Source organism: Methylosinus sp. R-45379 (assembly GCF_001644125.1).
Lineage (GTDB): Bacteria > Pseudomonadota > Alphaproteobacteria > Rhizobiales > Beijerinckiaceae > Methylosinus.
Genome location: NZ_LUUM01000223.1, coordinates 1 through 111,936, shown reverse-complemented (window position 1 = coordinate 111,936; position 111,936 = coordinate 1). Strand labels below are relative to the sequence as shown.

Sequence of the window (111,936 nt, the reverse complement as noted above, 5' to 3'; positions counted from 1 at the left end):
CGTGGCGCGCCCCTTCAGCCATATCGGCCCAGGGCAGGACAAGCGTTTCGCCGTCGCCTCCTTCGCCGCGCAGATCGTCGAGATCGAGAGGGGACGCGCCGAGCCGCGCCTCTCGGTCGGCGATCTTTCCGTGCAGCGCGATTTTCTGGACGTGCGCGACGTCGTCGACGCCTATCTGCGGCTCATCGCCGCCGCGCCCGATCTTCCCGCCCGCAATGTCTTCGACATCGCCTCGGGCGAGACGCGCCCGCTCGCGTCCCTGGTCGAGAAAATGCGCGCCTTGGCGCGCCGCGATTTCGAGATCGTGGTCGATCCCGATAGGCTGCGGCCGGCCGATATTCCGATCGCCAGATGCGCCGCCGGCAAGATGCGCGCGGCGACCGGCTGGAGCCCGCGCAGAACGATCGACGAGACGCTCGTCGATTTGCTCGATCATTGGCGCGCGGCCGCAGAAGCCGCGAAATGACCAGCGAGCGCGAGCGGCGTCTCGAGGAGCGCAATCGCCTGCTCGAGCATCAGCTCGATTTTCTGCGCGCCGAGCTTCTGCATCTCGTCCATGAGCGCGAGAAAAACGTCTATTCCGCCGCCTGGCTGATCTTCCGGCCACTGCGCCGTTTCGAGGCGGCGCTCGTCGATGCGGTGACGCCTCTGCTGCGAATCTTCTCGCGCAAGACCGCGGCGCCCGCGGTCGAGTCTTGCGCCATCGAGACCGCCGCTCTGGGCGAGACGCAAAAGCCGCGACGGCTGCTGGTCGATGTGACCGCGACGGCGCGGCGGGACGCCGGCACCGGCATACAGCGCGTCGTCAAGAAGATCACGCAGGGGCTCTATCGCGATCCGGCGCTTCCCATTCCCGTGATCGCCGTGCGCTGCGAGGGCGGCCGGCTCTTCACCTGCGAGGCTTTCGTCGCCGCCCTCATCGGCGGCGCAGCCGGCCCGGATCGCGAAATAGAGATAGAGCCGGGCGACCGCTTCTTCATGCTCTCGGACAGCTGGAACGCTTTCGAGGAGTTTCAGCCTGTCTTCTCTCGCATTCGCGCCGGCGGCGGCGAGATCGTCACCTGCATTTTCGATCTCATCCCCGTCCTCTATCCGCACGCTTGCCATGAGGTGACGCCGCCCCGCTACGAGGCATGGCTGCGCCGGGCGCTGCTCGAGAGCGACGCCTTTCTCGCCATCTCGCGCACAGTCGCCGAGGAGCTGGCGGATTTCGTGGAAGAGACGGGACTGCCGCATCGACCCGGCCTTTCGATCGGCTGGTTCCATTGCGGCTCGGATATCGCCGATGGCGCGCCGGCCGCGCCGCGGCAGCAGATCGCCGCCGCAGCAGCGGGCGACGCCATGTTTCTGAGCGTCGGCACGGTGGAGCCGCGAAAGGGCCACCGTGTCGCCCTGCAGGCTTTCGAGGCGCTCTGGCGCGAGGGCCGCGATGCGCGGCTGGTTTTCGTCGGACGGCGCGGCTGGTTCGAGGAGGCGATCGCCGCCGAGATCCGCGGCCATGCCGAATTCGGGCGACGCCTCTTCTGGTTCGACGATATCGGCGACGCCGAGCTCGCCTTTCTCTACGACAAAAGCGCGGCGGCGCTCGTCCCGTCCTATGCGGAGGGGTTCGGCCTGCCGATCGCCGAGGCCGCGCGTCGCGGCCGGCCGGTGATCTGCAGCGACATTCCCGTGTTCCGCGAGGTCGGCGGCGCCGGCGCCCTCTATTTCCGCGTCAATGATCCGGCCGCTCTCGCCGAGCGCATTCGGGAGCTGCTCGACGGAAGGGCGACGGGCGATCCCTCCGCCGTCAGCCGCGTAAGCTGGGCGGAGGCGGCGCATCGCGTCGCGCAGGTGATCGCGACCGAAGACTGGACGCGCTCCCTGCCCTGAGCCCCGCCCGTACGGCCATTGTTCCGCCGCGCCGAAAAGCATGATAGAGACGCGGCTGCGGCGGCGGCGCCTGCGGCTCTCTCGAACCGCAGGCTTCGCCGCTTTTGTGCAAAGCGGGGGCGCAGGTCGCGACCTTCCGCCGACGAGGCTCCAACCCGATAGGCCGTCAAATGTCGATCTCGCCGTCCATCAGCCTGCCGCCGACGCCCAAGGCGCTCCTCGATCTCATCAAGCTCGAGGCCGGGCCGGCCCCTCTGCCCGACTCGCGGCAGGCGCTGTGGATCAGCATCGCCGCCTATTTTCTGACCGAGGTGGGCGGCCAATTGGTGAGCGCCGAAATTCCTCCCTCGGTCGCCTACGGCCTGGTGAGCGCCGCCCTGCTGGCCGCGTTGACCTTCGGCGCGCTGCTGCTGACCGGAACGCGCGAGCGCTTTCAGCAGACGCTGATCGCCCTCACCTCCACGGGCGCGGTCATCGGCCTCGTATCCTTCGTGCTGACGCTCGCAGTGGCGCAGATATTTCCGCCGCCGATGCCGGCCCTGAAGCTCGTCGGCTTCGTGCTGTTTCCGCTGGTGCTGTGGAAGTTCACCGTATTCCTGTGGATCTATCGTCACGCCGGGATGCGCTTCATTCCGGCCTTCGCGCTGGGCGCGATCTATCTCGGCTTCATTCTGCTGATCCTGTCGCCGCTGCTGACGCGCCTCTTCAATCTCATTTGACAGGCTGGAGCGCCGCCGTGGCGACAGGCCCGCGGCGGCGCTCATTAAGTAACAATTAAGCATAATCACTTACTCATCGTTCATCACCCGCGTCGCGGCCCGATTCAGGCCGCCCGGCGCGTAGCGAGGATGAACCAATGAGATTTTCCGGTTCCTGCGCCGGGGCGGGGCTGTTCGTGGCGGCTCTGGGCCTTTTGTCCGCCGGCTCCGCCGTCGCCGCGGATATGCCTTTCTTCTCACCGCCCGAGCAGGAATACCAGCCCGTCGAGCTGGGAACCGGCTGGTATTTGCGCGGCGACATCGCCGCGGCGCGCACGCCCGTGCTGAACATAGACGGGGCCGTGACGGCGAATAATTTCGTCAACAACTGGTCGGCCGGCATCGGCTTCGGCTATCGCTACAATAGCTGGCTGCGCACCGACGTCACCGCCGATTATCAGCCGCTCTACAGCCGGTCGGGCGCCTCCTATGTCTCGACGCCCTGCCAGACCGGCGCGGTGGGCACGCCAGCCGGCGGCCCCTACACCGACTCCATCGCCATCGCCACCGACTGTTTCCCCTATTCGCAGAGCCGCGGAACCGCTTCGGTCTTCCTCGGCAATGTCTATATCGATCTCGGCACATGGGGCGGACTAACGCCCTATATCGGGGCCGGCGCGGGCGTCGATGTGCTGTTCCAGAAGGCCCAGGTGCAATGGTACATGGGCAATCTCGTTCCCTATGCCGGAACGACCTGGACCGACCCCTACACGCTCGGCACCTATATGGCCAATTGGGACCGCAGCTACTCCAACACCTATCTGAAATTCGCTTATGCCTTCATGGGCGGCTTCGCCTATGACATCACCGATCATTGGTCTGTCGACATCGGCTATCGCTATCTCAATCTGGGCTCGATCTCGGGCAAGGACGCGCTCGGCGTCAGCCATACCCGCAAGCTCGACATTCAGCAGGTACGGCTCGGCTTCCGCTATCTGATCGACTGAGGATCGCCGCCGCCGCCGCAACCGGCCCCCACGACTGGCCCCTCCCGGCGGCGGCCCTCCCTTCGCGAAAAGCTCCCCGCCGCGCTCGACCGGCTATCCCCCGCCCCGCCACAGCTCGCGCCCGACTTGACGCGAAGACGTGTTGCGCGTAGCGCAGGCTCCGAAAATCCATGCCCCGGGGAGGCAGCACAAAAATGCCCATCCAAAAGCCCGGCGTGAAGCCGGCCGATCCGCGTTTCTCTTCAGGTCCTTGCTCCAAGCGTCCCGGCTGGACGCTGGACGCGCTCGCGGGCGCGGCTCTCGGCCGCTCGCATCGCTCCCCGGCCGGCAAGGCGAAGCTGAAGGAAGCCATCGATCTGACGCGCGAGGTGCTGCGCGTGCCGGCGAGCCATCGCATCGCCATCGTCCCCGCCTCGGACACCGGCGCCGTCGAAATGGCGCTGTGGTCGATGATCGGCGCGCGCGGCGTCGATGTCGCCGCCTGGGAGAGCTTCAGCGCGGATTGGGTCACGGACATCATCGAGCAGCTGAAGCCGGGCGCCGCCCGCAGCTTCGTCGCCCCCTTCGGCGAATTGCCCGACCTGTCGAAGATAAACTTCGACAATGATTTCGTCTTCGCCTGGAACGGCACCACCGCCGGCGTGCGCGTGCAGAACGCGGATTTCATCCCCGCCGACCGCAAGGGCCTGACCATCTGCGACGCGACCTCGGCCGCCTTCGCGCAGCCGCTCGAATTCGACAAGCTCGATGTCGTCACCTACTCCTGGCAGAAGGTGATGGGCGGCGAGGCGGCCCATGGCATGCTCATCCTCTCGCCGCGCGCCGTGGAGCGGCTCGAGAGCTATACGCCCGCTTGGCCGCTGCCGAAGATTTTCCGCCTCACCAAGAACGGCAAGCTCGTGGAGAGCATTTTCGAGGGCGATACGATCAACACGCCCTCCATGCTCTGCGTCGAGGATTATCTCGATACGCTGAAATGGGCCAAATCGATCGGCGGGCTCGACGCGCTTTTCGCGCGCGCCAACGCCAACGCCAAAGTGGTGCATGACTGGGTCGAGAAAACGCCCTGGTTCACCCATCTCGCCCAGGATCCGGCGACGCGCTCCAACACCGGCGTCTGCCTCGTTTTCGCCGATCCCGCCGTCGCCGCCCTGCCGCGCGCCGAGCAATCGGCGCTCGCCGCGCGCATCGTCGGCCTCGTCGAAAAAGAAGGCGCGGGCTTCGACTTCGGCGCCTATCGCGACGCCCCGCCCGGCCTGCGCATCTGGTGCGGCGCCACGGTGGAGGCCAGCGACGTGGCCGCGCTGACGCAATGGATCGACTGGGCCTATGCCGAGGCGGCGGCGCAATCGGCCAAAGCGGCTTGAGACGAAGGCCGCTCGTCACGATCTAGGGGAAAGGGACGGCCGCCGCGCGAGCGCGGCGCCGAAGGGGGCGAAATCTCGGGCTCGGCCCGAGGGAGGCCCTTCATGCCCAAACGCGTGCTCGTCTCCGACGCGCTGTCGCCTGCCGCTCTCGAGCTTTTCCGCTCCCGCGAGATCGAGGCCGACTATCGGCCAGAGCTCGGCAAGGAGCCGAGCAAGCTCGCCGCCGCCATCGGCGCCTATGATGGACTCGCCCTTCGCTCGACGACGCAAATCGACAAAGCGCTGCTCGCGCGGGCCGAGCGGCTGAAGGTCGTCGGCCGCGCCGGCGTCGGCGTGGACAATGTCGATGTGGCCGCAGCGACGGCGCGCGGCGTGATCGTGATGAACACGCCCTTCGGCAATTCCATCACCACCGCCGAGCATACGATGGCGCTGATGCTGGCGCTCGCCCGTCAGATTCCCGCCGCCGACGCCTCCACCCGCGCCGGAAAATGGGAGAAGAGCAAATTCATGGGCGTCGAGCTCGCCGGCAAGACGCTCGGCGTCATCGGCTGCGGCAATGTCGGCGCCAATGTCGCGACGCGCGCGGCCGGCTTTTCCATGCGCGTCATCGCCTATGATCCCTTCCTCACCGAGGAGCGCGCCATAAAGTTGGGCGTCGAGCCGGTCGATCTCGAGCAGCTGCTGGCGCGCGCCGATTTCATCACGCTGCACACGCCGCTCACCGCCAAGACGCGCGATCTGCTGAATGCGCAATCGTTGAAGAAGACCAAGCGCGGCGTGCGCATCGTCAATTGCGCGCGCGGCGGGCTGCTCGACGAGGCGGCGCTGGTCGCCGCGCTGGACGAGGGCCATGTCGCCGGCGCCGCGCTCGATGTGTTCGAGACCGAGCCGGCGCGCGAAAATCCGCTGTTCTTACGCCCGAATGTGGTCTGCACGCCGCATCTCGGCGCTTCGACGATCGAGGCGCAGGAGAAGGTCGCCGTGCAGATCGCCGAGCAAATGTCGGATTTTTTGACTCGCGGCGCGATTGTGAACGCGGTCAACTTTCCCTCGATCGGCGCCGAGGAGGCGCCCCGACTCGCGCCTTTCGTCGATCTCGCCGAAAAGCTCGGCTCCTTCCTCGGTCAGGCGACGGAATCGCCGATCGAGCGCATCTCCGTCGCCTATGAGGGCGCGGCGGCGCAACGCAATTTGGCGGCGATGACGGCGGCCGTCGTCGCCGGCGTGCTGCGGCCGGCGCTGGCCGAGGTCAATCTCGTCTCGGCGCTCGCCATCGCCAAGGAGCGCGCGATCACAGTCGATGAGGCGACGCGCTCCGGCGAGAGCGATTATGATTCGCTGATCGCAATATCGGTGAAGACGCGCGACGGAGAGCGGACGCTCGCAGGCTCGCTGTTCCATGACGGGCGGCCGCGAATCGTCGTCGCCGATGGCGTGCGCGTGGAATCGGAATTTTCCGAGCGGATGATCTTCGTCTCGAATGCCGACAGGCCCGGCTTCATCGGGCGTTTCGCCGGGCTGCTCGGCGCGGCCGGCGTGAACATAGCCACTTGCGCGCTGGGGCGCGATCGGCCCGGCGGCTGCGCCGTGGCCATTGTCGCGATCGATGAGCCCGCGCCGCGCGAGACGATACGCGAAATCGCAGCGCTTCCCGGCGTGCGCTTCGCGTCCGCGCTCCAATTTTGAGCTGCAATTCGAGGGGGGATCGGCGAGGCCGCAGGCGGCGCGCTCGCGGGCGGGGAGATCTTTCTCCCCGGCGCCTCCTCGTCCCCCTCACTCCGCCCCTTTGTCGCGACAATGGGGCGGAGGAGGCGGAATCGAGTGGCGACTTTTAACAGTCGGCGATCAACGCCATGCCGTGGGCTCCGCGAAAAGGGTCGGCGAAGCCGCAGACGAAAGGCGAAGGATCGTCGTTATTACTGAATCATCTTCACGGTGCGGCCGACGCCCGGGTCGCTGCCATTGCCCGTGCCGTTGGTGCCGGCCGGCGAAATCCAGTCCGGAACCTTCGTCAGCGCGATGATGACGAAGGCAACGATGCCGACCATCCACAGAACGGTTTTGCCGATCTCAGCGCTGCTGTGTCCGATTGTTGACATGTGACGATCCTCCGAATGTTGGTGCTTTATTTTGTTTTTTTGCACTTGATGCGCGACAAAGCGTCGCATCGGCGTCAGCCTACACCAACTCTTTTCGAGACACAATGCGGCATGTGCGCGCGCGACAAAATTAGTCAGGCCGGGGAAAAGGAAGCGTGAGCGCGACGCAAAAAGGCGATCCCGGGGCCTGACGGCTCCGCGATCGCCTCGTGTTTCTCGGCTCGAGATAAGGGGCTTTAGTCCCGGCGCGTCAGATAATATTCGAGCATGGCGACAGCGGACTTGCGGTCCAGCTCGCTCGCCCGCGCCAGCGCGCGGGAATGCAGCTCGACGATCCATTGATCGGTCGGCCGATCGCCGGCCGCCTCGCGCGCCAGAGTGAGATACATCAGCCCGCGGGCGCGCTGCGGCGGACCGCCGGCCTCGCCGTTGAACATCAGATGGCCGAGCAGCGCCTGCGACGGCGCATGGCCCTTGCGCGCGGCGAGATCGAGCCAATTGGCGGCCTGGCGCGCATCCTTGGAGACGCCATTGCCGTCGAGATACATGCGCGCGAGATTATATTGAGCGTCGGCGTTGCCGAAATAGGTCGCGGCGTAGCGGAAGAGATCGAAAGCGCGGCCGGCGTCCGGCATGATCTTCGCGGCGGCGATCCCCTCGAGATAATAGACGCCGACGGCCACGAAGGCGCCGGCCGCCATCAGCCGCTCGCGCGGGCTCGGCTCGTCGTCGGCGAAATGATCGACGAGCTTGGCGAAATAGGAATAGGCCTTCGCGTCGTCGCGGGCGACGCCGTCGCCATCGGCATACATGCGGCCGAGCTTCCATTGCGCCAGCGACTCGCCGCCGTCGGCGGCGTAACGCAGCGCCTCCACCGATTTCTTGGTGTTGCCGGCGTGATAGCTCTCGAGCCCGGCGGCGAGAGCGGCGCGCGGGTCCTTGAACATGGTCAATGGCTGGGTGGCGGCGGCGATGGAGCGCGGCTCCGACGCGTCGAAGGCGGCGGCGCGACCTGCCGCGAGAGAGCCGACCGTCGCGCAGCCGAGCGCCAGAAGCAGCGTCCCACGACGCCCGCGCGGCCCCACCGTCGACGCAATCGCCTGGAGAAACACGATCATCGAGGATCTGACTTTCGCAACGCCGCCGACGTCTCGAAAACGCCGCGCACCAACACCGCCATCGTCACCGCCGAAATCGACGACAGGCTTTGAGAACGTAAAGACCCTTCTCCCGCGACGAGCCGGCGCGGAAGGCGTCTCCCTTGTCCTCGATGACCTTGTGACGAGCCGAGATTAGCGCAGCGTTTATGGCTGAAAAGGGGCATGTGGCTCTTTGCCCGGCTCGCGGAAAACTATCTCGGCGACTGTTGCAACAAGGTCACAAATTTTAGCGTTTCGCCGCAGGCTCGGCGCCGACTCGACGCATCCGGCTACGCATTGCGACATAGAAACGACCCGGTCCGTCGCATCGCCTTCGGCGCGCAGCGATGGCGAGCGTGAAAAGCCGACCTCGAGCCTGCTGGCGCATGCGGCGGGAGGGGCCTATATCGTCCCGAGTGGCCCCCCTTCTGGCGGGCGCAACAAAGGTCGCCGTATGCACGTCGTCTCGCCCGAAGTTCCCGCCACGCTCGGCGCGATGCGCGGCGACATGCGCGGCTCCGTGCGCGTGCCGCGCGAGACCGCCGGCTTTCGCCGCCTCTTCATCTTCCTGGGGCCGGGCTATCTCGTCGCCACCGGCTATATGGACCCCGGCAATTGGGCGACGGCTCTCGCCGGCGGCTCCAAATTCGGCACGGCCCTGCTCTTCGTCGCCGTTCTGTCTAGCCTCATGGCGATCGTGCTGCAATCGCTGACGGCGCGGCTCGGCCTCGCCACCGGCCTCGATCTCGCCAGCGCCTGCCGTCGGCAGTTTCCGCGCTCGGCCTCGGTGGGGCTCTGGCTCTTGGCCGAGGCCGGAATATTGGCGACCGATCTCGCCGAGGTCATCGGCACGGCCATAGGCCTGCAATTGCTGTTCGGCCTGCCGCTCGCCTTCGGCGTCGTCGTCACTTTGCTCGACACTTTCCTCGTGCTCGCCTTCGAGCGCCTCGGCTTCCGCAAGATCGAGCTCTTCGTCGTCGCAATGCTCGGAATCATCGCGCTGGCCTTCGGCGGGCAGCTGCTGCTGGCGCGGCCCGATCTCCACGAGGTCGCCGCCGGCCTCGTCCCCAGCCGCGCGCTGATCGAAAATCCCGAGATGCTCTATATCGGCCTCGGCATTCTCGGCGCGACGGTGATGCCGCATAATCTCTTCCTGCACTCTTATATCGTGCAGACGCGCGACGTCGGCGCCGGCTCGGCCGATCGACGCGAGGCGATCGACTTCGCCATTTTCGACAGCTCGCTGGCTCTGCTCTTCGCGCTCGTCATCAACGGCTCTATTCTCGTGCTGGCGGCGTCGGTGTTCCACGCCTCCGGCCATACCGAGGTCGCCGAGCTCGGACAGGCCTACACGCTGATCGCCCCCCTCCTCGGCGCGCCGATCGCCGCCAAGCTCTTCGCCATCGCCCTCATCGCCTGCGGGCTCAACTCCACGGTGACGGCGACGCTCGCCGGACAGATCGTGATGGAGGGCTTCCTCGAGCTGCGCATGAAGCCCACCATTCGCCGTCTGGTGACGCGGCTCATCGCCATTGTCCCAGCCGTCGGCGTGACGCTGATCGCCGGGGAGGCGGCGACCGGCCGGCTGCTCGTGCTGAGCCAGGTGGTGCTGAGCTTCACTCTGCCCTTCGCCGTCGTGCCGCTCGTCTGGTTCACCGCCTCTCGCAAGCTGATGGGCGAGCTCGCGGCGCCGCGCCGCGCCACCATCGTCGCCGCCGTCATCGCCGTGGCCATCATCGCGCTCAACGGCAAGCTGATCTTCGACGCGGTCGCCGGCTGATTTTTACCGTCCCTTCACCATGCTGCGCCGCGAGCGGGCTTCGTCCCAACGCGCGCGGGAACGATCCTTTCGCGGTCGACGTTCCTTCCCAGCCGAGGCGGCGCTGGGGGGCCGCCTCGCCAGAAGGGAAGAGAACGGCATGTTTCGACCTATGGTTTATGCGGCGGCCCTCATCGGCGCGCTGATGCTGCCCGGCGCGGCCTCCGCCCGCGGCCACCATCGGCATCATCACCACCATCACTGGCGCCATCACCATCACCACCATCACCATTGGCGTCACCATCATCATTGGCGCTGGGGCCTCGATCAGAGCTGGCGCGAGGCGAGCTGGAAGGCGCCAGAGCAGAGCAGCTGAGCAGAGCGCGCCTCGTCGCCGAAGCCGCGCGCTCGGCGACGGGGCGGACGTCTCGGAGGCCTCGCCCGCCAATGGCGGGATTTCGCGAATAGGAGCATAAGAAGGGCTCCGGCCGCGGCCGCGCCGCGCCGATCCGCTCGAAAGACAAGGGGTCCGTTGCCTTCCTTCGCCGCCACGCCACTCATTATCGCGACCGCGCTGTTCATGGAGAATCTCGACGGAACCGTGCTGGCGACCGCCCTGCCCGCAATGGCCGCCGATCTGCGCGAAGACCCCATCGCTCTGAAGCTCGCGCTCACCTCCTATCTTCTCTCGCTCGCCGTCTTCATTCCGCTCTCCGGCTGGGTCGCCGACCGCTATGGCGCGCGGCGCGTGTTTCGCGCGGCGATCGTCGTCTTCACCTTGGGCTCTGTTCTCTGCGGCTTCTCCGCCTCGCTCGCCGGCGTGGTGGGCGCGCGCGTGGTCCAGGGGCTCGGCGGGGCGATGATGGTGCCGGTCGGCCGGCTGGTGCTGCTGCGCGTCGCGCCGCGTCACGATCTGGTGCGCGCGCTCGCCTATCTCACCATTCCGGCGCTGATCGGCCCGGTGGTGGGGCCGCCGCTCGGCGGCTTCATCGCCACTTATTTTCATTGGCGCTATATCTTCTGGATCAATGTGCCGATCGGCCTTCTCGGCGTCGCTCTCGTCACGCGCTACATTCCCGATCTGCGCGAGGAGAGCGTTCCGCCGCTCGATATGCGCGGCTTTGCGCTCTCGGGATTCGGCCTGTCGAGCCTCGTCTTCGGGCTCGGCGCGCTCGGCCAGCGCATTGTTCCGGCGCCGGCCGCGGCGGGGCTGGTCGCCGCGGGGGCGATCGCGCTCCTCCTCTATGTGCGCCATGCGCGGCGGGCGCCGCATCCGATCATCGATCTCGATCTGCTGCGCGTGCCGACCTTCCGCGCCTCCATCGTCGGAGGCTTTCTGTTTCGCATGGGCCTCGGCGCCTCGCCATTCCTGCTGCCGCTGATGCTGCAGACCGGCTTCGGCCTCACGGCCTTTCAATCGGGCTCGCTGACCTTCATCGCCGCCATCGGCGCCATGGCGATGAAGACGACGGCGCAGCCCATTCTGAACCGCTTCGGATTTCGTCGCGTGCTCGTCGTGAATGCGCTGATTTCGGCGGGCTTCTTCTGCTTCAACGCGCTGTTCTCGCCGGAAACGCCGCATTGGATCATCATGAGCCTGCTGCTCGTCGGCGGCTTTTTCCGCTCGCTGCAATTCACGGCGCTGAATGCGATCGGCTATGCGGATATAGAGCCGCAGGCGATGAGCCGGGCGACGAGCTTCGCTTCGGCCGGGCAGCAATTGGCCCTGTCGGCCGGCGTCTCGCTCGGCGCCGCGACCCTCGAGACGGCGCGCGCGCTGCAAGGGGGCGGCGCGCTGCGACTCACGGATTTCGACGCGGCTTTTCTGGTGGTGGCGGCGGTCTCGGCCTCCTCCGTCCTCATTTTCCGCAGGCTCGCGCCCACGGCGGGAGAAGGGCTGACCGGCAAGAAATCGATCGAGCAGCCGATCGAGGCCGACGGATCGGCCTAGAGTCATTCCGGTTCAGATTGAACCGGAATGACTCTAGGTCTCCTTGTTCGGTCATGTTTTCTTCACGCGAACCGGTTCCCGCTTCGCTCGAAAACACTCTAGAAACGTTTGATTTCAGCCGCCGCGAAATCCAGTGGCGAGCACATAGAGCTCGGCCGAATCGGGGCGGCTCGCGGCCGGCTTCAGATGGCGCACCTGCGCGAAGTCGCGCTTCAGCGCCGCGAGCAATTGATGCTCCGTGCCGCCCTGCAGCACTTTGGCGACGAAAAAGCCGCCCGGCGCCAGCACTTCCTTGGCGAAATCCGCGGCGAGCTCGGCGAGCGCCACGATTTTCAGATGATCCGTCTGCTTATGGCCGGTGGCGTTGGCCGCCATATCGGACATGACGCCATCGGCGCCGCCGCCGAGCATGGCCTTTATCAGCTCGGGCGCGGACTCGTCGTTGAAGTCCATCACAGTGAATTCGACGCCGGCGATGGGCTCCATCTCGAGCAGGTCGATGGCGACGACCTTGCCCTTGCTCTTGCCATCGGCGGATTTCACGCGCGTGGCGGCGATCTGCGACCAGCCGCCGGGCGCGGCGCCGAGATCGACGATGCGCTTTCCGGGCGTGAGAAGCTTGTGGCGGTCGTCGATCTCGAGCAGCTTATAGGCGGCGCGCGAGCGATAGCCGTCGCGCTTGGCCTGCGCGACAAAGGGATCATTGAGCTGACGTTCGAGCCAGAGCGTCGAGGATAGCGAGCGCCTCCTCGCCGTCTTCACGCGTTCCTTCAGCGAGCGGCCGCCTTCCCGCCCCCCTGCGCCGGATTTCGTCATGCGAGCACCGCTTCCCGGGGCGCGAAGGTTCCGTCGGCTTCCTGCTCCATCGCGATATGGCGCTGGTGGAAGGCGAGCAGGCTCGAGCGATGGCCGATGGAGATGATCGTCGTATTGGGCAGGCGCTCGCGCAGCATGGCGTAGATTTCTCCCTCGAGCTTCTCGTCGAGCGCAGAGGTCGCCTCGTCGAGGAACAGCCAATCAGGCTCGGCCAGCAAGGCCCGCGCAACGGCGACGCGCTGCTGCTCGCCGCCGGAGAGGCGCTGCGACCAGGAATCCTCCTCGTCCAGCCGATATTTGAACGGTCCGAGCCGCGCAGCGTCGAGCGCCTCCTCGACCGCGCGGCGGGAGAAGGCGTCAGGCGCGCTCGGATAGGCGATGGCCTCGGCTAGAGTGCCGATGGGGATATAGGGCTTTTGCGGCAGCAGCAGCAGCTTGGCGTCGTCCGGCGTGCGCACGCGGCCCTCGCCATAGGGCCAAATGCCGGCGATGCCGCGGAACAGAGTCGATTTTCCCGATCCCGAGGGGCCGGTCAGCAGCGTCGATTCGGCCGGCCGGAACACGAGATCGCGCGCCTCGACGATGCGCCGCCCGTCGGGCAGCGACAAAGCGAGATCATGGACCGCGATCTCGGGCGAAGCGCCGTGCTCGATCTTCGGCGCCGCGGCGCCCATCGTCGCCGCGCGCTCGATCGCCTCGTCGAAGGAGGCGAGACGGTCCAGCACCGCTTTGAAATTGGCGAGCGAGGTGTAGTAGGTGACGAAGAAGGTCAGCGCATCCTGCACCTTGTCGAAGGCGCCGGACGTCTGCGTCATCACGCCGAGATTGATCTTGCCGGCGAAATAGAAGGGCGCGGTGAGCAGATAGGGAATGATCGGCGACAATTGCCCGTAGGTCGCCGTGAAGCTGATCATCTTCTTGCGCGTCGTGACGATGCGCAGATAGTTGACGATGATCGCCGTGAAACGGCTCACCAGCGAGGATCGCTCGGCCGTCTCGCCGGAGAGCAGCGCGACCTGCTCGCTATATTCGCGCAAGCGCGCCAGCGAGAAGCGGAAGTCCGCCTCGCGATGCTGGCGCTCGAAGTACAGGCCCGACAGCGTGCGGCCGAGAAGATGCGTCACCACCGTGCCGACCGCCGCATAGAGCAGCGCCACCCAGAACAGGAAGCCGGGAATGAAAATATCGGTGCCCGGGAAGGCGTAATTGCCGGAGAGCCCCCAAAGGACGATGGAGAAGGAGACGAGCGAGCTCAGCGTCTGGATCAGCAGGATCGTATAGGAGTAGATGCCATAGCCGTCGGTGCCGCCGTCGATGAAGCGGTTCACGTCCTCGGCGATGCGCTGGTCCGGATTGTCGGTCTGACTGCCGGCGAGCGCCATTCGATAATGCGTGTGATCGCCGAGCCAGCGGGAGACGTAATGCTCGGTGAGCCAGCGCCGCCAGCGAATGATCATCAGCGATTGCACGACAAATTCGATCACCGCGCTGATGATGTAGGTGAAGGCCCAGGGCGTGAAGACATAGAGCAGCAGGCTCCAGAACGCGTCGGCGTTCTTCTCCTGGATCGCGTTGAAGAAGTCGCGATTGAAAAAGGACAGGCGCACATTGACGCCGACCTGCGCCTGATTGATGAGCACCAGCAGCACGATCATCGCGACGGCGATGCTGCGCTCCCGCGCGCCGAATCGAAAGAGCCCGAGGACATTCCCCTCGCCGCGGTCGCTGCTGTCGAAATAGAGATCGGCGATGCGCGTCATCTCGCGCACGACGGGAATATGCGAGACGGCGAAGACCGAGATCGAGAAGACGGCGACGGTGAGCGGCAGGCTCTCGGGCAGCGCATAATCGGCGAGCGCGGCGGGCCACAGGCTCTCCTCCGCGAGCAGCCGCGCGACGCCGAAGACGATCGTCTCGACCGAGAAGATGGAGACGAATATCTTCAGAAAGCTCGAGATGGCGGCGCTGCGCCAGGTGGTGAAGGCGCAGAGCCCGGCCGTGGCGGCGAGGAGGAAGAGATTGGCGTCGCCGAGGTGAGCGCCCGCTGCGAGCGTTAGCGCCGCGAAGACGGCGACGGCCGCTCCGAGTCCCTGCATGTCCTGTCCTCTCATTGGTCGCGCCGCATTCGCGCGGGCGTCGCATTCGGGCGCAGTAATCTCGAGATTGCGCCACTGGCGTGGCGCTGGGCTCGGCGCGCCGCTTTCTCCCTGCGATAGCGCGCTTTCAGGCGAAAGGGCAAATCGTCGCGCCGCGCCGCGCGCCTGCGCCGCGAAAGGATTTTGCTGGAGCTGCGCCGATGCGAGGAGACGGCCGCCGCTCCCGCCTTACTGGCGGAGAAGATATTGCCGGCTTTCGGGCGGCGAGGAAAAAATTCGGCGTTTTCGCGTCTGGCGAGGAAGGAAAAGGGGCGCGTTCTTGACTTCCCGCGCCGTTACGGCCAGTTTCCGCGCCGCTTCGCTAGGCTTTCCAGCCGCAATCCCGTGTTGTTCGCCTCATGCGCTCCTATCTCGACTTCGAAAAGCCCGTCGCCGAATTGGAGACCAAGGTGGAGGAGCTCCGCGCGCTGGCGTCCAAGGGCGACGGCGTGTCGATCTCCGACGAGCTCGCCAAGCTCGAAGCCAAGGCGCACAAGGCGCTGGCCGATCTCTACGCCAGCCTCACGCCGACGCAGAAAATCCAGGTCGCACGCCATGCGCAGCGGCCGCATTTCTCCGACTATGTGCGGCTTTTGTTCAATGAATTCACCCCGCTGGCCGGCGACCGCCTGTTCGGCGAGGACTCCGCCATCGTCGGCGGCTTCGCCCGTTTTCGCGGCGAGCCGGTCTGCCTGATCGGCCAGGAGAAGGGCTCCGATACGGAGAGCCGGCTCGAGCATAATTTCGGCATGGCGCGGCCGGAGGGCTATCGCAAGGCGGCCCGGCTCATGGAGCTGGCCGACCGATTCGGCCTGCCGGTCATCTCGCTCGTGGACACTTTCGGCGCTTTTCCCGGCATTGACGCGGAGCAGCGCGGACAGGCGGAGGCGATCGCCCGCTCCATCGACGTCTCGCTGTCGCTGGGCGTGCCCAATGTCGCCGTGGTGGTGGGGGAAGGCGGCTCCGGCGGCGCCATCGCCATCGCCAGCTGCAACAAGGTGCTGATGCTGGAGCATTCCGTCTATACGGTCGCCTCGCCGGAGGCTTCCGCCTCCATTTTGTGGCGCGACTCGTCCAAGGCGCAGGACGCCGCCACCAGCATGAAGATCACCGCCCAGGACCTGCTGAAGTTCGGCATTATCGACGTCATCGTCGCCGAGCCGCCGGGCGGCGCCCATCGCGATCCCGAGACAGCCGTCGCCGCCGTCGGCGAGGGCATAGACGATGCGCTGGCCGGCCTCGCCAATCTCTCCCGCGCGCAAATCGTCGACGCCCGCGCCGAGCGCTTTCTCTCGGTCGGCCGCAAGGTCTGAGCAGACGAGATTCGGCGCCTTTCAGCATTCGGCGGCCTCGATGCGCTGACCCGCTCTGGTCTCCCGGCGTCAACCAATCGTTAACCTCATAGACGATCGCCGCCCTCTTGCCGGCGGCGACAGCCACGCTCTGGCCTTATTCTTCCTCTTGCGTTAGAAGGACGTTGGTAATTCGACGTCTATTGTCATGCTAGCGTGACTGCGCGTGATTCGCGCCCTCGCGCGCGGATCACGAGAAGCGGGGCGAGAATGAATCTCTTCCGAAACGTCGGGCGGCTCGCCCCCTGGGGTCTCGTCGGCGCGACGCTCGCGCTCTCCGCCTGCAATGATCTCGGCTCCGGCTCGCAGCGCGCGCTGTCGCCCATTCCGCCCGAGACTTTGGCGCTGATGGAGCAGGCCGGCGTCACCAAGGAATCGCCGACGCTCATCCGCTCCTATAAGAAAGAGGCCGAGTTCCAAATCTGGAAGCAGCGGCCCGACGGGCGCTACGCCTATCTCAAGACCTTCCCCATGTGCCGCTGGTCCGGCCAGCTCGGGCCGAAGGTTCGCGAGGGCGACCGCCAGGCGCCGGAGGGGTTCTATTCCATCACCCCCGGGCAGATGAATCCGAACTCCGCCTATTATCTCTCCTTCAACGTCGGCTATCCCAACGCCTATGACCGCGCCTACGGCCATAGCGGCGGCTCCATCATGGTGCATGGCGCCTGCTCTTCGGCCGGCTGCTTCTCCATGACCGATCGGCAGATCGCCGAGATCTATGCGATCCTGCGCACCTCCTTCAACAATGGCCAGCGCTCGATCCAGATGCAGTCCTATCCGTTCAAGATGACGGCGGAGAATCTGGCCAAGCACAGGCTCGATCCCAATATCGGCTTTTGGAAGCAGCTGAAGGAAGGCTCCGACCATTTCGAGATCGCAGGCAAGGAGCCGAGCGTCGGCGTCTGCAATCGACGCTATGTCTTCGACGCGACCTCGGCCAATGGCCAGCCGCTCGACGCCGGCGCCGCCTGCCCGCCGCTGCGCCGCAATGCAGAGATAGAGACGCAGGTCGCGCAGAAAGCCGCCGCGGACGACGCCAAAGTGGCCGAGCTGGCGGCGGCTGGCGTCAGGCCGGTGCGCGTCGTCTATCAGGACGGCGGCCAGCACCCCGATTTCTACGCCCGGGTCGCCGAGGTGAGCCGGCCCGAGACGCTGGTCGCGCCGCTCGAGATCGCCCTCGAGGAGAAGAGCAGCGGCGGCAAGTCGCGTTCTCCCGTGCTGGCCATGAGCGCGACGAGGCTCGCCGCCAAGGCCAAGAAAGAGACGGAGATCAAGGTCGCGGCCGCGGCTGCGGAGCAGGCCCCTGTGGCGAAGGCCGCGGAAGCCCCCGCCCCGGCCGAGCCGGCCAAGCTCGGAGCCTTCGCCGGGGCGACGGATTCGATCGGCGGATTGCTCGGCTTCCGCAAGGAGCCCGCCCCGAGCGAGCCCGCCGTCGCCAAAGCCGAGCCCATCAAATCGGAGGCCGCCAAGCTCGAAAGCGCCAAGGCCGGCGAGAGCCCCAAGAGCGAAAAGTCGGAGGTCGCCAAATCCGCGGCCAAGCCGGCGACCGCCAAGGCCACGGCCCCGAAGCCTGCCGTGACGAAGACCGCAGCAGGCCAGGCCGCCGCCTCGCAGGCCCCCGCGTCAGCGCCGTCGCATCGCGCCGATCCGGCCAAAAAGCCGCAAGCCTCGCTCGGAGCCGAACGCCACGCCAAGGTCGCTTCGGCCACTGCCGGCGTTCCGGCGCTGCCGCCGGTCTCTGCTCGCCCCTGATTTACGAGCAACTCACAAGTTTTTTGCTCAAACGATCCGCCCGAGGGCGGATCGTCGCAATTTTGCCTGCATTGATCGGAAAAAGGCGCCCCGAGCGTTGCTGTATCGCTGCGGCCCCGCGCCGGAACTTCCGCCGAAAACTCTGTCGTGATGCGACATTGTGGCGGGCTTCCAAAAAGGCGCTTGACACTTGTGCGCCGCAGCAATACAACAGTGCGACGCAGCGAGAACTTCTCTCGCTCCGTAGCCCTCCTTGGGCGTTTCCTCCCTTGACTTGGGCCGCTGGCGTTACCGGCGGCCCTTTTTTTTCGTCATTGCGTGGAAGAAGCTTCCCGTCACCTGCCCCGCCCGCAGCCCCGCCGGCCTCTGCTCCTGCGAATAGGCGTCTGTAACCATCGCAAAGGGCTGGCCCTTCTCGCTCACGATCGTCGCGTAGTGGAATTCGTGTCCGGCGAGCTCGTCGCCCGCCACGCCCAGCGCGCAATCGCCGAGGAGTCTTGCGCGCCTATAGCCCAAATGAAGTTTGCGCTGCGCAAAACTCGTCGCCAGATCGAGCAGGCCGGCCATCTCATGAGCCTCGCCGGCGGCGTCGGTCAGCGTCCGCCCGAGCGTCATATAGCCGCCGCACTCCCCATGGACCGCACGCGTCGCAGCGAAACGGCGAAGCCCGCCGAGAAAATTCCGCGCCGCCGCGAGCCGGCCCGCATGAAGCTCTGGATAGCCGCCCGGCAGCCAGCAGGCGTCGCAATCCTCCGGCGGGGCCTGATCGGCGAGCGGCGAGAAGAAAGCGATCTGCGCGCCCGCCTCGCGCCAGGCGCGGGCGAGATGCGGATAGAAGAAAGAGAAAGCCTCGTCCTGCGCGACAGCGACACGTCCTCCCGGCGGGTGCGGAACCTCGAGAGGACCGGGCGCGAGATCGGCGAGACCGCCACCCGCGGCCGCGAGCAAGGCGTCGAGATCGACATGGGCCTCTATGCGCTCGGCAAGCCGATCGAGCAGAGCTTCGAGCCCTCTCGTCTCGCCGGCCTGCACCAGACCCAAATGACGCTCGGGCAGAGCGACGCCGGAATCGCGCGGCAGCGCGCCGAACACTTTTATGCCGACCGCCTCGATCGCCTCCTGCGCGAGCTTGCGATGGCGCTCCGAGCCGGTGCGATTGAGCAGCACGCCGGCGAGCCTCACCCGCGCGTCATGCAGCGCGACGCCACGCGCAATGGCCGCCGCGCTCTGCGCCTGTCCCGAGACATCCATCACCAGCAGCACGGGCCAGCCGAGATGGGCGGCGATGTCCGCCGAGGCGCCCGTCTGCGCCGGCGCGCCGGGCGCGCCGTCGAAAAGCCCCATCGCCCCTTCCGCGACGATGAGATCGGCGTCCTCGCCGGCGCGCAGCGCCAGCTGCGCGAGCATCTCGGCCTCCATCGTCCAGGAATCGAGATTGAAGCTCGCGCGTCCGGTGGCAACGGCGTGAAAGGCGGGGTCGATATAATCCGGCCCGCATTTGACGCCCGAGACCCGCAGGCCGCGCCGCGCCAGCGCTCGCATCAGCCCCAGCGTCACAGTGGTCTTGCCCGCGCCGGAGCGAACGGCGGCGATCAGAATTCCGGGCGCGGTCAGCGTCCGGCTCCCGTAGGCCGGAAGCGGCGGTCATAGCCCGCGTCATAGAGCGCGCTCTCGCGGAAATCCTCCGCCGCCAGCGCCTCGCCGACGAGTATGAGCGCGGTGCGCTCCATTGGCGCGGCGCCGGCCAGCGCTTCAATGGTCGCGAGCGTGCCCCGCACGATGCGCTCATCGGGCCAGGAGGCGCGATAGACCAGCGCTATGGGACAGTCCGCGCCGTAAAAGGGCGTGAGCTCGGCGACGACGCGCTCCAGCGAATGGATGGAGAGATGAATGGCCATTGTCGCGCGCGCGGCGGCGAAGGCGGCCAAAGTCTCCGTCTCCGGCATGGCCGAGGCGCGGCCCGAGGTGCGCGTCAGCACCACCGATTGCGCCACTTCCGGCAAGGTCAGCTCGCGCCTCAGCGCGGCGCTGGCGGCGGCGAAGGCCGGCACGCCCGGCGTGATCGTGTAAGCGATCCCGAGCGCGTCGAGCCGCCGCGTCTGCTCGCCCACGGCGCTCCAAATGGAGAGATCGCCCGAATGCAGCCGCGCGACATCTTGCCCGACCGCCGTCGCCTTCTGCATCTCCGCGATAATCGCGTCGAGCGACAGCGGCGCCGTGTCGACGATGCGCGCGTCCGGCGGGCAATGGGCGAGGATTTCCGGCGCGACCAGCGAGCCGGCATAGAGGCAGACCGGGCAGCGCGCGAGAAGGTCGCGGCCGCGCAGAGTCAGCAGATCGGCTGCGCCCGGACCGGCGCCGATGAAATATATGGTCATGGCGCTTCCTCTAGCGCATTTCGCGCGATCGCGCAGGTGAGGCCGGCGCTGGCGAGGCGCGGCCCGAGCAGACGGCTCCCCGCCCCTGCCCCGACCAGCGCTGCCGCCTCCGCCACGCTGCCGACGCCGGTGAGCGCCTCCACGCGCGGCGAGCGGGTGAGAAGCTCGCCCTTGCGCGCGAGCAGCGTATCGAGCGGAAGAAAGACCAGCGGCAGATTCAGCAGTCGCGCCGCGTCATGAAGTCCTTTCTCGCCGCGCTTCGACTCGATGGTGAAAAGCGCAATCTCGCCGCCCCACTCCTTCTCCCACTCGTGGGAGAAGGTGGCCTCGCGAAGCGAGGTCGGATGAGGGTCCGCGCCGAGACGCCGGCGCGACGGCGAGCCCTCATCCGACCCTCGCTCACGCGAGGCCCACCTTCTCCCGCGAGCGGGAGAAGGATCGCGCACATAGGATTCGCAAACTTTTTGGATCAACGCGACCGCCTCTTGCGCATCCACGCCGCTGCGCGCGCCTATGCCGATCGCGTAGCGCGCGCTCAACTCTTCACCGCGCGCCATTGCAGCGCCGGTAGCGCCGGCTCCAGCGCGTGATAAGAGCCGATCGGGCGCGTTTTTGCGATAGCAATGCTCACCAGCTCGCCGCCCATGCGCGCAAAAGCGTCGATCAGCAGCGCCTGCGTCTCTATCGTCACCGCATTGGCGACGATGCATCCGCGCAAGGGCAGCGCATTCCACGCCGCCTCTATGATCTCCGCTTCCCCGCCTCCGCCGATGAAGATCGCATCCGGCGTCGACAATCCCGCGAGCGCTTGCGGCGCCGCTCCTTCCACGATCACGAGATCGGGAACGCCGAGCGCAGCCGCATTACGCGCGATGCGCGCCGCGCGCGTCGCATTCTGCTCGATCGCAATGGCGCGATTGGCGGGATCGGCGAGCATCCATTCGATGGCGATGGAGCCGGAGCCCGCGCCTATGTCCCACAAGCATTCGCCCCGCCGCGGCGCGAGCGCGGCGAGCGTCACAGCGCGAATGTCGCGTTTGGTGATCTGCCCGTCATGCTCGAACCAATCATCCGGCAGGCCCGGCGTCAGCGGCAGAATGCGCGCGCCATGTCCTGCGATCACTTCGACGCCGATCGTGTTGAGCGGCGCAATGTCGGTGAGCGAAAACGCCTCCGCGCGCGCGCTGCGAATGCGCTCCTCGGCGCCGCCCATATGCTCGAGCACATGGATGCGCGACTCGCCCATGCCGAGCGCGGTCAGATGCGCCGCGAGGCGCGCGGGCGTCGTCTCGTCCCATGACAGAATGAGCAATCGGCGCGAAGGCTGCAGATGCGGCGTCACGCGCTCGAAGGCGCGGCCATGCAGCGACAGCGTTGCGCAATCCTGCTGGCTCCACTTCAGCCGAGCGGCGGCGAGAGAAAAGGAGGACGGCGCGGGAAGGCAGAAAATCTCCTCCACCGCCACATTGCGCGCGATCATATCGCCGACGCCGAAGAAGAAAGGATCGCCGCTCGCCAACACCACTGTCGGCGCGCCGCGATGCGAAAGGATTGTCGCCATTGCCGCGGAGAGCGGCGAGGGCCAGCGCAGAATCTCCGCTTTCTGCGGGCCAATCAGCTCGAGATGACGCGCGCCGCCGATGATGAGTGAGGCGTCGGCGATGAGCGCGCGCGCGGCCGGCGTCAGCGCCTCGACGCCATCCTCGCCTATGCCGATGAGCGAAAGCCAGCGCCCCGCGCTCATATCGCCTTCCGCGACGTGTAGACGAAGGGCAGCGCATTCTCGCGCGAGACGAGCTTGGTGCCGCTCGCGCCGATGAGCACCAAAGTCGACATGTCGACGACGCTCGGATCGGCGTCGCCCAGCGTGGCGATGATGATATTCTCCTCCGCGCGGCCGACCGATTTCGCGAAGACCACGATGCGATCTTCCGGCAAAACGCGGCGCAGCAGCGCGAATGTATCGTGAATGCGCTGCGGCCGCACGCGCGAGGCGGGATTGTAAAAAGCCATGACGAAATCGGCGCGCGCCGCCAGCTCGAGACGATTTGCGATCGTCTCCCAGGGCTTGAGATTGTCGGAGAGCGAGATCACGCAGAAATCATGGCCGAGCGGCGCGCCGAGCCGCGCCGCCGCCGCCTGCATGGCGGAAATTCCCGGCAGAATTTCTATGTCCAATTCGCGCCACGCCGGCTCGCCATTGTCGATCGCCTCCAGCACCGCCGCCGCCATTGCGAAAATGCCGGGATCGCCGCCCGACACGACAGCCACGTCGCTTCCGCTCGCGGCGAGGCGCAGCGCGTCTTCCGCGCGCGCGATCTCGACGCGATTGTCGCTCGAAAGGCGCGTCTGGCCGGGCGTGACGGGAACGCGCGCGACATAGGGCGCATAGCCGATGACATATTGCGCGGCGCTCAACGCCTGCTGCGCTTCCGCGGTGAGAAAACGCGCATCGCCCGGACCGAGGCCGATGACGAAGAGCTTTCCCGTCACGGCCGACGTCCGGCGCCGGGCACGAGGACGAGCGCGAAATATGGCGCGTCATCGTCGCGCTTCTCGGCCAAGCGCATGATCTTCTCCTCCGCCATCGTGCCGCGCTCGACATAGATGGCGCGATCGATGAGCTTCGCATCCTCGAGCGCGAGGCGCAGCTTGCCGAGATTGCCGCCGAGCTTCATCACCACAGCGGCGTCGGTCGCGACGAGTCGCTGCACCAGACCCTCGCGTGGCAGAGTCGCGGGAATGACGGTCAGCACATCGTCGCCCCATGTCATCGGCTGACGCGCCGAAGCGAAGCAGCCCGACATGCCGGAGACGCCCGCGCAGACCTCCACGCGAAAGCGCGACGACAAGCGCGTCTGCAAATGCATGAAGGAGCCGTAGAGCATCGGATCGCCCTCGCAGAGCAGCGCGACATCGCGGCCGAGCGAAAGATGCAATGCGAGGCGCTCCGCGCTCTCCTCATAGAAGGCGGCGAGCGCCGCCACATAGTCGGGGTGATCGAAAGGAATCTCTGTCGTCAGCGGATAGGCGAGCGCGATTTCCTCGCAATCCTTCGCGATGAAGCGCGCGGCGATGGCGCGCGCATGGCTCGGCTTTCCGCGCTTGGAAAAATAGGCGACGATTTTCGCTTCGCTCACCAGACGCGCGGCTTTCAGCGTCATCAGCTCGGGATCGCCGGGGCCGAGGCCGACCCCGAGCAGCGCGCCCAGCGTAATGCGCGCGCCCTCGTCGGCGCGCAGATTCGGATCGACGATATTCATTCTTTGTCGCTCGCCAGCGCATTGATCGCCGCGGCGGCCATGGCGCTGCCGCCCTTGCGTCCGCGCACGATCGCCGTCGGAACGCGCCCGTCGGCGAGCGCGGCCTCTTTGGATTCCGCCGCGCCGACGAAACCGACCGGCATTGCGATGATCGCAGCGGGCGGGGCTACGCCTTCGTCGAGCATCTCCAGCAGTCGGAACAGCGAGGTCGGCGCATTGCCGATGGCGACGACGGCGCCAGAGAGATTCCCCCGCCACAGCTCCATCGCCGCTGCGCTGCGCGTCGTCTTCATTTCTTCGGCGAGCGCGCGCGTGCGCGGATCGGCGAGGGTGCAGATCACCTCATTATTCGCGGGAAGGCGCGCGCGGGTGACGCCGTGAGCGACCATATTGGCGTCGCAGAAAATGGGCGCGCCATTGCGCAGCGCGGCGCTCGCCGCCTCCGCGAAGTCGGGCGAAAAGACGATATCGTCGGCGATCTCCACCATTCCGCAAGCATGGATTATGCGCACGGCGACGCGCTCCTCCTCGCGCGAGAAACGCTCGAGCCGCGCCTCTGCGCGAATAATGGCGAAGGAGCGGTCGTAGATCGCGGCGCCGTCGCGTATGTAGGTCAATGCGCCGGACATTATGGCTCCCTGCTTGTGGCGCGCATGATGCGCGCGCTCATTGCGTCTTCTATCTCGTTCACGCCGAGGCCATGCAATGTCGGCGCATCGCTCGCGCGTCCATTGTCGATGAGATCGAATCCTCGCGGCGTCGCCACCAGCGCGACCTTTGCCGCAGCGGGAGAGGCGCAGCCCTTGGCGCAGCCCGATATGTGCAGCGTCGCGCCCTCGGACGCAAGCCGCGCCGCGAGAGGGGCGAGAATTTCGGCGAGATCGCGCGTCGGCGCATGCGCCTGTGGGCATTCCGGCGCGCCGGGACAGGCGATGACGGCGAGGCGCGGATCATCCGCCGCAATGACGAAGCCGCGGCAAGCCGCGACCTCGATGATATATTGCGCCGCCTCGAGATCGGCGCAGGGCAGCAGCAGCGCGCGCCAGGGCGTGAGGCGCAATTCGTTCAGGCCATGGACTTCGGCCAGCGCCGCGAGCGCATCGAGATCATCCGCGCGCCATCGTCCCGAGGACGCGCCTATGCCGGCAAAAGCCCCCTCTCCTCTTTCGCCGCCGTCACGAGACAGCCGCGCTCCGAAAATCTCTGCGGCGGAGGCGGCGCGACAGAGCGATTTATACGGCGTCGGCGTGAGAGCCGCCGCCTCGGCCAGCGCCTCGAGGCCGAAGGTGGCGACGACATTGCGCATGCGACGCAATTCGAATTCGCGGCCTGCGCGCAAGGCGAGAAAGGCGCGCGCCAGCGTCAGCGCCACATCGCTCGCCGTTTCCGGCGTCGCGAGAAAAGCATGCGCGCGCGCGCCATCGGCGATGATGGCGACATTGTCGCCATGCGCCTCGAGGCGAATGTCCATCGCCGAGCCGGAAAGGCCGAGCGCGCCGCCGTCATCGACGAGAAAGCCGAATTTTCCAGGAAGCGCCAGCAGAGAAGCGTCCTTCACGAGCGATTGTGCGAGACCTGCGACGAGGGCGCTCGCCTGCGCATCGGCGAAAGGCGAGACGAGGAAGTTGAGCAGGCTCTCTGTCGCCGCGTCGTCCGCGAGCAGGCCGAGCGCGGCGAGGCGCCGTTGCGCCTGCTCGAGCTTCTCTTCGCTCACGCCGCGCAATTGCAGTTGCGCGCGCTGCGAGAGATCGATGAGGCCATTGCCGCAATCCCGCGCGATCGATGCGATCTCGCGCGCCTGCTGCGCCGAAAGACGCGGATGCGTCGTTTTCGCGCGCAAGAGAAGGCCGTCACCGCTCTGCATCGGCCGCAGCGCGCCGGGGCACCAGCCTTGGATTTTGGGCGCGGCGGTCATAGCGAAAGCCCTTCGAGCGCCGCGGCGACGCTGTTGCGCCGCGTGCGCCAGAAGCCGCGCGCGATGGCGCGCTGGAACATGTCGCGAATGGCCGCCGCCGCGCGCGGATTGGCGGCGAGCAGAAAATCGCGAACATTCGGCGCGCCGAGCGTCGAATCGAAGACGAGATCCCATTGCGCGTCACGCACATGCGGCGTCGTCGCGGCGAAAGCGAAGAGATTGTCGAGCGTCTCGGCGATTTCCGCCGCGCCGCGATGGCCATGGCGCATCTGCCCCTCGAGCCAGCGTGAATTGGCCGCGCGACCGCGAATGACGCGCGCGATCTCTTGCTCGAGCGAGCGCAGCTTCAATGCTGCGGGGCGCGTCGCGTCGATATGCGTGATCTGCGCGGAGCCGCCGAGCGCGGCGTTGGCGGCGGAAAATCCGCCTTCGAATTCCGCGAAGGCGGCGCCGGTGAGCACATCCGTCTCCGCCATATCCTGCACATGCAGCAGAGCATCGGCGACGCCGACGCGCTCGCCGAAAGCCTCGCGCGCCGGCGCGCTCTCGCCATTGCGCGAGACGGCATGGCCGCCGGCCGCGAGAAAGGCCTGGCCCAATGCATCGCGCGTGTCGCCGCGCGCGATGGCCTCGGAAAGGCCGAGGCCATAGCTTCCCTGCGCGGCGCCGAAGACGCGCTCAAGCGCGCGGCCGTCACGGCGCGCGGCGGCGAGCGGATTGGACTCGTCGTCCTCATCGAGCGCGGCGACGGCCGCGACAGCGTCGTGGAAGAGCGCGATGAGGCCGGGGAACATGTCGCGAAAGAGCCCCGATATATGCAGCGTGACGTCCACGCGCGGAAAATCGCGGCTCGCGAGCGGCAATATCTCGAAGCCACAGACGCGCGCGCTGGCGTTGTCCCAGAGCGGCGCGACGCCCATCAGCGCTAGCGCTTGCGCGAAATCCTCGCCGCCGGTGCGGATGGTCGCGCTGCCCCAGAGATCGAGCACGATATTGCGCGGCCATTCGCCATGCTCTTGCGCATGACGCATCATCACCTCGCGCGCCGCGCGGACGCCGATATCATGGGCGGTGCGCGTCGGAACATGGCGCGGATCGATGCAGAAGAGATTGCGGCCTGTCGGCACAACGTCGGCGCGTCCGCGCGAGGGGGCGCCGGCCGGGCCGGGCTCGACGAAACGGCCTGCGAGCGCGCGCAGCAAACCGCTCGATTCGGCCGCGCCGCATGGCCCATTGCCGAATATGTGCAGCCCATCGCCGATGCGCATTTCCTTCACATCGCAGAGCCAGGCATCCAGCCGCGCCAGCGCCTCCGCGCGATCCGTGTCGCGCGTGACCTCGCATTCCTGCGCGAGGCCGCTGCGTTCGGCGACATCGAGAATCGTTTCCGCCACCAGCTTGGCGCGGCGCGGGTCGAGTGTCGCGGCGCTCGCATATTCGTCGAGCAGGCTCTCTATCTCCTCCGCCTCGGCGGCGAGTCCCGCTTCGACGAGCGGCGGTGTCATATGGCCGATCGTCACCGCGCCGGCGCGGCGCTTGGCTTGCGCGGCCTCGCCCGGATCATTGACGATGAACGGATAGACGAGCGGCGTGGCGCCGAGCAAAACCTGCGGCGCGCAAGACGGGCCGAGCATCGCCGATTTTCCGGGCAACCATTCCAGCGTGCCATGCGTGCCGAGATGAATCATCGCATCTATGTTTCGACTGTGGCGCAGCCACAGATAGAAAGCGATATAGGCGTGGCGCGGCGCGAGCTCGGCGTCGTGATAGGTCTCGCGACGTTCCACTCTGCTTCCGCGATCCGGCTGCAATGCGATGACGAGCTTGCCGGTCTCTATGCAGGAAAAGCGAAAGGCGCCGTTCGCGAGCGCCGGATCTTCTTCCGGCGCGCCCCAGGCGGCGAGGACTTGCCGCGTGAAGTCGTCCGCCAGCGTGGCGAAGAGGCGCTGATATTCGGCGAGCGGCAGCTCGGCGTAATGCGCGGCTTCCTCCAGCGCGCGCATGACGAGATCGCCGTCACGATAAAGTGACCCGATTTCGTAATCCGCGTCGCGCAGCAGATCGCATATTGCGATCACGCTTCGCGGCGTGTCGAGGCCTATGGCGTAGCCGCCGCGTCCGCGTCGCGCCGGATAATCGGAGAGCACCAGCGCGAGGCGCTTCTCGCTATGTCCGAGCCGGCGCAGGCGCGCCCAATTCTGCGCGAGCGCCGCGACATGATCTATCTGCGAAGGCTCGGGCGAATGGCGAATCTCGTCGAACTCGCTGGCGGCGCGTGCGCGCGTCTGCGCCTTGAAGGAGACTGCGCCGGCGAAGATGCGGCCGTCCACCTCGGGCAGCACGACATTCATCGCGAGATCGGCGCCATTGGCGCCGCGCTTGGAGTTCTCCCAGGCTTCGCGCGTCGAAGTGGCGAGCGCGATTTGGAGAACAGGCGCGTCGGCGCGATCGAGCACCGAGCCGCCCTCCGTGCGCGCGGAGAAGGCGGTGGCGTTGAGAATCACATCGGGACAGAATTCTGCGATCGTCTGCGCGAGCAGCGTCTCGCAAGCGGCGTCCTTGAGGCTGGCGACGAAATAGGCTTCGACAGCGAAGCCGCGCTTATGCAGCGCATCGGCGAGCGCGACGATCGGCGCGAAATCGCCGGCGAGCCAGGCAGAGCGATAGAAGGTGACGAGCGCGCGCGGAGCCGATGCCGCCTGTGCGCCGCTCGATTGGCCGGAGGCTCCCTCATCCTCAGCATGAGGGGGAGGGTTAGCGCCAAGGGCGGTGCGGCAGGCTTGCTCGCAGCGGCCGGCGAGCGGCGCGGGCGCGCTCTCAAGCCAATGCGTGGGCGTTCCTGCGAGAGTCGCGGCGTAGCCGAGGAAGGAACGCAGATTATCCGGGCCGCCGTCGCGGAAGAAAGACCAGATGCGCGCGAGCGCGTCGGAAGAAAGCGTGGAGGCGCGCTCCAGCCGTTCATCACTGTGCATGTCGCCCGGAACGATGGCCAACGCGAAGCCGCGCATGCGCGCTGCGGTCGCGAGCTCATCGACGCCATAGGCCCAATAATCCTTGCCGCCGAGCAGGCGCACGACGACGAGCCGCGCATAGCGCGCGACCTTGTCGATATAGAGATCGACCGAATAGGGGTGCTTCAGCCTGGCGAGCGAGGCGCAACGCAGCGATGGGAGCGCGGCGTTCTGCTCTTGCAGCTCGGCGAGGAGGGAAAGCTCGGCGTCGGAGAAGGAGAGGAAGACGATCTCCGCAGGAGTCTGCCCGAGGTCGACCGCCGCCTCATTGTCGTCGAGGCCATGGAGATCGCGCGCGAGCAGATGCATGGCGCGTCCTCAGCTCGTCAGCATGGCCGTCACGCCCGCGCGATCGAGACCCTTCTCGCCGATGACGACGAGGCGGCTGGCGCGATTCTCATCGGCGCGCCAGGGGCGGTCGAACTGATGACGAAAGCGCGCGCCGACGCCCTGCACCAATAGGCGCATCGGCTTGCCGGCGATCTCGACGAAGCCTTTCATGCGAAGAACGTCATGCGCCTCGGCGACGCGGGCTAGGCGCTCGATCAGCTCGGCCGGGTCGCGCGCGGCGGCGATCTCGACGATGAAGCTCTCGAAATCGTCGTGATCGTGGCCCTCTTCCGTATCATGGTGAGAGGGGCGATTGGCGAGATCGTCCTCCGCCGCGGCGCCGAGGCCGAGCAGAATGGCGGGGTCGAGCCTGCCCTCGCAGGCGCGCAGCAGCTTTACCGCGCGGGGCGCAGTGGCGCGAATCTGCTCCGTGACTTGCGCTTCCTCTTCCGCGCTCAGCAAATCGGTTTTGTTGAGCACGATCAGATCCGCGCAGAGCAGCTGATCCTCGAACACTTCCTCGAGCGGATTGTCGTGGTCGATCGCGAGGGTCTCGGCGCGCTCTTTCGCGATGGCGTCGAGATCGTCGGCGAAGCGGCCCGCCGCCACCGCCGGGCCATCCACCACGGCGATGACGCCATCGACGGTGAGATGCGGGCGGATCGTCGGCCATTCGAAGGCTTTGACCAGAGGCTTGGGCAGAGCGAGGCCGGAGGTCTCGATGATAATGTGCTCCGGCCGGTTCGGATGCGCGAGCAGCGCCTCGATCGCCGGCGCGAAATCATCGGCCACGGTGCAGCAGAGGCACCCATTGGCCAGCTCGACGATATTCTCCTCAGGACAATTCTCCACGCCGCAGGCGCGAAGAATATCGCCGTCCACGCCGACATCGCCGAACTCGTTGATGACGAGGGCGAGGCGGCGGCCGCGCGCCGTCTCGAGGATATGGCGAATCAGCGTCGTCTTGCCGGCGCCGAGAAATCCGGTGACGATGGTCGCGGGGATTTTGGCGAATGTGCTCACGCCGCAGCCTCTGCGCTGGTCTTTGTCGGGAGATGCCGCCAGACGAAGCCGACGGCCGCGCCGACCAGAATCCAGGTGATCGCGTGAATGGCGAGAGAAGCGGCGGCGAAACGCGCGGCCAGCTCGGCCGGCGCGGTGCTCTCTGGCGCCGGCGGCTGCGGCGCGCCGATGAGATGCGGCGCGATAATGAGCACGACGCCCAGTGCTTTGACGAGCGGGCGCTCGACGCGCAGCACGGCGAAGAGCCCGGCGCCGGTTGCAGCCGCCGTGCCGATCCACCAGAATTGGCGCGCGGCGAGATCGCCGGCGGCGCTGCCCGGCAGCTCCGGCGCGAGGCCGAGGCTGGTCGCAAGGCCGGTGGAGGCGAAGGCGCAGGCCCCCCAGAGCGCGGCGCGCTTGGGCTCGATCGTCTCGCCAGAGAGCAGCATCAAGGCGAGCAGCACGAAGGCGTAGCCCACCGAGGTGACGCCGGTGGCGACGCTGGTCGCAGCCGTGCGCTGGAGACCGGGGGCGGGCTCCCAAACTGGCTCGGCGGCGTGCTCGTGCTGATGCGCCTCGACTCCCGCGTGAGCCTGCTCGGCCGCGGTCTCATAGACCTCGGCGGCGAGGATCAGCGGAGTCGTGGTGACATTCTGCAGGGCCGCGACCGCGAGCCCCGCGAGAAGGCCGGCCAAAAGGCCGACCGCGAGGAGTCGCTGGATCACCGCTGCGTCAGTGGCAGGGGAAGCCGAGCGAATGACGCGAATCATGCGCGGCGTTATGCGCGACGCTCGCGTAGGAGAAGCCGGCGAGATAGACGAGGCCGGCGCCGAGCGTGAAGACGACCAGCGCGGCGCGCAGGATCTCGAGGCGGCTGGCGGAGACGATCGCGTCGGCGGAAAGGGTCTTCGTGGTCATTCTCGGCTCCTCGCCGCCCCACCGGCGGCATTCGTGGTTTCGCTGGACGGCAGGTCTCCTGGCTCGCGGGTCGCTGCGCTCGCCGCCTTCCCGGGCTTTCACCCAGTGGCCTCACGGGCTCGCGCTCGCCGCTCACAGTTGCGGGGGCAGCCGCGGATCAGGGGCGAGCCCCATACCGCATTCCCTCTTCGCCTCCTTGCGGAGGACCGTCGCGAACAGTCATATGACGGAGAGAAGGAGCCGTCAAACGGCGAGGAGGCGCTGATCATGTCGGAATTCGCGGAAGAAGACGCCGCCCGCCGCCATCGCGAGAAGATGGAGAAGCGCAAGGCCGTGCAGGACGCCGAGGTCGCCGGCAAGAGCATCGCCGAAAAGGGCCTGCTGATGGTCCATACCGGCCCCGGCAAGGGCAAGTCTACCGCGGCCTTCGGCCTCGCTCTGCGGGCGATGGGGCATGGGCTCGCGGTGGGCGTCGTGCAATTCGGCAAGGGCGCCTGGGACACGGGCGAGCGCCGCATTCTCGAGAAGCTCGGCGGCGAGGACGGGCTGCTCGCCTGGCACACGCTCGGCGAGGGCTTCACCTGGGAGACGCAGGACCGCGCCCGCGACGAGGCGGCGGCTCGGCGCGCCTGGGAGAAGGCGAAGGAGCTGATGGCCTCAAAGTCGATTCGGCTGCTCGTGCTCGACGAATTGTCGATCGCGCTCCGCTATGAGCATCTGCCGCTCGACGAGGTGATCGCGACGCTGACGGCGCGGCGCGCCGATCTCCACATCGTCGTCACCGGCCGCAACGCCAAGCCGGAGCTGATCGCGGCGGCCGATCTCGTCACCGAGATGACAATGGTCAAGCATCACTTCCAGGCCGGGGTGAAGGCGCAGGCCGGAATCGAGTTTTGAGGCGGCGCCTCAAATGAATTTCAGCCCTTTCAGGCTCGAATGTCCGTTCCGCCCGACGATCAGATGGTCATGCACGGCGATGCCGAAAGGCTGCGCTATGGCGATGATGTCCAGCGTCATGCGAATGTCGGCGGTGGAGGGGGTCGGATCGCCGGACGGGTGATTATGCGCCAATATCAGCGCGGAAGCGCCCAATTCCAGCGCCCGCCGCACCACCTCGCGCGGATAGACGGGCGTGTGATCCACCGTGCCGACGCCCTGAACCTCATCGGCGATCAAGGCGTTGCGCTTGTCGAGGAAGAGAATGCGGAACTCCTCGCGCTCGGCATAGGCCATGGCCGTGCGGCAATAGTCGATCACATCGACGAAGGAGCCGAGCACGGTCCGCTTCTGCAGATTGCTGCGCGCGAGGCGCCTTGCCGTCGCCTCCATCAGCTTCAGCTCGCAGATCGCCGCCTCGCCGAGCCCTTCGATCTCGCGCAGCCGCTCCGGCCGCGCCGCCGCCACCTCGGAGAAAGAGCCGAATCGCGCGATCAGCGCCTTGGCCAGAGGCTTGACGTCGCGCCGTGGAATGGCGCGATAAAGCACCAGCTCCAAAAGCTCGTAATCGGCGAGCGCGGCCTCCCCCGCCTCCAGAAAACGGTCGCGCAGCCTCTGCCTATGGCCATGAAAATGCGGCGCCTCCTCGCGCAGACCGTCGGCGGGCTTGTCGCCGGCCGGTCGGCGCCGAGGGACGCGCGTCTCGCTCATTCGGCGCCGGCGGCCGCGTCCGGCGAGGCTCCACTGGACGAGGCGCCATTGGGATTGTCGAGCCCGGCGGGCGAGGCGGTGAAGATTTCCACCCCCGTCTCGGTCACGCCGAGCGAATGCTCGAACTGAGCCGAGAGCGAGCGGTCGCGGGTGACGGCGGTCCAGCCGTCGCCGAGAATCTTCACCTGCGGCCGGCCGAGATTGATCATCGGCTCTATGGTGAAGAACATGCCGGGTCTGAGCTCCACGCCCTGCCCGGCGACGCCGTAATGCAGAATATTCGGCTCGTCGTGGAACAGCCGGCCGAGCCCATGGCCGCAGAAATCGCGCACCACGGAGCAGCGCTCGGCCTCGGCGAAACGCTGGATCGCCGCGCCTATGTCGCCAGTGGTGGCGCCCGGCTTCACCACGGATATGCCGCGCATCAGGCTCTCATAGGTCACGTCGATGAGCCGCTGGGCGCGGCGCGGCACCTCGCCCACGGCGAACATGCGGCTGGCGTCGCCATGCCAGCCGTCGATGATGAAGGTCACGTCGACATTGACGATATCGCCGTCGCGCAGGGGCTTGTCGTCCGGAATGCCGTGGCAGACCACATGGTTGATCGAGGTGCAGATTGATTTGCGGTAGCCGCGATAATCGAGCGGGGCCGGATAGGCGCCGTTGGCTATGGCGAAGTCGAAGACGAGATCGTCCAGCTCCTTGGTGGTGACGCCGGGCTTCACATGCGGGACGAGCATGTCCAGCGCCTCGGCCGTCACCCGGCCGGCGAGACGCATGCCCTCGAAGTCCTCGGGGCCGTGAAGCTTGATCTGGCCGCTCTTGCGGCCCGAGCCCGCGAGGTGGGACTCGACGAATGTCATGCTGAACTCTCTGTTGGTCGTCGCCGGCTTCAGCTTATAAATTAAGAAATTGACGCCGCAAAGCAAGATGCGCGCGACGCCGCTGGGAGTCGGCTCGGAGGCTGGCCTCGGCGGCGCCGGTGGCATAGACTTTGGGCGAGACTGACCTCGAGGAGCGGCCCGATGGAGCGCGAAGAGATCGTTACGGCCGCCGTGCTCGTGATCGGAGACGAGATCCTCTCCGGCCGCACGCAGGACCTCAACACCAATTATATCGCCAAATATCTGGGCGAATTGGGGGTGGACCTGCGCGAGGTGCGCGTGGTGCCCGATATAGAAGAGGAGATCGTCGCCGCGCTCAACACGCTTCGGTCCCGTTACGGCTATGTCTTTACCACGGGCGGCATCGGCCCCACCCATGACGACATCACCGCCGATGCGGTGGCCAAGGCCTTCGGCGTGCCGATCGGCGAGGACGAGCGCGCCATCGCCATGCTGCTGGAGCGCATCGCCCCGCAGGACCTCAATCCGGCCCGCCGGCGCATGGCCCGCATTCCTCGAGGCGCGGATCTCATCGAGAACGCCATTTCCAAGGCGCCGGGCTTCATGATCGGCAATGTCATCGTCATGGCCGGCGTGCCGATCATCATGCAGGCCATGCTGGACGCCGCAGCGGGACGCATTGTCAAAGGCGTGAAGGTGCAGGTCGCGACCGTCGACGCCCATAATATTCCAGAAGGACGCTACGCGGCCGATCTCGAGCGCATCGCCAAGGAGCATGAGCGGGTGACGGTCGGCTCCTATCCCTCCTTCTCCAGCGCCGGCGTGCGCAATCAGATCGTGCTGCGGAGCCGCGACGGCGCCGAGCTGGAGGCGGCGACGCAGAAAGTGCGCAAGCTGATCGTCGAGCTCACCGCCAATGGAACCCCGCTCTGAGGCGAGAAGGTCACCACAAATGGAAGACAAAGCCTTTCCGGTATCCTGGGACGCTTTCCACCGCGATGCGCGCGCGCTCGCCTGGCGGCTTTCGGCGGTGGGCGGCTTCTCCGCCATTGTCGCGGTGACGCGGGGCGGGCTGGTGCCGGCCGGCGTCGTCGCGCGCGAGCTCGGAATTCGCGTCATCGATACGATCGGCGTCGCCAGCTATCAGGAGGAGACCCAGCGCGGCGAGGTCCGCGTACTGAAGCCACTCTCCGAGACGATCCTCACCCTGCCGAGCGAGGAGGTGCTGATCGTCGACGATCTCGTCGACACCGGCGCGACGGCGAAGGTCGTGCGCGCCCTGCTGCCCAACGCGCATTTCGCCACGGTTTACGCCAAGCCGCAGGGCCGGCCGCTGGTCGACACTTTCGTCACCGAGGTCTCGCAGGACACTTGGATTTTTTTCCCCTGGGACACCGGCCTCAGCTTTCAGGCGCCGATCGCCAGAGAATCGTCCTGACGGCCGCCTATCGCCGATAGGCGGCGCAATCGAAGATGGCGTAATGCTCGATCGGCGTCCAATGCGGCGCCCCGCCGGCAAGATGCAGCGAGAAGCGCGGCGGACCGCGCCAGAAGCGCGCCTCCAGACCCTCGGCGAGCGCGCCCGGCGATTCGACTGCCCCCGCCACATAGGCCGGCGCATCCTGGCGGGCGCAGAGGCGCTCGAGCGAAGCGCGCGTGAAGGGCGGAAAATCGATCACATCATCGGTGCGCGGCTTCAGCGCGCTATCGGCCACCCAGCCGAGATCGCGCAGAAATCCCATGCGCTCGCGCCATTCCAGCGCCAGCGGCCGCGAGAAGACGACGCCCGCCCCCTGCACGCGCGAGGCCCAATTGGCGCGGCCGAGCCACACCCAGGGCGCGAGCTTGTCGTTGACCCAGAGCACTTCGCCCTCGCGGGGCGCGACCATCGCCTCCAGCTCCGGCGGATGGACGTCGGCCGAGCGCAGCGGGAATGGCTCGTATATCCAGCAATAGGCCGCCAGCGGCGCGGCGAGAGCCGCAACGCCCGCGGCGATGAGCGGCCGCGGCCGCCATGCGGCGATCAGAATGGCGAGCGCCAGGAACAACAGCGGGACGAAGGCCGGCTCGCCGGCGCGCATTACTGATGGCAGGATCGAATCCTCGCTCGGCGCGACGCGGACATACTCCCGCGCGAACCACAGCGCCGCGCCGAGCACGATGACCGCGCAGAGGCCGCAGAGCGCGAAGAGCGCACGCTCCAGCAAGCCGAGCGGAATATGGCGCCAGCGCGCGCGGTCCCACCAGGCGAGCGCCGCGACGAGCGCGAGAAAGGCGCTCTCCGGCGCCGCGCGCAAAATCCAGCTCGTCACGAGAAGCGCGAGCGCGATGCGTCCCTGAACGCCGTCCCGCCACAACGCCGGCGCGGCGAGGCCGAGCGCCAGCGGCGCGAAAGCGGCGGCGAGCCAGAGCGCGCGCCAGGCCTGCGCCTGCGCCGCCAGCTCGCGCATCAGCACGTCGCCGAGCAGAAAGCTCGCCGAAAGTCCGAGGCCGACCGCGCCGATCACGCAAAAGAGAAGACGCCGCACGGGAGGCGGCGAAAGGCTCGCGGCCAGCAGCAGCGTGCACGCCTGCCGCAGCATTGCGATCCATGTGCTCGCCGGCCAGTCGGAGAGGAAAATATAATCGCTGCGCACGGAGATGATCGCCGCCCATTGCGGATCGATGCGCGCGGTCAGCCGCCCGAGCAACGGCGCGCCAGCGAGCGCCGCGACCAGCGCCCCTGCCCCGCCGAGGAGCGCGGCGATGAGAATGCGGCGATCTCTCATCCCTTCATAGAGCAGCGCGACCAGAAAGCCCGGCGCGGCGATGATCGGGTGAAAGGCCGCCGCCGCCAGCAGAAAGAGGATCGCAACCCATCGCCGCTCGGCGAGCAGCGCCGCGAGAGCGGCGAGAACGAAAGCCTCGGCGAAAGGCCGCGGCGTCGCGAAAGGTTCGGCGAAATGAAAGACGCCGAATCCCCCATAGGAGCTGTCGAAAGCGGCCACGAGCAGCAGCAGCGCTAAGAGAGCCGCCCCTCCCGCGAGGCGCGAGGCGAGCGCCGCCAGCGCCGCGAACCAGAGCGCGCAGCCCGTCAAAGCGAGCGCCTTGGCCGCCGCGGCGAGGCCGAGAACGGGAATGAGCAGATCGACCAGCCGCGAGAAGACGCTGAATTTCGATTGGCCGTCGAAGCGGAACATGATGTCGCGGCCGACGCCCTGCGGATCGAGATCGGCGAGGCCGCGGCCCATATAGATCACCGCATCATGCTCGAGCCCGTAATAGGGCCGCAACAGCAGGAAGATCGCCGCACAAGCGGCGAGCGGCGCGATTGCGCCGAGGGCGATTCGCGACGGCCGCGCGTCTATGTCGCGGCGGAAGGCTTGATCGGTCGAGCTGAGCAATCGACTCCCCGGCGCTTCGCGGCCCGGCAGCGCGTGGCGGCTTCCGGGCGAACCGCAAAGACTTATCGTCCTCATGGTTAACCCGAGGTTGAGGTCTCTGTTTGCCGAGGCCTGCGCGCTGCGCTATCACTGCGCGAATCGCGGACGTGGCGGAACCGGTAGACGCAAGGGACTTAAAATCCCTCGGGCCATGCCCATGCGGGTTCGATCCCCGCCGTCCGCACCAAGCTTCGCATCATCGCTCCGAGGAGCGAGCTTTCAAAGCGACGCCGCGCTCGAGGCGTGGCTCGCCCGCTCGCGCACGCTCTGCGCGATCCCATCGATCAAAAGCGGAAGGAGATCGACGATTTCTCAGCTCGTCACGCGCCAAGCGCCGTCCGGCTTCTTGCAAGCCTGGCCCTTGGCCTGCTGCGGACGGCCGTCGATGAAAATCTTATGCGTATAATCCCGGCAGCCGCCCAAGGCCGCTTCCGGCCCCGGCTCGACAAAGCCATAAGCGCCACGGGTTCCGCGCCAGCTCTTGCGCTGACCGGAGGCGACCGCCTCCTGTTGCGCGGCCACAGCGGTCACGCGATCGGCGGCGTCCAGCTCGCGGCCGATGGCGGCGCCGATGACGCCCGGCGCGGGAGGTTCGGGCGCGACGACGACGGCCGCGGCCGGAGCGGCAGATTCGGTAGAATTGCAGCCCGAGACGGCGAGCGCGACGCAGCACAGGCCCACGGCCGCCGCGATTCTGACGATCGCCGAATTCGCCTGTCTCGACATGACTTCTCTCCGCTGGCGCAATCGGCTCTCCTCTTGCCGGAAGGCCCTCACTCTGTCAAAGGCCCGGCAATCGCGCCTGCGCCCGGAGCCCGCCGAGCGGACTGTCGTCGAGCGCGAGCGCGCCGCCGTAATCGGCGGTGAGATGCGCGACGATGGAAAGGCCGAGCCCTGTCCCCGGCCGAGTCTCGTCGAGGCGCTGGCCGCGTCGCGTCGCCTGCGCGCGAAACTCCGCCGCGAGACCCGGACCATCATCGTCGATGGTGAAAACGAGGCGGCTGCGCCCCGCCTCGGCATTCTCCAGCGCCACGGACAGCCGCACTTCGCTCGCCGCCCATTTGCCCGCATTGTCGAGCAGATTGCCGACGATCTCCTCGAGGTCCTGCCGCTCGCCCAGAAAGCGCAGCTCCGCCGCCGCCTCGCCGGAAAAGGCGACGCCGCGCTCGCTGTAGATTTTGCCGAAAGTGCGCAGCAGCGCCGCGACAACGGGCGCGACCTCCGTCGTCGCGCCTATCGCGCCGGCGCGCGCCGCCGCCCGCGCACGCTCGAGATAGAAGGAGATCTGATCGCGCATCAGCGTCGCCTGCTCGCCTACCTTGGCGGCGAGCGGCGAGGGCGCGGCGTCCGCCTCATTGACGATGACGCTGAGCGGCGTCTTTAAAGCATGGGCGAGATTGCCGACCTGCGTGCGCGAGCGCTCCACAATGTCGCGATTGGCGGAGATCATCAGATTGAGCTCCTCGGCGAGCGGCGCCACCTCGGTCGGATAGGCGCTTTCTATGCGTCCGCGCTCGCCGCGGCGAATGAGCGACAATTCCCTTTGCAGCAGCTTCAAAGGCCGCAGGCCGACGCTCACCTGGACCGCGGTGGCGAGCGCCAGCGCAATGGCGAGCAGCGAGAAAGCGACGATGAGCGACCAGCGAAAGCGCGCGATCTGATGTTCCGTCTCCTCCGTCGTCGCCGCCACTTGCACGAGATAGACGCCGATATCTCCGACATCGATGACGCGCTCGACGATGCGCAGCCAGCGCCCGTCCGGCCCCAGCGCGACGCCGCGTCTGACGCCCCCGGTCTCCGCCGGCACATGCAGATCGGAGAGCTTCGGCAATTTCGCGGCAAACAGCGAGCGCGAGGCCTTTATCTCATGCGCCTCATCGTCGAGGCGGGTGATCTGCCAATACCAGCCGGAGCGCGCCAGCTCGAATTGCGGATCGCCGAGCTGCCCTGGCCCGCTGCGCCCATCCTCGCCGGACTCCGAAACATCGGCGACGATCGCGCGCAGATAGACGCCGAGCCGTTGCTCGAACACATCTTCCGCCGTGCGGCGATAATATTCGGTGAGGGCGAGGCCGGCAATCATCAGCACGACGGAGCTGAGCGCCGCGGCGGCGAAGAACAGCCGCGCCGCGATCGATCGCCCCGGAAAGCCGAGCCGCCGCATCCCGTCTTCAGCGCTTCGCCGGCTCGGGCGGCGCCGCCATATAGCCGAGCCCGCGCACCGTCTGGATGAGATCGACGCCGAGCTTCTTGCGCAGCCGACCGACGAAGACCTCGATCGTGTTTGAGTCGCGGTCGAAGTCCTGATCGTAGAGATGCTCGACGATCTCGCTACGCGACACGACGCGCCCGGAATGATGCATCAGATAGGCGAGCAGCCGATATTCATGCGAGGTGAGCTTTACCGCCGCGCCATCGACGACGACGCGTCCCGCCTTGGTGTCGAGCCGCACCGGGCCGCAGACGATCTCGCTGGTCGCATGGCCGGCGGCGCGGCGTAGCAGCGCGCGCAGCCGCGCGAGCAACTCTTCCATATGGAAGGGCTTGGCCACATAATCATCGGCGCCGGCGTCGAAGCCCTGCACCTTGTCGCTCCATCGGTCGCGCGCGGTGAGGATCAGAACCGGCATGATCCGCCCGGCGGCGCGCCACTCCTCGAGCACGGTCACGCCGTCCTTTTTCGGCAGGCCGATGTCGAGCACGACAGCGTCATAGGGCTCGGTGTCGCCGAGAAAATGCCCCTCCTCGCCATCGAAGGCGCGATCGACCGCATAGCCCGCCTGCTCCAGCGCAGAGACGAGCTGCCGGTTCAAATCCTTGTCATCCTCCACGACCAGAAGCCGCAAGCCCCGCCTCCGTCACCCAGACGAATCGTCTTTTAATGTTCTTTATGGCCAGCATGGGGCTGGCCGGTCGCCGCGTCGAGATAAATCCGCACCACCCGCCCGTCACGGCGCAGCAGGCTGATCTCATAGACGAGCTCCTCTTGCTCGCGGCAGAGCCGCGCATTGATCGGCTCGGCATGGGCGGCGACGCTCGCGGCCTGCATCAGCGCGAAAGGATCGCCGAGCCGCCGATCCGAGATGAGCTGGCGGGTCTCGGCGATCGGCAGGCATTGCAGCGCCGGCCGATCCGCGGCCATCGCAGATGCGGCCTGCGGCGCGGCGACGATGAACGCCAAAATTTTCGACACGATCCGACGCATTCTCGCTTTTCCCCACAAAATCTATGCGATGCGCCTGCTGAACGCCAAGTGAACGCCACAAACGAATGTGAACGCCCGAAACGGAGTGAGCGGGGCGGCGTCGAACCTCTCCGACGCCGCCCACCCGTCAATCCGACGCTTTTTCGGGCGCGACGATCGCGATCAGCCCGCCGAGCGCCGCCCCCGTCGCCAGCACGCCGTCGCCCAGCGCGCCGGGCGCGACCGAATGCACGATCGCGGCCACCACGCCGGTCCCGGCCCAGGTCGAAGGCTCCACGACTCGCGAACGGAGCCACGCGTAAGCGGAAGAAAGCGAAAAACCCATAGTCGTCATCCTTTCGTTTCGCCAGGAGACCGCCCGGCGCGGATATCGATGCGCGGCGATCACGGATAGAGGGCGAAGGGCAGCTGATAATGCGGACCGTCCCTCACCGTACGCCAATCGCCGCCCCATTCGATCGTCACATGCTCCGCCTGCGCCGCCGCCTTCATCGCGCGCGCGATCGGATAAATGTGCGGCCACGACCATTGCGGCCGTCCCTCGATGAGCGGAACGAGATCGACCGCATGTCCGACGAGCCCATGCTGCTGGTCCTGCGTCGGCACATGCCGGCAGCGGAAGGGATTCTTCAGCGCCGACGCGCCGCGCGCGATGAGCGCGCGCTCGCGCGCGATTGTCCGCACGCCTTCGAAGACCACGAATCTCTGCTCACAGCGCGCCGCCGCGCCGCGCACCACGCGCACGAGATCGGGATGCACGCCGACGAGCTTCGCCTCGCAAGCTTCGTCCAGCACAAAGCCGGCGCGCGGCGCGGAGCGCGCCGGCGCTTTCTTATCGATCATATCGATGTCCTTTCGCTCGAGAAAAAGCGCGCGGCGCCGCGTCAGCCCGGCCAGTCCGCGTCTATGTCGATCGCCGCGAGCGCCGCGCCGTCCTGCGCGGCGACAATGGCAGCGACGAGCTGCGCCTCGCGATCGAAGCAGCTCTGCACATGCGCGCGCACGCCCTGCGCGACAGCGATCAAGGTCGCATGATCGAATGCGACGAATGCGCCATCGGCCAGCTTCCAATTCACCGTGTAATTATTGTCGAGCACGCTGGCCACGACAGCCGCGGTGAGCTTGGCCTGCGTTCTCTCGTCGGTCGGAAGGCTCATGCCATTTACCGAGGTTCCCGCCGTCTCGGCGCGCCATCGACGCTCCGCGAGAGCGGCAAGCCGCTTGCTCTTCGCCTCCGCGAGACTTGGGATCGACAGAGGCGTAGGCGCATTTCCGCCGCCGAGCCAATCACGATAGGCGAGGCTGTCGGCCGTTTGCGCATTGGTCGGGACGCTCGCGCCATCTGCGTCTCGCCGCACCATGTCCTGCAGCGGCTCGCCAGCGAAATCGCAAATGATCGAATAGGTCATGTCACAACTCTCCGTCTCAAATTTCCGCTGACGCCGTGAATGCGCGATCATAGGCTTCGACCGATCCCGCAGCAGTGGACGCCATGAAATATCTGATCGCCGCCTTGCCCATCGAATTGAGGCCGTCCATCAGAACATTGGTCTGCACGCCGCCCGACAGCGCCGACAAGGTCGGCGTGCCGAACATCGTCACCGGCAGCGTCATGACCGAGCCCCCGAACTGCGTGCCCGCATTTGCCGTGAAGAGATGCGAGACCAGCAAGGATTGAAAATAGCGTTGGCATATCGGCAGCTCCACGCCCGGCGGCCGCCTCTCGAAGCTCGTCGCATAGACCCCGGGCTCCAATTGCGGCCGCAGGATCGTGCCGCTCGAGAACTCGACATTGGTCTGCGCATTCGCCGTCAGCCCCGACACGAGAAGCGGCGCGCTTCGCGAGGCCGTCGCGTAAGAGCCGGAGCCCGAATAACCCGTCCCCTGCCAGACGCGCGCTTGCGCGGTCCCTTCATGCGCCAAAGCATAGGCGCCGCCCTCCATCAGCTGCGCCTCGATCGCCAGGATCAAGGAGCCCGCAGAAATCGAGAGCGTCGTGTCGACGCCGCTCGTCGTGAAAGTGTAGGTCGCGCCAGCGGCGCCGGCCTTCACGCCGTCATGGCCATATTGCCCGGCAGCGAGCGAGACCGTTCCCGAAACCGCGCGCTGATTGATCGCAAAAGTCGCATTGCGCAAGCGATTGCGAAACGCCGCCGAAGCGCCGTCTCCCATGCCGCTCGGAAAATCGACGCGCCCCGTCGAACGATCGACGATCAGCGCCTCGCGCCATATCGTCCCGTCGGCGGAGACCTTCACATGAAAATTATCGTCGCCGAGAAGGCCCGTCTCGGCGCGGCCGGACCAATTGGATTGATAGAGCTGCGACGCCGTGTCGGCGGCAGTCTCCTTCTCGAGCTTGATCCGAAAATCGCCGGCCCCGCCCTCCGCCACTGTCCGTGCGGCGAACAAGGCCGCGCTCGCCTTCACCGAAAGCGCATTGGCGACGTCCGCCGTCGTCCCTATGCCGAGCAGCGACAGATTCTCGAGCTCGTGCAACGCGAGCCCCGCGTCGATCCAGGCGGAGCCGCTGTAGAGCAGCATGAGCTGCTCGGCCTCCACATAGGCGAGCCACCCCGCCTTCGGCGCGAGAAACGCCCAAGCGCCGCTGAGATACACGGCGACCTTCTGCTCCTTGCCGGCGAAGGCGCCCGCCGCCGTGGCGATGACGAGATAACGATCGCCGTCGGTGGCAGAAACAGGCGGCGAGGCGCGCCGATCGATCACGGAAAGCTGCGTCAGCGCGTCGAGCAGCTGCAGCGCCTCATTATGCGTGACATGCTTCTGCGCCTGCGCCGCATCGATGCAGGGCAGAGCCAAATGAATTGTATCGGTCATGGAAGCTCACTCGATGGGCAGCGTCGCGACGAGCGGAAAGCCGCGTCCTGCGCGCGCGCTGATTTGAAATATCTGCACGGCCAAGCTCGTCTGCGGCGCCCCGAAATCGACGAGCTCGTCGCTCGCCGAATAGAGCGCCGACGCGCGCGTCACACTCAGCACGCGCGCGCCGCCGCCAGCAAGCGCGATGACGACGTCATAGGCCTCGCTCTCCTCGCCGAGCGGTATATCGACCGGCTCCCAGGAATCGGCGTCGATCCGCCCGCGCCGAATGAAGGAGACGACGACGCCATCCGCTGTCCGCCGCGCATGCGCATGTGTCGGCGAATAGGGAAGCAGCGATTTGCGCGTCGCCGCGACCTCCAGCTCGACATAGGTCGGATCGTCGTAATCGCGATCCGCCGGACCGATGCGATAGACACGCGCCGAATCGATCTCCGCGGCGTCCCGCGCGAGCGGAACGATGGCGTCGTCGAGCAAAACGATCGTCGCTCCAGCCGCCACGCTGCGTGACGCCAGCGCATCCTCTCCGCCGATCCCCCGCAGCAGCCGCGATAAGCGATATGTGTTCGTCGCGACCAGCTCCGCACGCGTGAAGGCGAGGATCTCCCAGGCGCCGTCGTCGCCGCGGATCGCTAATGAAGAGCGCAGCGCAAAAGCGCTTCCATCATCCACAGAGGCGAGCGCGCCCGAAGCGAGCCTCACCGTCACGCTCGCGCCGAGATCGAAACGCCCGAGCGGTCCGGGCGCGAGCGCATCCAATGTTTCGCCCATCGTCGCGCGCTTCTCGATCAGCCCGACCGACTCGAAGGACTCGCCGAGCTTCCGGCGGATGGCCAACGGCCCCGGCCACGGATCGGCGAAAGCGGCGACATGTGACAATGCAGTCTCGCCATCCTTAGCGATCGCAAGGTCGAGGACAACCGCGCGCGGCGGGCCGATCACGCCTGGAGAGGCCAAGGCGCGCCAGCCGACGGAGCGCGCGCAAACGTCATAGACGCTGGCGTCGACCGCGCGCGCCTCGATCTCACGCGCCGCGCCATCGGTGATCTGCGTGATCTGCCATTGACGTCCCGGCGCGCGCGCCAATGACACCACATCGCCGGCCTCCAAGGTCGCGAGCCCCGGCCGCACGGAAAATCGCGCCGTCTCGCGCCCGGCCCAAATATCCTGCAGCCACACATCCGCCAAACGTTGCGCATTGGAGCGCGCGATCATAACCGCCGTCTCCGCTTCGCTGCGCCGCGAGGAATAGCCCTCGAGCCGACGCGAAAGCACACGGCCCGTGCGATAATCGAATTCCGAATCTCCGAAGGACAGAGCGATCTCATGCGGAAGCTCGCTCTCCTGCGCACGCCGCAGCTCGATCAGCGTCCCATCCTTCCTCGGAACCAGATCGTCGTCGCCGATCTCGAGCACGCTCTTGGTTCCGCGCGAGACGAAGCGCAACGCGCCGCCGGACATCACAGCGTCGAAGCCGAATAGCGACGCGAGCGGATCGATAGCCTCGCGCGGCGACATTGCGCTGTCGAGCACATAGCCGTCGACAAAACCCTCGATCGCCGGCCGCGCGACAACGAGATCATTCGTCGCGATCGTCGAAGCCAGCGTCGCGACGAGCCGATCGAGCGGCGCGCCCTCGAGCCGCCCATTGAGCCAATGCCCAGTCTCCCAATTGGCCGAGTCGGCCCACACATCCGAACAGCCGGGAAAGGCCGGAAACGGCCGCGCATCCCAGCACCAAACATGAATGCGCGCCACATCGACCATGCGGCCGCCATAGGCCATCGACACTGGATTGCGCGCGTCGCCGCCCGGGGCCGTCGGATCGAAATAGCCGAGCATGGCCTCGAGAAAGCGCGCCTGCATCAGATCATCGCGTCCACCACGCGAGAAATAGGGAAGGCCGCCCTCCGACGAATGCGCATCGACAAACACATTGGGCGCATTGGCGCCGCGATCGACTGCAGGACAACCCGTTTCGACGATCCAGATCGGCTTGCTCTGCGGCGTCCACGCCGTCGATGCGCCGAGCTCCACGCCATCGACGCGCTCGTGATGCGCATTCGCCCACCAGCCGAGAATGTCCTTCACGCGGTAGACCCAGGGCTTGCCGAGCGAATCTTCGATCGGCGCGCGCGTCTGCGTCAACCGATCCGCGTCGCTCGCATAGAACCAATCGAATCCCTCGCCAGAGCCGACGCGCGACGTCAGATAATCGAGGTCATAGACATTCCCCGCGCTCTGCGCATCGAGATGATCTACGCCGTCGCGCCAATCGGAAAGCGGCCAATACACGTCGATCCCGATGAAATCGATCGACGACGCTCCCCACAGGGCGTCGAGCGGAAAGCGTAGCTCGCCCGCTGTCGGAACATGCGCGCCATATTCCGTCCAATCGGCTGAGTAGCCGACCTTGGTTCCACTGCGAAGGACACCCTTCACATCATCCGCGAGAGTGACGAGCGCCGCGACAGCCGGATAGACGCCCGGAGCCGAACGAATGCGCGTGAGCGCCACGAGCTCTGAGCCGATGAGAAAAGCGTCGACCCCGCCCGCCTCCTCGCACAATCCCGCATAATGCAGAATGAAGGCGCGATATTGCGCGAAGAACGCCGCGACTTGCGTCGCAGCCGCGCTGGTTTCAACCACCGTGTCCACGGGTCCGGGCGCAGGATCACAAGTGATGCGCCCCCGCCAGGGAAACGCGGGCTGCCCAATCTCGCCGCTACGCGGATCGAGCAGCACATTGTCCGGCGGCACATCCATCATCACAAAAGGGTAGAACACGACTGCAAGACCGCGCGCCCGCAGATCGGCGATGGCGGCGCGCACCGATGCGTCGCTCGGCGTCCCGCCAAAGGCCGCCCTTCCGTCGATCTGCGAGACCAGCCGCGCCGTTGCGCGCATCAGCCCCGCGACCGACCAATCCGCGGGCCAGAATGGGCCATAGACATAGTCGAACTCGCCGATCGTCTTGAATGTCGCGTCGACGCGCGGCGCAATAGTGCAATGACCCGCGCGCAGATCATCGCCGAACCAAGCGACGACCAGCGCCACGCTCTCGAGATTCGGACAGAGCGCCTGCAATGCGTCGATCGAAGCCGTCCAGTCGCTCGCCGCTGTGAGCTGATGGCGGTTCTCCGCGCTGGTTTCGCCCGGCGAAAAGAAGTTCAACTGGAGCGACGGCTGATAGCCCGCCTCCGTCGCGCCTGGAATAATATCGACGGCCCGAATCTTCGCGCCGAGCCCCGCCACCGGCCGCGTCACCTCGAAGGTGAATTGCGGAATGCGATTGCCGAATGGCGCGAGCGCCAATTGCTCGAACACGACATAGGCCAGCCCGCGATAGGCCGGCGCATTCTCTGCCCCCTCCTTGGCGACGATCAGCGCATCGGGAAGCTGCTCCTCATCGCCCTTGTAGATGCGGATCGGAAGGCTCGTCATGTCGAGCTCATTGCCGTCCGCGAATATGCGGCGCACGAAGGCGATCGGCCCCTCGCAGAGACCAATCGCAAAATTCGCATAATAGGAATAGGAGACGCTCACCGTCTGCGACGTTCCGCCGCCGCCCTTGCCGCGATTGCTCGAGCCGCCGTCCAACGACACATTCGTCTGCTCGAGGAAGCGCGTCGCCCAGATCATCTGGCCGCCGATGCGGGCGCGTCCATAGACGCGCGGAATCGCCGCTCCCTCCGTCGACGCGACGCCCTCCATCGCCTCCAGCCGCGGCCCTACCTCATAGCGCGTCCCCGCGCGCGGCTGCAGCGCCGCATCGACGAGGGCGCCGCCCACAGCGCCCAGGACATTGCCGATGACCGAGCCGACCGGCGCGATCGCTGCGCCCGCGGTCTGCAACAAGAGAGTCGCCATCTCGCCCTCGAAGCTTCAATTCATCACGCCGGGAAAGGCGAATGCGCCCGCCAATTTCTTGCGCCACAAGCCGATCGGCGCCTCGGCCACACAGACGCCGCCATGCGCATGCACCATATGCGTCGCGCTAGTCGCAATGCCGAGATGCTTGGCTGGCGAGTGATCGCGGAAGCGAAACAAAAGCACATCGCCCGCGCGAAACGAATTCATCTCGACGACGGCGAAATGCCGATGCGCGGCGAGCGCCAAAGTCTCCTCGCCGAGGGCCTCTGCCCAATCCGGCGAATAGGGCGGCGCCGATTCCGGCTCCGGCCCCACCACCGCGCGCCACACGCCACGCACGAGACCGAGACAATCGCAGCCGACATGAATGAGCGATGCCTGATGTCGATAGGGCGTGCCGATCCAGAGCCGCGCCTGCGCGACGATCGCCGCGCGCGCGACCCCGCTCATCGAAAAAAGCTCCCACCGTCCATCGTCGGCGTCAGCGAGCTCGGATAGGAAATGACGAGATCATTGCCTGGCATATGCGGAAAGCCTCTGAAATTGACGATATTGAAGAATTTCGATCGGCAGCTCGCCGCACTCTTGTCGCAGCCGGCGACGAGCGTGAAGCCATCGCCCGAAACAATCCCGCCCGCGAGCCGCGACCACAGCCCCAGTTTCACCTTCCCGTCGGCGCTTCGATGTGATTTGACGGCGACGCGAACGCCAGCATCGGCGCCGCTGGTGACGATCAAGGAGCCCCCGGTAAAAAAATCATCGTCGAAATCCTCCGCGAGCGCCGCGACGATCGCGTCCTGCGTCACCGCGAGCACGACACCCGTCGTGTGAAAGAAGGAGGCGGAGAGATCGACCTTGCAACGCGCATCGCCGAGATCGGCGGAGCAGCCCTGCTGATAGCTGTCGCCGCGCGTCTCATCGAAGAGATGCGCGAGGGAGCGCAATTCCGCCCGAAACGCGAACTCGCTGCGCGTGACCTCGCCGATCGTCATGGCGTCGATGAGCAGGCGATTATCCACATTGCGCCAATCGACGAGCCATATCTCGACGCCAGCGCCGTCATAGCGCCCATTGGCGAGATCACTCTCGCCGAGCCCGTCCGACTGCAATGCGCCGATCACCTCGCCGCTACCGACCGCCAGTCCGACGCTTCCATCGATCTGCGTGGCGGCGAGCCCCGTGGCGGCGCGATAGGTCACGCCACCGAACACGAGATCACGATCATGATCGGTGAATCCCATTACCGCGCCATCCTTGCGAGTGAGACGCCAGCAATTGCACAAGGTCGACGCCGAAGCGTCGAGAGATTGCCGCATGGCCGACGAAGCCGAACGCATTGCCTTTCCTCCTTATCAAAGGATGATCTCGATGATCGGGATCTTCGGGATGGCGCCGGCCTCGAAAGAAGAGACGTCGATCTCGAGATAATCCGTGTCGAAGCGAGCAGGCACATCGAACAGAAATCCTGCCGTCACCACGGCGCCGATCGCTGGAACAGCCGAAGGCGACAAGGTGACGATTCCGCTCGACGCATCGACATCGAAGTCCACGCCTCGCGTCTTCTCGGTTCCGCCAATCGCTATCCGCACGCTTTCCATCACAGGCTTCGCTATAGTTCGCGCATAGGGCGCGAAGCCCGCGCCATAGGTCTTTTGCAGCTGAAATTGCGCCTGCGCGCCATCGCCTGCCCCGAGGATCTGGTCGAGCGGCGAAATCGAGCCGGTATGCGCAGAAGAAAAATCCGCGCGGTCGCGCCAACGAAAGCCGAACAGCCGCCCGCGTCGCTCCTCGAAAAATTCTATGACAGCGGCGAGCTGCGCGAGCGATTTGACGCCATAGCCCGCCTCATAGCGACGACGGGAATTCGCCCATCGCGCGTTGCGCGCCTCACGATTGGAGCCGAGCGTGACGATATCCGTCCGCCGCTCCGGGCCGCCCCGTCCATTCAGCGACACATCGAGCGGAAAGCGCGTCTCGTGAAAATCGACCATCACGCCCTCCTCATAGATTGCGCCGGCCGCGAGCCACCGCCCGCGCCAGCGCCGCAGCAATCTGCCCTTCCGAGCGCCGAAAGCTGTCGACATCCTGCGCTGCGATATTGACTGTCACCGCCACTGGATCGCCAGCGCCCTGCATCGCCACGCCGAGCCGACCATCCGGCCCGCGCGCGAGCGGCATGATCGCCTCCGCGCCGCGCTCGCCCATCAGACCCACCGCGCCATTCGCGCCGAAGAATGTGGGGCTCGCGACGACGCCGCCATCGGCGAACGGCGCCACGGAAACGCCGCCGCCGCCCAATGCGCCGGAGATCAGCGCGCTCAATCCGCTCGTCGCGCCCTGTGTCAAAGCCTGCGCGCCAGCATTGACGCCGAGCTTGGCGAGCGAGCGCGCGATGGAGGCGAGAGTGGTATCGAAGCTCCTTCCATTCACCGCCGCGCTGGCGAGCCCGCTCGATAGTGTCTTCGTCGCCGAAGCGGCGACCGAGTTGATGTCCTGCAGCTGCGTTTTCGTGGACTTCAGATCGAGCGCCTGAAAGGACAGATCGATCGATGATTGCGCAGCGCTATCGCTCGTTGACGAATCACTCACTTTTGGTCTCCGTCGGGAAATGCGCGCATCAATGCCGCTAGAGCGTCGCGTGATGGCGCTCTCGTGGCGCGGCCGTAGAGACCTTCCGCGGCGCAAGCCAATTCGCGTGGCGTCATCGACCAGAAATCGCGTGGCGAAAGACGAAGAACGCCGAGGCCGAAGGCCATCGCCCGCGCCCATGGGAAGGGCTGCGGCCTCACCCGCTCGCGCTCCGCGGCGGCGGAGGGTTTGCGCTGTCGCCCGAGCCGAAGGTCGCCGCCAGAAGATCGGCAGCGATCTTCACATAATCGCCGAGCCCTCCCGCGACGGTCATGCGCGCGACCTCATCGTCATTCTTTTCATATCCGCCGCCGCGCAATCCACATCCGATAATGCAGATCAGATCGCGCGCCGATAGGCGCCGTCCTTCGAAGCGCTCGGCGAGCGCGACGAGATCGCTCACGCCATGCGCGCTCTCGAGCTCGGCGAGCGCGCCGAGCGTGAGACAGAGCCGATAGCTCTCGCCGTCGAGCGTCGCCTGAATTTCTCCCCGCTTATGATTGGCCATGACGATCGCCTCACCCCGGTGTGAACGAAACCGCGCTCGCCGATTCGAGCGCTATGTCGAACGTCATCTCGGCATTGTGCTCGCCGCGATAATCGAGGCTGGTGATTTGGAACACGCCGGCAATTACTCCGAACGACGGAACCATGATCCGCCATTCACGCAGCAAGCCGTCGAAGAAGAGCTGGCGAATGAGCGCATCCGACGCCTGATCCTTGAATATTCCGGATCCCGCGAGGCTCGCGCGCTTCACGCCGGCGCCGTCGAGCAATTCGCGCCAACGACCTGCAGATTCGGCGTCGGTGACATCGACGGTCTCGGCGTTGAGCGACAGACGCCGCGTGCGCAAGCCCGCGACAGAAACGAAGCTTCCGCTCCCATCGTCGAGCTTCAGCAGCAGGTCTTTTCCTTTTTGCGCTGACATGTGAAGGCTCCTGAATTTGCAGTCGTCATTGCGCTTCCGTCGTCGCGCGAAAGCGCAGATCGACGCGGGCGAAGCGGCCATTCTGCTCGCGTCGCGTCTCGCTGCCTTGATGGCGCAGATCGATGAGGACATGCCCCTCGAGACCGAGCGGCGCCTCGTCGAGAAGCGCGACGATCCTGTCGCCGAGAGTCAACGCTTCGGCGGTCCCACGTTCGATCGATACGACCGTGATCGTGAGGAGCTGCTCGGCGCCGCCGCTGTCCGAAGTGGACCAGTCGCGCAGCTTCGCCTCGGACAGCAGCACGTAAGGCGCCGCAGCGCCGCGCGGCGCCTCGTCATAGATTTTCGCGGCGCCGAGCGCGGCGACGAGGGCGGAATCCGCCGAGAGACGCGCGCGTATCGCTTTGCGCAGAGCGATGATCGGCGAAACCGTCATTTGTGGCGCCTCATGCGATTTCCTCACAATGGCAGAACAGAAAGCGGCGCCGTCCGTCCGGGTCAGAGGCGGAAGTGATGCGCAGGCTGCGCGCGCCATCGACGAGGCGCATTTCGCTGGTCACATCGGCCCGCCATCGCGCTTGCGCGATCCAATGGATCGCCAGCTCCTGCCGCTCCTCGATGAAGCGCGCTTCCGCGGAAAGCGGCGTGAGCTTCACCCAAATATCGCCGCGCCCGACATAGCCTCTGGTCATCGCGCCGCTGTCGTCCGGCGTGTCCACGGGCGCCTCGAGGCTCATGCGCAGGCGCATCTCGCCGATCTTCGGCGCGTTCATGTCAATCGCTCGCGCCGAAAGGGCTTCGCCAAAGCCACCGCGATTGTCGGCAATGGCGCCCCGGCGTCGTCCACATCGCCACGACTTTCATGCCAATGCGCAACCAGCGCCAGCATGGCGCGGCGCAGTGGCTCCGGCGTGTCGGTGGCGCTGTCGCCATATCCGGTGACGAGATCGATCTCGATTCCGTCGCATGCGCGGCCCGGCTCGGGCGGCGACGAGATAAAAGCGACACGTCCGGCGTCGCGCGTGGGAGCCGCGCGGTAGGCCGCGCTCGCGAGGGTCTGAGCGACATCGGCAGAGTCATAGACACGGATGGCCGAAAGGCTACGAAACGGGGAGAAAGGAATGGCGAGCGTTCCGCGTCGCAATGTCTGCGCGGGCCAGGCGTCGAACAGCATGCGCCAGCTCTGCGTGACGAAGAAGCGGTGGGTGTAGGATTCGAGCGTCAGGCGCGCGGAGACGATCAAAGCGGCCAGTAACGGATCCTCATCGCTAGAGTCGAGCCGGAGCCAGGCCTTCGCCTCATCGACCGAGACGGGCTCCAGCGCCGGGGCTGTCAGAAGATTCGGAATCATTCGGTCTGTCCATCTGTGAATGACGTGCGAACTCGCCGTTGTGAGCGGCGCAGTCGCGCGCCGCTCGCGTTTCACGCTAGTCACATCATGCGGCGGCGAATTTCAGCAGCTTGATCGCCTCGAAATCCTGAACGCCGCCACCGACGCGCTTGGTCGTGTAGAAAAGCACATAAGGCTTTGCGGAATAGGGATCGCGCAGCACGCGCACGCCGAGCCGATCGACCACGAGATAGCCGCGCGCGAAATCGCCGAAGGCGACGGAGAGACTATCGGCGCCCATATTGGGCATATCCTCCGCTTCCACCACGGGGAAATTCAGCAGAGACGCCGGCTGATCGAGACTCGCGGGCGGCGTCCACAAATATTCGCCAGTGGTCGATTTGAATTTGCGGATGGCGGATTGCGTCTGCCGATTGAGCACGAATCTGCCGTTCTGCCGATAGCCGGCGCGCAGCGCATAGACGAGATTGAACAGAGCGTCAGAAGGATTGCTCACCGCAAATCCGCCGGCGACGCCGGTCGCGACATAGCCGATATTACCCCAGCTCCAGCTGGCGTCCGCGACCGTCGTATAGGCGAGGAATCCTTTGGGTTTGTCGGTTCCATTGCCGCTCACAAAGGCCGCGCCTTCCTGCTCGGCGAAGACGGTCTGCACCTCCTCGGCGATCCATTGCTCGACGTCGATCGCGGAATCGTCGAGCAAGGTTTGCGTCGGCGCCGGCATGGCGTAGAGCTCCATCGCCGGAAAATTGAGATCGACGATCTGCTGGCTGCTGGTTTGCGTTCGCGGATCGGTTTCTGCTGCCCATCCGGCGGCCGGTCCTTGTGTCGAATAGGCTTTGCGCAAAGAATGCGTGGAGATTTCACGCACGCTGGCGATGGCGCGAATGGGCGACAAATGCGCCAGGCGACGCAATATCTCCTGCTCCGCGGGCGTGGGCACGAGATATCCGCCGTCCGGGCCGGAGCCGGCGGACAGCGCCTTGGATTCGAGCGCCTTCAGCCCGGCGGATTCGCCGCTGCGCATATAGAGCGAAAACGCCGATTTGTGCTCGCGCGTAGGCGCATCGTCGCTCGGCGCGGACGAAAGTCGCGGCCGCGCGAGATCGAGCGCGACGCGGTCGACGCGGCGCTTCGTTTCGTCGATGGCGCGGTCGATGCGCTGCAGCTTCTCCTCGGTGAGCGCATCGACGCCCATGCGCGTCTCGATCTGCGCGAGGCGCTCTTCATTCGTATCCTTGAACGCCGTGAAGGCGCGGTGAAGATCGGCGAGCGCTTCCTCGCCGGAGAGGGTCCTGGTTTCGAGAAACGACATTGCCGGCAACCTCTTTCTTTCGACATGACGGCGCACGAAAGCGCCGCGCGGAATGCGCGGGCGTTCGGAGGCCAGGTGAACTGGGAAGATCGTCTTCGCGCGCGGCGCTAGCCGCGAGCGTGCGTCACCGGGAGGCAGAGAGCTGCTGGAGCGTCGCCTCGAATCGTGTCGCGGCGAGCTGCATGCGAAGCCGCGCGAGCTTCTGGCCGAGCTGAGCCGCCGCGTGACGCGGCGCGATCGTCAAAGCGGGAATCACGGCGATGCGCGCCTGCGGCAACGCAGGAAAGGTGACGATCGAAATCTCGATGAGATCGAGCTCGAGCAATCGCCGGGCGCCAGTCTTAGGATCGCTCGCGGCGCGAAGCGTGCGAAAGCCGATCGACAGCCCGTCGAGCGCGCCCGCACGGATCAGCGACAACGCCTCGCGCGCACGCGCGACCGAAAGATCGAGCCGCCCACGTACTTTCAATCCGCGAGCGTCCTCTGCGATCTCCGTCCACGCGCCGATCGGCTCCTCGGCGCGATGCTGCCACAGCATTTTGACGCTCGCGGCGCCGCGTCGCTGCAAGCTCGCGGCGAAGGCGCCGCGCTCGACGATATCGCCGCAAGTGTCGCGCACGTTGAAGAGGCTCGCATAGCCTTCGAATGCTCCATCGGCGCCGATCGCCGCGGGAAACGGCGCGCGCTTCGTCTCCAACGGAGGGCTCTCTATGTGAATGTCTCGCGTCAGCGCTCGCGCCATCAGGCTTTCTCCCGCGTCGCGCCGATCGCGGCAGGACCGCCGCCGCGCGGCGGCTCGCGAAGGCGCTGCAATGCGCGCACAAAAGTCTTGAACACGATTTCGGGCTCGAGGCGCGGCGGCTTGCGCGGCGGGCGACGTTTCAGAATGCGGAGGGGCAAAGCGGACAGACTCATTTATTCGCTCCCATAACGGCGATTGAAGCGCGCGAGCTCGCGCACGAAAGCGTCGAGCCGCCGCATGGAGCGGCCGAGCTCACGCAGAGCGCGCAACGCGAAAGCAGTGGCGGCGCTCGCCCAGAGAAAGAGCGCGAGATGGGCGAGATCGCCGCGCTCGATAATGGAGGTGACGATCTCGGACATGGGGCCCCTTTCAGACGCGAGAAAACGCCGGCCGTTCTGACGAGCGGTCGTCGCGGCTGACTTCGTTCGATTCCGCTGATCACGAGCTACGCGAGGTGGCGGCTCATCCGCCGCCCGCCCACCGGCGAGCCCGTGGAAACGCCTTCTGCATGCGCTGCACGAGCGGAATGATCGTCCGGCGCCAGAAGGCGTGATTGGCGTCCTCGTAATTGCGGAATGTGTTGTCGCCCGGCAGCCCGATCAGCAGCGGCGGCACGTCGAAGGCGAGCGCGATCTCCCGCGCGGCGGAGGCTTTCGTCTCGGAAAAATCCATGTCTTTGGGCGAGAACGACAGCGCCTTGCAATCGAGCCCGCCTTCCAGCAGCAGCGGACGGCCGGCGTCGAAGGCGCCGGAGAAACTCTCCTCCAACTCCTGCTTCAGACGTTCGAATTGCTCACCGGTGAGATGTCCGCCCTCCGGCCGCGGCATAGACGAGCGCGGCCTACTTGTTCTTCTGCGAAGCGAGCGAGGCCTCGAGCGCGGCGCGTATGAGGCCAAGAAACGCCTCCGCGTCGCCTTCATTGCCACTGGAAATGCCAAAGCCGCCGCCGAGAGTCTGGTTCCAATTTGCGACCAGCTGCTCGTCGCTATAATTCCTACTCAACATCGAGATATGCTAATGTCACAAGACCACGGCGACCCACCATGTATCACGAATATCAGGCTGTCCTCGAGCGCTCGCGACAAAGGCTTCCTTACCCGTCGGTGAATTGAATTCGGCATTGACGCGCTTGCGCTCAGTGACGACGCGTGCGACAAGTTCGACGGTGTCTTGTTGGTGGACGATCGCCGAATTGACCGGCTCCTGCGCTGCTTCCAACGAAGGAAACGACCCGACAAGCGGCGTCGTGCTGAATGGCCCCCTCTCGAAGCGCTCGCTTTGAACGCGTCGTATCAAATACTCATCGCTCTTGCCGACATGCTCGCTGATGGCGTGTCCGCCGTTCGCTTCCTCGTCCCGCAGATCGATAAAATCGCCGACCTGCGTGACGAGCCCGCCCACATCGCTCAGGCGATCGTGCTCAGCGCGACCCGGACGAAATCGCCGCCGCTGCTCCCATCCCCGCTCGTCCACTGCCTGCCCTCGGGCGATCCGGCGGCGACGCGCGGCCGGTCGGTCAATTCAAATAGGCGCGCGCCTTACGAAAGAATTCGATCATGCTGCCTCCAGAGATATATAATTGCGCCTTCGAGCTGTTCCAAATTTCTTGCAATTCGGCGTTCGAATAGCGTCCGCTCGTGAGCTCGTCGAGATAGGTCTTCAACGATTCCACCTGATCTCTCGTAAGGAAATTCGGGGCCTGTCGAACCGCGTCATCCAAAGAAGGATAAATCTTGAGAAGATCCTGATGGAAAAGGCGACTGTAGCTCGCGAACGCCTCAGGGAGGTTCATATGCCGTCTCTTTCTCATTTAGTCGTTTATCGGATAGGCGGTGACCACCGTGAAGCCATTAGGGGAGGCGTCGTCATGTCGAATGAGCACCAAAACTCCGTTTGTCTCTCGTATATATGGAGCGGAACGGCCGCTGTTTGCAAACGCTTCCTTACCGGTCGGAGAACCGAAAAAGCTGGTCATATCGGTTCCTCCAAGCAATCCCTTTGCCACTGCTTCGACAATAGCACGATTAGCCGATAGCGTCGCGTTGACGAGTTTGTTCGCCGCCGCCAACGAAGGAAACGATCCCGCAGCCTGAAGACCCATATCGACAAAAAGTCCTGAATAACGTTCCGTCAATACTCGATTTAGCAAGAACTCGTCTGACTTTCCGACATGGTAGTCGATCGCATGGCCCCCTCGCTCCTTCTCACCCAGCAAGTCGACGAAATAGCCTTCGCCCTCGCCGACCAGTGTAGCGCCGACATCGCTCACGACACCAGCGATCGTGTTCAGCGCCACTTGCGCGAGATCGCCGCCGCCGCTACCGTCGCCACTCGTCCACTGCCCGCCGTCCGGCGATCCGGCGTTGACGCGAGGCTGATCCGCCGAATATTTCACGCGCTTTCCCATCGGGCCGTAGCCAGCCGCCTCGCGCTGCTCGTCGACAGTGAGGAAAGCGGCGCTTCCGATGCGGCTCCATTCGAGCGCGCGCTCTTTGGCCAGAGCGTCGATGCGATCTGCGTCATAGTCGAAGCGGAAAGGCGCGAAGCCCGGCTGCGCCCAGGCATGAAACGCCTTCTGCAGTCGTTGCACCAATGGGATGATCGTCTGGCGCCAGAAGGCGCGATTGGCCTCCTCATAATTGCGGAATGTGTTGTCGCCAGGTAGGCCGATCAGCAGCGGCGGCACGCCGAAGGCGAGCGCGATCTCCCGTGCAGCGGAGGCTTTCGTCTCGGAAAAATCCATGTCCTTGGGCGAGAGCGACAGCGCCTTCCAATCGAGCCCGCCTTCCAGCAGCAGCGGACGTCCGGCGTTGAAGGCGCCGGAGAAATTCTCCTCCAACTCCTGCTTCAGCCGCTCGAACTGCTCATCCGTCAGATGTCCGCCCTCGGGCCCGGCATAGACGAGCGCGCCGGAAGGCCGCGCGCTATTGTCGAGCAGCGCCTTGTTCCAGAAGCTCGCGGCGTTATGCGTGTCGAGCGCCGTCTGCGCGGCGGCGAGCGGCGCGAAGCCATAGATATCATCGAGCGGATTGAAGAGACGAATGTGCAGAATCGGTTCTATGCCGCGACCCTGAATGTCATAGCGCACGCTGTCTCCGGCCACGGAATAGACATAGGCGGTCGGCCAGCCATTGCGTCCCGCGACGACGCTCATGCGATCGGGCCGCAGGCAATAGGCCTCGCGCAGCAATCCATCGACGAAGGCGCCTTCCACATAGGCGTCGCCATAGAGCAGAAGATTGGAGACGAGCGCCTCGAGGAAGGAGACGCTCGTATCGCTCGGATTGGGCCGCTCGATCAATCGCAGCAGGGGATGTTCCGGATTTTCGACGCGACCTTCATAAGCGAGCCAGGGCACGGAGGCGGCGCCTTCCGCCACCATGCGCACAGCGCGATAGCAGACGGCGTTGCGCTCATAGCCGGCCCGTGTGAGCGCAACATTGTTGCGCGCTGTCCATTGCGGCGCGGCCATGGAATGCAGCGAAAGCATGGCGCGCGAGGATTTGCGCTCCGGCGCGCGCGCGCCGAGGAGACGGGAGAGAAATGAGGGCATGAGATATCCGTCTGAAATCGAGTGAACATCGAGCAGGGCGTAGGAAGCGGCTGGCTCGGCGCCGTGTGGCTCGCGATCGCCCCCCCCTCACAATCGTCGCATGCGCGGCTCGCGCGCGCGCGGCGCCAACGCTAGTGCGTGAACGGCCCACACCAGCGCGTCGAGACGATCGGGACTTCTCCCCGACGACAAGCCGTCGGTGGCGAAATCGCACATCTCGTCCTCGAGCGCCGGAAAGGCGCCGACATGGCGGATGCGCCCTTGCTCATAGAGCTGCGCGACCGGCGCCGCGCGCAAATATTTGCCGCGTGTCGCGCGGACTTCTCTCACGGCCACGCTCGGGTCGGCCTCGTGAATGACGGCGCGCACCATCTCGCCGCCCTGGTTCACCTCGGCGATCAGCGCATCGGCCTCGAGCCTGTGATAGAGCGCGACGCCGGCGCGCGCCCATTGCGCCGGCCGCGCGGCGGCGAGCGTCGCATCCTGCAGCACGAAGACGATTCCATTCGCTGCTCCCGCCGCGACGATTCCGCATCGATCGGCGCGCTGGCCGGATGACGCAGGCGGATCGATGGCGACGACGATGCGTTCCATCGGCGGCGCCTCGACAATGCGCGCCGCCTCCAACATATTGCGAGTCCAGAGCGCGTCGGCGCGCTCCTCGACGATCTCGCCGTCGAGCTCCTGACGCCCCAATCTCGTGCCGGCATATTGCGCGACGACGCTCTCGAGAAAGGATGGCGCGAGATGCGTCGCATTCTGCCGCGTCGTCGCGCGCGTCGTCACGACGCCGCGCTCGCTCATCAGGCGCTTCAGAAGCGGAATGGAGCGCGGCGTGGTGGTGACGATCTGGCGCGGCCAGTCGCCCAAGCGCAGCCCGAATTGGAGCATTTCCCAGCTCTCCTGCGCATAGCGCCATTTCGCCAGCTCGTCGCACCAGGCGGCGGAAAATTGCGGGCCGCGCAGGCTCTCGGGATCTTCCGCCGAGAAAGCCTGCGCGACCACGCCATTGTCGAATGTGAGGCGCTTGCGCGAGGGCTCCCACAAGGGCCGCTCGCTGCGCGGATGTATGGCGAGAATTCCGGAGACGCCTTCGATCATCACATCGCGCACATGCGCGGCGCTCTCGCCGACGAGCGCGATCGGCGACAAGGGCCGCGTCGAAAATTGCAGTCGGCCGCGCGCGATGGCGCGCACCCATTCGGCGCCGGCGCGCGTCTTGCCGGCTCCGCGCCCGCCCAATATCAGCCACACGCGCCATGGCTCGCCATTGCGCGCGAGCAAGGGCGGCCATTGATCCTCGCGCGCGCAAAACTCCCAATCCGCGAGCAGGGTTTCGAGCTCGCGCGCGGAAAATCCCTCGATCAGCTCATTCAAGCGGCCCATCGCCGCACATGCGCTCGAGCCGGCGAGCAAGCTCCTCGCGGAGTTCGGCCAATTGGCGGGGAGGCTCGTCGTCGAAAGCGTCTCGGACACGCCCGTCCTCCTCTCGCGCCACGGCGGCGTCGCGATTCATGCGCTTCAACTCCGCGAGGCTGCGCACAAGGCTCGCGAGCACGCGCGCGCTCGTCTCCATCGTCTTCGGCGCCGCCTTTGCGCCGCATGTCGCGAGGACCGCTTCGGCGCGGACGAATTCGCGCTCCACCGCTTCTTCGAGCCGCGCGATGAGGCTGCGCGAGTCTCTCTCCGTCGGCGCGCTCCGCCGCGTCGCCATGGATGGCTCTTCCACGCTCTTGCGCTTGATCGGCGACGGCCGCATCGGCCATCCCTCGTTTTCGCGAAAACTGTGGAAAGCGCGCTCGCTCATGCCGAGCATGGCGCGCACCTCGGCGAGCGGCGTGACTCCCGCGTCATAGAGCAGCTTCGCCTGCGTGACGATGTCGCGCGAAAGCGCGTCGGACTTTGACGCCATGCATCGGCCTTTCGTGAGATTCTCGGAAGAGACGAGCGCGAGGGCTCGCGATCCGCAGCGCGCGCTCAGAAAAAGCGATCGAGAAACGCCGCGGTTTCATTCGAGACGCCGACGATCTTATTGGTCGCCTGGCGATAGAATTTGAAGTTGAGCTCAGTCTGCGGCCGGCCGTCGGTCCAGTCGTCGAAGGCCTTCAGCTCGGAGCGGCCGAGCGGACGCTTCGCGAGCGCGTCGCGTCTTATCGCGACGTTCACCCGGGGCGTCTGCCGCTCGCCCCCGGCCTTCTTTGCGACAGGCTCCGCGGAGACGACGACTCCGCGCGCGACAAGCCCGCGGCCGCCTTCATTCTCGCTCGCGAAAAGAAACACTCTGTCGCCGACGGCGATCGTCTTGCCGCCGTACATCGTCTTCTGCGCGGTGAAGACGAAGGTCTCGGCGCGAGCATCGGCGATCTCCGTTTTGATCGCGAAATCCATCTCGAAGCTCTCTCCGAGAGGCAGGGGGCCGCCGCCCCTCGCCCCAAGCGCAATTCTGGAGCATGGGACTTGTCTATAGGACCAGCGTCCCGCTGTCAAGGAATAAAATCACAACCCCGCCTCACGCCGCCCGCCCCTTCTTGCGCCGCGGCCAGCGCTTGGGCCATAGCACGATGAAATTGGGGAGATCGTCGGTCTCCACCTCCTGCTCATGAGCCGCCACGCGGCCGCGCACGGAGACCCCGGCCGTATGGACGCTGGCCGGGTCGCCGGTCAGCAGCGGGTGCCAGTCCGGCAGCGGCTTGTCTTCCGCGCGCAGGCGATAGGCGCAGGTCGGCGGCAGCCAGGCGATGCCGGCGAGCGCCTTCACGGTCAGGCGCACGCAGTCGGGCACCTTGGTCTGGCGGCCGGCATAGTCGCGGCAGCGCCCGGTGTCGCCGTCCAAAAGGTCGCAGCCGACGCTCGTATGATAGATTTCCCCACTATCTTCGTCCTCGAGCTTGACCAGGCAGCAGCGTCCGCAGCCGTCGCAGAGCTTTTCCCATTGCGTCCGCGTCAATTCGCTCAAGGGCCTCATCCAGAACGGTTCGCCCGCTTCTTTTTCGCCATTCCTCGCCATGCTCTGTCTTCGGCCCTCGTCCTTGGCGCAGCGCGCGCTTTATTCATCCTGCCGGCGATCCTGCGGGCCGGCCATCGTCAAGGCGGCTCGAGGAGTGCTATCATCCGCCTCCTGGTTCGCATAATCGCCCGGTTGGGCCAAGGGAGCGGCGCAATTGCTCGAACCTATTCGATCCTCGCGCTTATACAAGCGGGCTGCAAGGCTTCTGCTGGCGCTCGACGCCTATATCGACTCGAGCCTCTTCGACTCGAGCCGCGGCGCGCGCGAGGCCTATGAGAATTTCTCGGCCTTCATGAACCGATTCCAGGTGCGCGGCCTGCGACGGGTCGCGGTGGAGATCGGCTGCGAGTCGCTGACGCTGGCGCTCGGCGGCGGTCTGGTCGCGCTCGCGCTGTCGGTCTCCGCCATGCGCATGACCAGCGACGATTGGCTGAAGAAGCAGGACCTCTCGATCACTTTTCTGGATCGCTATGGCGCCGTCGCCGGACAGCGCGGCATCAAGCATGACGACGCCGTGCCGCTCGATCAATATCCCGATTACGTCATCAAGGCTGTGCTGGCGACCGAGGATCGACGCTTCTACGAGCATTTCGGCATAGACATCATCGGCACGGGACGCGCGCTCACGGTGAATGCGCGATCCTCCGGCGTGGTGCAGGGCGGCTCCTCCATCACGCAGCAGCTCGCCAAAAACGTCTTCCTCTCCAATGAGCGCACTCTCACGCGCAAGATCAACGAGGCCTTTCTCGCGCTCTGGCTCGAGGAGCGTCTCACCAAGCAGGAGATACTGAAGCTCTATCTCGACCGCGTCTATATGGGCGGCGGCGCCTTCGGCATTCAGGCGGCGGCGGAATTCTATTTCGGCAAATCGGTGCGCGACGTCTCGCTGTCGGAGGCCGCCATGCTCGCCGGCCTGTTCAAGGCGCCGACCAAATACGCCCCGCACGTAAATCTCCCCGCAGCGCGCGCGCGCGCCAATGACGTGCTCGACAATCTCGTCGACGCCGGCTTCATGACGCAGAGCCAGATCGTCGCCGCGCAGCGCAATCCTGCGACGCCGGTTGAGCGCAAGCGCGACCAGAGCCCGGATTGGTATCTCGACTTCGCCTTCAAGGAGGCGCAGCGCCTCGCCGAGGCGGGCAAGTTCGGCGACGATCGCGTGCTCGTCATTCGCACCGCGCTCGATCCCAATGTGCAGAAGCGCGCCGACGAGGTGGTGGAGGAAAATCTCCGCGAGAGCGGGCGCTCCTATCATGCGAAGCAGAGCGCCTCGGCCTTCATGGATCTCGACGGCGCCGTGCGCGCGCTGGTCGGCGGGCGCGATTATGGCGCGAGCCAGTTCAATCGCGCGACGGAGGCGGCGCGCCAGCCGGGCTCGTCCTTCAAGCCCTATGTCTATCTCACCGCGCTGATGAGCAATAAGTTCAAGCCGACGACGGTGGTGACGGATCGTCCCACCTGCATCGGCAATTATTGCGTCCATAATTATAGCGGCGGCTACGCCGGCTCGCTGCCGCTGTCACTGGCGCTCGCCAAATCGCTCAACACAATCGCCATTCAATTGTCGATCGCCATCGGCAATGGCGATTCTCATGCGGGCCGCGCCAAGATCATCGACACTTGCCGCAAGCTCGGCATCACCACGCCGCTCGAGGACACGCCCTCTCTGCCCGTCGGGCAGAGCGACGTCATCCTGCTCGAGCATGCGGCCGGCTACGCCGCTTTCGCCAATGGCGGCAAAAAGACGACGCCCTATGCGGCCACGGAGGTGCGCAACAGCCGCGGCGATATTCTCTATCAGCATGATCGCGACGCGCCGCCGCAAGAGCAGGTCGTGCCTTTCGAGAAGGTCGCCGAGCTCGACACGATGATGAAGCGCGTGATCGACGAAGGCACGGGCGGGCGCGCCAATCTCGGCCCCGGAATCGACGTCATCGGCAAGACGGGCACCACCAATGGCTATAAGGACGCCTGGTTCTGCGGCTATACCGGCAATATGGGCGGCTGCGTGTGGTATGGAAACGACGACAATGAGGGCATGTCCAATATGACCGGCGGCACCTTGCCGGCGAAGACATGGCACGACATCATGGCCTATGCGCATCAAGGAATCGCCATCAAGCCGATCCGCGGACTCGCCACGCCCGCCACGCTCGCAGCGGCGGCCGCCGCTCAGCCCAAGACGCTGGAGCTGGGCGCGCCGGCGCGTCCCGCGGCGCTCTCGCGCGGCGCCTTGGAGGCGCTCGGACAAATCGAGTCGAAGATGAAGCTCGACGGTCCCGAGCGCCCCGCCGCCGGCTCGCAGCCGCAGACGCGTTCCACCGACAAGCGCGCCGATCGGCGCTGACGGATTTCGCATGACCAATTATCTGAGGGCTTTCGTCGTGATGATCGCGGGCCTGCTGCTGGGCTTTGCGATGACCGCCGTCTCGCTCGGGCTCGGCCGCGGCTTCGGCGCGCTGCATGTCGGACCTTGGACCGCCTGGCCGCGCCATGGCGGCGCGGAGATCGACCCTTATGCGCGCGCCGTGCTGGCGCGCTCGGGCGAGGCGCCGCTCGGGCGCGATCAGGGCCTCGCCTTTTTCGCCCATGCGGATTCGAGCGGGGCGCCGCTCGATGGACGCTGCGACTATCGCATCTTCGACACCACTCCCGCGGCGCGCTTCTGGACGCTCGGCGCGACCAGCGTGACCGGCCGGCTCATCGACAATCCCGCCGATCGCCACGCTTTCACCTCCAGCGAGATCGCGCGGCGCGAGGGCGGCGCCTTCGAGATCGACATTGGCGCGCAGGCGCGGCCCGGCAATTGGCTGCCGGTGTCGAAAGAGCCTTTCGTGCTGGCGCTGCGCCTCTATGACACGCCGCTCGACCTCGAATCGGCGCCCGACCCTCAGACCTTTCCGAAGATCGTGAAGCTCCATTGCGCATGAAGATTTCTCGCGACTATCTCGACTGGCTGCCCTGGGCGCTCGCGACCGTCTGCGTCGCGGGCTCCGTTCACATCGTCTCCGTGCTGCTGATGCCGGACGTGGCGCCGCGCAACGCCTATGCGCGCCTGCTCGCCGCCGCGCAGAACGCCGAGACGACGACCAATGGCGTCGCTCTGCTGCCGCGCGCCGCGCCCGGCGCCGAGGTCACGCCTTTCGAGGATTCGGCTTTCGTCGAAGGCGTCTGCCTCTTCGATCTCTCCAAAGGTCTGATGCGCGTGCGCGCCGACGCCGATCCGGAAGATCTGCTCGCGCTCTCCTTTCATGCGCGAACGGGCCGCATCTTTCATTCCGCCACGGATCGCTCGGCGATCAAGGGGAAGATCGACGTGCTGATCGGCGACGCGCGCCAGATCGAAGCGGTCGAAGGCGAGGATGAGGAAGCGCCGCCGAGCCAAGTGCATGTGACGGCGCCTTCGATGCGCGGCTTCGTGCTGCTGCGCTCGCTGGCCAAGCGCGCGAGCGATCGCGATCGCGCCGAGCAGCGCCTGCGTTCTGTCTCCTGCGAGACTGTCGCCGAGCCGGAGAGCTGATTCGCCTGGGGCCGCGAGGCTCGCTTTCGGCGAAATACGCGACAAATAGGACATGTCGCCGCATTGCGATCGACCCTGCCGGCGACCACTTCCTATAGAGATGCCGGCAATAGCGAGGGCGATGCGATGAAAAATATCATTCCCACACTGGCGGCCGCTCTTCTGGCGGCGACGATCGCGCCGGCGCTCGCCGAGACCACTGTCGAGACCAAGCCTGCCGCTCCGCAGGAGGAGCATGGCGACGGCCATGGGGGCGGCTGCTGCAAGATGATGCAAGAGATGCGTCAAATGCATCAGATGCATGATCAGATGATGATGGATCACATGAAATCCATGCATCAGGGCCATGGCGCGGGCCATGATGGCGGACATGAGAGCGGCCATGACGGCCATGCGCCGGACGCTGCGCCCAAGGCGGAATAACGCTCAGCGGGCTCGTTTCCCGTAAAGAGAAACGAGCCCGGCCGGCTCACGCCGTCAGCGTCGGATAATCCGTATAGCCTCTCGCGCCCGCTCCATAGACTGTCTCGAAATCGACATCGGCGAGCGGCGCGCTCCGACGCAGGCGCTCGACGAGATCGGGATTGGAGATGAAGGGCCGGCCGAAGGCGATGAGATCGGCGCGCCCGCTCGCGAGCGTCTCCTGCGCGAGTTCCAAAGTATAGGCGTTATTGGCGATATAGGCGCCGGGAAAGCTCTTCCGCAAAGCGAGATAATCGAAAGGCGCGACATCGCGCGGGCCTTGCGTCGCGCCTTCTATGACATGAAGAAAGCCGAGCTTCTTCTCCGCCAGCCTCTCGACGAAATAGCCGAAGACGCTCTGCGGATCGCTGTCCGACATATCATACACCGGGCTCACCGGCGATATGCGCACGCCGACGCGCGAGGCGTCCCATTCCTGCAGCACGGCGTCCACGACCTCGAGGCCGAAGCGCGCGCGATTTTGCGGCGCGCCGCCATAGGCGTCCTCACGCTTGTTGGAGCCGTCGCGCAAGAACTCGTCGATGAGATAGCCATTGGCGCAATGCACCTCGACGCCATCGAAGCCCGCCTCTTTCGCATTGCGCGCGGCCTTGCGATAATCGGCGATCAGCCCCGGAATTTCACCGAGCTCCAGCGCCCGCGGCGCGGAGCAATCGGCGGCGCCGGTCTCGATCGCCACCTGCTTCGTCGTGGCGATGGCGGAAGGCGCGACCGGCGCGCCGCCGCCGGGCTGCAGCGAGACATGCGAAACGCGCCCGACGTGCCAGAGCTGCAGGACGATATGCCCGCCCGCCGCATGCACGGCCTCCGTCACCTCACGCCAGCCGGCGACCTGCTCGGGCGAATAGATCCCCGGCGTGTAGGCGTAGCCCTGCCCCTGCTGGGATATCTGCGAGGCCTCGGCGATGATGAGCCCCGCCGAGGCGCGCTGGCGATAATGCTCGGCCATCAGCGCATTGGCGGCGTTGGTCCCATGGGTGGCGCGACGGCGCGTCAGCGGCGCCATGACGATGCGATTGGCGAGCGTAAAATCGCCCAGCCGAAAGGGTTCGAACAAAGAAACGGTCATATTTTCGGATTTCCTCTCGCGCCGCGCCCCCTGCGCGGCCTCTTCCCCTCGCCACTTGGGGATTGATCGCAAATTTGTTAGGTCCGAGCCAGATGGAATGATTTTCTCGGGAAAGGGTCCCATGACCGGCGACGCAGCCAAGACCAACGCAGCCAAGACCATCGACGACGTTTTCCGCCGCCGCCTCGACGAGGCCGCGAGCACGACCGAGACGACGCTCGACGCCCTGCTCGGCGCGGAGCCGCTTTCGGGCGAAATCGCCCGGCCGGCGCGGCTGCTGGAGGCGATGCGCTATGTGGCGCTGGGCGGCGGCAAGCGGCTGCGGCCGTTTCTGGCGCTCGAATCCGCCCGACTCTTCGGCGTCGAGGGCGAGAGCGCCCGCCGGGCGGCGGCGGCGATCGAGATGATCCATTGCTATTCGCTCGCCCATGACGATCTCCCGGCCATGGACGACGACGATCTGCGCCGCGGCCGCCCCACCGCCCACAAGGCCTTCGACGAGGCCACCGCCATTCTCGCCGGCGACGGGCTGCTGACCTATGCGTTCGACGTTCTGGCCGATCCGGCGACCCATGCCGACGCGCAAATCCGCGCCCGTCTGGTGCTGGCGCTGGCCCGCGCCTCCGGGCTCGGCGGCATGGTCGGCGGGCAGGCGCTGGACCTCGAGGCCGAGAAGGCGACCAGCCCGCTCTCCCAGGAGGAGACGCTCCGCCTCCAGGCCATGAAGACCGGCGCGCTCTTGCGCATCTCGGTCGATTTCGGCGCCATTCTCGGCGGCGCCTCGGCTCCCGTGGCGGCGGCGCTCGGCCGCTATGGCGACGCGCTCGGCGCCGCCTTCCAGATCGCCGACGATATTTTGGACGCAGAGGGCGACGAGGCGGCGCTCGGCAAGCGCGCCGGCAAGGACGCCGAGCGCAACAAGGCCACCTTGATCGGCCTGCTCGGCATGGACAAGGCGCGCGAGCGGCGCGACGCGCTGGTCGAGGCGGCCATAGCGGCGCTCGCCGAGACGGGCCTCGGCGCGGCGACGGACGTGCTCGCGCAGGCGGCGCGCTTCGTCGCGCTGCGCAGCAACTGAGCGCGCCGATGAGCCACGCCGCCGAGACTCACGCGCGCCACCGGCGCCCACTGCTGTGGCGCATCGCCAGGGCGCGCGCGCGGCTGTTCTTCTGCCTGCTCGCCGGCGCGGCGATCGGCCTGCTGCTGCCCGCGAGCTGGCGCGAGGTCACGCGCGCGCTGGTCGGCTGGGACGTCTTCGCGACGCTCTATCTCCTCCTCTCGGCGGAGATGATGGCGCGCTCGACGCCGAGCTCCATACGGCGCCGCGCGCAATTTCAGGACGAAGGCCGGCTCGTCATTCTGGTGATGACCATCGCCACCGCCTGCGCCTCTATCGGCGCGATCGTCGCCGAGCTCGGGCCGGTCAAAAATCTCGAGGGATTTTCCAAGCACGCGCATATTTTCCTCGCCGTGCTCACCGTCGTGCTCTCCTGGCTGTTCGTGCATCTCACCTTCGCGCTGCATTACGCGCATGAATATTATTTCGAGCGCGCCACCACGCCGGATCGCCCCGCGGAGCTGCGCGGAGGGCTGATCTTTCCGGGCGGGCAGCAGCCCGGCTATATGGATTTTCTCTATTTCGCCTATGTGATCGGCGTCGCCTCGCAGACGGCGGACGTCTCCACCGCCTCCACGACGATGCGCGCGGCAGCGCTGGTGCAAGGCGTGCTGGCCTTTTTCTTCAACACCGCGATTTTGGCGCTCACCGTCAATATCGCCGCGGGCTTCGTATGAAACGGCGTGCTTTCTGGGCCTCGCTTCTCGCAATATCGCTCTGGCTCGGTCCCGGCCTCGCGGCCGAGGTGCGCATAGAGAATTTCGCCTTCGCGCCGGTCCATATCACCGTGCGAGCGGGTGAGACCGTCGTTTTCGTCAATCACGATCAGGCGCCGCATTCCATCATCGGCGCGATGGGCAAAGAAGAAATCTTCCACTCTCCCGAGCATGTCGATGAGGACGAGAGCTTCGACGTCACGCTGACCCGTCTGGGCGAGGTGTCCTTTCGCTGCGGGCTGCATTCTCATATGAGCGGGACGATCACCGTCGTTCCGTGAGGGCGGTTTCCATATTCTGTCCGCTATCCAGCGCCGCTCGGCGCCCATGCGGCGGCGATGGCGCGCGCCAACGGCGCGAGCGCCGGGGCGGCCGCCGGCCTCGGCCCATAGAGCGCAGCGTCCAACGCGGCCAGCGCAGGGCCAATGTCCTCGCGCGCGACAACCCTCGCCCATGCTTTTGGATCGGCCTCCGCCAAGCGGCGCGCGGCATGGCGAAAGGCGACGGCGTCCGCCATGCGAGCGGCTCGTCTCAACGCCGCGAGCGCAGCCGGCCGCCGCACGCCGATCCGTCCCCGCATGGCGGCGACGAAACAGATGAGAGCGGCCGTCGCGACGAAGCTCGCCAGCGCGGCGATCATCGGCTGCCGCGCCGACAGGCCCGGACTCTCGCGCAGCTTCGCGGCCGAGCGCTCACGCGGCGCGTCGCCGAAAGCGATGCGCCGCTCGGGCGCAATCGCCTCGCGCATCCGCCGCGTCGCGACATCGAACCAGGCGATGCGGATCGCCGGCGCATAGGCCGCGACCGCCGACACGGGCCGCACGCTCCAGCGATAAACCGCATGGGCGATCGGCCCCTGATCGGTCACGATCGTCTGCCGCTCCACTGGCGCGGCGAAAGTGATGATTCCCGGCGCGCGGAAATTGGGCAGCGGCGGCAGGCGATCGGCGGTGACGCCCTCGGCCTCCACAGTGACGGTGCGCCGCGCCGTCTCGCCGAAGGGAATCCTGTCCGGCTCTATGTCCCAGGCGTCCGTGATGCGCAGGCTTCTCGCCGGCAGAAAGCTCTCGCCCGGCGGGACCAGCCCGTCGCGGGCGCGCGCCTCTATCTGGAGAGGCGCGGAAACATATTCCGCCTCCACCCTGCCGCTCTCGTCGATGCGATAGGCGATGCGGCGCTTGAAGGGCGGAATGGTGAGCCGCCCGGCGCGCAGCGGATAGATCATCAGCACACGCTCGACCACCGGCGTCCAAAAGCCGTCGATCATCTCCTCGCTGGAGGAGTCGACGCCGAATTGCTGCCAATCGAAATCGAGCAGCGAAGGCTGGATGATATGATCCAGCAGCACGCGGCCGCGTATGGCGGAACGGATCACCAACCGCAGCGGCTCGCCGACATAGGGCGTCTCGGATGGCGCTTCGACGCGGAGCTCGACGCGGCCGAAGGGCGGCTCCTCCTGCGCCAGCGCCTGCGCGAGAGGCTGCAGCAATAAGAACAGAAGAAGCGCGAGCCGGCGCGGCATCAATCATCCTCCTCCAGCGCGCCGCCGCCGGCGCGCAAACGGCGCGCCTTCTCAGCGGCGATGCGCAGCTTCAAGAAACGGCCGGGATCGTCGTCGAGGCTCTGCAGCCAATCGGCGCTCGCACGAATGGAGCGCGCCTCGAGGCGCCGGCGCACGCGGCGATCGCGCTCATGCAGCAGAGCCGCGACGTCGATCCTCTGGCCGCCGGTGCGGCCCGCGCCTTCCGAGGCTCCGACCGCGCCAGTCGCGCCGGCGCCGCTCTCCTTCGTCTCCTCCTTGCCCTTGCCCTGCTTGGAGGCTTTGGCGCCGCCGCGGTCGCCCGGCCGCGAGCTCGTCTCGCGCTCGCCCGCCGCGCCCTCCCCGCCGCCGCCTTTGTCATCGTCGAGACTGCCGAGCGCGCGCTGCTGGCCAGTCGCGGCCGAATTGGCCTTGGCGTCGCCGCCGGCGCTCTCGCGCTCGAGCAGACCGAGCAGCAGAGTTTTATTATAGGCCGCGTCCTCATCGTCCGGATCAGCGCGCAGCGTGCGATCATAGGCGGCGACCGCCTCCCGGTAACGACCGGCGAGCGCCAGCGCATTGCCGAGATCATAGAGGCTGTCGCTATCGCGCGCGAAAGCGGCGGCGGCCTCCTCCCAGCGCCCGGCCGAATAGAAGGCGGCGCCTTTCCAGACGGGATCGGCGAAGACTTGCGCCGCAAGGGATGGCAGGCCGAGCGCCAGCAATGCGCGTCCGCCGAGCTGCGGTCCGAGAGTCCATAGAGCGCTCACGAGCGCGAGAGAGAGGAAGAAGAGAGCGAGCCTGAAGGCGCGCGGCCCGAGGCGCGCAATGGACCGCGCGCCTCCAGGCTCGCCTCTCATGCGATGATGCGGGATCATGCGCCCCTCCCCCGCAGCGCGAGCAGCAGCGGCGCCGCCGCGAGCAGCAGGATAAAGCGACCATAGTCGCGCCATTCGAGCGCGCGCAGCTCGCCTTCTGCAATATGAGCGACGCCGCGCATTTCTATCTCGCGCGCGATCTCGCGAGGATCGGCGGCGTCGCCGGCGCGCCCGCCCCCGGCGGCTGCGAGCGCCGTCATAGCGGCGCGGCGCGCGGGCTCGAGCGCATCCGCGCCGGCGCGCGCCGAGACGAAGAGACTATGCACCCTGCGCCCTTCGCGCGAGAGCGAAGCCGCGAGCCGCTCGGCGCGCGGATCGAGCCCATCGCCATCGGAGATAATGGCGATATCCGCCGCTGCGATATCCGCCTCGCGCAGCAGGCGGCGAGCGAAGGCGAGCGCGCGATCGGGCCTCGTTCCGCCATCGGGCACCGTTCTCTCGTCTATGGCGAAGAGCAGAGATTCGAGCGATTTCGCATCATCCGTCAGTGGGCTCGCGAGATAGGCGTCGCCGGCGTAGAGCGCCAGCCCGATCTGCCGCGCGCCCGAGCGCTCGAGCAGAAATTGCGCCGCCGCGATGGTTCGAGGCAAGCGCTCGGCGCGCGAGACGTCCAGCAGGATCAATGTGGCGTCGAGATTGCGAAACTGTTCGGCGCCGCGCATTTTCATCGCCGGCCCGCAGAGCGCGAGTGCGATGAGCGCGACGCTGAAAAAGATCGGCGCGTCGCTGCGGGAGGCGCCGACGCTCGCACTTCGGCGCAGCATGACTGCGAGCAGAGCCGGATCGACGATGCGGCGCCAATCGCCGAGCGCATCGCGCCGCCGCGTCGTGGCGACAAGCAAGGCCAGCGCCGGCGGAACCAGCAGCCAGAGCGGTCGCAGCAGAGCGAAATCGCCGATCTCGATCATCGTCTTTCTCTGGTCGAGAGCCCGAGCGCCGCCGCCGCCAAGAAAGCGAGCGCGCCCGGATAAATCCACAGCTCACGATAGATGATCGTCGGCGGCGCCGGCGCCGGCCCGGCGATCAGCGACTCTATCGCGCGCGTCGCAGCGTCGAGCTCGGCGCCCGTGCGTGCGCGAAACGCCACGCCGCCGCCGATCTCCGCTATGTGCTGAAGCGCGACGAAATCCACCGCATCCGTATCGTCGGGATTGGCGACCGTGTCATTCACGCCGAGGCCGATGGTGAAGATTTTCACGCCCATGTCGCGCGCCAGCTCGGCGACGGCGCCGGGCTCGCTGACGCCGGCATTATTGGCGCCGTCGGAGAGCAGTATCACGAGACGCGACGGCGCGGTGGAATCCGAAAGACGCTTCACCGCGAGGCCGAGCCCTTCGCCGATCGCGGTGGAGCGGCCGACGAGGCCGATCTCCATTTCCTCGAGCGTCGCGCTCGCCGCGCGCAGATCGAAGCTCAACGGCGCCGCGGCGAAAGCCGTCTCGGCGAAGACGACGAGGCCGATGCGATCGCCGGCGCGACGGCGGATCAGCTCCGCGCCGAAATGTTTCAGCACGGCGAGACGGCTCGCGGCGACGCCGTCGATCTCGAAATCCGTCTTCGTCATGCTGCCGGAGAGATCGAGCGCCAACATAATGTCGCGCCCGGTCGCCGGCAGCGCCGCGACGGCGCCGGCGACGCGCGGCCCGGCGAGCGCCAGCACCAGTCCGATCCAGGCGAGCGCCGAAGCGATGGCGCGCCAGGAAGGACGCAGGCCGCCCGATGCGGCGCCGGCGCCGAGCCGATGACGAATGGTCTCCGGCAATGGCAATCCGCCGCCCGCCGCGCGCCCGCGCAACAAGCGCAGCAGCAAGGGCGCGGGCAAGAGCGCGAGCGCGAGAGGCGTCGCCAATTCGAGGCCGTTCATCGATCGAGCCTCGACAGCAGCTTTTGCAATGAACGATCGAGCGTCTCGCTCGGATCATCGGCGCGCGGGCGATAGAGCGCATCGCCGAAAGCGCGGCCCTCGCCTTCGCTGAACAAAGTCGTCGTGAAAATCGCGTCGAGCCGCGTCAGCCAGGATTCGCCGTGCAAATGCGCGACGCCGCCGTCGAGCGCTCCAACGAGATCGCGCAACATCCGCGCCTGTGCGGCGAGCCGTTCCGTCGCCGGCAACGCGCGCGCCGACGCCAGCGCGGAAAGAGCGGCGCGACGCAGAGGACGATGGCGCGCGCGCCAGAACAGGACGGCGAGCGTCAACAAAGCGCCGGCGCCGCAACCGACGAGCGCCATGAGCAGAACCTCCGCCGTTCCATCCGGCGGCGGCGCGCGCAGCGGCCGCAATTGCTGGAGCAGCTCAGAAGGATCGGCCATCGAACCGCTCCATGTCCAAGCGCTCGAGAAGGCGCGCCATCGTCTCGGCGTCGAGGCCGGCGTCGATCTCGAGCGTGCGCGCGCCGAGCCGGCGCAAACGCGCCAGCCGCTCGTCCGGCGCCGTCCGCGCGCCATGTGCGATGCGCAGCAAGCCCTCTTCCACGCGCGTGCGAAACGGATAGAGACCCGGCGAAGGCGCCAACTCGAAACGATCGGCGACGAGCAGAACGGAGAGATCGCGCCGACGCGCGATGCGCGTTGCAATTACGTCGAAAGCTTCGCCCGGCGAATCCAGCGCGCTGGCGAGAGTGAGCGCCGATGTTCCGCCGACGCTCTCCATCTCCTCCAGCGCAGTGGCGAGCGATGGCTCGGCAGCTTCGGCGCTTTCCGCGAGCGCGGCGCGATGCGCCTCGGCGAGCGCGACCAGCAGCGGCGGAAAGCTCCGCGCGCCCACCGCCCAGCCGAAGCAGCGCGCGCCCGCCGAGCCGATCGCCGCGAGGCCGACGCGGCCCTGCGAGTCGATGACGCGCCAGGCGGAGGCGACCGCGGCCTCCGCCGCCGCGACCGAACGAAAGGCGCGGCGCGTGCCGAACAGCATGGGCGTGCGAAAATCGACGACAAAAAGCACGGAGCGCTCGCGCTCATCATGAAAGGTGCGCACATGCGGCGCGCCGGTGCGGGCGGTGACATTGCGATCGAGGCTGCGCATATCGTCGCCGTCCGACCACGGCCGAACGTCATAGGTCTCGGCGCCGCGCCCGCGCCGACGCCGCGCCACGCCGCCGAGCGGCGCAGTCGCAGCGGCTCCGCGCGCACTGCTGCGCGTCGAAAGCAGCCGCAGACGCATCAAGGAGTCGACATCGAGATCGACGCCGAGGACAGGCGCTTCCGCCGCGCTCATGCAGGCGGAACCGTATCGAGATAGGCGCGAATGACGCCGCGCGGCGTCTCGCCCTCGGCGAGCGCGCGCCAGCCGAGAATGGTGCGATGCGAAAGGACATCGACGGCGAGCTCGGTCACATCCTGCGGCGCGACATAATCGCGCCCGTCGAGAAAGGCGCGCGCCTTGGCGGCCGCAGCGAGCGCCAGCGTGCCGCGCGGCGAGGACGGATGCGCGATCTTCGCCGCCAGCTCCGGCGCGACGCTCGCATCGCGCGGCGCGGTGACGAGGCGCACGATATAATCCTTGATCGCGGCGGAGAGAAAAACCGATCGCGCCGCCTGGCGCGCGGCGGCGATCTCCTCCGGCTGCAGCGCCGCGGGCGGCGCGGCCGCCGCGCCCTGATCCTCGCGCTCGACGAGATCGAGAATGAGCCGCTCGGTGGCGGCGTCCGGCAGAGCCAGCTCGACATGCAGCATGAAGCGATCCAGCTGCGCCTCCGGCAGCGGGAACGTGCCTTCATGCTCTATCGGGTTCTGCGTCGCCACGGTCATGAAAGGATCGGGCAGCGCATGGGTCGCGCCGGCGATCGTCGCCTGACGCTCGGCCATGGCCTCGAGCAGCGCCGATTGCACCTTGGGCGGCGCGCGATTGATCTCGTCGACGAGCAGCAGCGAATGAAAGATCGGCCCCGCGGAAAATTCAAAGACGCTCTTGTCCTGACGCCAGATCGACGTGCCGGTGATGTCCGCGGGCATGAGATCGGGCGTGCATTGAATGCGCGCGAAGGTGAGATTGGACGCGCCGGCGAGCAGCTTGACCGCACGCGTCTTGGCGAGGCCCGGCGCGCCCTCGAGCAGCACATGGCCATCGGCGACGAGGCCGATCAGCAGGCGCTCGACCAGCGCATCGGCGCCGATGAGACGCTCCTGCAAGAATGTCCTGATCTCGCCGAGCCGCGCGCCCACATCGAAGGCGCGGTCGGGAGAGAGAAAGCGAAGCGGTTCCATCGGGTTCATGCGAAGAGTCCAATACCGGCGATTGCGCGGCGGCTCTGAACTTTCGCCTCTGCGGCCAGCTCTGTCGAGGGACAATCGTATAAAAAAATAGGGCATTTTTCCCGATTTGTCATAGAATTCATTCTATGTTGCGGCGCTCGGGCCGCTCTGCGGCGGAAAAGACGGGCTTCGCCGGCCTATTGACGGCGCCACGTCACATTTATACCAATCGTTCCCGCGCGGCCGCCTCGGCGCTCGCTCGTCCGATTCATTTGAGACATTAACTCTTTATCAACCCTATGCGGACACCGCCGATGCGCGACGATCTCGAAAGACTCTGGCGCGCCTCGGCCGGCGCATTCGCACGAGGGGGACGCTGATGTCGCCGGGCGAGACCAGCGCCGCCTTCCTCGTGGATCACGACTCGCTGCGCGCCTCGCATGGGCTCGACGAGTCCACATTCGCGGATGTCCGCTTCGTCGGCGAGACGCTCTCCGCGCGCGTGCCGGAGCTGATCGAGGACTTCTACGCCTGGCTCCGCGGCTTCTCGGATTTCGCGCGCTTCTTCGCCGACCCGCGCATGCTGCAGCGCGTGAAGGCGCAGCAAAACGAATATTGGACCGATTTTCTCGCCGCCAATGTCGATGACGCCTATGTGGAGCGCCGGCGCGTCATCGGACGCACGCATGCGCGCATCGAGCTCGGCCTGCTCATCTATCTTTTGGCCATGGAATTCGTCTCCGCCTGGCTGCGCCGCGCGATCGAGAACGACGAGCGGCTGCGCGCGCGTGCGACCGCCGCTCTCTCCGTGCGCAAGCTCATCGCCTTCGACTCGGCCGTCGTCGTCGACACCTATGGCGCGCTCACCGCGCAAAATCTCGAGGATCATCGCGAGCGCCTGCATCATGTCGCCAGCGTCATGCGCGCGGTGACGGAGGGCGATCTCGAGCGCCATATCGATCTCGCCGGCCCCAGCGACATTCTCGGCCTATCGCTCAATGATCTGGTCGACAGCCTGCGCGGAGTCGCCCGCGAGATGGAGACGATCGCCGGCGGCGATTATTCCGCGCAGCCTTCGCCGCGCAGCGACAAGGATCAGCTCGGCAAATCGCTGCAGGCGATGACGCGCGCGCTGCGGGAGGCCGCCGAGCGCAATGACCGGCAAATGTGGCTCGCCGAGCAGGAGACCGCGCTGTCCCAGGCGATGAGCGGCAATCCGACGATGCGCGAGCTGGCGCAGCGCGTGCTCGCTCTGCTGTGCCGCGCATTGAGCGCGCAGGTCGGCGCGCAATATGTCGCCGAGGATGGCGGCGCGACGCTGCGGCTCGCCGGAGCCTATGCCGGCGCCTCCGGCATGCGCGAGCATTGGCGGCTCGGCGAGGGGCTGGTGGGCCAAGTCGCGCTGGACAAGCGACGCATCGTCGTGACCGACATTCCAGAGGACGGCCTCGCCATTCATTGGGGGCTCGGACAGACGCCGCCCCGCCATCTGCTGATCTTTCCGCTGCTGCACGAAGGGGAGACGCGCGGCGTCATCGAGCTCGGCGCGATCAAGCCTTTTTGCGAGAAGCGTCTCGCTATTCTCGACTTCGTCTCGAGCGGCGTCGGACAGGCGATCAGCTCCGCCGAGGCGCGCGGCCGCATAGAGCAATTGCTGGAGGAATCGCGCGCGCAAGGCGAGGAGCTCACCGCGCAGCAGGAGGAGCTGCGTCAGGTCAACGACACGCTCGAAGAGCACACGCGGGCGTTGGAGCTGCAGAAGGAGAATCTGCTGGCGACAGAATCCGCCTTGCGGCAGAAGGCCGTGGAGCTGGAGCGCGCCAGCCGCTACAAATCCGAATTTCTCGCCAATATGTCGCATGAGCTGCGCACGCCGCTCAACAGCTCGCTCATTCTCGCCAAGCTGCTCGTCGACAATCGCGACGGCAATCTCGCGCCCGAGCAGATCAAATATGCGCAGAGCATCTATTCGGCCGGCAATGATCTGCTGGTGCTCATCAATGATATTCTCGATCTCTCCAAGATAGAGGCCGGCAAGATCGAGCTCGACATGGCGCCGACGGCGATCTCGACATTGCTCGCCGATCTCGAGCGGCGCTTCGAGCCGCTCGCGGCCGAGCGGCGGCTGCAATTCTCCATCTCCGTCGAGCCCGGCGCGCCGGACATGATCGAGACCGATCGCCAGCGCCTGCAGCAGATTCTCTCCAATCTTCTTGCCAACGCCGTGAAGTTCACCGAGCGCGGCGGCGTGCGCCTCATCGTGCGGCGCGAGAGCGCGCAGCGCGTCGCCTTCGTCGTCGAGGACACGGGGATCGGCATAGCGGACGATCAGCAGGAGACGATCTTCCAGGTATTTCGCCAAGCCAATGGCGGCATCAACCGCAAGTTCGGCGGCGCCGGCCTCGGCCTCTCCATCTCGCGCGAGTTCGCCGAGCTGCTGGGCGGCGCGCTCAGCGTGCGCAGCACGCCGGGACAGGGCAGCACATTCTCCCTGCTGCTGCCGCTGCGCGCCGATGGCGCGGCGGCTCTCGCCGTGCGACGCGAGGAGCCGCCGCCGTCGCCTGTGGCGCCCGCGCCGGCGCCGATATCGGACGATCGCGACGAGATCACGGATTCACGCCGCGTGGCGCTGATCGTCGAGGATGATCCCGCCTTTGCAGAAATATTGCGCGATCTCGCGCGTGAGCTCGGCTTCAAATGCATCGTCGCAGGCTCGGCCGGCGACGCGCTGACGCTGGCGCGACGCTTCCGTCCGCAAGCCGTGCTGCTCGACATCGGCCTGCCGGACCAGTCGGGCCTCACCGTGCTCGAGCTGCTGAAGCGCGACCCCGCGGTCCGCCATGCGCCGATCCATGTGGTCTCGATGCATGATTATCAGAAAGTGGCGCGCGAGATGGGCGCCGTCGGATACATATTGAAGCCGGCCAAGCGCGAGCAGCTCGTCTCCGCCTTCCGCCTGCTGGAGGACCGGCTCGATCGCGACAAGTCGATCCTGATCGTCGAGGACGAGGGCGTGCAGCGCACCGCTCTCATGGAGCTCTTGTCTTCCGCCGGCGTGGAGATCGTCGCGGTCGCGACGGCCGAGGACGCCTCGCGCGAGATCGACGCGCGCCCCTTCGACTGCGTGGTTCTCGACCTCATGCTGCCCGGCGTCAGCGGCTTCGAGTTTCTGGAGCGCATGAGCCGCGACGAGACGCGCGTCGCGCCGCCGGTGATCATCTACACCGCGCGCTCGCTCAGCATGGACGAGGAGCAGAAGCTTCGGCGCCTGTCGAAATCCATCATCATCAAAGGCGCGCGCTCGCCGGAGCGGCTCATAGAGGAGACCACTCTTTTCCTGCATCAGGCGGAATCGAAGCTGTCGCCCGAGCAGCAGCATATGCTCGAGATCGCGCGCAGCCGCGACAGCGTTCTCGACGGCCGCCACGTGCTGCTGGTCGAGGACGATGTGCGCAATATATTCTCGCTGACGGCCGTGCTCGAGCGTGAAGGCATGACGGTGCAGATCGCCCGCAATGGCAAAGAAGCGCTGGAGCGCATCGATCGCGATCCGACGATCGATCTGGTGCTGATGGATCTGATGATGCCGGAGATGGACGGGCTCGCCGCCATGCGCGCGATCCGCGAGCGCGAGGACAAGGCCGCTCTGCCGATCATCGCGCTCACCGCCAAGGCCATGCCCGACGATCGCGCGCAATGTCTTTCGGCCGGCGCCAATGATTATATCTCCAAGCCGATCGACGTCGAGAAGCTCTTGTCGCTGATCCGCGTATGGATGCCGAAATGATCCTTCTCGACTCCGATGAGAAAGCCGAGATCGAGCTGGACCTCCTGCTGGAGGCCATATTCCGGCTCTATCAGCATGATTTTCGCGGCTATGCGCGCTCCTCTCTGCGCCGCAGCGTCGCCCGCGCTCAGATCGCGCTGCGATGCGCGACGATCACCGATCTTCTCGACCGCATCGTCCACGACAGGGGCGCTTTCACGGAAGCGTTGCGCCATCTCACCATACAGGTGAGCGATCTCTTCCGCGATCCTTGCTATTTCCGCGGGCTGCGCGAGACGGTCGCGCCGCATCTCGCCACCTATCCTTCGCTGCGCTTCTGGGTGGCGGGCTGCGGAACCGGCGAGGAGGCCTATTCCATCGCCATTCTCCTGCACGAGGAAGGGCTGCTCGAGCGCTCGCTCGTCTATGCGACCGACATAGACAAGGAGAGCATGGCGATCGCGCAGGCCGGCGCCTATGAGCTCTTCCGCATGGGCGGTTTCGCCGAGAATTACCACGGCTCCGGCGGACGCGCGGCGCTCTCCGACTATTTCGTCGCGCGCGGCGCCTATGCGACCATCGCGCCCTTTCTGAAGCAGCGCATCCTGTTCTGCGACCACAGCCTCGCGACCGACGCCGCCTTCGCCGAAATGCACCTCATCTCGTGCAGGAACGTGCTCATCTATTTCGACCGAACGCTGCAGGATCGCGCGATCGGCCTGTTTCGCGAGTCGCTCTGCGCGCGCGGCTTCATCGGCCTCGGGCCGAATGAATCGCTCGCCTTCTCACGTCATGCGTCTTCTCTAGAGATTCTTTCGGCTGACGAGCACATCTATCGGGTGAAATGATGAGAGCGATCGAAAACTCCTCGAACCCGTCCGGGCGTCGGCGGTCGTCGACGCCCGATTTCGACTCGGGCCGCACGTCCAAGCTCCCGGTCGTTCTCATCGTCGATGATTTCGCGGAGAATCTGATCGCGATGGAGGCGCTGCTGCGTTGCGACGCGTTCGACATCGTCACCGCGCAATCGGGCCGCACCGCGCTCGACATTCTCCTCGATCGCAGCATCGCGCTCGCCATCGTCGATGTGAACATGCCGGAGATGGACGGATTCGAGCTGGCGACGCTGATGCGCGGCGTGGAGAAGACGCGCTATGTGCCGATCGTCTTCGTCACCGCGCATTCGCCGGACGTCTCGCGCATGTTCAAGGGATATGAGGTCGGCGCCGTCGACTATCTGTTCAAGCCGATCGACGAGCAGGTGCTGCGCAGCAAGGTCGACGTCTTCGTGACGCTGGAGCGGCAGCGCCAGCAGCTTCTGCAAGTGGAACGCATGCGCGAGATGTTCGTCGGCATTCTCGGGCATGATCTGCGCAATCCGCTGCAGAGCATACTCACCTCCGCCGAGCGCTCGCTGAGCGTTGCGCAGGACGACGATCTGCGCAAGGCGCTGCAGCTCATTCGCCAGAGCGGCCAGCGCATGGCGCGGATGATCGAGCAGATTCTCGATCTGACGCGCATCAGAATGGGCGGCGGCCTCGCCATCCGTCCCGCCGCGGCGAATTTCCGGCGCGTCGTCGAGCAGATCGCCGATGAGTTCAGCGGACGCGGGCGCGCCCTGCGGCTCGATTTCGACGGCGACATGGACGGCGCCTGGGATGTCGACCGCATTCTGCAGCTTCTCTCCAATCTCCTCGGCAACGCCGTCGAGCACAGCCCGCCCGGCGCGCCGGTCTCGCTGCGGATCGACGGCGGCGCGGCGGACTTTGTCGTGATCCACGTCTGCAATGGCGGACGCGGCGTGCCGAGCGCGCTGCGCGACGCGCTGTTCGAACCCTTCGCCAGCAGCGACCGCATGCGTGGCCTCGGCCTCGGCCTGTTCATCTGTCGGCAGATCGTGCTGGCGCATGGCGGCGCGATCGAATTCGAATCGGATGATTCGCGCGGCACATGCTTTCACATTCGGCTGCCGCGTCGCTGCGCGATCGAGGCGCCGCTCCACGATTCGCGCGGCGTCGACGGGCGATCGGAACCGCTACGCTGCGGCGACGCGCTCTTCGGCGTCGGCGCGCGGCCGTCGCGCAGAGGCGTCATTCTCGTCGTCGACGACGACGCCGATGTGCTCGACTCGCTCGAGCTGCTGCTGACGACAGAGGGCCATGAGGTGCTGGCCGCCGCAGACGGCGACGCCGCGACCAAGATCGTCGTCGGCGACCGCGCCCGGCCGGACATGGTGATCATCGATTATCATCTGCCCAATGGCGTGGTGGGGCCGCTCGTCGTGCGGCGCCTGCGCGAGCTGCTCAATCGCGACCTTCCGGCGCTCGTCCTGAGCGGCGCCACAGCGGATGAGGACGCCGTCCGCATCCCGCTGCAAAACAGCGCGCAGCTCGGCAAGCCGGCCGACGTCGAGCGGCTGCTGGAGACGATACAGAGATTGCTCGCCGAGAACGCCGCGCCCTGAGCCGAGCGCGCTCCGCTCAGGCGAGCGCGGCCTCTATGCGCGGGCGAATCTTCGCCGCGAAATCATCGAGGCTCGCAAGCGCGAGAGACTCGTTCGCCGTCGCCGGCTTCAGCAGCAGCGAGCCCACGCCGAGCCGCCGATGAATGCCGACGATATTCTCAGCGAGCTCCTCATAGCTTCCGATGAGCGAGCGCTCGACGATCTCCTCCGGATCGAAAGAGGCCAGCGCATTTTGCGCGAGAAAAATGCCGCGCATGCGATCGGCGAAACGCGCGATGAAGGGCAGCGCCTCCGCCAGCGCCTTCTCACGCGTCTCGGCGGCATAATAGAAGCGCGCCAGAGCAAGACGCGGATCGGCGGCCGGCCCCGTCGCGCGATAGGCGGCGGCCGCCTGCTCGATCTTGGCGATCGGCACAAGCGAGGCCGCCATTATGCCGAAGCCCTTGCGCGCCGCATATTCGATCGCTGACGGCGTGGATGTGGCGATCCAGGTCGGAATCGGCTTTTGCAAAGGCTTGGGACAGAGCGCGAGATCATCGACATGAAAATGCGCGCCGGAGAAAGTGACGCGATCTTCATAGAGCAGACGCTCGATCAGCTCGAGCGCCTCGAGAGTCATGTCGCGCGAGTCCTCCTTCGCCGCGTGAAAATGCTTGTTCTGCGCTGGAAAGGGGCCGCCCTTGGCGACGCCGAAATCGAAACGGCCATTGGAGAGAACGTCGATGGTCGCGACATCCTCCGCCACCTGGATCGGATTGCGGAAAGCGAGCAGCACCGCCGCCGAGCCGAGCCGCACGCGCGAGGTGACGCCGGCGAGATAGGAAAGCAGCGTCAATATGGATGGGCTGACGGCGTCATCGTCGAAATGATGCTCGGCGACCCAGGCCTCCTCGAAGCCGACCTCCTCCGCGCGGCGCACGAGACGCGTCTGCGCGTCGAAGCAGGCCTTATAGTCGCGAACAGGGTTTTCATAGGTGCAGAACACGCCGATGCGCATGGCCGAAGCTCCTCCTGGCACGCTATATAGGTTTGTTATATAGCTTAGGCCCCGGTCACGCCGGCGGCAAGCGGCGGATGCGCAATTCCGCGGCGTTTCCAGCCGAAGCGGAGGCCTGCTCTGCGGCGCCGCAAAGCGCTGTCACGATTGTGTCATCGAACAAGGCTGTGAGTGCGGGGCTCCTCCTCTTCCTCGTCAGCGCCACAGGCCGATTCGAATGGACTTCTCCCGTCGCTTCACATTCCTCTTCTCCGCTCCCAATTTCGAGGCCGATGACCTCGAGGGGCTGCGCGTCAGTCAGATCATCGCCGCGATCGAGAGCATGGGCTTTCAGGTTGTGCGCGCGCGCCGCGTGGAGGACGCCGAGATCGTCGTGCAGACCGACGCCGCCATCGGCTGCCTCGTCGTCGATTGGGGCAAGAAAGGCCTCGAGGGCAAGACCGCCTCGCTCATCGATCTCATGCGCAAGCGCGGCCTCGAAATGCCGATCGTGCTGCTCATTCGCCGCAAGCGCTTCGAGGATATTCCGGTCGAGGTGCTGGACTTCATCGACGGCTATGTCTTCCTCGCCGAGGAGACGCCGGAATTCATCGCCAAAAATCTCGTCTCGCGCCTGAAGCAATATGCGGAGACGCTGAAGACGCCCTTCTTCGGCGCGCTGGTCGATTACGCCGAGGAAGGCAATCAGCTATGGACCTGCCCCGGCCATAATGGCGGCATTTTTTATAGCCGCAGCCCGATCGGCCGCATCTTCATGGAGCATTTGGGCGAGGCCGTGTTCCGCGACGATCTCGACAATTCCGTCGTCGAGCTCGGCGATCTGTTGACGCATGAAGGTCCGGCGCTCGCCGCGCAAAAGGCGGCGGCGGAAATCTTCGGCGCGGAGAAGACCTATTTCGTTCTCAACGGCACATCCTCCTCCAACAAGGTCGTGCTCACCAATCTTGTCGCCGAGGGCGATCTCGTGCTGTTCGATCGCAATAATCACAAGGCGGCGCATCATGGCGCCTTGCTGCTCGGCGGCGGCGTGCCGATCTTTCTGCCGACGACGCGCAATGCGCATGGCCTCATCGGCCCGATCGATCACGAGGCCTTCGACGAGGAGAAATTGCGCGAGCGCATTCGCGCCAATCCGCTGGTGAAGGACAAGGACGCCTGGCGCAAGGAGCGGCCTTTCCGCGCCGCCGTCATCGAGCAATGCACTTATGACGGCACCATCCATAACGCCGAATGGATCGTCAGCAAGATCGGCCATTTGTGCGATTACATTCTCTTCGACGAAGCCTGGGCCGGCTTCATGAAGTTTCATCCGCTCTATGAGCGACGCTATGCGATGGGGCTCAAGAATCTCACCGAGGCCTCGCCCGGAATCGTCGCGACGCAATCGACGCATAAGCAGCTCGCCAGCTTCTCGCAGGCCTCGCAAATCCATGTGCGCGATCGCCATATAAAGGGCCAGCGGCGGCGCGTGGAGCATCGCCGTTTCAATGAAGGCTTCATGCAGCACGCCTCCACCTCGCCCTTCTATCCGCTGTTCGCCTCTTTGGATGTCGGCGCGCAAATGATGAAGGGCCGCTCCGGCGAGCTTTTGTGGGACGACACCATCCGGCTCGGCATAGAGCTGCGCAAGAAGCTGCGCGCGGTGCGGCGCGAGTTCGAGGCCAAGGAGCAGGACCCGGCGCGGCGCTGGTTCTTCGATCCTTTCGCGCCCGATTGGGTCTCCATTCCAGACGCGGCGCGCGAATCCGGCGCGCATCGCGTTCCCTGGGAGAGCGTCTCCACCGATCAGCTCGCGCGCAATCCCGACTTCTGGGCGCTGGCGCCGGATGCGCGCTGGCATGGATTCTCCAATATGGCGCCGGGCTTTGCGATCACCGATCCGGCCAAGCTCACTCTGCTGACGCCAGGCTTCGATCGCGAGACCGGCGCCTATGCCGATCATGGAATCCCGGCGCCGATCGTCGCGCAATATTTGCGCGAAAATCGCATCGTGCCGGAGAAGAACGACCTCAACTCTCTGCTGTTTCTGCTGACGCCGGGCGTCGAATCGAGCAAGGCGGGAACGCTCGTCTCCTCGCTCGTCGCCTTCAAGCGCCTGCATGACGACAATGCGCTGCTGCAGGATGTGATCCCCGAATTTGTCGCGCGCCGCTCCGCGCGCTACAGGGGCGTGCGGCTGCGCGATCTTTGCGGCGATATGCATCGCTTCTTCAAGGAGGCGAACGCCAGCTCGCTGCAGCAGGCGCAATTCCGGCAGGAGCATCTGCCCGAGATGGCGATGACGCCGCGCGAGGCATATCTGCGCCTCGTGCGCAATGACGTGGATTTCCTGCCGATCGACGAGATAGAGGGCCGCATAGCGACGACGCTCTTCGTCATCTATCCGCCGGGCATTGCGACGATCGTTCCGGGCGAGCGGCTCGACACGAAGGCGCGGCCCATGCTCGAATATTTGCGCATGTTCGAACGCAGCGCCAATCTCTTCCCCGGCTTCGATTATGAGATCCAGGGACTCTACAAGCAGTGGAACGGCGAGGCGAAGATGCGGCTCTACACTTATGTGGTGCAGGAATGAGCATGATCGAAGCGAGCGCCGAACGCGCGACGATCCTCGTCCGCCCCTCGCGCGACGAGGATGTCGACGCCATGCTGGCGATCTATCTCCAGCATGTGCGCAAGGGGCTCGATCCATCCGAGGCGCCGCTCTACGAGCCGCCGCAGAAGGAGGATTTGAAGCGCCGACGCAAGAATATGGGCAATCACCGGCTGCCGCATCTCGTCGCCGAGCATGAGCGCGCCGTTCTCGGCTACGCCTATGTCGTGCCCTTTCGCAAAAGGCCGGCCTATCGCTATGTCGTCAAGCATTCGATCTATGTCGATCCGCGCCATCTGCATCGCGGCGTCGGCCGGCTGCTGCTGCAAGCGCTCGTCGATTCCTGCGCGGCGGCCGGCTTTCGGCAGATGATCGGCTATGTCGACGCCTCCAATGAGGCGTCGCTGAAGCTGCATGAGGCGATCGGCTTTCGGCAGGCCGGATATCTTTCCGGCGTCGGATTTAAATTCGGCCGCTGGACGGATTCGGTGATCTTGCAGCGCTCGCTCGGCCTCGGCGCCGCGACGCCTCCCGATGCGCGCAGCTGACGCTGCAGGCCGCGCGGCGGTCATGCTATGATCGGCGCATGATTCCGCTTCGCCGCCTCCTGCCCTTCGCCCTTTTGCTCTTCTTCGCCTCGCCCGCGGCCGCGGCGGCGCGCAATCCTTGCCAGGATGTAGAGGATGCGGGCGCGAGCTACACCATCTGCGTCTTCGACACGCGCAGCGATTCCATTCGCCTCTTCCTCGCCGATGCGAAAGGCGAGGTCTATGGCTCCTTCTCGGCGCTCGACGCCGCACTCGCGCAGAAGGGCGAAAAGCTTCTCTTCGCGATGAACGCCGGAATGTATGACGAGCGGCGCCTGCCGATCGGACTCTATGTCGAAGGCGGCCATATGGAGAAAAGCGCCAACACCCATTCGGGCGCCGGCAATTTCCACATGAAGCCCAATGGGATTTTCTGGGTGGAGGGCGCGCGCGCCGGCGTCACGGAGACGCAGCGTTTTCTCAAAGAGCGGCTGCATCCCGCCTATGCGACACAATCGGGGCCGATGCTCGTTGTCGGCGGACGCATCAATCCGCGCATCCACGACACCGGAACGTCGATGAAGATTCGCAATGGAGTCGGCGTGCGCGACGGCCATATCGTCGCCTTCGCCATCTCCAATCAGCCGGTGACATTCCACGCTTTCGCGACTCTCTTTCGCGAGCGTTTGAAATGTCCGGACGCGCTCTTCCTCGACGGCTCGATCTCGGCGCTCTATGCGCCTTCGCTCGCGCGGCACGATCGCTTCCGCCCCATGGGGCCGATCGTCGGCGTCGTCGAGCGCGCGCGCTGACGCGCGCCGCTCACGCCGCTTCGTTGACGGTGAAGGCGCCGACGAAATCGGGGTCCGCGAGAATCTCGCCCGTCTCCCACAGCAGATAATCGCCGGGGCCGGCGATGCGGAAACGGCCGAGGTCCGGCGGCAGGCGGACCTTGCGGCCGGCGTCCTTGCCTTCGAGCTCTATGTCGACGCCGGTTCCGTCGATGGCGGCGATCGTGCCGAACATCTGACGCAGCACCTTGCCGTGCGGCGTCACGCGGGTGAGACCGATGAGCGCGCGCTTGCCGATCATTTGCGCGCGGGCCTGGATCCATTCGCTCCTGCCGAGTTCCATTGTTTTCTCCCATCACCAATTGTTGCACGACGTCTCTGATGCAGAGATGCCATGATCGAGATCGTCATTGATGTGCGCCCGCGCACGCGCCGGGCTGCAGCCGCTCTGGGACGCCTCACGCCCCCATCAGCGCGCCGACATGAGCGGCGACGCAGGCGGCGAGGTCATCCGGCCGATAGCCGCCCTCGAGCAATGAGACGACGCGCCCGTCACAGCGGCGCGCGGCGATCTCTGCGAGGCGCAGCGTAAGCTCGGCGAAGTCCTGTCTTTGCAGGCGCAAACCGCCGAGAGGATCGTGCAAATGCCCGTCGAAACCGGCGCAAATGAGGAGGATGTCCGGCGCAAAATCGTCGAGGCGCGGGAGAATCGCCTGCGTCCAAGCCTGCGCGAATTGCTCGCCGCCGGAGCCTTTGGCGAGCGGGACGTTGACGATGTTGTCATGCGCGCCGCGCTCGCTCGCGGCGCCGGTGAAGGGATAGTGCGGCGATTGATGCGAGGAGCAATAGAGGACCTTTCGGTCAGACCAGAAGATCTCCTGCAATCCATTGCCGTGATGCACGTCGAAATCGACGATGGCGACGCGCTCGGCGCCATGGGCGGCGATGGCGTGACGCGCCGCGATGGCGGCATTGTTGAAGAAGCAGAAGCCCATGGCGGCGTCGCGCGTCGCATGATGGCCGGGCGGGCGCATGGCGACGAAAGCGTTGCGGGCGGCGCCGCGCATCACCTCGTCGACGGCGAAGGTCGCGCCGCCGGCAGCGCGCAGCGCGGCCTCGAGCGAGCCCGCGCTCATGACGATATCGGGACCGAGCGTCGCGAGCCCGCTTTGCGGCGCGGCTTTCTCGAGACGCTCGAGCAGAGAGGGCGCATGAACGGCGAGGATCGCCTCGCGCGAGGCTTCCGGCGCCTCGGCGCGGCGCAGCGCGGCGAAGGCGTCGCCATTCAGGGCGGCGACGATGGCGCGCAGCCGCTGCGGCTGATCGGGACGGCCTGCGCCGACCTCATGCGCGAGGCCGGATGCGTGGGTGACGAGGAGAGTCGTCGGCTCGGCGCCGCCCGCCGCAACGAAATCGGGCGAAAGCGCCAGCCCTGCCGCTAGCGCAAGCGTCTGCCGACGGGTGAAAGTGGATGACGCCGGCGCTCGTCCGACCATCGGCTCAGCGGCCCACCTGCCCCCTGTGCCGCAGGAAATGGTCGGCCAGCACAATGGCCATCATCGCCTCGCCAACCGGCACGGCGCGAATGCCGACGCAAGGGTCGTGGCGGCCCTTGGTGACGATCTCGGTCTCTTGGCCATTGCGGTCGATGGTGCGGCGCGGCGTCAGGATCGAGGAGGTCGGCTTGACCGCAAAACGCGCGACGATCGGCTGGCCGGTCGATATGCCGCCGAGCACGCCGCCGGCCTGATTGGTAAGAAACTCCGGTCTGCCGTCCGGCCCGACGCGCATCTCGTCGGCGTTGGCTTCGCCGGAGAGCTCGGCCGCGGCGAAGCCGGCGCCGATCTCCACCCCCTTCACGGCATTGATCGACATGAAGGCCGAAGCGAGATCGGAGTCGAGCTTGCCATAGATGGGCGCGCCCCAACCGGCGGGAACGCCTTCGGCGACCACCTCGATCACTGCGCCGATCGACGAGCCGGATTTGCGCACGCCGTCGAGATAATCGGCCCAGAGCTTCGCGGTTTCGGCGTCGGGGCAGAACAGCTGGTTGTTCTCTGCCTCCGCCCAGTCGAAGCGGGCGCGGTCGATTTTATGCGGGCCGATCTGCACCAGAGCGCCGCGTATGGTGACGCCGGCGAGCACTTTGCGCGCCACAGCGCCGGCGGCGACGCGCGCCGCCGTCTCGCGCGCCGAGGAGCGCCCGCCGCCGCGATAGTCGCGAATTCCATATTTCGCGTCATAGGCGTAATCGGCGTGACCGGGGCGGTATTTCTCGGCGATATCGCCATAATCCTTGGAGCGCTGGTCGGTGTTCTCGATCAGCAGCGCGATCGGCGTTCCGGTCGTGACCTGCCGGCCGGCGGAATCGGCGAAGACGCCGGACAGGATTTTCACCGCATCGGCCTCCTGCCGCTGCGTGGTGAAGCGCGACTGGCCGGGCTTGCGCTTGTCGAGAAAGACCTGAATCTCGGCCTCGGTCAGCTCCAGCCCTGGCGGACAGCCGTCGACGACGACGCCGAGCGCCGGCCCATGGCTCTCGCCGAAAGTGGTGATGCGGAAGAGATGGCCGAAACTGTTGTGGGACATGGAGCGCCGATCACAAATTTGCCGAGGGCCGGTTTTAGGCGCCGGCCGCCGCGGGGTCAAACGCGAATGGCGGGCCGTCGGATCATGGCCTACACTGCAGCCGACGTCAGCGCCGAAAAGGGCCCGCCCGAAAAATGATTTCTCCCGCCTTCGCGCAGAAAATGGCGCGCTACAACGCCTGGCAGAACGAGAGTCTCTACGCCGCGGCCGATACGCTCTCCGACGAGGCGCGGCGCGCCGATCGCGGGGCCTTCTTCAAATCGATCCATGGCACGCTGAATCATCTGCTCTGGGCGGACGCCATGTGGATGAGCCGCCTCGCCGGCGACCCGAACCCGAATGTAACGATAGAAGACTCGGCCTCTTTCCGCGCCGATTGGACGATCATGAAATCGGAGCGCGCAGCGATGGACGCGCGACTGATCGCCTTTGCGGACGCCTTCGACGCGGCGGCGCTCGAGGGCGATTTTTCCTGGTATTCGGGCGCCAAGCAGACGGACATCATCAAGCCGCGCAAGCTCGTCGTCGCCCATATCTTCAACCATCAGACCCATCATCGCGGACAGGTCCATGCGATGCTGACGGCGGCCGGCGCGCGTCCACAGGACACGGATCTGATCTTCATGTGAGGCCGGTTTGATGCGAGCCTGAAGGCTCGCGGTCCAGGGAGCGTATTGGACCGCGAGCCTTCAGGCTCGCTTTATGAGCATCACGCCGCTTTGCTGGCCGCGCGCTCCGGCGCGGCGACGACTTGCGCCGTCTCGGCCGGCTCGGCCGGCGCGCCGATCCACTCAGAATGCGCCGGAATCTTCTCGCCCTTCATCACCACGGTCAGCGGGCCGAGCCGCGCGAAATCGCCGACATGGGTGTCGTAGAGCACGGTGGAGCCGGCGCCGACGGTCACGCCGCGGCCGATCTCGACGCGGCCGACCTTCATCACCCGGTCCTCATAGAGATGCGTCTGCAGCGCCGCGACCTGATTGAGCGCCGCATAATCGCCGACGCTCACGCAGTCGAATTCGGTGATGTCGGTCATGTCCATGAACACGCCCTTGCCGAATTTCGAGCCGAACAGGCGCAGCATCCAGGGCAGGAAGGGCGTGCCGCGCAAATGCTCGAGCAATATTTTGCCAGCGAGGCCCCAATAGAGCACGGCGCAGGCCTCTGTGCGCATGGCCCAGAAGGACCACATGGGCTTCACCTGCGGCTCATAGCGCCCCATGGTCAGCCATTTCACCGCCACCACGACCAGCGTCATGCCGAGCGAGATGAGCGTCGATGACAGCACGAACAGCCAGAACACCGACCAATAATCGCCATCGATGAGCTTCTGGCCGAAGCTCTCCACCGCCCATGTGCCGAAAGTGATGAACAGCATGGTCGGCAGCGAGACGTTCACCGCCTCATAGGCCGCGCGCGCCGCTTTTTTCCAGAAGGGCGGCTGATAGGTCCAGGCGGCGCCGCCGCCGTCGAAAGTCTGGCGCACCGGCAGCTTCATCGGCGGCGAGCCGAACCAGGTGTCGCCCTCGGAGAGTTCGCTATTGGCCGGCGGCTTGGATTTGATGCCGATCAGCGCGCCATTAGGAATCTCGGAGCCCGGCGGCACCACGGCGTCATTGCCGACGAAGACGCGCGCGCCGGTCTTCACCTTCTTCAGATACATCCAGCCGCGGCGCATATCCTCGTCGCCGAGCACCACCTCATCGGCGATGAAGCATTTCTCGCCGATCTCGACGAGATCATAGCGGCCGGAGAGATTGGTCGAAATCTCCGAATCCTTGCCGATCTTGGCGCCCATCAGCCGGTACCAGGTCCGCATATAGAGCGTGGCGAAGAGCGAGGAGAGCGTCTCCAGCGTCACCTCGGTGGCCAGCGCCACCGCCCATTTGCGCAGATAGAAGCCGGACCACACCGAATAGGTCCCCTCCGAGACCCGCGGCAGCACGATCCAGCGGAAGGCCACGATGAAGGCCACGGTGACGAGCACCAGCACGAAAGCCGTCGGCCAGGCGAAGAGCGGGATGGCGGCGAGATAGAGGGCGTGATCGACATCCGTTATGCCGAGCCAATTGTCGAAACGGTCGAACACCCAGAAGGCCGGGAAGATCGGCAGCAGGCCGAGCGGCGGCAGCGCCAGCACCAGCACGGTGAACATAAAGCCCATGGCGAGCCGTTGCGGCGTGGAGGCCGTCGATTGCGGATCGAGCGTGCGGGCGTCGACATCGCCCTTGTAGCGCGCCGGCGAGCCGTCCCAAATCTCATAGGCGCCGATATGCGAGCCGGCGGGAACCGAGGTCAAATCCTCGAGCGCGCCGCCCTCGCCGATGACGACATTCTCCTCGATGACGCAGGAAGTGCCGACATAGGCGTCGGCGCCAATGTCGATCGTCCCGATGATCAGCTCATTGCCGACGACGCGGGCGTTGGCGAGCTTCAGCTTGGAGCCGAGGCTCGCGCCATCGCCAATGCTGACGAGATCGATCGCGCCGACGTCCAATTCGCCGATGATGGCGTCCTCGCCGATCTTGGCGCCGAGCGCGGAAAGATAGAGGCGCATCAAGGGCGAGCACTGGAACCATTTGGCGTGGGTGAGGCCCATGAGCCGCTGCGCCAGCCACCAGCGATAATAATAGACGCCCCATAGCGGGTAGCGCCCCGGCTTGGTGCGGCCGATGACCAGCCATTTGCCGAGGATCGACACCGCCACAGTGGCGATGTTGACGCACATATAGACGCCGAGCAGCGCCGCCACCTCCTCGAGGATATTCGCGTCCGGCGAGGTGAGCAGCTGATAGGAGACGAAGACGCCGAGCCACTGCGAGGTGACGAAGGCGAGGATGAAGGGCAGCGCCGCGGCCTGGGCGAGGCCGCAGAGGAAGCGCCGCAGCAGCGGCGGCGGCGTGAAGGAAAGATCACGCGGCGGCCCGGCGAGCGCCGCCTTGCCGTCGAGATGCGCGGCGAGGGCGCGAAGATTGCGCTCGGAATAGAGGTCCTGCAGCGTGATCGAGGCGAGATGCGCCGTCTCGCGCACCACGGAAACGAAACGCGCGGCGAGCAGCGAATGGCCGCCGAGATCGGTGAAGAAATCCGCGTCGAAGGGAATGGCGCCGGGCGGCAGCACGCGCTTGGCGGCGTCGAGCAGCGCGGCCTCGGTCTGAGTGCGCGGCTCCTCCTGCGCCTCTGTGTCGATCAGCGGGGCGGTCAGCGGCGCCCGCTTCAGCGCCTTGCGGTCCACCTTGCCGGAGGAGAGCCGCGGCAGCGAGGTCACGACCTCGAACCGGCCCGGAACCATATAGGAAGGCAGAAACTCGCGCAGCTTGGCGCGCAGGTCGCGCGGGTCCGGCGACACGGCCGTCGCGCCGACAAGAAAGGCGACGAGCTCGTCCAGCCCATTCTCATTGCGCAGAACGACGGCCGCCTGACGTATATGGTCGAGGCGCGTGAGCGCGGACTCGATCTCGCCCAGCTCGACGCGGAAGCCTCTGATCTTCACCTGATCGTCGATGCGGCCGCGAAAATGCAGATCGCCATTCTCGTCCAGAATCACCGCGTCGCCGGAGCGATAGAGGATCGGATCGGAGCCGTCCGAGGGGAAAGGATTGGCGATGAACTTCTCGGCCGTCAGCTCGTCGCGCCGCAAATAGCCCTTGGCGACGCCCGGCCCGCCGATCAGCAGCTCGCCCTCGACGCCCGGCGACAGCAGCGCCAGATTTTCATCGACGACATAGCAGCTGTAATTGGGGATCGGCTTGCCGATCGTCACCGTCTCATTGGGCCAGACCTCGGAGACGGTGGCGACCACGGTCGCCTCCGTGGGGCCGTAGCTGTTGAAGATGGTGCGGCCGATGCGCGTCCAGCGTTCCGCCACCGAAGGCGGGCAGGCCTCGCCGCCGAGCACGATCTTCTTCAGCGTCGCGACATCGCGCGGCATGGCGGCGAGCAGCGTCGGCACAGTGTCGAGCACGGTGACGCCGGCTTCCTCCAGAATATCGGGCAGCGCCTCGGTCTCGCCGATGATCTGCGGCGTGGCGACGAAGAGCGACGCGCCGGCGAGATAGGGAATCCAGATCTCCTCCATGGAGAGGTCGAAGGCGACGGAAGCGCCCTGGAACACCACATCGGAGGCCGAGATTTGGTAGATCTCATTGGCCGAGCGCAGATAATGGCAGATGTTGCGCGCCGTGACGACAATGCCCTTGGGCGTTCCCGTCGAGCCGGAGGTGTAGATGAGATAGGCCGGATGATCGCCCGTGGCGCCGAGGGCGCGCGGATCGGGGCAGACGCCCCCCGCGACCGCGATCTCGGCGTCGATCAGCGTCTCCACCGAAACCACGGGGGCGGCCTTGCCGGCGAAAGCGGCGGAGGTCAGGAGCGCCTTGGCGCCGGCGTCGGCGAGGCAGACGGCGATGCGGTCGACCGGAGCGTCGGCGTCGAAGGGCAGCCAGGCGGCGCCCGTCTTGGCGATGGCGATCTGCGCGATCAGCAGCTCCGGCCCACGCGCGCCCCACAGGCCGACGACGTCGCCCGGCCCGATCTCGCGCGCTGCGAGGCCACAGGCGATGGCCGCGGCTTCCGCATCGACCTCTCGATAGGTGAAGCGCCGCTCCAAGGTCGCCATGGCCAGCGCATTGGGGCTGGCGACGACGCGGGCGGCGAAAATCTCGCAGAGCAGCTCATCGCGCTGCAGATGCGGCATGGCCGGACCGCGCAGCACGGCCCCGGTCCGGGCCGCTTCCTCGGCGATCGGCGCGCCGTCGAGGGGCGCGCTATTGGCGAAACTGGGGTTCAACTCATTCATCGCGTGACATATCCGCGGGAAATCCGCGCTCATCTAGCATGAGAGCGAAGGACGATCCTATCCCGCATCCAGGCTGAATGCGGGATGAACCCACTATGGGAGGGAATTTGTTGCCGAAAAGACCGGCCGAGCGAACGACGGGCCTTTCTGCGTCATATTCATGACGGACTGGTTACAATAAGAGATCGCCTCGGCGAACAGCCATTTACGTCTCGGCGAGAAATGGGCTGAGCCCCTCCTCCGCGCGCCACGACGGCGAGAACTTCGATTTTCATCAATTTCCATGCAGACGGCTCTCGAGCAAACCGGCGGCCTCGATCAGCGCGGGGACTGGGCGCGGCAAAGCCGGCCGCTTCGGCCGGCCGCCTCCGCCGGGTCCTCGCCCCGCGATCCTCACCATGAGTGGAAATAGGGGCGCCTCGCGATTCGACCATCCCGGCCTCCGCCGGACGGTGCGTCGCAATCCTACGCCGCCCCGGCGAAATCAAGGCGCGCCCGGCCGCTCGACATGAAAGAGGACGGGCTGCGCGCCGGCGCGCTCAAAACGCAGCGTGCCGCGCACGGTCTCGCCTTCCGCGAGCGGACCGCGCAGATCCACCAGCATAAGGTGATAGCCCTTCTCGTGGAAATCGACGACCGACTCGGCCGGCAGAGCGACGCCGTCCGCGAGCGGGCGCATGCGCCCGACGCCATCGGCGATCTTCGTCACATGCATCTCGACGCGAGCGGCGGCGTCCGCCTCCACGCCCAGCAGCCGGTCCTCCGTCTTGCCCTCATTGCGCAAGGCCAGATAGCAGGCGCCGATCTTCACCCCTTTGGGCGGCGTCGCGCACCAGGCGCGCTCCACCTCTATCGCGGCCGCGGCCGGCGCCGCCAGCGTGGCCGTCGCGAAAAGAGCCAGCGGAAGCGAGAGCGCCCATAGAGCGCAATGCCTCCGCAACGTCCGGAATCGCTTGAACGTCCGGAATCGCTTGGAGGTCGAAAGGTCGCGCCGCCGCGGCGAGCCGATGATCATGTCTCGAGCCGATCGTTGAACTTGCCCCTCGGCGCCCCGTGCGCAACTTTTGCGCCAGCGCTGCGAGAGACACCAGAGCCGCCACACATAGCGCGAAATACGCGCGCGCGGCGAGTCTGCGCGCGAATCCGCGAAATGACCGCTGCACAGTCGTATCGATTTCGCGCGCATCGCGACGATCACGATCGAACGCATGTCCGTTCACTTTCTGCACGCGACGTCCGGTCGCATGCGCAACATTCGCCTTCACGTTGACCTATATGCGCAATTGCTGTTTTCGATAAGACGACGCGGCGCCCGCAGCCGCGAGATGGAGCGCCTTGCGTGACGAAGAACGCGCCGATGACGCCGCGATCCGCCTCTCCCGACGTCGAAGCCGCGACGACCGTCGTCGCGCCGCACAGGCTCGCTCGGCTCGCGATCGACGCGGCGAACGGCCTCGCGGCTTTTTGCCGCCTCGTCCTCGGAAGCGCGCCGGCCGAGCGCGGCGAGATCATCGAGCGCGTGACGATCGAGAATGGCGTCGTCCGCGTCGCGCATTACAGTCGCGGCCGGCTCGTCGATCAGCGACGCATCAAAGCGGAGGAGCTGGTCATAGAGCGGCGCCTCGATCGCGCGCGTCGCTGCACGCATGTCGAGATCACCACGGCGGGACGCCGGCTCGAGATCGGGCGTCATTCGACGCCGGCGGAAAAGGAGAGCGCCGTCGAGAGCCTCGCCGCCGGCCTGCGCGGCATGGCGGTCGAGCCGCGCATCCGCACCACATTCGCAGAGGCGCTGCGCCGCGCGCCCGGCGCCGGCATGCGGCTCGCGGCGCGCTTTCGTCGTTTCATTCGCCGACGCGGCTCGCGCCGCTCGAGCGGCGTCTCGGTCTCCATCCCGCCCGAGAGCTCCGCTCGTCCCAGCCGCCCGGCGAGCGTCCGCGCCGCGCCGGGCGGCGAAAGGCGCATTCCCGCCGCTCTGCGCTCGCGGCGATGGTGGATCGCGACGGCAGCCGTCATCGTTCTCGCGAGCGCCGCGGCGCCGCGCGTCGCCCCGCATCGCAACGAAGCCCCGGCGCGCGCCTATGCGCCGTCCTTCCGTCTCACCGCGACCAATGGCGATATCGTCGATGAAAAGACGTTGCTCGGACGGCCCTACGCCATTTTCTTCGGCTTCACGCGATGTCCAGAAGTCTGCCCGACCACCATGCTCGAGGTCGCGCGCGCGGCCAATGAGGCGGACCCTTCCGGCGCCGGCTTCGACATTCTCTTCGCGACGCTCGATCCCGAACGCGACACACGCGAGACTCTCGCCGATTTCGTCTCCTCCTTCCCGCGACGCATCACCGCCTTGCGCGGCGGACCGGAGGAGACAGACCGCGCGGCGCAGGCGTTTCGCGTCTATCGCCGCAAGGCGCCGCTGGAGGGCGGCGATTACACGATCGATCACACGACGCTCGTCTATCTCGTCGATCGCGACGGCCTCATGTCCAGCGTCGCCTCCTTCACCGAGCGCGGCGACGAAGCCGCGAAAACGCTGAAAGATTTCATTCGCCGCCAAAGCGCTCCGCAGCGGCGCGGCCGCTCCCGCCGCATCATTCAGCGTGAACGAAAGCTTGCGCGAGGCTCGCGACAACATGCCGCATGCGCGACAAGGAGCGTCGCTTGACGCTTTCCTGCGCCGCTCGTACCTTTGCGTTCCGAACGCCTCAGAACACTTTGCGCGTTCCGAACGCTTCAGAGCATTTGCCTTGAAAATCCCGGGCCGGACACATTCCAGAGTCGAGCGAGCGACCCTCGGCATGGTCGCGGCGCTGCTGTTCCTACTGCAGACCGTCGGCGTCGGCTTCGCCTCGGGAGCGACCGCCAATAGCGCGCAATCCTCCGGCGTGGTCTGCGCGTCCTTCAAGGCCGACGCAGCCAAAAGCGATACCGCTCCGAGCGAGAATCATCATATCGGCCCTTGCTGCATTCTTCATTGCAGCTCGGCGATAGATGTCGAGCGCGAGATCGTCCTCGTCGTTATCCTCCCGCTCGAAATATCTTCCGACACGCCGGCGCCGATCTATGTCATCGACGCGGTCGCCGCCGCGCCCGAGCTGCGGCCTCTGTTTCCACGCGCGCCTCCAGCGCCTCTCGCCTGAACTCCCCCACTCTCCTTTTTGAAGATCGATGGCGGCAAAGCGCCGTCGAGGGATTCACGCGAACTGCGCCGATCATACGATCGCGCGCGCAGCTGGAGGCTATTGTCATGAGCATCGCATATTTCAGGGCCGTGAGCGTCGGCGCTCTCGGCGGTATCGCCGCTTTTCTGGCTCTCGGTCCCGCCGCTCCCTATGGCGCGCAGCTCTTCGCCGCGCTCATCGGCTGGGCCGGCTACGCGCATTTGGGCGGCAAGCTCGAAGGGCTGAAAAAATCGGTCCCGTATAATCTGCTCGGCGTCGCTCTCGCCGCTGTGGCGCTTCTCGCCGCCAACCATCTTCCCTATGGCGAGGCGATCGGCGCCCCGGCATGGACGGCGATCGCTGTGGCGGTCACGCTCGTTGCTCTCGTGCTCTCCGCCAAGCTGCCGGCGCTCGCCGAATGGCCCGTCTCGCTCGCCGCCTATGCGACGCTGCTGGCGACGACGCGCGCCGACGAGCTCGCCGCGCTCGCTCCGACCAATCCCGCTCTGCTGGCGGCCCTGTCGCTGATCGCCGGCGCGATCCTCGGCTATGCGGCGGAGCAGCTCGCCGAAGCGCTGTCGAAGCTGCCTCTGCCCGGCCAGAAAGCGCCCTCCGCCGCGCGCGGCTGACCACGCCGCCAGAAGCGCGACGTCGAATGCTCGCCCGCGCGCAGCGCGAGCGAGCGCCCTCGCATGAGCGGACACGTCGGCACGACGCGCCATGCCCTGACACGCAAAAAAATTCGGGAGGATCGCTTTTGAGCGATATGGCGATGAGATCCCCCTTGCTCGGCCATGCCGCCGCCTCTGTCATAGAGATGCGCAGCGCCGAGGAGACCGGCTTCTATGGAGTCGACCGTCCCGGCGTCGCCTGGGATTGGATGAAGCAGACGGGGCAAGCCCCCGCCGGCGCCGATTGGGTGCGCCCACAGGTCGCCGAGGCCTGGGCGCGCTGCGTGGACGACCACGCTTTGCCCCCCGGCGCAGAATTCGCCCCGCGCCAACGCCGCGACGATCGCGACGCGACGGAGCTCGACGCTTGGCGCAATTCGGTCGGCGGCGTCGCCGGCCGGCTTTCGGCGCTCGTCTACGAGCTGCGCGCGCTGCTCGACGAGACCAATGTCGCGCTGCTGCTCGCCGATCCCGCCGGCGCCCTCGTGCAGCTGCTCGACTCGGGCTCGCGCATAACGTCCGGCGCCGCGCAAATGGCGCGCATCGGCGCCGATTGGAGCGAGGCCAGCCTCGGCAATAACGGCGTCGGCACGGCGAGCCTCTTGCGCACGCCGATCGCCTTCGACGGCAAGGAGCATTTCAACGGCGCGCTGCATCGCTTCGCCACCGCCGGCTGCCCCATCACGGCGCCCGACGGCAGCCTCTGCGCGATCCTCGGCATGGTCTCCGACCGTCGCGACGCCGCCAAGCTCGCCCTCGGCTTTCTCGAGATCGCCCGCCTTCTGCTGGAGGCGAGCCTCTTCGACCGCATCGCCTCCGACGGCTATTTGCTGCGCCTGCGCGCGACCCGCGACGCGGAGCCGCGCTTCGCCGACGAGGGCCGCATCTTCATCAGCGCCGACGGACTCGTTCGCGGCGTCGATCGCGCCGGCGTCGAGACGCTTCGCTCCGACCATCCCGCGCTCATCGGCCAACACGCGGCGACCGCGCTCGGCGTCGATCTGCCCGCGCTGGTCGCAGCGCATGAGAGCGCGCGCCTCATTCCGCTCGCCGATCCGCGCAACCAATTTTCAGTCTTCGCCGAAGCGCATCGCTGTCCCAAGCGTGAGAGCTATTCGACATCGCCGCGCCGCGCGCCCGACCGCGCCGACGCCGCGCCGCGCGCGCCGGAGGCTCGAGCCGATTGGAGCGACAATGTGCTGGAGGCGGCGCTGCGCAAAGCCTCCGGCTTGCAGGAACGCAATATCCCGATCCTCATCACCGGCGAGTCCGGCGTCGGCAAGGATCATCTCGTGCGCCGCCTGCACGCCGGCGGTCCGCGCAAGGAGCGCCCGCTCGTCGCCATAAATTGCGCCGCCATTCCGCGCGAGCTGATCGAGAGCGAATTGTTCGGCTATGAGGGCGGCAGCTTCACCGGCGCGCGCGCCAAGGGCAAGGCCGGCAAATTCGTCGAGGCGGACAAGGGCATATTGTTCCTCGACGAGATCGGCGACATGGCCGCCGATCTGCAAGCGACGCTGCTGCGCGTCCTCGATTCGAGCGAGGTGGTGCCGATCGGCTCCAGCAAGCCGATCCGCGTCGATGTGCGCGTCGTCGCCGCCACCAATCGCAGCCTGCAGGAGATGGTGCAGAAGGGGACGTTTCGTCGCGATCTCTATTATCGGCTCAATGGCGTGCAGCTGTGGCTGCCGCCACTGCGCGAGCGGCCCGATCGGCTCGGGCTATTGGCGCAGCTGTTCCGTCTCGAGCGCGAGGCGCTGGCCGCCCCCGAGGAGCTGCGCTTCTGCGATGAGGTGTGGCGCATTTTCTTCAAGCATCCATGGCCCGGAAACATACGCGAGGCGCGCAATGTGCTGCGCTCCAGCATCGCCGTCGCCAAGGGACCGCTCATAGAGATCGACGATCTTCCGATCGACTTCATTCAAGAGCTCGACTTCGACAATCGCAACGTCGGCGGCGCGCCGCCGCCCGCCGCGATCATCGACGAAGCCGTCGAAAGCGAGGCGGGATTCGACCTCTCCGATTGGGAGGCGCGCGCCGTGCGGCACGCGCTCGCCTCCGCAAAGGGCAATATCGCCAAAGCCGCGCGCAGCCTCGGCATCACGAGAGCGACGCTCTACCACAAGATGGCGCGCTACGGCCTGCGAAGCGATCGGCGAATCGTCTGCAAGAGGTGACGCGATGAAACCGGAAGATCGCGCATTTTTAGAAGAAACGGCGCGCGCGCTCGACGCTTCCATGCGCGAGCTCGAGCAGGAGGCCGAGCGTCTGCAGGAGGTCGTCGGCGACGAGCGCGCGCAGGAGCTGCAAGCCTATCTGCGCCGTGAGTTCGAGCCTGTCGACATAGAGGAAATACGGCGCACGCTCGATTTCGACGATCGCCGCTTGATCTCCGTGTGGATACGCATCGAGCGCAATCGCGCGCGCCGCGTGGCGGCGGGACGCAGCGCCATGACGCTCAACGCCGGGCGCGAGGACATAGACATAACGGTTTTCGACAAGCCGAACAAAAAATAAAAGGAAACGCGCGCGGCGCCGCGGCGGAGCGCCGCACCAGTGGAGGATCAGAGTCGTGGCCAGAAATATTCGCTTCGGCGACCCCGTTCGCAAGCGCCTGCTCGATGGAGTCGACTTTCTCGCCGACGCTGTCGGCGTGACGCTCGGCCCCTGCGGCCGCAATGTCGTCATCGAGCATCGCGCCTCCGGCCTGCCGCCGGTCGCGACCAAGGACGGCGCCACTGTGGCGCAAGCGGTGGAAGCCGCCGGACGCACGGAGAGCGTCGGCATAAATCTCGTGCGTCAAATGGCGACGACTGTCGCCAAAGAGGCCGGCGATGGAACGACGACCTCTGTCGTGCTGACGCGCCGCGTCGCCGCCGAAACGCGCAAAGCGCTCGCCGCCGGCATGAATCCGCGTGACATTACCATTGGCATGGAGCGCGCCGCGCGCGCTGTCGAGGCCGATCTCCTGCGCCGCGCGCGGCGTTGCAACGATCAGCGTTCGCTCGCCCATGTCGCGACGCTCGCCGCCGGCGGCGATGAAGGCATAGGCGCGATCGTCGCGCAGGCGCTAGCGCTCGCGGGCGAAGGCGGCGTCGTCGATGTCGAGCTCGGCCATGGCGTCGCCGACGACATCGAATCCGTCGAAGGCATGCGTTGGGAACAGGGCTATCGCTCGCCCTATTTCATGACCGACAGCGCGCGCAAAGTCGCCGAGCTCGAGAACCCTTACATTCTCGTCTATGATCGCGTCATCAACGAATTTTCCGAGCTGGTGCCTGCGCTGGAGCTGGTGCGTCGAAGCGGCGGCAGCCTGCTCGTCGTCGCCGAAAACATAATGGAGGAAGCGCTTCCCGGACTCTTGCTCAATCACATTCGCAAGAATCTCTGCTCCATCGCCGTGAAGGGGCCGGGCTATGGCGACAGCCGCTATGAATATCTTCTCGATCTCGCCGCGATCACCGGCGGCCGCGCGATCATGGAAGCCTTCGGCGAAGATATTTCCAATGTCACGATGGAGCATCTCGGCCGCGCGCGACGCGTCGTCGTGCGCGAGGACGACACGCTCGTCATCGGCGGCGAAGGCGATCCGAACGTCATCGCCGATCGTCTCGCCTCGGCGAAACGTCAGGCCGATTGGATCGTCGAAGGCGACGCCTCCAAAGGCTCGCCGAGCGGCAAGCGTCACGAGCTGGAAAATCTACAGACGCGCATAAAAGCCTTGTCGGGCAGGATGGCGACGATACGCGCCGGCGGCTTGTCCGACGTTCTCATCAAGGAGCGCATGCAGAGAATCGAGAACGCGCTCAATTCCGCGCGCGCCGCGCAAAGCGATGGCGTCGTCGCCGGCGGCGGCGTCGGGCTCTATCGCGCGCGCGCCGCTCTCGCAGAGCTGCGTGGTGAAAATCTCGATCAGAGCCACGGCGTCGCCATCGTACGCGCGGCGCTCGACGAGCCGATCAGGCGCATAGCGGCGAACGCCGGCGTCGACGCCGATGAATTCTTGTTCGAGCTGCGGCGATCCAATGATGATTTCTGGGGAATGGATATGCGCAGCGGCGCCTGCGGCGATCTCTTCGCCGCAGGCGTCATCGATCCCGTGCGCGTCACGCGTCTCGCATTGCGCAATGCAGTCGCGACAGCGGCGTCGCTGATGACGGTGGAATGCGCTGTGACTCATATTCCGGTGAGCGATCCGACATTCGGATTCGATGCGCGCCGCGCAGCCGAAACGCGCGAAGATCCGCGCGCCTGAATGCGCGCTCGATCGCCGCGATCTCTTTAACGATCGCGGCGATCGAAACAGGCGATGAAATTCGTGCGTATGCTAATTTGACAGCTGTATCGAGCGACGCCTTCGAATATCGCCGCGCTCACGTCATATGACTTTCACGATCCTTTCGAATCCCTTGCAAACGCTACGATTCAGCAAAATCACCATCAGTGGCACAGGGCTTGCCATAACAATAAATGTCGTCGCTTTCGCAATAGATGAATTGCCGACGACATCGACATTTTCCACTTCGAAAGTTTGGAAAGCGGCGCACACATTCGGATTTGTCGACCGTCAATAAGGCGGCGAATCCGAGAAACAAAAAGTCTGTGAGGAGGAAAAGCATGGCGATCAGTCTCGCGACAAAAGCGGCGACCGATGCTCTGAAGGTCAACCGCGCTCCGGTCGGCGTCGAGCCGCAGGAGGTTCACAAGTGGCTGCAGAGCTTCAACTGGGACTTCAAGGAAAACCGCACCAAATACGCCACCAAATATCACATGGCGAACCAGACCAAGGAGCAGTTCAAGGTCATCGCCAAGGAATACGCCCGCATGGAGGCGGCCAAGGACGAGCGCCAGTTCGGCACTCTGCTCGATGGTCTGACCCGTCTCGGCGCCGGCAACAAGGTGCATCCCCGCTGGGGCGAGACCATGAAGGTGATCTCGAACTTCCTCGAGGTCGGCGAGTATAACGCCATCGCCGCTTCGGCCATGCTGTGGGACAGCGCCACCGCCGCCGAGCAGAAGAACGGCTATCTCGCTCAGGTGCTCGACGAAATTCGTCACACGCATCAGTGCGCTTTCATCAACCACTATTACTCCAAGCATTATCACGATCCGGCCGGCCACAATGACGCCCGTCGCACCCGCGCGATCGGCCCGCTGTGGAAGGGCATGAAGCGCGTCTTCGCCGACGGCTTCATCTCCGGCGACGCCGTGGAATGCTCGGTCAATCTGCAGCTGGTCGGCGAAGCCTGCTTCACCAATCCGCTGATCGTCGCCGTCACCGAATGGGCCTCGGCCAATGGCGACGAGATCACGCCGACGGTCTTCCTGTCGGTGGAGACCGACGAGCTGCGCCATATGGCGAACGGCTATCAGACGGTGGTGTCCATCGCCAATGATCCGGCGGCGGCGAAATATCTCAACACCGATCTGAACAACGCCTTCTGGACGCAGCAGAAGTATTTCACGCCTGCTCTCGGCTATCTGTTCGAGTATGGCTCCAAGTTCAAGGTCGAGCCGTGGGTGAAGACCTGGAACCGTTGGGTCTACGAGGATTGGGGTGGAATCTGGATCGGTCGCCTCGGCAAGTATGGCGTGGAGAGCCCCCGCTCGCTGCGCGACGCCAAGACGGACGCCTATTGGGCCCATCACGATCTCGCCCTCGCTGCTTACGCGCTGTGGCCGCTCGGCTTCGCGCGTCTGGCTCTGCCGGACGAGGAGGATCAGGAGTGGTTCGAGGCGAACTACCCGGGTTGGGCCGATCACTACGGCAAGATCTACAATGAGTGGAAGAAGCTCGGCTACGAGGATCCCAAGAGCGGGTTCATCCCCTACGCCTGGCTGCTGCAGAACGGTCACGACGTCTACATCGACCGCGTCTCGCAGGTGCCGTTCATTCCGTCGCTCGCCAAGGGCTCCGGCTCGCTGCGCGTGCACGAGTACAACGGCAAGAAGCATTCGCTCACGGATGATTGGGGTGAGCGTATGTGGCTGTCGGAGCCGGAGCGCTACGAGTGCCACAGCATCTTCGAGCAGTATGAGGGCCGCGAATTGTCCGAGGTGATCGCCGAGGGTCATGGCGTTCGCTCCGACGGCAAGACGCTGATCGCCCAGCCTCACGTGCGCGGCGACAACCTCTGGACGCTCGAGGACATCAAGCGCGCGGGCTGCGTCTTCCCCGATCCGCTCGCCAAATTCTGATCTGCAATCGGCGCCTCTCGCGTCGAATTGTAACGGGCTCCCGGCGCGCTTCGCGCGCGCCGGGTCCTCGGCGGGCGACGTGCGTCCGTCGACAAGCACGAACCACGAAAAATCCCTTAGGTGGAGGACGTCTGAAATGTCACAGCCTCAGAGCTCTCAGGTTACGAAGCGAGGTCTCACCGACCCGGAACGCGCCGCGATCATCGCCGCCGCGATTCCGGATCACGCGCTCGACACGCAGCGCAAATATCACTACTTCATCCAGCCGCGCTGGAAGCGCCTGTCGGAATATGAGCAGCTGTCCTGCTATGCGCAGCCCAATCCTGACTGGATCGCCGGCGGCCTCGATTGGGGCGATTGGACTCAGAAGTTCCACGGCGGCCGTCCGTCCTGGGGCAATGAGAGCACCGAGCTGCGCACGACCGACTGGTATCGCCATCGCGATCCGGCCCGTCGCTGGCACGCTCCTTATGTGAAGGACAAGTCGGAAGAGGCGCGCTACACGCAGCGCTTCCTGGCGGCTTATTCTTCCGAGGGCTCGATCCGCACCGTCGACGCTTATTGGCGCGATGAGATCCTCAACAAATATTACGGCGCGCTGCTCTACAACGAATATGGCCTGTTCAACGCCCATTCGTCGGTCGGCCGCGACTCGCTCTCGGACACGATCCGCCAGTCGGCCATCTTCGCGGCTCTCGACAAGGTGGACAATGCGCAGATGATCCAGATGGAGCGTCTGTTCATCGCCAAGCTCGTGCCCGGCTTCGACGCTTCGACGGACGTGCCGAAGAAGATCTGGACCACCGATCCGATCTACGCCGGCGCGCGCGGCGCGGTGGAAGAGATCTGGCAGGGCATTCAGGATTGGAACGAGATCCTCTGGGCGGGTCACGCCGTCTATGACGCGACCTTCGGCCAGTTCGCCCGTCGCGAGTTCTTCCAGCGACTGGCGACGGTCTATGGCGACACGCTGACGCCCTTCTTCACGGCGCAGTCGCAGACCTATTTCCAGATCACGCGCGGAGCGATCGAAGATCTCTTCGTCTACAGCCTGGCGAATGATCCGGAGTTCGGCGCGCATAACCGCACCTTCCTCAACGCCTGGACCGAGCATTATCTCGCGCGTTCCGTCACGGCGCTGAAGGATTTCGTCGGCATCTACGCCAAGGTCGAGAAGGTCGCGGGCGCGACGGATCGCGCGGGCGTCTCGGAAGCGCTGCAGCGCGTCTTCGGCGATTGGAAGGTCGATTACGCCGACAAGATCGGCTTCAAGATCGACGTGGACCAGAAGGTCGACGCCGTTCTCGCCGGCTACAAGAACTAAAGGAAACGCACCTATGTCCAGCGCACATAACAATTACAACGCCGGCATCATGCAGAAGTCCGGCAAGGCCTTCGCGGACGAGTTCTTCGCCGAGGAGAATCAGGTCGTCCACGAGTCCAACGCCGTGGTTCTGGTGCTGATGAAGAGCGACGAGATCGACGCCATCATCGAGGATATCATCCTCAAAGGCGGCAAGGCGAAGAATCCGTCGATCGTCGTCGAGGACAAGGCGGGCTTCTGGTGGATCAAGGCCGATGGCGCGATCGAGATCGACGCGGCGGAAGCCGGCGAACTGCTCGGCAAGCCGTTCTCGGTCTACGACCTTCTCATCAATGTGTCGTCGACCGTCGGCCGCGCCTACACGCTCGGCACGAAATTCACCATCACCTCGGAGCTCATGGGCCTCGATCGCGCCCTGACCGATATTTGATCGGCTGACGATAAGGATTGCCACAATGGCGAAGAGAGAACCGATCCACGAGAACTCCACTCGCACCGAGTGGGAAGGAAAGATCGCCAAGCTGAACAGTGTGGACCAGGCGACGAAGTTCATTCAGGACTTCCGCGTCGCCAATTCCTCGCCGTTCCGCAAGAGCTACGATCTCGACGTCGATTATCAATATATCGAGCGCAAGATCGAGGAGCGTCTCTCGGTGCTCAAGACCGAGAAGCTCTCCGTCGCGGATCTCGTCACCAAGGCGACGACCGGCGAGGACGCCGCTGCGGTGGAAGCGACCTGGATCGCCAAGATGAAGGCCGCCGAGAGCAAATATGCGGCGGAGCGCATTCATGTCGAGTTCCGCCAGCTCTACAAGCCGCCGGTTCTGCCGGTGAATGTGTTCCTGCGCACCGATGCGGCGCTCGGCACCATTCTCATGGAGCTGCGCAACACCGACTATTACGCGACTCCTCTCGAGGGTCTGCGCAAGGAGCGCGGCGTCAAGGTCCTGCATCTGCAGGCCTGACGGCCTCCTTCACAAAGCAGAGATCGAACGTTCGGGCGGCCCTCCGCCCGAACGCCTTCGCGACAAGGGAGAGAAGGCCATGGCGCAGTGCGCGGAACAAGCGGCGGAAGAGCAGCGGATTCTGATTCACGCAGATTCACGCTACGCCGCCTATACGATGGACCTCGATTACATGTGGCGCTGGGAGATTTTGCGCGACGGCGAGTTCGTCCAGGAAGGCTGCTCGCTGTCGTTGGATTCGGCGCGTGAGGCGGTCTCCCATGTGCTCCGCTTCTTCCAGCGGCAGGACGAGGCGGCGGCCCGTCCCGGCGACAATAGCGCGGAGATCAAGCGTCTGCTGCAGTCGCTCGGCACGCCGATCCCGATCGATGATCGCAACGAGACAACGAAAAACGAGCTGGCGCAGCCAGAGTAGCAAGGGCGGAAGACGTATGTATCAGATCGTCATCGAGACAGAGGACGGAGAAACCTGCTCCTTCGAATGCGGACCGAGCGAGGACGTCATTTCGGCAGGGCTTCGTCAAAGCGTGATTCTTCTTTCTTCCTGCCGCGCGGGCGGCTGCGCGACCTGCAAGGCCGATTGCACGGATGGCGATTACGAGCTCATCGACGTCAAGGTGCAGGCGCTGCCGCCGGACGAGGAGGAGGACGGCAAGGTTCTTCTGTGCCGCACCTTCCCGCGCAGCGATCTGCATCTGATCGTGCCTTACACCTATGATCGCATCTCCTTCGAGGCGATCCAGACCAATTGGCTGGCCGAGATCGTCGAATGCGATCGCGTGTCGTCCAATGTCGTGCGGCTCGTGCTGCAGCCTTTGACCGCCGATGGCGCGGCGCCGATCGCGCTGAACTTTGCGCCCGGGCAATTCGTCGACATAGAAATCCCGGGCACGCACACGCGCCGCTCCTATTCCATGGCTTCGGTCGCGGAAGATGGTCGGCTCGAATTCTTCATTCGCCTGCTGCCGGACGGCGCCTTCTCGAAATTCCTGCAGACGCAGGCCAAGGTCGGCCTGCGCGTCGCGCTGCGCGGACCGGCGGGCTCCTTCATGCTGCACAAGAGCGAGCGGCCGCGCTTCTTCGTCGCCGGCGGCACGGGACTGTCGCCGGTGCTGTCGATGATCCGGCAGCTGAAGAAGGAGAGCGACCAGCAACCGGCGACCTTGTTCTTCGGCGTCACCAATTATGAGGAGCTCTTCTATGTCGAGGAGCTCAAAGCGCTGCAGAACGCCATGCCGAGCCTCGATGTGCAGGTCGCGGTCGTCAATGCGAGCGAGGCGAATGGCGTCGCCAAGGGAACGGTCATCGATCTCATGCGCGCCGAGCTCGAGAAGCTGCGCGGCAAGCCGGACATTTATCTGTGCGGCCCGCCCGGCATGATCGAGGCGGCCTTCGACGCCGCGGCGACGGCGGGCGTGCCCAAGGAGCAGGTCTATCTCGAGAAATTCCTGGCGAGCGGCTGAGCCGCGGCCGAACGATCTTCGCTCGGCCGCGCTCGCCGGGCGGGGCTCCCGACTTTTCTGCCCGGGGCGACTCGGGCAGTTTTTTGTTCGCGCTCGCCAGAGCGCCATCCGATCCAATTGGATCAGATGGCGCTCTAGCTTCTTTCGTTGGGCGCGAATTCTGATCGATCGAACGAAATCGTTCGATCGGAAAGCGCGCTAGAGTTTGAATCCGCTGGGGCGCGGGAGTAGAACAGCCGCGCCGGCCCAATGCGCCGGGAACAGCGGAGCCCGTCTTGTCCCATTCCGTCACCGAGGCCATAGAGGCGATCGGGCGCGGCGAGATCGTCGTCGTCACCGATGACGACGATCGCGAGAACGAGGGCGACCTCATCATCGCCGCCTCGCTCTGCACGCCTGAAAAAATGGCCTTCATCATCCGCCATTGCTGCGGCATCGTCTGCGCGCCGCTGACGCTGGAGGAGGCGCGGCGGCTGCATCTCGCGCCCATGGTCGCCGCCAATGACGCGCCGCTCGGCACCGCCTTCACCGTCAGCGTGGACGCGCGCGAGGGGCTCACCACTGGCATTTCCGCCGAGCAGCGCTGCAACACGGTGCGCGCGCTCGCCAATGGCAATCGCGGCCCGCATGATTTCGTGCGGCCCGGCCATGTCTTCCCGCTCATCGCCAAGGACGGCGGCGTGCTGATGCGCTCCGGCCATACGGAGGCGGCCGTCGATCTCTGCCGTCTCGCCGGCCTGCCGCCAGTGGGCGTCATTTGCGAGCTCGCCAATGACGACGGCACGGTGATGGCCGGCAAGCAGATCGTCGATTTCGCCGCGGCCCATGGGCTGAAGATGATCTCCACCGCCGATCTCATCGCCCATCGACAGGCGCGCGAGAAGCTGGTGGAGCGCGTCGCCAGCTTTCCGGTCAAAACCTTCGCCGGCGAGGCCACCTGCTACGCCTATGTCAGCGCCTTCGATCCGGTGCAGCATTTCGCCTTCGTCGTCGGGCAGATCGGCGACGGCAAAGGCGTGCCGGCGCGGCTGCATCGCGCCGATATCATCGCCGACGTGTTCGGCGGCGCGGATGCGATCCGCCGCACCATGGAGCGTTTCGCGGCGGAAGGACGCGGCGTGCTGGTCTATCTGCGCGACGGCGCCGCCGGCGTTCCGGTCAATCCGGTCGTCTCGGACAGCAGCTCGGAGGAGGCGCGCACGGCGCAATGGCTGGACGTCGGCCTCGGCGCGCAGATTTTGAAGGATCTGGGCGTCACCTCGATCCGCTTGCGCACCTCTAAGCCCAAGCCGCGCACCTATGTGGGCCTCTCGGGCTTTGGAATAGAGATCGTGGCGGTGGAGCCGTTGGACTGACGGAAAAACCCCTCTCCCCGCTCGCGGGGAGAGGGAGAAGAAAGCCCTCAGATCACCACGACATTCGCGCCGACCTTGACGCGGCTGTAGAGGTCGATCGCGTCTATGTCGCGCATGCGGATGCAGCCGGAGGAGACGCTCTGGCCGATCTTCTCCGGCTCATTGGTGCCGTGAATGCGGTAGAGCGTGTCCTTGCCATTCTCGAAGAGATAGAGAGCGCGGGCTCCGAGCGGATTGTCCGGGCCGCCGGGCAGGCCGCCGGCGTCCGCCGTCGGCTGCAGATGCGGCCAGCGCTCCAGCATGTCCTTGGGCGGAATCCAGCGCGGCCATTCCTGCATGCCGCCGATCACAGCGCGGCCGGTCCAGCCATAGGCTTCCTGCCCGGTGGCGACGCCATAGCGGATCGCCTTGCCGTTCGCCTCCACGAGATAGAGGAATTTATTCTTCGTATCGACGACGATGGACCCCGGCGCCTCGCTCGTCTTGAAGTCCACGAGATATCGCTCATAGGCCGCGCCGACATCCGCCGTGGGCACCAGAGCCATGAATTGTGCGTCGCGTCCGCTGAGCTGCGGATCCGGCAAGCGCGGCCCGAACGCGGCGTTACAGCCAGCGAGCGAGACAGCGAGAACGACCGCGACGAAACCCTGCCTCGAATCCATGAACGCGCCCTTTCTCAACGCCCGAAGCATCTATTTAGGAATTTGCTTACCATAAACTTACTGAACGGAAACATCGGTTCGCAATAATTCCCGACCTGTTGCCGCAACGCAACGGCGGCGGACGGTCCGATGCGCTTTTTTGAGAATTTTTCCGGCGCCCTCCCGGCGCGGCGGCGTGCTACAAGGGCCTCGACTTCTTTGGCAGGGCGACTTCTTTAGCGAGAGTCGAGAGCGGCTGGCCATGACGAGGACCCTGTTCTTCACACATGAGAGCGGCCTCGCGCATAATATGGGCGCGGGCCATCCCGAGCAGCCCGAGCGGCTGCGCGCCATAGAGCGCGAGCTCGAGGCCGAGCGGTTCCAGCATCTCATCCGCGTCTCGGCGCCCGCCGCTCAGCGCGCCGCCCTGCTGCGCGTCCATCCCGAGAGCCATTTGCGCGCGATCGAGAAAGCCGCGCCGCGCGAGGGGCTCGTCGCGCTCGATCCCGACACGCTGATGTGTCCCGATTCGCTCGAGGCGGCGTTTCATGCGGCCGGCGGCGCGACCGCGGCCGTGGACGAGGTGATGAAAGGGGCGGCGGACAGCGCCTTCGTCTGCGTGCGCCCGCCCGGCCATCACGCCGGGCCGACCACGCCCATGGGCTTCTGCATTTTCAACAATGTCGCCATCGCCGCGCGCCATGCGATCGCCGCCCATGCCGCGGAGCGCGTCGCCATCGTCGATTTCGACGTTCATCACGGCAATGGGACGCAGGAAGTGTTCTGGGCGGATCGGCACGTTCTGTTCTGCTCCACCCATCAGGCGCCTTATTATCCCGGCACGGGGGCGACGAGCGAGACCGGCGAGTTCGACCAGATCGTCAACGCCCCGCTCTTCGCGGGGGCGACGGGCGATGATTTCGTCGAGGCGCTGACGACGCGCATCCTGCCGCGGCTCAAAGATTTCGCGCCCGATCTGGTGCTGATCTCGGCCGGCTTCGACGGCCACAGGGACGATCCGCTCGGCGGCCTGCGCTTTACCGAGCGCGACTATAGCGAGGCGACCAAGCGCATCATCGACGCCTCGCTACGTAGCGCCGATGGGCGCGTCGTCTCTCTGCTCGAGGGCGGCTACGACCTCACGGCGCTCGGCCGCTCGGCGGCGGCGCATATTCTGGCGCTGATGGGCGCCTGAGAAACGAAAAACGCGCCGCTCGAGGGCGACGCGTCGGTAAATTCAGGGCGAAGCGGGCGGTTCGTCAGCCCTGGCGGGCCTTGAAGCGCTTCTGCACCTTATTGATGACATAGACGCGGCCTTTGCGGCGCACGAGCTGGTTGTCGCGGTGACGCGCACGTAGAGACTTCAGCGAATTGCGGACTTTCATCGGTCGATCCCCGGGCAAAATTACATGTAGCCGGGATCACCGCCCAGCGCCTCGTGGGCGCAGCCTATGCCCGATTTCGGCTCCGCGATCAAGCCCTCCGCGCCTATTCGTCGCGCGCCGCAGCGCAGCAGATTGACAATGGCCGAGCTCCCGGCGCATTATCGACGTTATGTTATAACATATGCTCTCGGGGACGAGATACATGGAAAACTCTTCTATCCGCCTCACTCTATCGGGCGGAATTCTCTTGGCGGCGCTCGGCTCCGGCCCGGCGGGCGCGCAGGAGGCGCTGCCCGAGATCGACATCGCCGCGCCGAGCCCGATTCGACGCGCGCCGGCGACGGCCCAGCCCGCCGCGCCAGAGACGCGCGGCGTTCTCCCCATAGTCGCGGATCAATTCGCCACTGTGACGGTCGTCGATTCGGACGAGATTCGCCGCTCCGGCGGCGCGACGCTCGGCGATCTCCTCTTCGACAAGCCGGGAATCACCGGCTCCAGCTTCGCGCCCGGCGCCGCCAGCCGGCCGATCGTGCGCGGCCTCGACGCGCATCGCGTCCGCATTCAAGAGAACGGCCTCGGCTCCAGCGGCGTCTCCGAGCTCGGCGAGGATCATGGCGTGCCGCTCGATCCGCTCGGCGCCGATCGCGTCGAGGTGGTGCGCGGCCCGGCCACATTACGCTGGGGCTCGCAGGCGATCGGCGGCGTGGTCAACGCCACCAACAACCGCATTCCCGAGGCCCTGCCCTGCCGCGGCGACGAGACTCTCCCCGGCCCCTGCACGCGGCTGGAAACGCGCAGCGCGGTCTCGACGGTCGACGCCGGGCTGGAGCAGGCGGCGCTGGTCGACGTCGGCCAGGGCAATTTTGCTCTGCACGCCGACGCCCACGGCCGCCGCACGAGCAATTACGCAATTCCCTCCTACCCTTATCTCGCGCCGACCGATCCGGCGCCGCTGGTCTTCGGACGCCAGCCCAATTCCTTCATGCGCTCCGGCGGCTGGTCGGCCGGCGGCTCCTACATCTTCGATCGCGGCTTTTTCGGCGCCTCGGTCACGCAATTCGAGAGCGTCTATCGCATCCCCGGCATGGATTCGACGGAGAGCCGCACGCGCATCCAGCTGCGGCAGACGAAAGTGGCGGTGAAAGGCGAATATCGCCCGCCCGCCTCCTTCATCGAGGCCATTCGCCTCTGGGCCGGCGCGAGCGATTACAATCATCACGAAATCGGCCTCGAGGGCGGCGCCGAGGGCATACAGCAGACCTTCACCAATCAGGAGCAGGAGGCGCGGATCGAGGCGCAGCTCGCGCCCTTCGATCTGCGCTTCGCCAAGCTCACCACCGCATTCGGCGTGCAGGGCGCGCATCAGCGGCTCACCGCGCCCGGCGCCGGCGGCAATCTGTTCGATCCCACCGACTCGCACAGCATCGCCTTCTATCTGTTCAACGAATTCCAGCTCACCCAAGCGCTGCGCCTGCAGGTCGCCGGCCGCATCGAGAGCGTCGAGGCGACGGGCCAGACGCCCGATCTCTTCCTCGATCCGACGACCTCCTTCCAATATGATCGGCATTTCACGCCCAAGAGCATCGCCGTCGGCCTGCTGCACGATCTGCCTTTCGACACGGTCGGGAGCGTGACGGCGCAGCATGTCGAGCGCGCGCCGCGGGGGCCGGAATTGTTCTCGCACGGCGTCCATGACGCGACGGGAACTTTCGACATCGGCAATCCGCTGCTCGGAATAGAAGCGGCGAACACGGTGGAGGTCGGCCTGCGCCGCGCCAAAGGGCCTTTCCGCTTCGAGGCGACGTTTTTCTACACGCATTTCGACGGCTTCATCTATCGCCGCCTCTCCGGCGAGACTTGCGCGGATGATTTCGACAGCTGCTCGCCGGCCGGCGCCGGCGGCCCGCTCAATCAGGCGCTCTATTCGCAGCGCGACGCCAATTTCCGCGGCGGCGAATTCCAGAGCCAATGGGACGCGCTGCAGATCGCCGGCGGAATCCTCGGCGTCGAAAATAAATTCGATGTGGTGCGCGCGACTTTCTCGGATGGGACCAATGTGCCGCGCATTCCGCCCGTGCGCGCGGGCGGCGGCGTTTTCTGGCGCGACTCCAATTGGCTGGCGCGCGTCAGCTATCTGCACGCTTTCGCGCAAAACAACGTAGCGACGATCGCCGAGACGCCGACCAAGGGCTATAATCTGCTGAAAGCCGAGATCAGCTATAGGGTCACGCTGCCCAAGGGCGAGTTCCCCGCGCGCGAGATGAGCGTCGGAATCGTCGGCGACAATCTTCTGAACGCCGACATACGCAACAGCGTCTCCTATAAGAAGGACGAGGTTCCGATGCCCGGCGCCAATGTGCGGCTGTTCGCGAATTTCGTGTTCTAGCCGGCGCTCTCTCGAACTCTGCTCGCGAGGTCTCGGCGCGGAGGCGAGAGCTGCGCGACCTCGCGGACAAATTTTTCGCTTTCCTTCTTCCCAGCCGATACGGCCTTCCTACTGTAAGCCGTCTCTTCACTCTTGCGCTCGCTCGGACCTCGGCGTCGACGAAAGCGAATGCCCGAGCGAAAGGAGACAGCCATGAACAAGCGGAACATTCTCGCTCTGGCGACGACGATGGCGCTCGCGGCGAGCCCG

109 protein-coding genes, 1 tRNA gene, 2 pseudogenes and 1 riboswitch (1 of these 113 only partly in view) are annotated in these 111,936 nt (G+C 66.0%); of the genes and pseudogenes, 45 read left to right on the top strand and 67 right to left on the bottom strand.

Translation table 11 applies throughout. The annotated features are described in order from the left end of the window. From A1351_RS09845 to serA, 6 genes are all read left to right on the top strand, one after another. Positions 1-466, top strand: the end of a protein-coding gene (locus tag A1351_RS09845) for an NAD(P)-dependent oxidoreductase (RefSeq protein WP_064032890.1). Its footprint begins 524 nt before the window's first position; 466 of the gene's 990 nt are visible here — the last part of the coding sequence; the start codon falls outside the window, past its left edge; the stop codon is at positions 464-466. Next, positions 463-1,872 carry a glycosyltransferase family 1 protein gene (locus A1351_RS09840; protein WP_245291628.1) on the top strand — a complete coding sequence of 470 codons (1,410 nt, stop codon included), beginning with the start codon at positions 463-465 and terminating at the stop codon, positions 1,870-1,872. Before A1351_RS09845 ends, A1351_RS09840 begins: the two co-directional genes overlap by 4 nt. A gap of 170 nt (positions 1,873-2,042) precedes the next feature. Next, positions 2,043-2,591 carry a hypothetical protein gene (locus tag A1351_RS09835; protein ID WP_024878919.1) on the top strand — a complete coding sequence of 183 codons (549 nt, stop codon included), beginning with the start codon at positions 2,043-2,045 and terminating at the stop codon, positions 2,589-2,591. A 137-nt stretch (positions 2,592-2,728) separates the two neighbouring features. Then, positions 2,729-3,577 (top strand): outer membrane protein, encoded by an 849-nt coding sequence (locus tag A1351_RS09830; RefSeq protein WP_024878918.1) that lies wholly within the window; start codon positions 2,729-2,731, stop codon positions 3,575-3,577. Between the two features lie 194 nt (positions 3,578-3,771). After that, the gene (locus A1351_RS09825) at positions 3,772-4,944 is read left to right on the top strand and encodes a phosphoserine transaminase (protein ID WP_024878917.1); all 1,173 of its coding nucleotides are present in this window, start codon (positions 3,772-3,774) and stop codon (positions 4,942-4,944) included. 102 nt (positions 4,945-5,046) lie between these two features. Next, positions 5,047-6,633: a phosphoglycerate dehydrogenase gene (serA, locus tag A1351_RS09820; RefSeq protein ID WP_024878916.1), complete on the top strand. Its 1,587-nt coding sequence runs from the start codon at positions 5,047-5,049 to the stop codon at positions 6,631-6,633. A gap of 230 nt (positions 6,634-6,863) precedes the next feature. On the opposite strand, the gene A1351_RS09815 is transcribed toward serA, so the two are convergent. Beyond that, positions 6,864-7,046: a hypothetical protein gene (locus A1351_RS09815; protein ID WP_024878915.1), complete on the bottom strand. Its 183-nt coding sequence runs from the start codon at positions 7,044-7,046 to the stop codon at positions 6,864-6,866. A 15-nt stretch (positions 7,047-7,061) separates the two neighbouring features. Here A1351_RS09815 and A1351_RS25305 point away from each other — a divergent pair, with 15 nt between their 5' ends. Then, on the top strand, positions 7,062-7,205 hold the full coding sequence (locus A1351_RS25305) for a hypothetical protein (protein ID WP_198162324.1): 144 nt from the start codon (positions 7,062-7,064) through the stop codon (positions 7,203-7,205). Positions 7,206-7,282: 77 nt separating this feature from the next. Here A1351_RS25305 and A1351_RS09810 read toward each other — a convergent pair whose 3' ends face one another. Further along, positions 7,283-8,164 (bottom strand): tetratricopeptide repeat protein, encoded by an 882-nt coding sequence (locus A1351_RS09810; RefSeq protein WP_024878914.1) that lies wholly within the window; start codon positions 8,162-8,164, stop codon positions 7,283-7,285. A gap of 475 nt (positions 8,165-8,639) precedes the next feature. Here A1351_RS09810 and A1351_RS09805 point away from each other — a divergent pair, with 475 nt between their 5' ends. The 3 genes from A1351_RS09805 to A1351_RS09795 all read left to right on the top strand — a co-directional run bounded on the left by A1351_RS09805 (position 8,640) and on the right by A1351_RS09795 (position 11,895). Then, the gene (locus A1351_RS09805) at positions 8,640-9,965 is read left to right on the top strand and encodes an Nramp family divalent metal transporter (RefSeq protein WP_024878913.1); all 1,326 of its coding nucleotides are present in this window, start codon (positions 8,640-8,642) and stop codon (positions 9,963-9,965) included. Between the two features lie 139 nt (positions 9,966-10,104). Beyond that, entirely contained in the window at positions 10,105-10,320 is a 216-nt protein-coding gene (locus tag A1351_RS09800; RefSeq protein ID WP_134188019.1) for a hypothetical protein, read from the top strand. Between the two features lie 156 nt (positions 10,321-10,476). Continuing rightward, positions 10,477-11,895, top strand: coding sequence for an MDR family MFS transporter (locus A1351_RS09795; RefSeq protein ID WP_024878911.1), 1,419 nt, complete (start codon positions 10,477-10,479; stop codon positions 11,893-11,895). A gap of 114 nt (positions 11,896-12,009) precedes the next feature. Here A1351_RS09795 and A1351_RS09790 read toward each other — a convergent pair whose 3' ends face one another. Together A1351_RS09790 and A1351_RS09785 are read right to left on the bottom strand one after the other, a co-directional pair. Further along, entirely contained in the window at positions 12,010-12,711 is a 702-nt protein-coding gene (locus A1351_RS09790; protein WP_024878910.1) for an RlmE family RNA methyltransferase, read from the bottom strand. Then, positions 12,708-14,807, bottom strand: coding sequence for an ABC transporter ATP-binding protein/permease (locus tag A1351_RS09785; protein ID WP_024878909.1), 2,100 nt, complete (start codon positions 14,805-14,807; stop codon positions 12,708-12,710). The genes A1351_RS09790 and A1351_RS09785 overlap by 4 nt, the downstream gene beginning before the upstream one ends. Positions 14,808-15,205: 398 nt before the next feature. Between A1351_RS09785 and A1351_RS09775 the strand changes: the two genes are divergently transcribed. Both A1351_RS09775 and A1351_RS09770 read left to right on the top strand, forming a co-directional pair. Then, positions 15,206-16,159 carry an acetyl-CoA carboxylase carboxyltransferase subunit alpha gene (locus A1351_RS09775; protein ID WP_024878908.1) on the top strand — a complete coding sequence of 318 codons (954 nt, stop codon included), beginning with the start codon at positions 15,206-15,208 and terminating at the stop codon, positions 16,157-16,159. A gap of 249 nt (positions 16,160-16,408) precedes the next feature. Then, complete coding sequence (locus tag A1351_RS09770) at positions 16,409-17,950, top strand: murein L,D-transpeptidase family protein (protein ID WP_064032887.1); 1,542 nt, start codon at positions 16,409-16,411, stop codon at positions 17,948-17,950. Positions 17,951-18,238: 288 nt separating this feature from the next. Here the strand turns inward: A1351_RS09770 and A1351_RS09765 are convergent, their stop codons facing one another. From A1351_RS09765 to A1351_RS09710, 12 genes are read right to left on the bottom strand one after another with little or no spacing between them, the layout of a single operon-like run. Next, positions 18,239-19,507 (bottom strand): cobyrinate a,c-diamide synthase, encoded by a 1,269-nt coding sequence (locus tag A1351_RS09765; RefSeq protein ID WP_245267229.1) that lies wholly within the window; start codon positions 19,505-19,507, stop codon positions 18,239-18,241. Positions 19,508-19,560: 53 nt separating this feature from the next. Next, the gene (gene cobM, locus A1351_RS09760) at positions 19,561-20,328 is read right to left on the bottom strand and encodes a precorrin-4 C(11)-methyltransferase (RefSeq protein ID WP_064032886.1); all 768 of its coding nucleotides are present in this window, start codon (positions 20,326-20,328) and stop codon (positions 19,561-19,563) included. Beyond that, positions 20,325-20,885 carry a cobalamin biosynthesis protein gene (locus tag A1351_RS09755; protein ID WP_083967260.1) on the bottom strand — a complete coding sequence of 187 codons (561 nt, stop codon included), beginning with the start codon at positions 20,883-20,885 and terminating at the stop codon, positions 20,325-20,327. The genes cobM and A1351_RS09755 overlap by 4 nt, the downstream gene beginning before the upstream one ends. Further along, on the bottom strand, positions 20,864-22,072 hold the full coding sequence (locus A1351_RS09750; protein WP_064032885.1) for a bifunctional cobalt-precorrin-7 (C(5))-methyltransferase/cobalt-precorrin-6B (C(15))-methyltransferase: 1,209 nt from the start codon (positions 22,070-22,072) through the stop codon (positions 20,864-20,866). The genes A1351_RS09755 and A1351_RS09750 overlap by 22 nt, the downstream gene beginning before the upstream one ends. Further along, positions 22,069-22,821, bottom strand: a complete 753-nt coding sequence (gene cobJ, locus A1351_RS09745) for a precorrin-3B C(17)-methyltransferase (RefSeq protein WP_064032884.1) — start codon at positions 22,819-22,821, stop codon at positions 22,069-22,071. Before cobJ ends, A1351_RS09750 begins: the two co-directional genes overlap by 4 nt. Beyond that, a complete protein-coding gene (locus tag A1351_RS09740; RefSeq protein ID WP_064032883.1) occupies positions 22,818-23,591 on the bottom strand; it encodes a precorrin-2 C(20)-methyltransferase in 774 nt (257 codons plus the stop codon). Before A1351_RS09740 ends, cobJ begins: the two co-directional genes overlap by 4 nt. Beyond that, positions 23,588-24,220 carry a precorrin-8X methylmutase gene (locus A1351_RS09735; protein WP_064032882.1) on the bottom strand — a complete coding sequence of 211 codons (633 nt, stop codon included), beginning with the start codon at positions 24,218-24,220 and terminating at the stop codon, positions 23,588-23,590. The genes A1351_RS09740 and A1351_RS09735 overlap by 4 nt, the downstream gene beginning before the upstream one ends. After that, positions 24,220-25,506: a precorrin-3B synthase gene (gene cobG / locus A1351_RS09730; protein ID WP_024878899.1), complete on the bottom strand. Its 1,287-nt coding sequence runs from the start codon at positions 25,504-25,506 to the stop codon at positions 24,220-24,222. Before cobG ends, A1351_RS09735 begins: the two co-directional genes overlap by 1 nt. Next, complete coding sequence (cobN, locus tag A1351_RS09725) at positions 25,503-28,826, bottom strand: cobaltochelatase subunit CobN (RefSeq protein WP_064032881.1); 3,324 nt, start codon at positions 28,824-28,826, stop codon at positions 25,503-25,505. Before cobN ends, cobG begins: the two co-directional genes overlap by 4 nt. A gap of 9 nt (positions 28,827-28,835) precedes the next feature. Continuing rightward, positions 28,836-29,870, bottom strand: coding sequence for a cobalamin biosynthesis protein CobW (gene cobW, locus A1351_RS09720; RefSeq protein ID WP_064032880.1), 1,035 nt, complete (start codon positions 29,868-29,870; stop codon positions 28,836-28,838). Beyond that, complete coding sequence (locus A1351_RS09715; protein WP_064032879.1) at positions 29,867-30,574, bottom strand: CbtA family protein; 708 nt, start codon at positions 30,572-30,574, stop codon at positions 29,867-29,869. The genes cobW and A1351_RS09715 overlap by 4 nt, the downstream gene beginning before the upstream one ends. Positions 30,575-30,581: 7 nt before the next feature. Beyond that, on the bottom strand, positions 30,582-30,767 hold the full coding sequence (locus A1351_RS09710) for a CbtB-domain containing protein (protein ID WP_024878895.1): 186 nt from the start codon (positions 30,765-30,767) through the stop codon (positions 30,582-30,584). 30 nt (positions 30,768-30,797) lie between these two features. Then, a riboswitch (cobalamin riboswitch) is annotated at positions 30,798-30,993 on the bottom strand. Positions 30,994-31,034: 41 nt separating this feature from the next. On the opposite strand from A1351_RS09710, the gene cobO reads away from it, so the two are divergent. Continuing rightward, positions 31,035-31,664: a cob(I)yrinic acid a,c-diamide adenosyltransferase gene (gene cobO / locus A1351_RS09705; RefSeq protein WP_024878894.1), complete on the top strand. Its 630-nt coding sequence runs from the start codon at positions 31,035-31,037 to the stop codon at positions 31,662-31,664. A gap of 9 nt (positions 31,665-31,673) precedes the next feature. Here the strand turns inward: cobO and radC are convergent, their stop codons facing one another. Together radC and map are read right to left on the bottom strand one after the other, a co-directional pair. After that, positions 31,674-32,414: a DNA repair protein RadC gene (radC, locus tag A1351_RS09700; protein ID WP_024878893.1), complete on the bottom strand. Its 741-nt coding sequence runs from the start codon at positions 32,412-32,414 to the stop codon at positions 31,674-31,676. Then, complete coding sequence (gene map, locus A1351_RS09695; RefSeq protein ID WP_024878892.1) at positions 32,411-33,277, bottom strand: type I methionyl aminopeptidase; 867 nt, start codon at positions 33,275-33,277, stop codon at positions 32,411-32,413. The genes radC and map overlap by 4 nt, the downstream gene beginning before the upstream one ends. 162 nt (positions 33,278-33,439) lie before the next feature. On the opposite strand from map, the gene A1351_RS09690 reads away from it, so the two are divergent. Both A1351_RS09690 and gpt read left to right on the top strand, forming a co-directional pair. Then, complete coding sequence (locus tag A1351_RS09690; protein WP_024878891.1) at positions 33,440-34,192, top strand: molybdopterin-binding protein; 753 nt, start codon at positions 33,440-33,442, stop codon at positions 34,190-34,192. A gap of 19 nt (positions 34,193-34,211) precedes the next feature. Next, positions 34,212-34,697 (top strand): xanthine phosphoribosyltransferase, encoded by a 486-nt coding sequence (gene gpt, locus A1351_RS09685; protein WP_024878890.1) that lies wholly within the window; start codon positions 34,212-34,214, stop codon positions 34,695-34,697. Between the two features lie 7 nt (positions 34,698-34,704). Here gpt and A1351_RS09680 read toward each other — a convergent pair whose 3' ends face one another. Beyond that, positions 34,705-36,642, bottom strand: a complete 1,938-nt coding sequence (locus A1351_RS09680; protein WP_064032878.1) for a hypothetical protein — start codon at positions 36,640-36,642, stop codon at positions 34,705-34,707. A 140-nt stretch (positions 36,643-36,782) separates the two neighbouring features. Here A1351_RS09680 and A1351_RS09675 point away from each other — a divergent pair. Beyond that, positions 36,783-36,868, top strand: a tRNA-Leu gene (locus A1351_RS09675). A 125-nt stretch (positions 36,869-36,993) separates the two neighbouring features. Here A1351_RS09675 and A1351_RS09670 read toward each other — a convergent pair. From A1351_RS09670 to A1351_RS09530, 32 genes and pseudogenes are all read right to left on the bottom strand, one after another. After that, entirely contained in the window at positions 36,994-37,407 is a 414-nt protein-coding gene (locus tag A1351_RS09670) for a lipoprotein (RefSeq protein WP_024878888.1), read from the bottom strand. Between the two features lie 55 nt (positions 37,408-37,462). Beyond that, the gene (locus tag A1351_RS09665) at positions 37,463-38,845 is read right to left on the bottom strand and encodes a sensor histidine kinase (RefSeq protein ID WP_024878887.1); all 1,383 of its coding nucleotides are present in this window, start codon (positions 38,843-38,845) and stop codon (positions 37,463-37,465) included. Between the two features lie 7 nt (positions 38,846-38,852). Beyond that, entirely contained in the window at positions 38,853-39,527 is a 675-nt protein-coding gene (locus A1351_RS09660) for a response regulator transcription factor (protein ID WP_024878886.1), read from the bottom strand. A 32-nt stretch (positions 39,528-39,559) separates the two neighbouring features. Beyond that, the gene (locus tag A1351_RS09655) at positions 39,560-39,886 is read right to left on the bottom strand and encodes a PepSY domain-containing protein (protein WP_036290211.1); all 327 of its coding nucleotides are present in this window, start codon (positions 39,884-39,886) and stop codon (positions 39,560-39,562) included. A gap of 127 nt (positions 39,887-40,013) precedes the next feature. Then, positions 40,014-40,211: a hypothetical protein gene (locus tag A1351_RS09650; protein WP_024878884.1), complete on the bottom strand. Its 198-nt coding sequence runs from the start codon at positions 40,209-40,211 to the stop codon at positions 40,014-40,016. A 59-nt stretch (positions 40,212-40,270) separates the two neighbouring features. Continuing rightward, positions 40,271-40,729 carry a M15 family metallopeptidase gene (locus A1351_RS09645; protein WP_064032877.1) on the bottom strand — a complete coding sequence of 153 codons (459 nt, stop codon included), beginning with the start codon at positions 40,727-40,729 and terminating at the stop codon, positions 40,271-40,273. A gap of 41 nt (positions 40,730-40,770) precedes the next feature. Continuing rightward, on the bottom strand, positions 40,771-41,295 hold the full coding sequence (locus A1351_RS09640; protein ID WP_024878882.1) for a DUF4376 domain-containing protein: 525 nt from the start codon (positions 41,293-41,295) through the stop codon (positions 40,771-40,773). A 16-nt stretch (positions 41,296-41,311) separates the two neighbouring features. Beyond that, a complete protein-coding gene (locus A1351_RS09635; protein ID WP_024878881.1) occupies positions 41,312-42,721 on the bottom strand; it encodes a DUF2793 domain-containing protein in 1,410 nt (469 codons plus the stop codon). Positions 42,722-42,727: 6 nt separating this feature from the next. After that, a complete protein-coding gene (locus tag A1351_RS09630; protein WP_064032876.1) occupies positions 42,728-46,594 on the bottom strand; it encodes a glycoside hydrolase/phage tail family protein in 3,867 nt (1,288 codons plus the stop codon). Between the two features lie 15 nt (positions 46,595-46,609). After that, positions 46,610-47,047, bottom strand: a complete 438-nt coding sequence (locus tag A1351_RS09625; protein ID WP_024878879.1) for an NlpC/P60 family protein — start codon at positions 47,045-47,047, stop codon at positions 46,610-46,612. Beyond that, positions 47,044-47,934: a DUF2163 domain-containing protein gene (locus tag A1351_RS09620; protein ID WP_024878878.1), complete on the bottom strand. Its 891-nt coding sequence runs from the start codon at positions 47,932-47,934 to the stop codon at positions 47,044-47,046. The genes A1351_RS09625 and A1351_RS09620 overlap by 4 nt, the downstream gene beginning before the upstream one ends. Positions 47,935-47,949: 15 nt before the next feature. Then, the gene (locus tag A1351_RS09615) at positions 47,950-48,588 is read right to left on the bottom strand and encodes a DUF2460 domain-containing protein (protein WP_064032897.1); all 639 of its coding nucleotides are present in this window, start codon (positions 48,586-48,588) and stop codon (positions 47,950-47,952) included. Between the two features lie 10 nt (positions 48,589-48,598). Further along, positions 48,599-49,186, bottom strand: coding sequence for a phage tail tape measure protein (locus tag A1351_RS09610; protein WP_026597869.1), 588 nt, complete (start codon positions 49,184-49,186; stop codon positions 48,599-48,601). Then, complete coding sequence (locus tag A1351_RS23905) at positions 49,183-49,386, bottom strand: rcc01693 family protein (protein ID WP_256388643.1); 204 nt, start codon at positions 49,384-49,386, stop codon at positions 49,183-49,185. The genes A1351_RS09610 and A1351_RS23905 overlap by 4 nt, the downstream gene beginning before the upstream one ends. Continuing rightward, a complete protein-coding gene (locus A1351_RS09605; protein WP_026597868.1) occupies positions 49,383-49,733 on the bottom strand; it encodes a gene transfer agent family protein in 351 nt (116 codons plus the stop codon). Before A1351_RS09605 ends, A1351_RS23905 begins: the two co-directional genes overlap by 4 nt. A gap of 10 nt (positions 49,734-49,743) precedes the next feature. Next, complete coding sequence (locus A1351_RS09600; protein WP_064032875.1) at positions 49,744-50,154, bottom strand: phage major tail protein, TP901-1 family; 411 nt, start codon at positions 50,152-50,154, stop codon at positions 49,744-49,746. A 25-nt stretch (positions 50,155-50,179) separates the two neighbouring features. Then, positions 50,180-50,590 carry a DUF3168 domain-containing protein gene (locus A1351_RS09595; RefSeq protein WP_024878873.1) on the bottom strand — a complete coding sequence of 137 codons (411 nt, stop codon included), beginning with the start codon at positions 50,588-50,590 and terminating at the stop codon, positions 50,180-50,182. A gap of 10 nt (positions 50,591-50,600) precedes the next feature. Beyond that, positions 50,601-50,927 carry a phage head closure protein gene (locus A1351_RS09590; RefSeq protein ID WP_024878872.1) on the bottom strand — a complete coding sequence of 109 codons (327 nt, stop codon included), beginning with the start codon at positions 50,925-50,927 and terminating at the stop codon, positions 50,601-50,603. Beyond that, positions 50,924-51,505, bottom strand: coding sequence for a head-tail connector protein (locus tag A1351_RS09585; protein WP_064032874.1), 582 nt, complete (start codon positions 51,503-51,505; stop codon positions 50,924-50,926). The genes A1351_RS09590 and A1351_RS09585 overlap by 4 nt, the downstream gene beginning before the upstream one ends. Before the next feature lie 85 nt (positions 51,506-51,590). Then, positions 51,591-52,820: a phage major capsid protein gene (locus tag A1351_RS09580; protein WP_064032873.1), complete on the bottom strand. Its 1,230-nt coding sequence runs from the start codon at positions 52,818-52,820 to the stop codon at positions 51,591-51,593. A gap of 124 nt (positions 52,821-52,944) precedes the next feature. Beyond that, positions 52,945-53,562, bottom strand: a complete 618-nt coding sequence (locus A1351_RS09575) for an HK97 family phage prohead protease (protein ID WP_064032872.1) — start codon at positions 53,560-53,562, stop codon at positions 52,945-52,947. Then, positions 53,562-53,735: a hypothetical protein gene (locus A1351_RS24670; protein ID WP_157096233.1), complete on the bottom strand. Its 174-nt coding sequence runs from the start codon at positions 53,733-53,735 to the stop codon at positions 53,562-53,564. The genes A1351_RS09575 and A1351_RS24670 overlap by 1 nt, the downstream gene beginning before the upstream one ends. After that, on the bottom strand, positions 53,736-53,921 hold the full coding sequence (locus A1351_RS09570; RefSeq protein WP_024878868.1) for a hypothetical protein: 186 nt from the start codon (positions 53,919-53,921) through the stop codon (positions 53,736-53,738). 136 nt (positions 53,922-54,057) lie between these two features. Further along, positions 54,058-54,381, bottom strand: a pseudogene (locus A1351_RS09565) (phage portal protein); the annotation flags it as partial. Between the two features lie 202 nt (positions 54,382-54,583). After that, positions 54,584-55,036 (bottom strand): RNase A-like domain-containing protein, encoded by a 453-nt coding sequence (locus A1351_RS09560; protein WP_157096232.1) that lies wholly within the window; start codon positions 55,034-55,036, stop codon positions 54,584-54,586. Between the two features lie 43 nt (positions 55,037-55,079). After that, entirely contained in the window at positions 55,080-55,235 is a 156-nt protein-coding gene (locus A1351_RS24665) for a hypothetical protein (RefSeq protein WP_157096231.1), read from the bottom strand. A 138-nt stretch (positions 55,236-55,373) separates the two neighbouring features. Then, entirely contained in the window at positions 55,374-55,970 is a 597-nt protein-coding gene (locus tag A1351_RS25820; protein WP_245267435.1) for an RNase A-like domain-containing protein, read from the bottom strand. Continuing rightward, positions 55,968-57,116 (bottom strand): annotated as a pseudogene (locus tag A1351_RS09550) (phage portal protein); the annotation flags it as partial. The gene A1351_RS25820 and the pseudogene A1351_RS09550, both read right to left, overlap by 3 nt. A gap of 87 nt (positions 57,117-57,203) precedes the next feature. Then, positions 57,204-58,502, bottom strand: coding sequence for a DNA-packaging protein (locus A1351_RS09545; protein ID WP_064032895.1), 1,299 nt, complete (start codon positions 58,500-58,502; stop codon positions 57,204-57,206). Continuing rightward, the gene (locus tag A1351_RS09540; protein WP_064032896.1) at positions 58,486-59,028 is read right to left on the bottom strand and encodes a hypothetical protein; all 543 of its coding nucleotides are present in this window, start codon (positions 59,026-59,028) and stop codon (positions 58,486-58,488) included. The genes A1351_RS09545 and A1351_RS09540 overlap by 17 nt, the downstream gene beginning before the upstream one ends. Positions 59,029-59,093: 65 nt before the next feature. Beyond that, on the bottom strand, positions 59,094-59,504 hold the full coding sequence (locus A1351_RS09535; RefSeq protein ID WP_024878862.1) for a hypothetical protein: 411 nt from the start codon (positions 59,502-59,504) through the stop codon (positions 59,094-59,096). Positions 59,505-59,625: 121 nt separating this feature from the next. Beyond that, on the bottom strand, positions 59,626-60,123 hold the full coding sequence (locus A1351_RS09530; protein WP_024878861.1) for a YcgN family cysteine cluster protein: 498 nt from the start codon (positions 60,121-60,123) through the stop codon (positions 59,626-59,628). Between the two features lie 154 nt (positions 60,124-60,277). Here A1351_RS09530 and A1351_RS09525 point away from each other — a divergent pair, with 154 nt between their 5' ends. From A1351_RS09525 to A1351_RS09510, 4 genes are all read left to right on the top strand, one after another. Further along, a complete protein-coding gene (locus tag A1351_RS09525; RefSeq protein ID WP_024878860.1) occupies positions 60,278-62,470 on the top strand; it encodes a transglycosylase domain-containing protein in 2,193 nt (730 codons plus the stop codon). Between the two features lie 10 nt (positions 62,471-62,480). After that, the gene (locus tag A1351_RS09520) at positions 62,481-63,053 is read left to right on the top strand and encodes a DUF1214 domain-containing protein (protein ID WP_064032870.1); all 573 of its coding nucleotides are present in this window, start codon (positions 62,481-62,483) and stop codon (positions 63,051-63,053) included. Beyond that, a complete protein-coding gene (locus A1351_RS09515) occupies positions 63,050-63,643 on the top strand; it encodes a hypothetical protein (protein WP_198022744.1) in 594 nt (197 codons plus the stop codon). The genes A1351_RS09520 and A1351_RS09515 overlap by 4 nt, the downstream gene beginning before the upstream one ends. Before the next feature lie 126 nt (positions 63,644-63,769). Beyond that, entirely contained in the window at positions 63,770-64,066 is a 297-nt protein-coding gene (locus tag A1351_RS09510; protein WP_157096230.1) for a hypothetical protein, read from the top strand. Positions 64,067-64,112: 46 nt separating this feature from the next. On the opposite strand, the gene A1351_RS09505 is transcribed toward A1351_RS09510, so the two are convergent. Beyond that, positions 64,113-65,195 (bottom strand): alkene reductase, encoded by a 1,083-nt coding sequence (locus tag A1351_RS09505; protein ID WP_064032868.1) that lies wholly within the window; start codon positions 65,193-65,195, stop codon positions 64,113-64,115. A 121-nt stretch (positions 65,196-65,316) separates the two neighbouring features. Between A1351_RS09505 and A1351_RS09500 the strand changes: the two genes are divergently transcribed. The 3 genes from A1351_RS09500 to A1351_RS09490 are packed head-to-tail and all read left to right on the top strand — an operon-like array spanning position 65,317 to position 67,309. Further along, complete coding sequence (locus tag A1351_RS09500; protein ID WP_064032894.1) at positions 65,317-66,273, top strand: polyprenyl synthetase family protein; 957 nt, start codon at positions 65,317-65,319, stop codon at positions 66,271-66,273. A gap of 8 nt (positions 66,274-66,281) precedes the next feature. Further along, positions 66,282-66,989 (top strand): DUF1345 domain-containing protein, encoded by a 708-nt coding sequence (locus A1351_RS09495; RefSeq protein WP_064032867.1) that lies wholly within the window; start codon positions 66,282-66,284, stop codon positions 66,987-66,989. Further along, positions 66,986-67,309: a plastocyanin/azurin family copper-binding protein gene (locus A1351_RS09490; protein ID WP_064032866.1), complete on the top strand. Its 324-nt coding sequence runs from the start codon at positions 66,986-66,988 to the stop codon at positions 67,307-67,309. The genes A1351_RS09495 and A1351_RS09490 overlap by 4 nt, the downstream gene beginning before the upstream one ends. A 23-nt stretch (positions 67,310-67,332) precedes the next feature. Here the strand turns inward: A1351_RS09490 and A1351_RS09485 are convergent, their stop codons facing one another. The 7 genes from A1351_RS09485 to A1351_RS09455 are packed head-to-tail and all read right to left on the bottom strand — an operon-like array spanning position 67,333 to position 73,625. Further along, the gene (locus A1351_RS09485) at positions 67,333-68,550 is read right to left on the bottom strand and encodes a BatD family protein (protein ID WP_064032865.1); all 1,218 of its coding nucleotides are present in this window, start codon (positions 68,548-68,550) and stop codon (positions 67,333-67,335) included. Continuing rightward, positions 68,550-69,425: a tetratricopeptide repeat protein gene (locus A1351_RS09480; protein WP_083967254.1), complete on the bottom strand. Its 876-nt coding sequence runs from the start codon at positions 69,423-69,425 to the stop codon at positions 68,550-68,552. Before A1351_RS09480 ends, A1351_RS09485 begins: the two co-directional genes overlap by 1 nt. Further along, positions 69,422-70,333, bottom strand: coding sequence for a vWA domain-containing protein (locus A1351_RS09475; protein WP_064032864.1), 912 nt, complete (start codon positions 70,331-70,333; stop codon positions 69,422-69,424). Before A1351_RS09475 ends, A1351_RS09480 begins: the two co-directional genes overlap by 4 nt. Continuing rightward, positions 70,330-71,289, bottom strand: coding sequence for a VWA domain-containing protein (locus A1351_RS09470; protein ID WP_064032863.1), 960 nt, complete (start codon positions 71,287-71,289; stop codon positions 70,330-70,332). The genes A1351_RS09475 and A1351_RS09470 overlap by 4 nt, the downstream gene beginning before the upstream one ends. Beyond that, positions 71,286-71,735: a DUF4381 domain-containing protein gene (locus A1351_RS09465; RefSeq protein WP_064032862.1), complete on the bottom strand. Its 450-nt coding sequence runs from the start codon at positions 71,733-71,735 to the stop codon at positions 71,286-71,288. The genes A1351_RS09470 and A1351_RS09465 overlap by 4 nt, the downstream gene beginning before the upstream one ends. Continuing rightward, a complete protein-coding gene (locus A1351_RS09460) occupies positions 71,719-72,636 on the bottom strand; it encodes a DUF58 domain-containing protein (protein WP_064032861.1) in 918 nt (305 codons plus the stop codon). The genes A1351_RS09465 and A1351_RS09460 overlap by 17 nt, the downstream gene beginning before the upstream one ends. Continuing rightward, a complete protein-coding gene (locus tag A1351_RS09455; protein WP_064032860.1) occupies positions 72,633-73,625 on the bottom strand; it encodes a MoxR family ATPase in 993 nt (330 codons plus the stop codon). The genes A1351_RS09460 and A1351_RS09455 overlap by 4 nt, the downstream gene beginning before the upstream one ends. Before the next feature lie 367 nt (positions 73,626-73,992). On the opposite strand from A1351_RS09455, the gene A1351_RS09450 reads away from it, so the two are divergent. The 3 genes from A1351_RS09450 to A1351_RS09440 are packed head-to-tail and all read left to right on the top strand — an operon-like array spanning position 73,993 to position 79,843. Continuing rightward, positions 73,993-77,400 carry a response regulator gene (locus A1351_RS09450; protein WP_064032859.1) on the top strand — a complete coding sequence of 1,136 codons (3,408 nt, stop codon included), beginning with the start codon at positions 73,993-73,995 and terminating at the stop codon, positions 77,398-77,400. Next, positions 77,397-78,227 carry a protein-glutamate O-methyltransferase CheR gene (locus A1351_RS09445; RefSeq protein WP_026597848.1) on the top strand — a complete coding sequence of 277 codons (831 nt, stop codon included), beginning with the start codon at positions 77,397-77,399 and terminating at the stop codon, positions 78,225-78,227. Before A1351_RS09450 ends, A1351_RS09445 begins: the two co-directional genes overlap by 4 nt. Further along, positions 78,224-79,843, top strand: a complete 1,620-nt coding sequence (locus A1351_RS09440; protein ID WP_024878843.1) for a response regulator — start codon at positions 78,224-78,226, stop codon at positions 79,841-79,843. Before A1351_RS09445 ends, A1351_RS09440 begins: the two co-directional genes overlap by 4 nt. 16 nt (positions 79,844-79,859) lie before the next feature. Here A1351_RS09440 and A1351_RS09435 read toward each other — a convergent pair whose 3' ends face one another. Further along, on the bottom strand, positions 79,860-80,840 hold the full coding sequence (locus A1351_RS09435) for an LLM class flavin-dependent oxidoreductase (RefSeq protein ID WP_064032858.1): 981 nt from the start codon (positions 80,838-80,840) through the stop codon (positions 79,860-79,862). 217 nt (positions 80,841-81,057) lie between these two features. Here A1351_RS09435 and A1351_RS09430 point away from each other — a divergent pair, with 217 nt between their 5' ends. Genes A1351_RS09430 through A1351_RS09420 form a run of 3 tightly spaced genes read left to right on the top strand, consistent with a single transcriptional unit; the run spans position 81,058 to position 84,772 of the window. Continuing rightward, entirely contained in the window at positions 81,058-83,415 is a 2,358-nt protein-coding gene (locus A1351_RS09430; RefSeq protein WP_064032857.1) for an Orn/Lys/Arg decarboxylase N-terminal domain-containing protein, read from the top strand. Next, positions 83,412-83,981 carry a GNAT family N-acetyltransferase gene (locus tag A1351_RS09425; RefSeq protein WP_064032856.1) on the top strand — a complete coding sequence of 190 codons (570 nt, stop codon included), beginning with the start codon at positions 83,412-83,414 and terminating at the stop codon, positions 83,979-83,981. Before A1351_RS09430 ends, A1351_RS09425 begins: the two co-directional genes overlap by 4 nt. A 38-nt stretch (positions 83,982-84,019) precedes the next feature. Then, on the top strand, positions 84,020-84,772 hold the full coding sequence (locus tag A1351_RS09420; RefSeq protein WP_064032855.1) for a phosphodiester glycosidase family protein: 753 nt from the start codon (positions 84,020-84,022) through the stop codon (positions 84,770-84,772). 10 nt (positions 84,773-84,782) lie between these two features. Here A1351_RS09420 and A1351_RS09415 read toward each other — a convergent pair whose 3' ends face one another. From A1351_RS09415 to aroC, 3 genes are all read right to left on the bottom strand, one after another. Further along, positions 84,783-85,094 carry a hypothetical protein gene (locus tag A1351_RS09415; RefSeq protein WP_064032854.1) on the bottom strand — a complete coding sequence of 104 codons (312 nt, stop codon included), beginning with the start codon at positions 85,092-85,094 and terminating at the stop codon, positions 84,783-84,785. Between the two features lie 115 nt (positions 85,095-85,209). After that, positions 85,210-86,247, bottom strand: a complete 1,038-nt coding sequence (locus A1351_RS09410) for a histone deacetylase family protein (RefSeq protein WP_245291627.1) — start codon at positions 86,245-86,247, stop codon at positions 85,210-85,212. Positions 86,248-86,251: 4 nt separating this feature from the next. Then, the gene (gene aroC / locus A1351_RS09405) at positions 86,252-87,340 is read right to left on the bottom strand and encodes a chorismate synthase (RefSeq protein WP_064032853.1); all 1,089 of its coding nucleotides are present in this window, start codon (positions 87,338-87,340) and stop codon (positions 86,252-86,254) included. A gap of 134 nt (positions 87,341-87,474) precedes the next feature. On the opposite strand from aroC, the gene A1351_RS09400 reads away from it, so the two are divergent. Beyond that, on the top strand, positions 87,475-87,969 hold the full coding sequence (locus A1351_RS09400) for a DinB family protein (RefSeq protein WP_024878835.1): 495 nt from the start codon (positions 87,475-87,477) through the stop codon (positions 87,967-87,969). 80 nt (positions 87,970-88,049) lie between these two features. On the opposite strand, the gene A1351_RS09395 is transcribed toward A1351_RS09400, so the two are convergent. Then, positions 88,050-92,138: a Pls/PosA family non-ribosomal peptide synthetase gene (locus A1351_RS09395; RefSeq protein ID WP_064032852.1), complete on the bottom strand. Its 4,089-nt coding sequence runs from the start codon at positions 92,136-92,138 to the stop codon at positions 88,050-88,052. Positions 92,139-92,622: 484 nt separating this feature from the next. After that, a complete protein-coding gene (locus A1351_RS25300) occupies positions 92,623-93,078 on the bottom strand; it encodes a copper chaperone PCu(A)C (RefSeq protein ID WP_024878833.1) in 456 nt (151 codons plus the stop codon). Between the two features lie 399 nt (positions 93,079-93,477). On the opposite strand from A1351_RS25300, the gene A1351_RS09385 reads away from it, so the two are divergent. From A1351_RS09385 to ribB, 13 genes are all read left to right on the top strand, one after another. Then, positions 93,478-94,803 (top strand): SCO family protein, encoded by a 1,326-nt coding sequence (locus tag A1351_RS09385; protein WP_064032851.1) that lies wholly within the window; start codon positions 93,478-93,480, stop codon positions 94,801-94,803. Positions 94,804-94,936: 133 nt separating this feature from the next. Then, the gene (locus A1351_RS09380; protein ID WP_024878831.1) at positions 94,937-95,278 is read left to right on the top strand and encodes a DUF2946 family protein; all 342 of its coding nucleotides are present in this window, start codon (positions 94,937-94,939) and stop codon (positions 95,276-95,278) included. 107 nt (positions 95,279-95,385) lie between these two features. Next, positions 95,386-95,928, top strand: a complete 543-nt coding sequence (locus tag A1351_RS09375; RefSeq protein ID WP_026597835.1) for a DUF1097 domain-containing protein — start codon at positions 95,386-95,388, stop codon at positions 95,926-95,928. Between the two features lie 143 nt (positions 95,929-96,071). Next, complete coding sequence (locus A1351_RS09370) at positions 96,072-98,147, top strand: sigma-54-dependent Fis family transcriptional regulator (protein ID WP_245291626.1); 2,076 nt, start codon at positions 96,072-96,074, stop codon at positions 98,145-98,147. 4 nt (positions 98,148-98,151) lie between these two features. Continuing rightward, on the top strand, positions 98,152-98,487 hold the full coding sequence (locus A1351_RS09365; protein WP_024878828.1) for a hypothetical protein: 336 nt from the start codon (positions 98,152-98,154) through the stop codon (positions 98,485-98,487). Positions 98,488-98,542: 55 nt separating this feature from the next. Then, positions 98,543-100,225, top strand: coding sequence for a molecular chaperone GroEL (locus A1351_RS09360; protein ID WP_064032850.1), 1,683 nt, complete (start codon positions 98,543-98,545; stop codon positions 100,223-100,225). Between the two features lie 362 nt (positions 100,226-100,587). After that, a complete protein-coding gene (mmoX, locus tag A1351_RS09355) occupies positions 100,588-102,168 on the top strand; it encodes an aromatic/alkene monooxygenase hydroxylase subunit alpha (RefSeq protein ID WP_024878825.1) in 1,581 nt (526 codons plus the stop codon). 136 nt (positions 102,169-102,304) lie between these two features. Then, complete coding sequence (gene mmoY / locus A1351_RS09350) at positions 102,305-103,492, top strand: aromatic/alkene monooxygenase hydroxylase subunit beta (RefSeq protein WP_024878824.1); 1,188 nt, start codon at positions 102,305-102,307, stop codon at positions 103,490-103,492. A 13-nt stretch (positions 103,493-103,505) separates the two neighbouring features. After that, positions 103,506-103,922, top strand: coding sequence for a methane monooxygenase regulator MmoB (gene mmoB / locus A1351_RS09345; RefSeq protein ID WP_064032849.1), 417 nt, complete (start codon positions 103,506-103,508; stop codon positions 103,920-103,922). Between the two features lie 25 nt (positions 103,923-103,947). Continuing rightward, positions 103,948-104,457, top strand: coding sequence for an aromatic/alkene monooxygenase hydroxylase subunit gamma (mmoZ, locus tag A1351_RS09340; RefSeq protein ID WP_024878822.1), 510 nt, complete (start codon positions 103,948-103,950; stop codon positions 104,455-104,457). Positions 104,458-104,536: 79 nt separating this feature from the next. Then, positions 104,537-104,872 carry a soluble methane monooxygenase-binding protein MmoD gene (gene mmoD / locus A1351_RS09335; protein ID WP_024878821.1) on the top strand — a complete coding sequence of 112 codons (336 nt, stop codon included), beginning with the start codon at positions 104,537-104,539 and terminating at the stop codon, positions 104,870-104,872. 16 nt (positions 104,873-104,888) lie between these two features. After that, positions 104,889-105,920 carry an aromatic/alkene monooxygenase hydroxylase FAD-binding subunit MmoC gene (gene mmoC, locus A1351_RS09330; RefSeq protein WP_026597832.1) on the top strand — a complete coding sequence of 344 codons (1,032 nt, stop codon included), beginning with the start codon at positions 104,889-104,891 and terminating at the stop codon, positions 105,918-105,920. A 275-nt stretch (positions 105,921-106,195) separates the two neighbouring features. Then, positions 106,196-107,275 carry a 3,4-dihydroxy-2-butanone-4-phosphate synthase gene (gene ribB / locus A1351_RS09325; protein ID WP_024878819.1) on the top strand — a complete coding sequence of 360 codons (1,080 nt, stop codon included), beginning with the start codon at positions 106,196-106,198 and terminating at the stop codon, positions 107,273-107,275. 47 nt (positions 107,276-107,322) lie between these two features. Here ribB and A1351_RS09320 read toward each other — a convergent pair whose 3' ends face one another. Continuing rightward, on the bottom strand, positions 107,323-107,937 hold the full coding sequence (locus tag A1351_RS09320; protein ID WP_024878818.1) for a L,D-transpeptidase: 615 nt from the start codon (positions 107,935-107,937) through the stop codon (positions 107,323-107,325). A 241-nt stretch (positions 107,938-108,178) separates the two neighbouring features. Between A1351_RS09320 and A1351_RS09315 the strand changes: the two genes are divergently transcribed. Then, positions 108,179-109,111, top strand: coding sequence for a histone deacetylase family protein (locus A1351_RS09315; protein ID WP_064032848.1), 933 nt, complete (start codon positions 108,179-108,181; stop codon positions 109,109-109,111). Between the two features lie 64 nt (positions 109,112-109,175). On the opposite strand, the gene ykgO is transcribed toward A1351_RS09315, so the two are convergent. Beyond that, positions 109,176-109,301, bottom strand: a complete 126-nt coding sequence (gene ykgO, locus A1351_RS09310; protein ID WP_024878816.1) for a type B 50S ribosomal protein L36 — start codon at positions 109,299-109,301, stop codon at positions 109,176-109,178. A gap of 202 nt (positions 109,302-109,503) precedes the next feature. Here ykgO and A1351_RS09305 point away from each other — a divergent pair, with 202 nt between their 5' ends. Continuing rightward, the gene (locus tag A1351_RS09305; RefSeq protein WP_064032847.1) at positions 109,504-111,687 is read left to right on the top strand and encodes a TonB-dependent receptor; all 2,184 of its coding nucleotides are present in this window, start codon (positions 109,504-109,506) and stop codon (positions 111,685-111,687) included. The last annotated feature ends 249 nt before the right edge of the window (positions 111,688-111,936 follow it).

What these genes read in the sequence shown, in the direction of transcription:
- A1351_RS09840 (WP_245291628.1), top strand. Translation starts at nt 463, where the DNA reads ATGACCAGCGAGCGCGAGCGGCGTCTCGAGGAGCGCAATCGCCTGCTC.
- A1351_RS09835 (WP_024878919.1), top strand. Translation starts at nt 2,043, where the DNA reads ATGTCGATCTCGCCGTCCATCAGCCTGCCGCCGACGCCCAAGGCGCTC.
- A1351_RS09830 (WP_024878918.1), top strand. Translation starts at nt 2,729, where the DNA reads ATGAGATTTTCCGGTTCCTGCGCCGGGGCGGGGCTGTTCGTGGCGGCT.
- A1351_RS09825 (WP_024878917.1), top strand. Translation starts at nt 3,772, where the DNA reads ATGCCCATCCAAAAGCCCGGCGTGAAGCCGGCCGATCCGCGTTTCTCT.
- serA (WP_024878916.1), top strand. Translation starts at nt 5,047, where the DNA reads ATGCCCAAACGCGTGCTCGTCTCCGACGCGCTGTCGCCTGCCGCTCTC.
- A1351_RS09815 (WP_024878915.1), bottom strand. Translation starts at nt 7,046, where the DNA reads ATGTCAACAATCGGACACAGCAGCGCTGAGATCGGCAAAACCGTTCTG.
- A1351_RS25305 (WP_198162324.1), top strand. Translation starts at nt 7,062, where the DNA reads ATGTTGGTGCTTTATTTTGTTTTTTTGCACTTGATGCGCGACAAAGCG.
- A1351_RS09810 (WP_024878914.1), bottom strand. Translation starts at nt 8,164, where the DNA reads ATGATCGTGTTTCTCCAGGCGATTGCGTCGACGGTGGGGCCGCGCGGG.
- A1351_RS09805 (WP_024878913.1), top strand. Translation starts at nt 8,640, where the DNA reads ATGCACGTCGTCTCGCCCGAAGTTCCCGCCACGCTCGGCGCGATGCGC.
- A1351_RS09800 (WP_134188019.1), top strand. Translation starts at nt 10,105, where the DNA reads ATGTTTCGACCTATGGTTTATGCGGCGGCCCTCATCGGCGCGCTGATG.
- A1351_RS09790 (WP_024878910.1), bottom strand. Translation starts at nt 12,711, where the DNA reads ATGACGAAATCCGGCGCAGGGGGGCGGGAAGGCGGCCGCTCGCTGAAG.
- A1351_RS09785 (WP_024878909.1), bottom strand. Translation starts at nt 14,807, where the DNA reads ATGCAGGGACTCGGAGCGGCCGTCGCCGTCTTCGCGGCGCTAACGCTC.
- A1351_RS09775 (WP_024878908.1), top strand. Translation starts at nt 15,206, where the DNA reads ATGCGCTCCTATCTCGACTTCGAAAAGCCCGTCGCCGAATTGGAGACC.
- A1351_RS09770 (WP_064032887.1), top strand. Translation starts at nt 16,409, where the DNA reads ATGAATCTCTTCCGAAACGTCGGGCGGCTCGCCCCCTGGGGTCTCGTC.
- cobM (WP_064032886.1), bottom strand. Translation starts at nt 20,328, where the DNA reads ATGACCATATATTTCATCGGCGCCGGTCCGGGCGCAGCCGATCTGCTG.
- A1351_RS09755 (WP_083967260.1), bottom strand. Translation starts at nt 20,885, where the DNA reads ATGGCGCGCGGTGAAGAGTTGAGCGCGCGCTACGCGATCGGCATAGGC.
- A1351_RS09750 (WP_064032885.1), bottom strand. Translation starts at nt 22,072, where the DNA reads ATGAGCGCGGGGCGCTGGCTTTCGCTCATCGGCATAGGCGAGGATGGC.
- A1351_RS09740 (WP_064032883.1), bottom strand. Translation starts at nt 23,591, where the DNA reads ATGAATATCGTCGATCCGAATCTGCGCGCCGACGAGGGCGCGCGCATT.
- A1351_RS09735 (WP_064032882.1), bottom strand. Translation starts at nt 24,220, where the DNA reads ATGTCCGGCGCATTGACCTACATACGCGACGGCGCCGCGATCTACGAC.
- cobG (WP_024878899.1), bottom strand. Translation starts at nt 25,506, where the DNA reads ATGACCGCCGCGCCCAAAATCCAAGGCTGGTGCCCCGGCGCGCTGCGG.
- cobN (WP_064032881.1), bottom strand. Translation starts at nt 28,826, where the DNA reads ATGCATCTGCTCGCGCGCGATCTCCATGGCCTCGACGACAATGAGGCG.
- A1351_RS09710 (WP_024878895.1), bottom strand. Translation starts at nt 30,767, where the DNA reads ATGACCACGAAGACCCTTTCCGCCGACGCGATCGTCTCCGCCAGCCGC.
- cobO (WP_024878894.1), top strand. Translation starts at nt 31,035, where the DNA reads ATGTCGGAATTCGCGGAAGAAGACGCCGCCCGCCGCCATCGCGAGAAG.
- radC (WP_024878893.1), bottom strand. Translation starts at nt 32,414, where the DNA reads ATGAGCGAGACGCGCGTCCCTCGGCGCCGACCGGCCGGCGACAAGCCC.
- map (WP_024878892.1), bottom strand. Translation starts at nt 33,277, where the DNA reads ATGACATTCGTCGAGTCCCACCTCGCGGGCTCGGGCCGCAAGAGCGGC.
- A1351_RS09690 (WP_024878891.1), top strand. Translation starts at nt 33,440, where the DNA reads ATGGAGCGCGAAGAGATCGTTACGGCCGCCGTGCTCGTGATCGGAGAC.
- gpt (WP_024878890.1), top strand. Translation starts at nt 34,212, where the DNA reads ATGGAAGACAAAGCCTTTCCGGTATCCTGGGACGCTTTCCACCGCGAT.
- A1351_RS09670 (WP_024878888.1), bottom strand. Translation starts at nt 37,407, where the DNA reads ATGTCGAGACAGGCGAATTCGGCGATCGTCAGAATCGCGGCGGCCGTG.
- A1351_RS09665 (WP_024878887.1), bottom strand. Translation starts at nt 38,845, where the DNA reads ATGCGGCGGCTCGGCTTTCCGGGGCGATCGATCGCGGCGCGGCTGTTC.
- A1351_RS09655 (WP_036290211.1), bottom strand. Translation starts at nt 39,886, where the DNA reads ATGCGTCGGATCGTGTCGAAAATTTTGGCGTTCATCGTCGCCGCGCCG.
- A1351_RS09650 (WP_024878884.1), bottom strand. Translation starts at nt 40,211, where the DNA reads ATGGGTTTTTCGCTTTCTTCCGCTTACGCGTGGCTCCGTTCGCGAGTC.
- A1351_RS09645 (WP_064032877.1), bottom strand. Translation starts at nt 40,729, where the DNA reads ATGATCGATAAGAAAGCGCCGGCGCGCTCCGCGCCGCGCGCCGGCTTT.
- A1351_RS09640 (WP_024878882.1), bottom strand. Translation starts at nt 41,295, where the DNA reads ATGACCTATTCGATCATTTGCGATTTCGCTGGCGAGCCGCTGCAGGAC.
- A1351_RS09635 (WP_024878881.1), bottom strand. Translation starts at nt 42,721, where the DNA reads ATGACCGATACAATTCATTTGGCTCTGCCCTGCATCGATGCGGCGCAG.
- A1351_RS09630 (WP_064032876.1), bottom strand. Translation starts at nt 46,594, where the DNA reads ATGGCGACTCTCTTGTTGCAGACCGCGGGCGCAGCGATCGCGCCGGTC.
- A1351_RS09625 (WP_024878879.1), bottom strand. Translation starts at nt 47,047, where the DNA reads ATGAGCGGGGTCGCGCGCGCGGCGATCGTCGCGCAGGCGCGGCTCTGG.
- A1351_RS09620 (WP_024878878.1), bottom strand. Translation starts at nt 47,934, where the DNA reads ATGCGTTCGGCTTCGTCGGCCATGCGGCAATCTCTCGACGCTTCGGCG.
- A1351_RS09615 (WP_064032897.1), bottom strand. Translation starts at nt 48,588, where the DNA reads ATGGTCGATTTTCACGAGACGCGCTTTCCGCTCGATGTGTCGCTGAAT.
- A1351_RS09605 (WP_026597868.1), bottom strand. Translation starts at nt 49,733, where the DNA reads ATGGCCAATCATAAGCGGGGAGAAATTCAGGCGACGCTCGACGGCGAG.
- A1351_RS09600 (WP_064032875.1), bottom strand. Translation starts at nt 50,154, where the DNA reads ATGTCAGCGCAAAAAGGAAAAGACCTGCTGCTGAAGCTCGACGATGGG.
- A1351_RS09595 (WP_024878873.1), bottom strand. Translation starts at nt 50,590, where the DNA reads ATGACGGTTTCGCCGATCATCGCTCTGCGCAAAGCGATACGCGCGCGT.
- A1351_RS09590 (WP_024878872.1), bottom strand. Translation starts at nt 50,927, where the DNA reads ATGAACGCGCCGAAGATCGGCGAGATGCGCCTGCGCATGAGCCTCGAG.
- A1351_RS09585 (WP_064032874.1), bottom strand. Translation starts at nt 51,505, where the DNA reads ATGATTCCGAATCTTCTGACAGCCCCGGCGCTGGAGCCCGTCTCGGTC.
- A1351_RS09580 (WP_064032873.1), bottom strand. Translation starts at nt 52,820, where the DNA reads ATGTCGTTTCTCGAAACCAGGACCCTCTCCGGCGAGGAAGCGCTCGCC.
- A1351_RS09575 (WP_064032872.1), bottom strand. Translation starts at nt 53,562, where the DNA reads ATGGCGCGAGCGCTGACGCGAGACATTCACATAGAGAGCCCTCCGTTG.
- A1351_RS24670 (WP_157096233.1), bottom strand. Translation starts at nt 53,735, where the DNA reads ATGAGTCTGTCCGCTTTGCCCCTCCGCATTCTGAAACGTCGCCCGCCG.
- A1351_RS09570 (WP_024878868.1), bottom strand. Translation starts at nt 53,921, where the DNA reads ATGTCCGAGATCGTCACCTCCATTATCGAGCGCGGCGATCTCGCCCAT.
- A1351_RS25820 (WP_245267435.1), bottom strand. Translation starts at nt 55,970, where the DNA reads ATGGGAAAGCGCGTGAAATATTCGGCGGATCAGCCTCGCGTCAACGCC.
- A1351_RS09545 (WP_064032895.1), bottom strand. Translation starts at nt 58,502, where the DNA reads ATGGGCCGCTTGAATGAGCTGATCGAGGGATTTTCCGCGCGCGAGCTC.
- A1351_RS09540 (WP_064032896.1), bottom strand. Translation starts at nt 59,028, where the DNA reads ATGGCGTCAAAGTCCGACGCGCTTTCGCGCGACATCGTCACGCAGGCG.
- A1351_RS09535 (WP_024878862.1), bottom strand. Translation starts at nt 59,504, where the DNA reads ATGGATTTCGCGATCAAAACGGAGATCGCCGATGCTCGCGCCGAGACC.
- A1351_RS09530 (WP_024878861.1), bottom strand. Translation starts at nt 60,123, where the DNA reads ATGGCGAGGAATGGCGAAAAAGAAGCGGGCGAACCGTTCTGGATGAGG.
- A1351_RS09520 (WP_064032870.1), top strand. Translation starts at nt 62,481, where the DNA reads ATGACCAATTATCTGAGGGCTTTCGTCGTGATGATCGCGGGCCTGCTG.
- A1351_RS09515 (WP_198022744.1), top strand. Translation starts at nt 63,050, where the DNA reads ATGAAGATTTCTCGCGACTATCTCGACTGGCTGCCCTGGGCGCTCGCG.
- A1351_RS09510 (WP_157096230.1), top strand. Translation starts at nt 63,770, where the DNA reads ATGAAAAATATCATTCCCACACTGGCGGCCGCTCTTCTGGCGGCGACG.
- A1351_RS09505 (WP_064032868.1), bottom strand. Translation starts at nt 65,195, where the DNA reads ATGACCGTTTCTTTGTTCGAACCCTTTCGGCTGGGCGATTTTACGCTC.
- A1351_RS09500 (WP_064032894.1), top strand. Translation starts at nt 65,317, where the DNA reads ATGACCGGCGACGCAGCCAAGACCAACGCAGCCAAGACCATCGACGAC.
- A1351_RS09495 (WP_064032867.1), top strand. Translation starts at nt 66,282, where the DNA reads ATGAGCCACGCCGCCGAGACTCACGCGCGCCACCGGCGCCCACTGCTG.
- A1351_RS09490 (WP_064032866.1), top strand. Translation starts at nt 66,986, where the DNA reads ATGAAACGGCGTGCTTTCTGGGCCTCGCTTCTCGCAATATCGCTCTGG.
- A1351_RS09485 (WP_064032865.1), bottom strand. Translation starts at nt 68,550, where the DNA reads ATGCCGCGCCGGCTCGCGCTTCTTCTGTTCTTATTGCTGCAGCCTCTC.
- A1351_RS09480 (WP_083967254.1), bottom strand. Translation starts at nt 69,425, where the DNA reads ATGATCCCGCATCATCGCATGAGAGGCGAGCCTGGAGGCGCGCGGTCC.
- A1351_RS09475 (WP_064032864.1), bottom strand. Translation starts at nt 70,333, where the DNA reads ATGATCGAGATCGGCGATTTCGCTCTGCTGCGACCGCTCTGGCTGCTG.
- A1351_RS09470 (WP_064032863.1), bottom strand. Translation starts at nt 71,289, where the DNA reads ATGAACGGCCTCGAATTGGCGACGCCTCTCGCGCTCGCGCTCTTGCCC.
- A1351_RS09465 (WP_064032862.1), bottom strand. Translation starts at nt 71,735, where the DNA reads ATGGCCGATCCTTCTGAGCTGCTCCAGCAATTGCGGCCGCTGCGCGCG.
- A1351_RS09460 (WP_064032861.1), bottom strand. Translation starts at nt 72,636, where the DNA reads ATGAGCGCGGCGGAAGCGCCTGTCCTCGGCGTCGATCTCGATGTCGAC.
- A1351_RS09455 (WP_064032860.1), bottom strand. Translation starts at nt 73,625, where the DNA reads ATGGAACCGCTTCGCTTTCTCTCTCCCGACCGCGCCTTCGATGTGGGC.
- A1351_RS09450 (WP_064032859.1), top strand. Translation starts at nt 73,993, where the DNA reads ATGTCGCCGGGCGAGACCAGCGCCGCCTTCCTCGTGGATCACGACTCG.
- A1351_RS09445 (WP_026597848.1), top strand. Translation starts at nt 77,397, where the DNA reads ATGATCCTTCTCGACTCCGATGAGAAAGCCGAGATCGAGCTGGACCTC.
- A1351_RS09440 (WP_024878843.1), top strand. Translation starts at nt 78,224, where the DNA reads ATGATGAGAGCGATCGAAAACTCCTCGAACCCGTCCGGGCGTCGGCGG.
- A1351_RS09435 (WP_064032858.1), bottom strand. Translation starts at nt 80,840, where the DNA reads ATGCGCATCGGCGTGTTCTGCACCTATGAAAACCCTGTTCGCGACTAT.
- A1351_RS09430 (WP_064032857.1), top strand. Translation starts at nt 81,058, where the DNA reads ATGGACTTCTCCCGTCGCTTCACATTCCTCTTCTCCGCTCCCAATTTC.
- A1351_RS09425 (WP_064032856.1), top strand. Translation starts at nt 83,412, where the DNA reads ATGAGCATGATCGAAGCGAGCGCCGAACGCGCGACGATCCTCGTCCGC.
- A1351_RS09420 (WP_064032855.1), top strand. Translation starts at nt 84,020, where the DNA reads ATGATTCCGCTTCGCCGCCTCCTGCCCTTCGCCCTTTTGCTCTTCTTC.
- A1351_RS09415 (WP_064032854.1), bottom strand. Translation starts at nt 85,094, where the DNA reads ATGGAACTCGGCAGGAGCGAATGGATCCAGGCCCGCGCGCAAATGATC.
- A1351_RS09410 (WP_245291627.1), bottom strand. Translation starts at nt 86,247, where the DNA reads ATGGTCGGACGAGCGCCGGCGTCATCCACTTTCACCCGTCGGCAGACG.
- aroC (WP_064032853.1), bottom strand. Translation starts at nt 87,340, where the DNA reads ATGTCCCACAACAGTTTCGGCCATCTCTTCCGCATCACCACTTTCGGC.
- A1351_RS09400 (WP_024878835.1), top strand. Translation starts at nt 87,475, where the DNA reads ATGATTTCTCCCGCCTTCGCGCAGAAAATGGCGCGCTACAACGCCTGG.
- A1351_RS09395 (WP_064032852.1), bottom strand. Translation starts at nt 92,138, where the DNA reads ATGAATGAGTTGAACCCCAGTTTCGCCAATAGCGCGCCCCTCGACGGC.
- A1351_RS09380 (WP_024878831.1), top strand. Translation starts at nt 94,937, where the DNA reads ATGGTCGCGGCGCTGCTGTTCCTACTGCAGACCGTCGGCGTCGGCTTC.
- A1351_RS09375 (WP_026597835.1), top strand. Translation starts at nt 95,386, where the DNA reads ATGAGCATCGCATATTTCAGGGCCGTGAGCGTCGGCGCTCTCGGCGGT.
- A1351_RS09370 (WP_245291626.1), top strand. Translation starts at nt 96,072, where the DNA reads ATGAGATCCCCCTTGCTCGGCCATGCCGCCGCCTCTGTCATAGAGATG.
- A1351_RS09365 (WP_024878828.1), top strand. Translation starts at nt 98,152, where the DNA reads ATGAAACCGGAAGATCGCGCATTTTTAGAAGAAACGGCGCGCGCGCTC.
- mmoX (WP_024878825.1), top strand. Translation starts at nt 100,588, where the DNA reads ATGGCGATCAGTCTCGCGACAAAAGCGGCGACCGATGCTCTGAAGGTC.
- mmoY (WP_024878824.1), top strand. Translation starts at nt 102,305, where the DNA reads ATGTCACAGCCTCAGAGCTCTCAGGTTACGAAGCGAGGTCTCACCGAC.
- mmoB (WP_064032849.1), top strand. Translation starts at nt 103,506, where the DNA reads ATGTCCAGCGCACATAACAATTACAACGCCGGCATCATGCAGAAGTCC.
- mmoZ (WP_024878822.1), top strand. Translation starts at nt 103,948, where the DNA reads ATGGCGAAGAGAGAACCGATCCACGAGAACTCCACTCGCACCGAGTGG.
- mmoD (WP_024878821.1), top strand. Translation starts at nt 104,537, where the DNA reads ATGGCGCAGTGCGCGGAACAAGCGGCGGAAGAGCAGCGGATTCTGATT.
- mmoC (WP_026597832.1), top strand. Translation starts at nt 104,889, where the DNA reads ATGTATCAGATCGTCATCGAGACAGAGGACGGAGAAACCTGCTCCTTC.
- A1351_RS09320 (WP_024878818.1), bottom strand. Translation starts at nt 107,937, where the DNA reads ATGGATTCGAGGCAGGGTTTCGTCGCGGTCGTTCTCGCTGTCTCGCTC.
- A1351_RS09315 (WP_064032848.1), top strand. Translation starts at nt 108,179, where the DNA reads ATGACGAGGACCCTGTTCTTCACACATGAGAGCGGCCTCGCGCATAAT.
- ykgO (WP_024878816.1), bottom strand. Translation starts at nt 109,301, where the DNA reads ATGAAAGTCCGCAATTCGCTGAAGTCTCTACGTGCGCGTCACCGCGAC.
- A1351_RS09305 (WP_064032847.1), top strand. Translation starts at nt 109,504, where the DNA reads ATGGAAAACTCTTCTATCCGCCTCACTCTATCGGGCGGAATTCTCTTG.